The sequence below is a fragment of the Litoribrevibacter euphylliae genome (genome assembly GCF_042646085.1).
GTDB lineage: Bacteria > Pseudomonadota > Gammaproteobacteria > Pseudomonadales > Litoribrevibacteraceae > Litoribrevibacter > Litoribrevibacter euphylliae.
The window spans coordinates 747,057-862,399 of the sequence record NZ_JBHRSZ010000004.1; the positions used below are offsets into that span (position 1 = coordinate 747,057).

Sequence of the window (115,343 nt, forward strand, 5' to 3'; positions counted from 1 at the left end):
AAGCTTTATCAACAATGGGCTGAAGCCTTAACGTCTCATATCTACAAGCTTCAGCCTTAAGTTGACTGTCTTGGGCTGTGTTTAGTTGCGGTACAGTGTTTGGATAAGGTGGAAACCGAACTGAGTTTTTACCGGGCCATGGATTTCAAGAATGGCTTTCTTAAAGACGACCTGATCAAAGGCTTTTACCATCTGGCCGGGTCTGAACTCACCCAAGTCACCGCCTTTTTTGCCAGAAGGGCATTCAGAATACTTTTTCGCGAGTTTGGCGAAATCCTCACCTTGTTGAATGCGTTTTTTAAGCTTCTCTGCTTCCGCAGCGGTTTTCACTAGAATATGTCTTGCACAAGCGATCATTGACTTATCTCAACTATTGTTCGATTGGTCAGTATAACGCATCTGCTTTAAAGCCACTAACTGCCTGGTCTCAATGGGATTTTTACCATTTGATGCGACAATTTGTCGCAGTGACATACATACTTGATAAGAGATAATGCCACCCATGAATTCGACGCTGGAAAATATTACTCAAAACAAGAACCTAAGATTGCTGTTCCTACTCAGGAATGTGGCCATCGCCGGGCAACTTTTGTCCGTAACGATTGCTTATTGGGGCTTTAATCTTGAGATTGCTGTTAAGCCGATGCTGGTGGTTATTGGCTTATTGGCGTTGGTTAATGTTTTCACTGTTTATCGCCTGAAAAGTAAGGCTGACGGACTGACGTTAGGTCGGCACGAGGTCTTTATCCAATTGCTGATTGATGTACTGGCTTTATCAATCCTAATTTATTTTAGTGGCGGAATTTCTAATCCATTTATTGGTTTCTTTATTCTCCAGGTCGTGATTGCCGCGATTTTACTCGAACCTATCTACACCTGGTTAATTGTGGCGATTACAGGTTTTGCCTATTTGATTCTCTCTTACTTTAGCTATGACGTAGCAGGTCTTAATCACGGAACTCTTAATTACGGAACTCTTAGCCATAATACAATGACTATGAACGGTCATGCAGGGCATGCCGGTCATCAAATGAGTGAATCGCCGTTTAACCTGCATCTTCATGGTATGTTTTTGGGGTACGTGATTGTGGCGGTTTTGGTTGCGTTCTTTGTGGTTCGTATGGCTAACAATCTTAGAGAGCGTGATCAGGAAATCTATCGTATTCAACAACAAGCCTATTCCGAAACGGAAATTATGAAGTTAGGGATGTTGGCGGCAGGCGCAGCGCATGAATTGGGAACGCCATTAAATGCCATTCAATTGGCGACGGATGAACTGAAAGCCAGCCTAGAAGACAACACAGACGTTCAACCCACGCTTAATTTATTGTCTCGGCAGGTTTCTCGTTGTTGTCAGTCCGTGAATGACTTGATGACGGTTGTTCGACAGCCTCGTGCAATGAGTGCCTCTGAAGTAGAAATTAACCAGTTTCTGGAAACGCTTTCGGAAAACTGGAATCACTTGAATCCAACCAAAGAGCTGAACTGCCAATTGGATGAGACAAAAGATCTTAAAGTGGTGGCAGATAAACTCTTGTCTCAATCCATTATTAATCTGTTAGATAATGCCGCGCGTGTTTCTGACAAAGCTATTCAGCTAATCAGTCGTCGGACCGCCAAGAAGGTTGAGATTGTCGTTCAGGATTCTGGCCCTGGCATGCCGGAGCACGTTCAACGAAAGTTAAAAAATCACATGCCGGTGACAGATGAACAAGGTAATGTTCGTCTAGGTTTGTTCCTTGTAAATACGTTAGTTCAACGCATTGGCGGTGCATTAAGTTTTACCACTTCATCGTCTGGGAAGTCTCAGGTCGTGTTGTCTATCCCTGTGGCGGATAATGTTGAAAATAGAGGAGGGTCAGCACATGACTGATCAAGAGCAATCAATGGATTCCAGAGCGGATCTCAATGGTGATGATCATGATCAGCCTAGTGTATTGATTGTTGATGACGATCTCGATTTTTCAGAAATCCTAGCCTTGTCTTTCAAACGGAAAGGCTACCGCTACAAAATTGCGCACGATGTTGCGGAAGCAAAAGTTCTTATCGATCAAGAGCAGTTTGATTACGCGACGTTAGATCTGAGAATGCCAGGGCCCTCTGGGCTCACCCTGATTGAAGAGTTTGTCGAGAAAAGTCCGGGTGTACGCATCGTTGTGCTTACTGGGTATGCCGGTATTAATACCGCGGTAGATGCTATTAAGTTAGGCGCTGTACATTACTTAGCGAAGCCTGCATCTATCGATGAAATTATCACAGCCATGACGACCTATCAGGCGAACCCGGATCAACCGATTGCAGAAAAGCCGAACACCATAGGTATGTTGGAGTGGGAGCGTATTCAACAGGCGTTGGCAGATAACGATTTCAATATTTCTGCAACAGCGCGTCAGCTTGGTATGCATCGAAGAACACTGCAAAGGAAACTACAGAAGAAGCACTACCGAGAGTAGTTCGGAACCTCTAACACGTTCCAGATATCACCGTTAAAACATAGTTTTTACCAGTGCTTTATCGCACCGGTACGGGATTCCTTTTGCCTGAAAAAAGGTCTCCTTGAATTACTAAAGAAAAGAATTAAACAAATTAAGCACTTACAAATTTATCTTATGTTGATGGGGAAGCGTTATTATGATCAATAAACCGTATTTAGCGGCAGTGCCTCTGTTACTTTCCAGCGTGTTGCTTTCTAGTGAATCACTAGCTAATGAAGCTGCTCAGGAAGAGGTTAATCGCAGCCAGCATACCAAAACCATACAGATTATTGGTGTGGCTGAAGAGACTTCTATAGATACTCAACTAACACCTGAATCTTCTGCAATTACACATCCGATTAAAGACTCGGGTGAGTTGTTACGTTCTGTGAATGGTGTGACGGCGCTGCGTCGTGCAGGCCATGGCTTTGAGCCTATTATTCGTGGGCAACAGCAAGGTCAGATTAATATCTTGTCCGATGGTGGTTACATTGTCTCGGCATGTCCAAGCAGAATGGACCCAGCAACGAGCTACATCGGCATGGAATCGTTCGACAGTGTTACTGTTATCAAAGGCAACCGTTCAGTAATTTATGGCAGCGGTGGTTCGGGTGGTACGGTGGTGTTTGAACGTCAGCGTCCGATATTTGAAGATAAACCATATCAAGGAAAGATCACTCTAGGTCATACCGATAATTCGGAAGCAACCAGTGGTTCGATTGATGTTGCAGCTGGCGGCTCAATTCGAGGCAGTCAACAAGGGTTTGTTCGTGCTTATGCAGAGAAAACAGAATCCGGTCACTATGAAGATGGGAATGGCGATACCGTTTCTTCCGCGTACAAGTCTTCAATTCAAGGCCTCATGCTGGGCGCTGATGTTACTGAGTCTGATTACATTCAGCTTGGCTATGAGCAAAGTCGTCAGGATGATGTGTATTACGCGGGTAATGGTATGGATTCCCCGTACGCGGATGCAGATCATATTCGTGCGAAGTGGGTTCACGATGTCTCTTTAGGATTTGTCGACGATTTTGAGTTGAGTGTGTATCGCAGTGATGTAAACCATTTAATGGATAATTACACCGTTCGCGATCGCCGACCTGTGATGGGTATGCCTCCTATGCCTATGGGTATGGCTGCACCTTCCAGTACGGATAGCTGGGGTGGTCGTCTATTAGCGAATACTCATCTAGACTCTGCGGATTTGCGTTATGGTGCCGATTACCGCGCCAGTAATCAGGAGGCGACCCGTTATATGGATAACGACACTAATTATGGTAACGGTTTTGCCATGTCGACCTCCATTCTGTGGCCTGATGCTCAGCTAAGAAATACAGGTGTGTTTGGTGAAGTAGATTACTTCTTATCGTCTGAAGATACCTTACGTGCGGGCGTTCGTGTTGATCACTGGACGGCGGATGCGAAAGCAGCGGACGATACCTACAACATGATGCCTGCTCGTACACCGAATGAACTGTACGAAACCTATTACGGGTATGAGGCTGATAAGCGTTCTGAAACTGAAGTAAGTTTGGTTGTTGGTTGGGATCGCGCACTAAGCGATACGATGGCGTTGAATGTAAATTTGAGTCGTACCGCTCGTGCTCCTGAGGCGACTGAACTTTACATCGCTTCTGATAAAGAAATGATGGGCAATCAGAATGACTGGGTAGGTAACCCTGAAATTGATTTCGAAATTCATCATCAATTAGACGTAAGTTTAAGCCAATCAACTCGACAATATTCATGGTCGGCGACTGCTTTCTACGATCAGGTGGAAGACTACATTGAGCGCTATCAGGCGGGTACAGGAATGATTTCGATTCTTAAGTACCGTAATGTGGATGCAATGTTGGCTGGTCTAGAGCTTGAAGGTCAATACAAATTTACGGAAGAGCTGTCTTCTCGTGCGACACTGGCTTATACCCGTGGTATGAACACCGATGACAGTACGGATTTGTCTCAAATCGCACCGCTAGAAGCGCATTTGTATGCTGACTATAACACCGCAAAATGGGGCACAGGCTTTGAGTGGGTTGTTGCGGATGAGCAAACACATATCAGTGAAACCAGTGGCTATGATGCTGGTGAGACTTCCGGCTTTGGCGTTCTGCATTGGCAAGCACACTACAACGTGCTAGACGATCTAACAGTAAAAGCAGGCGTCGAAAACGTGTTCGATAAGGCCTATGCCTATCATGTAAACGCGGCAAAATCTGACCCATTCAGCTCGGATGCGGTACGTGTTAACGAGCCTGGTCGTCAATTCTGGATCAAAGGTGAGTTTGTTTTCTAAATTCTCTCATTAATTACAGTATCGGAGGCCCTTTTTGTTAGGGCCCCACCAAAACCGAATGATGAAATTTTCTTTAACTTGCTCTTAAGTTTCTCAGAGAATTTTGTTACTCGGTTTTTTATTTTTTGAGGAACTGATAACGCTATTTGATCTCTAATGGTGGCCTTAAACAATTTACGGTTTCTTTGTGCCATGGAGTTCTGCTTTAATGGGGTTAATAAAACTTGGACGTTAAAAATAAGGATGTCGGATGAGCAGTAATAGACGCTATCTCAGCATTGTCGATAACGGATTTCTGATCACGGAAACAGAAGATAGCCCAAAGCATATTGGGAGTTTATTAATTTATAGAAAGCCTGAAGGTGCCGATGACAATTTTGTTCATGCACTTTACAAGAAATGGCTTACTGTCAAAGAAGCTTACCCGCCATACAATCTTAAACTCAATATCACCAATCCTTTAACGCCTTTCTACACTGAAGACCCCGATTTCGACCCTGTGGATCATGTTGAATATTTGAAAATGCCTGAAGGCTCAAGCCGTGAAAAGCTTTATGCCAAGGTGTCTGAGCTTCATGAATCTTTAACAGATCGTTCTCTGCCATTATGGCGGTGTTATGTTATTGATGGGTTGAGTGATAATCGCTTTGCTGTCTATTTTAGAGGCCATCATTGCATGGTAGACGGCATTTCTGCCGGTAAAATTATGATGGAGTTTCATGCAAAGGATGCTGAAACTTTGGATCTACCACCTTTCTGGGCCATGCCGGATAATCCATACAACAAGAAATCGTCGCGCAAAAAACCTTCTATGATTGATCGTCTTAAAAATATGGCGACCAGTAATGTTAAAACGGCTGTAGGCATTTCGCGTATTTCAACGCAGCTTTGCCTTGAAGCGGCAGGGTTAACCAAGAACGCTATTTCTTTGCCCTTCACCTCATCTAAGTCGGCACTGACGGGTTCCATTACTTACAAGCGTTCTTTCTCAACGGCTTCCTTGCCGATGGATCGGGTGAGTAATCTTCAAAAGATTTCCCGTAACACGCTTAATCATGTGGCTTTAACCTGTTTGGATGGTGCGATTCATCGATATTTGGATCATATCGGCCGCCCATTAGATGAACCTTTGACGATCACTATGCCGGTGTCACTGAGACGTGAAGATGCCAAAGTGGGTGGCAATCAAATTGGCTTGGTTGCTACTAAGTTGGCAGATCGTACGGATGATCCAGTGATTCGTTTGAGAGAAATCGGTGTTTCTTTGCAGAGTATTCGTCATCAGATTGATACCTCTCCGGCAGCAAGTATTCAGGCTTATTCGCTATTAACCAATGGCTTCTCTCAGTTGATGGAGTCTGCCAAAGCGGCACAGTTCATTCCGGCGTTGTCTCATACCATCGTGTCAAATGTGCCTGGCCCGAAACAAACTTTGTATATGGAAGGTGCTGCGCTTGAAGAGTGGTACCCGGTAAGTACGCTAGGACCTGGCCACCGTTTGAATGTCACTATGTTCTCTTACGATGGGCAGCTGCATTTCGGTTTAATTGCTTCTAAAGATTATTTGCCGGATTTAAACGTGTTAGGTGGTTACATCTATGAAGCCTTTGAAGAGCTAGAAGCAGTGCTTCAGTCACCGGATATGGGAACGTCTTTGTTAGAAGCTAAACGTCAACACAGACGAGCCGAAACTCAATAATTCAGAGGATCCTTAGCTCTAGTTAATTACTGTCAGCAGGCTTCATTTCGATGGAGTTCTGCTTCTATAAATTGGTCTAATGCTGGCCGAAGCAGGCACTGACAACCCATTTCTACCAGCATCAAGTAGATGCCGCCAATCACGCGATTAATAAAGACCGTATCTGCGGAGGGTTGGAAGTCATTCCAATAAGGCAGTACGCTTTTCCATTCTTTCAGTACCTTTTTGTGCACGTTTGACTGTGCAAAGTCGAAGGGCTCTTCTTGTTCAAATGGCGCCATGAAGATATCCGTCCATAACTGATAAAAGTCATCGGGTATACGTTTGTTACTGGCGGCACGAACATTAAGATCCAATAATGCTTTATCTAGAACTTTGAAGTCTCGATTAATAGCACTGCTGAGGCAGTCCAAAAAGGCTTGTTTGTGCTTGGCTGAAATTGGGCTAACGCTTCCAAAGTCATACACAATCAAAGTGCCATCAGGTTTAAATGCGAAGTTTCCAGGATGGGGATCGCTGTGGAAACCGTCAAACTCAAACACTTGCCGGCCAATAAAGTGGAAGAGGGTGTGGCCAATTTTATTAATGATGTCTTGTGGAATCTGTTTAGGTACTTCCTTGATCGTAAGACCCTGTTCGAGGGTTGTGGTCAGTATACATTTTGTCGAATACTGGTCGATGACCTCAGGAATTATGATGTTTGAATCTGATTGGTGGAAGGTTCTGAAGCGTCTCAGTTGTTCAGCTTCTTCAATATAATCCAGTTCGCGTATTAGAGTTTCGGAAAGTTCTTCAAAAACCGCTTCCAGTGCGGAAGGATCAACTTTCAGTAAACCACCAAACTTTAATAATCGACGCAAATGTTTGAGATCAGATTTACATGCCTTTTCAACACCAGGGTATTGAATTTTCATGACCACTTCTTTGCCGTCATGAGTTAGTGCTTTATGGACTTGGCCAATTGAAGCTGAAGCTATCGGCTTTTTGTAAAACTCAGCGAAGAGGTTTTCAGGGTAGTCACCCAGTTCCAAAATGATTTGACGCTCGATGACGGAATAGTCCATTGACGGTGCTTGGTTTTGCAGCGCGGCTAGCTCTTCTGTGAATTCTTTAGGGAAGAGATGCTGCATTTGGGATAGCATCTGCCCAACTTTCATCGCAGCACCTTTAAGCTCACCGAGTGTTGTGACTACCTGTTTACCGATTTCTCTGTAAAGCTCACTCTTTGCGTCATCAGAACGGTGGGATTTTTGAAAACTGGAACGAATACGATTGCTGGCATATTTACCAACAATTGATGCCGTCATACCAGCAAGACGAGTGGCTCGCTTACGGTGGCTGATCCATTTGCCTTTATGTCGACTGTCTTGATCGTGTTCGCTCATAGTTATCCATACAAAGTAAATTAAACGTCGGCTTGTTCAGGATTCTCAAGTGCCAGGAACAGTTCTTCCAGCTTTCCACCCATTTGAGCCAGGGCAAAAATAGCTTCAGGCAATTGTTGTGCAAATACGGGAAGGCTGTCTTTAAGTAATTGTGGGTTTTCAGCGCGTTCAATGTTCAGATCTGGCGCTGCGAGTGTTGAAATCAAACCTAAAATTGAATAGACCTGATCTTCTAGGTTGAGATCACCACGCATACTTACATCTAGATTATTAAACTTTTCAATGGTTTCTTTCCATAGCCCCTCGATAGAGGTAAATGCAGTAATGAAGCCTTGGCAGAAATGTTCTAATTCCATACGCTCTACTGCGTCTTCTGACCATGAAAGGTTAACAATCGGTTTGCAAGTACCAGCCATGATATCATCAAAGGCTTCTTTGTAATGTTGAACCATATTCAGAATGATGGCTTGCATTTCAGTTTGCTTCTCTGCATTAGCTGACTCGCCGTTAAATACCATTGGTAACCATTGTTCGGTTGAAAGAAATGCAGGTGCTGAAAGTACACCATAGAGAAGACCAATAAACTGTGTGTAGTTTAATGTACCTTGAGGTCTGTCGCTGTGGTTTAGAAATTCTTTGAGGTTTTGACGATCCGTATCGGTCAGGGAAGGGAGTTGATCAGACATGATAAGCATCCTTTATTTTATAACTTTCTCTGACATCCAACGGGCATTCTCCTCTTCATTAAATATCAGAACTCTATTCCCAGAGTAGTGGAAAAGCCGATCCATGGCTATGGGTAGTCCTTTAAAATTCCTGTTTCACTTTGTCTGAAGCTTCTAATCTGCTTTAAATATGTCCGGGGTTTCAGCTCGATGGAAACCTTCAAAGGGCTCGCAATTTTCAGCTTTCGGAAGTGGCCACACGCGATTGCCTAAAGATGCGCCACCATCGATTCGAATAGAGGTTCCGTTGATGAAGGCTGCAGCCGGTGATAGTAGGAAACAGATCATGCCACTGATTTCAGATTCTGTGCCCATTCGCTTCATTGGAACGGCATCTTTCAGCTTAGGAATAATGGCTTTGAACGCCCCGTCGTAGGTATCCATACCGCTGGAGATAATCCAGCCCGGTGCAATAGCGTTGACTCGAACGCCTTTGTGCCCCCATTCAAAGGCAAGTGTCTTAGTAATGTTGTCCATTCCGGCACGGGCTGCCCCCGAGTGAATCATGCCTGGCATACCACCCCACATATCCGCGGTGATATTGACGATTGCGCCGCCGGTTTTCGACATGCTTTGATTGAAGACTTCTCGTGCAAACAGAAAACCACCCATCATGTTAGTCTTAACTACCGCTTCAAAGCCTTTTTGCTTTATCGTCGCCGCTGGCCCAGGGTATTGACCGCCTGCGTTATTGATGAGTCCATCAATTTTTGAGTGCGCAGCGAGCACATCTTTCACGACTTGAGCCACGGTTTCTTCTTCCCGAATGTCGCACTGGTAGTAGTCTGCTTTTCCGCCGTCAGCTTCGATCTCTTTTTGAACCCGTCCGAGCTTTTCTGTGTTTCTGCCAATCAAACTGACAGAGCCGCCTAACGCCGCAATTTCATGGGCCGTGCAACGTCCGATTCCACTGCCACCTCCTGTAACAATGAAATGCTTGTTTTTAAATATGCCTGGCCTTAGAACGCTGTCAAAACTCATGCTTACATCCTTTAATTGAGATAGGGCGATGTAAATCGGTTATTACATCTTCAGAGTTGAATTATGTTACCAAGCGGTCGCTTGGTTTTGAATGGCCGGTTTGTTCACTTTTACTGAAGAAAATGATCTTAAAAGCAAAGTAGGGCATAATGTTATGTTGTAACGATATTCCTTTTATTAGAACGGTTTGATTAGGGCGGTTATGAACGAAATTACTATCCAAACTCCAGACGATTGGCACTTACATTTCCGTGATGGAGACATGTTGAAAGAAACAGTTCCGGCGACAGCTCGTTGTTTTAAACGCGCCATTGTAATGCCGAATTTGGTTCCACCCGTAACGACCGCCGATATGGCAGACGAGTATCGCCAGCGTATTTTGGACGCGCGTCCGGCGGGTAGTGATTTTGAACCCTTGATGACCTTGTACCTTACAAACAGCACCACAGCCGATGACATTCGTGAAGCGAAAAAACGTGGCGTGATTGCAGCTAAGTTGTATCCGGCAGGTGCTACAACAAACTCTGATGCAGCAGTGAGTGCGCTAGAAGGTTTGTACCCAATCTTCGAAACCATGGCAGAAGAAGGCATGTTGCTATTGGTTCATGGGGAAGTAACGGACAATCACATTGATATCTTTGATCGTGAAAAAGAATTCATTGATCGTCACATGGCGCCAATCACCAAGCGTTTCCCACAGTTAAAAGTCGTGTTCGAACACATTACGACCAAAGATGCGGCTCAGTTTGTTGAGGCGGCTTCAGATAAAGTAGCTGCGACCATCACGCCTCAACATCTTTTGTTAAATCGCAACGATTTGTTGGTGGGGGGCATTCGTCCGCATAACTTCTGTTTACCAGTGTTGAAACGTAACATTCACCAAGAAGCTTTAAGAGCAGTGGTGGCTAAAGGGTCGAATAAGTTCTTCTTGGGGACTGATTCAGCACCGCATGAGAAACATCGTAAAGAATCTGCATGTGGCTGTGCTGGTTGTTACAGCGCTTGGTCGGCATTAGAATTGTACGCTCAAGTGTTTGAAGATTTGGGTGTTATTGAGAAGTTAGAAGGCTTTGCAAGCCACTATGGTCCGGACTTCTATGGGGTTGTGCGCAATGAAGGCACCGTGACTCTGGTTAAAGAAGAGTGGGTCATTCCGGAAGAAATTACCTTACCTAACGGCAATCCTATTGTACCGTTCTTCGCGGGGCAGGCCGTGAACTGGAAGGTGAAAGGTTAATCTCTTAATCTGTTTTTGGATTTAAAATCTCTAACCTCATAAGTTGCGCTTTTTCTAAGTGCGCCTTATGAGGTTTTCTTTGGAAGTTCCAGGCTAATCTTAAAGCCTATCTCATTTTCTCCTAGCGTTTGTTTTTCTACATAGATATGCCCGCCTAATCGAGTGACTAAGCCTTTGACTATGGATAACCCAAGCCCAAGGTTGGTACTTCCGGGGGTTCTGGCTTTGTCGGCACGGTAGAATGGCTCGAAAATATCCTTGATCTGGTCGTCACTCATTTCTTGGCTGTGATTGGTCACAGATAACTTGTGATGTTCCTTGTCCGATATTAGCGTTATTTCAATTTTGGTGTCTGGCTGACGATATTGAAGCGCATTGGATATCAGGTTTCTTAAGATGGTATTTAACCAGTTGTCTTTGGTATTAATGATGAACTTACCATCTTTAGGTGTGATGTTAAGTTCGATGCCCAAATCGGTTTGGTTCTCGAATTGAAGATCCTGAATTAAGGCATTCAGTGTCTCAAGCATATCTTCTCGATCTTCAAGGTTGGATTGCTTCTGTTCAAACAGTGGGAGTGTGAGGGTGTGTTTGATGATCTGTTCGAATTGCGTGATTTCTGTTTGGATTCGTTTGAACATGGCTTGGCCTTGCTCGCTTTGTAGATCTGTTTCTCCCTCGAGAAGCGCCAATGCCACTTGCATTCGACTGATCGGAGCACGTAATTCATGAGACATGTCTTGAATGAGTCGGCTTTGATGGTTGTAGGCATGTTTAAGCTGTTGTGTCATGCGGTCGAAGTCGCAAGCAAGTTCCGCAATCTCGTCTTTTCGCTTCTTGAATTGATCTGAAATCTGAACGTCTAAATCCCCATCGGCCAAAGCGTTGGTGGCCTTTTGCATGGCTTTTATTGGACGAGAAAAATTACGAGCCAATAAGTAACAGCAAACTCCGGTGAATAGGGCAATGATTAAGATGACGAGCCAAATGTTGTGTACCATGTGCCGAAACAAGTCACCGGGTCTTGGAGGATGATTAAAGATCAGCTTATAGCCTGAACCTTGGTAATCGGTAAGGTAGTAGCCAAAGAATACATTTCTCCCTTGGCGCTGTGCTACGGTTTTTTGTTCTTCAGTGATTTGGTCTGCAACTTCTTGAATATGTAGCGGAATAGGGCGGTTAAGTAGGTCTGAACTCTCTGAAAGCACATAGACTTTATGGGGTTCGATACGCTTATTTATTTTCATCGCCCAGGATTTGAGCCCACGTTCTCCGTGCCTTTGATAAGACATTTCTGCTTTGACTACAGCACGTGATAAGGGCGGTGGCAATTCATTAGATTCTGGTTTCGATAGCCGCAATATAATCACTGTGATCATGATGGTTAGAATCATCATCAGCCAGAAAGAAACGAATATTTTTCCGAATAGGGTGCGCATGTTGTTGATCTATTAGTTGTTGGTCTAATAAGAGTGTGCTGCGTGATCTGAAAGTAATTCTTCTTTGAAAAGATAACCTTGACCTCGGATGTTTGCTATGAGGTCTGGCGGCAAGCTTTCTCTGGACAGTTTTTTTCTTAGATTGCTGACATGGACGTCAATGGCTCGGTCGTACATCTCCAAAGGACGATTTAATACATCCAGTGTGAGCTGTTCTTTGCTGAGCACTTCACCTGGGTTCGACATGAATACAAACAAGAGTTTGAACTCTGCGCCAGTTAACTGGATAGGGTTCTCTTTATAGTAGGCTTCGTATCTTGATGGATTAATGTTCAAGCCTGCCATTTCAATGGAAGTTGGCTTAGTTGCAGTGTCATCAACGTTGTTGGTTGTCGCTTGTGTTCGTCTCAGGATGGCTTTAATTCGAGCAACCAGCTCTCTTGGATTACAAGGCTTGGCAAGATAGTCATCTGCGCCCATTTCGAGTCCGATGATGCGGTCGATGTCCTCGGTTTTAGCCGTTAGCATCAGTACCGGAAGCTGCGATTGCTTTCTAACTTCCTTGAGGGTTTCCAGGCCATCAAGCTCCGGCATCATGATATCCAGTATCATCAGGTCAGGTGTCTGTTGCTCTAGTCTTGAAAGGGCTTGTCGGCCATCGTAGGCACTTTCTACGTCATAACCTTGGCCAGATAAGTAACTGGATAGTAGTTCATTCAGTGTGACATCGTCATCGACGAGCAAGATAGTAGTCATAAGTTCTTATGTTAATTTCTGAAAAGATCTCGCTAATTTTAGCTTGTAATCTCTATTGAGGGTTATTTGCTTTACTCAACTTAACTATGGTGTAGGTGTTCAGCTTAGCCCTCATGAAGGGGGCTTTGAATTTCTATCGAAGTGAGGGAGCCTCTAAAGTCTTATTCTTTGCACATACTTTACATCCTCTTTACCTAGTTATGACCCACATTAACACTTAGGGAAATTAGACTGTGTTCATTGATTGGCCATGCACATGAATACAAACATAGCCGATTACAAATGAATTTTTTACCGAGGTGATGTATGAAAAAAGCAACTAAAGCAATCTTATTAGCGGGTGTTCTTACTTTGAGTCTTCCTGTATTGGCGTTTAGAGGTGGCATGGGTGATGGTTTTGACGGCAGACATCATGACCCAATGCAGAAGTTTGAGCGTATGAGCTTAATGTTGGATTTAACAGATGAACAGATTGCTCAAGTTCGTCCAGTCATTGAACAGCAGATGAAGGATAAGGTTGAACGTCACAATAGAAAAGACTCAATGCGAGACTTGCGTAAAGCCATTGATAATGGTGCCAGCCAAGCGGAAATTGAAGCCATAGCAGATAAAGCTGCAAGTGCTGTAAAACAGCGCATATTGGATCGCGCGAAGGTTATGAGCGCAATGAATCAAGTGTTAACGCCAGAGCAAAAAGAGAAACTGGAGAAGCTTAAATCTTTAAGGGAAAACCGCATGTCTCGCCATATGAAACACTAATATTTACTGGCTGTAGGTGGCAGCTCCTACAGCCTTTTTCTGGAATGTAACGGTTTGTGTCTTAATGTTGTTTCTTGTCGTGCCTGAAAGGAATTGCTGCCAAAAAACTCTATACTTCAGCTTTGGTTGTCATATATAAGTATGTACTAATTAAAATAACAATAAATAAGTACGAATCGTTTATGCCGTTGAAGCACCTAATTTGTTTTTGCCTTTTTTTCCTATGGATAGGGCAATCTACAGCCTCAGTACTTGCCCAAGACACGCATTCCAGTGTGCCTTTAAATGTGTATTTACAAGAATCACAAGTTATCGATGTTAGCTTTCAATATTTAGAAGACGTCAACTCAGAGTTTAATCTCTGGCAAGCGATGAGTGTTGATGACTCGGCTTGGACGCTTGTGAATGGTGGTGGCGGAAGCTTCGGCTTTTCTCATTCTACTTTTTGGTTAAGATTGGATGTTAAAAATGGCATGTCCGATCCTTCTAAAACCTTAGTCGTAGTGAATTATCCATTACTGGATTCATTGGATTTTTATCTGGTTCGAGGGTCTGATGTTATCAAAAGTAGTGAAGTTGGTGATTTACGACCTTTTTCCAATCGGGAAATTTATCACCCCAGTTTCGTCTTTCGTCTATCTCAGGAAGTAGCTGATGCTGATCGAGTGTATATACGAGTTCAGTCCCAAGGCACCATGGTTTTTCCTCTAGAGCTATGGCAGGAAAAACCGTTTTACGAACATACCTCTAAAGCAACCAGTTTTTATCTATTTTACTTCGGCGGAATGTTTATCGTTGTTCTGTTGAACTTTGCCATTTTTACCATGCTGCGTGAGCGGATTTATTTATATTACGCCTTAGCAAATACCGGTTATATGCTCTTTTTCGCGTGCATGAGAGGCTTTGCCAATCAATTGCTGTTCCCAGAGTGGCCAGAAGCTGGTAATCAATTATTGCTGACTGTATTGCCGATTATGTCGCTGTTTTCTTTGCTGTTTGCGCGCGACTTTCTTCAATCAAGGCAGCATGCGCCTAAACTGGATGTGTGTTTGAGAGTGATGATCGGTCTGGAGCTGATCAACTTCCTTTGTTCATTTGTTCTTTCATACGATGCGTCAATTCGGTTGTCTGCTATTGTTTCCGTACCTTTCTTTATCACCTTATTGATAGCAGGGCCGATTGTTTGGGCTGCGGGTAACAGGGCTGGTGCATTATTTACGTTTGCCTGGTCAATGCTAACGCTAGGCAGCATCATCACTCTAATGCGCTTTATGGGGATGCTTCCGGAAAACTTTATTACTCATTTTGGCATGCAAATTGGTTCGGGTGCAGAAGCGGTCATCCTGATGATTGCTCTGGCTTATCGCATCTATAACGAGCGCGAGGCCAAAATTTCCGCTCAGTTGGCCAGTATCGAGCAGGCGAAGCAAAAGCGCGATTCTCAAGAAGCGCTTGTACAAGCCATGTTGCATGATCCGGTAACCAAGCTACCAAACAGAAATCTGTTCGAAATGGCGTTTAACGAGCGCATTACGTCTCAGCCGGAAGGCGACTACATGGTATTTTTGATCCGTATCGAGCGATATATGGATATCAGTCGGACTTTGGGCTTAGCAACGGGTGAGTCGGTACTTCAGGCGCTAGCCGATCATTACAGTAAAGAGATTGCACGACTCAATGGCATAGTTGCTTTGGAGAATACTCCGACAGAAGCACATTACTTATGCAACTTCTCCGGTGATACCTTTGGTGTGATGCTGGATTTGTCAGAGATTCTTCCGAATTCTAAACAGCATTTGAAATTCATCGATATGCTCAAAAAGCCCTTCGAGTTCGGAGGGTTGAGTTTGGATCTGAATCCTAAATTTGGTGCAGCTCGCTACCCAAAACATGGCCATGATGCTGAAGAATTGATTCGTAATGCGATTGTAAGTATTGAGACTAAGAAGACCAATCGGTTAGGTATCAGTTTCTATTCGGAAGAGCAGGATATTTATCATGAAGGTCGTCTGACTTTAATGTCGAACTTAAGGGAAGATCTTCAGAAAGATGCGCTTGAGTTGTTCTATCAACCAAAGTTGGCCTCGGATTCCGGTGCTGTGGTTGGTATGGAAGCTCTCATTCGCTGGAATCATGAACAGTTAGGCTTTATTCCGCCCGATGAGTTTATTCCCTTGGCTGAAGAGACCGGTGTTATCTCAAGACTGACCCGCTGGGTAATTCGTAGAGCATTGATGGACTTTATCGTGTTTCGTGAGGGTGGATATGAAGGCGATATATCGGTCAATATCTCGGCCAGAAATCTCTCCGAAAGTGATTTGCCAGAGTTTTTAGCGCAATGCTTGAATGAGTTTGGTGTACCTGCAAACAAGGTTACTCTGGAATTAACTGAGACAGCGGTAATGGAAGACCCTGAATCAGGTATTGTGGCGTTGAAAGCTCTGACTGATATTGGGATTAATCTGTCTATTGATGATTTTGGCGCGGGGTATTCGTCGCTGTCTTACTTAAAACGTTTGCCAGCCACTGAAATTAAGTTGGATCGTTCGCTGATTACAGATATTTTGGAGTCCGAGAGTGATCGTGTGATTGTTCAGACATCCATCGATATGGCGCATAACTTGGGATATGACTTGGTGGCGGAAGGCGTTGAAACACAAGAGGTTTTGGATCTTCTCAAGAGCATGCGATGTGACAAAATGCAGGGCTATTATCTCAGTCGGCCATTGAACCGAGAAAATATGCAGCGATGGCTTTCGGAGTTACAAGCCGAAGCGTCGTAAGCTGAAAAATCAAACCTATCTTTGGCTGTCTTGAGATAGCGCGTATAAAGATAGGCTTGATCGAACTGATTTTGCAGAAGCTGCAAATAATGCTGTAAAACTCCATAAAACTTAATCTCTATCCTTTTTCTTCACTTGTTCCTCGCAGTTAATTTAGGCTCGGTAATCGCATTGATGAGTTGCGTCAGGTGATCAGTGCTGGACTGGCTCCACCAAAACCAATTTCATGTCCAATTTGCGAAACATTTGATGCACTTTGTCTTGCACATCCAGGATGTTGTCTCCTTGAACACGGAAGCGGAATTTTGTGCCTTTCTGGGTAAATGCGTTCACTCTGTACATTGCTTTCTCCTATCGACGATGTCGTTGTCAGTTGATAGGATTCAGTTTATGAGTTGAAACGACATAAATTGTCGTCGAAAGGAATGAAATGAAAACTTTTTTACGAAGAATTGCAATTCTTGAGTTACTTAGAACTCAGAGACGATTTTTATCTACGGAAGACGTGTTGTCATTTTTGATAAATGAAGGCTATGTCGATGAGGCGTTACCGCAAGGTACGCTTATGAGAACCGTACAGCGTGACTTGAACTTTCTCTGGGGTGAGGAAGATGATGAGGGTATAGCTGATAATGAGTTCGGACTGGAAAAAGTGCGGGGTGATGGAAAGTCGCTTAAGTGGCGATTAGATCCCTACAACGACATCAGTTATGACTTTGAAAAGATGCCTCAGAATATGGCGGTAGCTTTTGCCATGGTTCAAAAGCATTTATCTGATTTGTTACCTCGGAATACTCATCAAGAGTTAACTCGTTTATTCAGTGCCGCTGAAACGCGTCTAAACCAATCAAACAAAGGTTTATCTTCAAAAGATTACTACCGCTTCAAGGATTCCATTGAGTTCTATCAGCGAGGACAAACCTTACAGGCGGCGCAGTTTGATATTTCGCACCTGGATACAATTTACCGGGCTATTATCCAAAGAAAGCAATTGGGCTTTGAATACCGTGGCAAAATTTATCGTGTTCATCCGCTAGGTGTGGCGATTTTATTGCCCAAGCTTTATCTCGTAGCCATTAAGCAGGGCGATGTTATCGAGGTCAGCTCCTGTCGAAGTTTCCTCGTTCATAAGATTGATGCTGTTTGGTTGGAGCAAAACGCATTAGAAATACCGGACGGCTTTTCGCTTGAGGCGTATCTGAAGTCGGGTGGAATGGATGTCTATATCAACCAAGATAATCAAACCTTCGTGCTTGAGCTCTTGATTCAGACGGGTAATGAACGATTGATTGAGGACCTTCAAGAGTCACCGATCAGCTCTGATCAAATCCTTGAATTGTCAAAGAACGGGTCGACCAAGCTGACCGCTACCGTTCGAAGAACCATTCAGCTCAGAAACTGGTTATTATCGATTGCATCTGTCTCTGAAGTGATTACACCTGAAGAGATCCGAAGTGATGTTTTGAACTTTCTAAAAAGCTCGCTTTCTCAATACGAGAGCAACTGACCTGTACTTTGGTATGACTCTTCTTAATGTGCTTAATACGGGTTTTAAAAGGTGGCTATTTGGTCAATAATTTAAAGGCTTTATGCAAACTTTAACAAGGGGGAAGGAATGGCATTTTTCAAATCAACGCGTAATTTCATACGAAGCTTTGCAGTGTTGGTAATGGCGGCTTGGTTGTCTGCTTGTGCAACCGTAGGAAAGGATTTTTCTGAAACAAAAATAAATCAATTAGTAATCAATTCGACATCACAGCAAGAAGTTAAGGCCCTGTTTGGTTCGCCTTGGCGAGTAGGTTCTGAAAGTGGTCAAACGACTTGGACTTATGGTTTATATAAGTACAGTGCCTTTAATCCCAGTGCAACTAAAGACTTAGTTATTCGATTCAACAAAGATGGTTCAGTGGCGTCCTATACCTTCAATACCACTGAACATAACGAATAACATAATAAGAGCAAACTTGAATTTTGATTGAGTAATCTATGGATCTTAACTTTATCAGCCTGACTGTATTGGCTGTTTTTATTCCGACGTTTTTCTTTGTCTCTATTACGCCAGGGATGTGCATGACACTAGCAATGACTATGGGCATGACGATTGGTGTTCGCAGAACCATGTGGATGATGTCGGGTGAATTGATCGGTGTTGGTTTGGTGGCAACACTGTCCGTGGTTGGAGTTGCAGCGGTTATGCTGAATTATCCTGCTGTTTTTGATGTGTTTAAGTATCTCGGTGGTGCGTATCTTGGCTATCTTGGCCTACAGCTCTGGCAATCCAAAGGGAAGATGGCATTAAATCATGACGGTTCTCATAACTTTGACGTGAGTAGGCAAGAACTTGCTTTGCAAGGGTTTGTGACAGCTGTGGCGAACCCGAAAGGCTGGGCGTTCTTTGTAGCTTTGCTTCCTCCGTTCATCGATGTAAATCGAGAAATGGCACCTCAACTGATTATTCTTCTGTCTTTGATTTTGTTGTTGGAGTTGTTGTGTTTATTTCTTTACGCAGCAGGCGGCAAGACGGTGAGTCATCTTTTACAGAGTGCGGATAATGTAAAAGTGGTGAATCGTTTAGCTGGGACGTTAATGATTGGTGTCGGGATTTGGTTGGCGCTTGGCTAGCGGCTAGCTAGTTGCTATTTAGGAATAAATCATTAGGACAAAAAAAGAGCTGACAATTGGTCAGCTCTTTTTGTTTTAGGTATGTTGCGCTTATTCAGCGGTTCCCTAGCTTTCAATACCTATGATGTACCAAGGTGCATTTGGTTCTTTTAGATCTCGTTCAAGATGCCAGATGTCAGTAATGTCTTCTTCAACACCTTCGACTGTATCTTTGTATCGACCAGAGAACTTGATGCTTACTTGAGCGGTACCAAACACTTGGTGAGCGCGAACTAAGTCAGCATCGATATACATGACTTCAGTATGTTGCTCTTCTGTTAGCTGCTTTCTTTCTGCGATCAGCTCTTCGGCTAGATTTGGGCTGGTATATTCAGCGATTACGTCAAAGTTGCCTGTGTTCCACGCTTCTTGAAGTGTACGATAGTGATCACAAGCACCGCTTAAGAAACCGTTCAGATCAAAGCCAGGAGGAAGATCTAATGGCACTTCGTCCGTGGTATTTTTCTCTTCTTGAGCTGAGGTACTACCAAAAGAAGGCTGTGAATTTGGTGCTTCAAAATGTTGATGTGACTGGTTTGGCTGATTTGAGTAGGGAGCGCTGCCAGCGTAAGCACTTCTCTGCATTGATGAGGCCTTTGCTTGGCTCATGCCTTTGAAGAGTCGATAGGCAACGAACGCAATAAGAGCAACGATAAGAATATCCATAAACTGGATGCCTTCAAAGGCGCCACCAAATAACGCGGCAATTAGACCGCCAGCAAGTAAACCACCTAGAAGACCGCCCATAAGGCCTTTGCCTTTGGAGCTTTTTGCTTGTGCATTTTGTTGTGAAGAACTCGCAGTTTGAGAAGTGTTATTTTTATTATCTACTACAGGTTTTTTAGCCGGAGCTGTTTTAAACAGTTTTCCGTAGGACTTTCCGCCACCAAACTTTTTAGCTTCTGCTTCTAGGGGTGCCAGAGCAAAAGAGAAGGCGAATACAACAGCAAAAATTGCCCAGATATTTCTCATAATAGTTACTTTTCCTATAACTGCTTTCCATAAAGAGGAGTTTGCATCCTAACGAGATTGTCTAACATGTCAAATTCTTTCGGGTTCTATGGTTAGGCCGAAAACTCTGTTAACTCCTTTAAGTAGATTCAGATAAAATGCCTTCAGATTCATCAAAGCTAAGACGTTATGAACTCCGAAATGTTACAAATAGAGCAGTCTACTCGGGATTGGGTAGAGCAAGTAATTGTTGGATTTAACTTTTGCCCATTCGCTAAACGAGAAGTGGTAAGGGATAGTATCCGTTATAAGATTATTGATTATCCGAAGAGTAAGAAAAGTGCTTTTTTTGATGCGCTCGATGCTTTGAAAAGCGAATTTGAATATTTGGATCAGAATGAAACAACCGAAACGACGCTGGTTGTGTTCTCTGATCTTTTGTCTGACTTTGATAGCTTTTTGGACTTCTTACACTTTGCTGAAAAGTTATTACTGGATGAAGGATATGAGGGCATTTATCAGCTTGCGCACTTTCATCCCGAGTACTGCTTTGAAGGTGAGGCGTATGATGACCCTGCTAATTACACCAACCGTTCACCGTATCCAACCTTACATATCATTCGTGAAGCCACAATGGAGCAAGTGTTGTCTCGGATAGAGAATCCTGAAGAGATTCCTGAGAGAAACATTGAGTTTGCTCGTGAGCTTGGGAATCAAAAGCTAGCAGCTATTCTCCACGCTTGTTTAACTGGAGAAAAGTCTAAGAAATAATTCTCTGTGCCTGTGTTGTTAAACAACTAATATGGACATTCTTATGGCGAAAATGGATTTTATTCTTTTGCGGTGCCTTGTGCTGCGTAAATGATGACATGTTTGAATTCATCAAATCTTTCCAGAGGCGGGAGTGTTTCTGCGTGGCCTTCTGAAAAAGCTTGATAGCCATCTACATCCAGATTTTTGACTCGGGAATCTGCCATTAATATCGATTGGCAGTTCTTCCTTAGTTCTGTAAGAAGCGGGATATTATCTCTGTCGTAGAGAACGTCAGCAGCAAGAATGATGTCAGGTGTATCCATCTTTTGAATCAGCTCAAAAAAGTCGTCACTAAACTCAATTCCGACATTGTTGAGTTCGGCGTTGGCTTTACAGCTCATAATTGCATCTTCATCAATATCACAAGCAATGACGCGTTTGGCCCCGAATTTCGCGGCGGCAATGGCAGCAATACCTGAACCGGCACCGAAATCCACAACAACTTTATCTCTCACTGTTTCAGGGTGCTCTTCAATGTATTTAGCCATGATCTGACCGCTGGCCCAGCAAAAACACCAATAGGGCGGCGCTTCCCAAATGACTCTGACTTCTTCCGGGCTAAAAGGGCGATCCATATTGGAATCATTCAGTAACCACAGTTTTAACCATGGTGTAAGTGGCATCTTGGATTCTATGAGCTGCGCTGTCGGAAGGCTGTAATGAAGTCGTTGAGTTAGATCAGATAAATACTCGGTCATAGGTCTGCTTGAGTCTTTAGGTAAATGTCTATACTGGATTAAGGAACCGTTAGATGCGCCTGTTAAGGGCGGTGAATTATAACCAGATTTTGAGCAAACATCTTCCATGGAAACTGAACGTAAGTCGTGTATCTATCGCTATCGGGAAGGGGACGCGTGTGGTGAAGAGTGTCATGGTGACTCTCCGTTTTGCTATTGGCACGATCCTGTGGTGGATAAATCGAATGACGATATCAAAGAGGACCTTGAGGCTTGGGCAAAGTCAGGGAAGTCGATGGATGGCTTCCAGCTTAAGCGTGTGAACCTTGCTAATGTCAATTTGGTTAAACGTGGCTCTAAAACAGGTTATACGATACGAGATGCAGATCTTTATCGAGCCGATTTAAATCATGCACACTTATTTGCGGTTGATTTTAGTGGAAGCTCTTTGATGAAGGCGAACCTGAGTTTTTCGAATTTGCATTGTGCGAATCTTGAGGGGTGTAACCTACTGGGAGTTGATATCAGTCGTTGTCGGCTTGAAAATATTCAGTGGGGCGATTTCAGCTGTCAGGAAGTTAAAGCGAGAGAAGCTTTTCGAGAGAACGAAGTTGCACTTGCGATTGATCATTGCCAGGAAGCAGAAGAAATATACCGTAATGTTCGTAAGAATTGTGAAAAACAAGGCTTATTCCAAACAGCAGGATACTTCTTTCATCGAGAGATGGTGGTTCGTCGCTATCAAATGCCACCATATTCTTTCGGACGCTTTGTGTCCAAAATGGTTGATGCCTTTTGCGGTTATGGAGAGAAGCCGTCACGAGTTGTGATTTTCTCTATGGTGTTGATCTTATTCTGTGCGATTACCTACTACTTTTTAGGAATCTCTGGTGCGTCAGGTATGGTAGGGATTGATTTGTCAGCCTCTCTAATCGATAACGTTTTAGCTTTCGGAAATTGTCTCTATTACTCGGTCGTGACCTTTACCACGCTTGGTTATGGAGACTATACGCCTGTTGGTGCCTCTAAAGTGATGGCGGCTCTGGAAGCGTTTACCGGGAGCTTTACGATGGCTTTGTTTGTGGTTGTTTTTGTTAAGAAAATGACACGATAGGGATGAGGTTACTTTAGGGTTGAGATGGCTTCGATCTTTTCTTGAGTAAATGCGTCTAGGATTTCTTGGCAGTAATTCACTAAGTCAGTTGATGTACCTAAAGACTTGCTCAAATCCATAGCTATATTGGTTGATCTCATCGAGTCTTCGTGATGACTTGAATGAAAGGTAGCATTGGCGCTTCTTCGACCTAAAACGGCCGTGTCATATCCTTTATTTCCATCAATTTGTGAATCATAAAGTCCGATCAACGCTTGCTCCAGATTGGGCATAGGTGAGCAATCGAGATCTATTCGATATGCGTCAGGAAGCCAATCTAAACTTCCCCAAACTTCCACCCCATATACTTTAGGTTGGTAATTGGGATTGTTTGCCTGGACTTGTGTTAACGCTTGAAGGGTTATGTTCATAACCACTATGTGGGTTGCGTGTTTATCAAACGGGTTATGGGTGTAGACAGTGTCAGGCCGAATTTGATCAATAGTGGTGGCTAATTGATGTATTGCGACCGATTGGTTTTCTTTGAGCTCTTTACTACTGCATAGCCACTGCTGGCAGAAAGCGTACTCACCGAGCTGTGCAGCCTTAACTTGTTCTGATTGTCGAATTTCTGAAAGCGTTTGATCAGACGTGTTCTGATATCTGCCGCCTCTTGAAGCCCCGCTTCCATTAGTGAGGGTAACGCTACTAAACCAGTTTGTTGGATTTTGAAAACACTGATGAATGCCTGAATAACCGATGATCTCTGCATCATCCTGATGTGCGACTATTGCGAGGTGAGTCGTTTGTTGAAGGTGATTACTTTCCAGTTGAGATGAAAAGTAATCTTTGGTTTGGAAAAGAGTCATTGGTGAACTTAAAAGTGTTGAGTAATTGGAAGCGCGGAAAAACCATCAAAGATGAAGATGATTCAAGTCGACAGTTTTCTGTTTGTTGTAAGTCTCTACAACGGTACCGTCCTCCATGATATGAACAAAGAGGTTATCAATCTCACCTGCTTCTGACGGGTATTGTATGCTTACGGACTGCCCGCATAAGTCAGCTAATTTTTCTTTGAGATCGTCCAGATTAGTACACTTGATTTCGAGATCGAAGGTTTTGATCAGGTACATCACATATTCCTAGCAGAAGATTTATTTCCAAGGTTCCTAAAACTTAATATTAAGTTATGCTTATGGCAAGGGCGTTAACATGATGTAACTCATTATTTTTTTATCACGAGCCCAGGGAAGTGAAAACTAATTCATGCAAGCCACTGGAATATCAGTAACTGATTCAGGCGAAGGCTAGATAAGTTCTTAGGAGTTTTTATATGTTGATCGAAATTGATATGGAAGATGATCAGCTTAGACGTCTACTGCTTGGCGTTTCTTTCTTTAATGAGGTTAAAAAGCTTGGAGAAGAGCAATACCAGATACTGTTATCTCTGGCGCGTTTGTACAAGGCTTCTCCTGGTGAAGTGGTTATTTATAAAGGGGATATTGATTCTTCCATCTATTTCCTATTGAAAGGCCAATTGGAAGTGTATTCCGGTGAAAGCGTGAATCCTGAAGAAAAGGTAAATTATATTTCTCCTGGGGAAAGCTTCGGCACATTTGCCATGATTAATAATGATGAGCGTGCAGCTACTATCGCGGCAGATGGAAATTGCCATGAGGTTATTTTGCTTTCGTTGAACTCTGAACTTTTCGCTGATCTATATAACCATGAGCTAGTTAGTCTTGGAGTAAAACTAGCCTTCTACCGCATGGCGTGTCATAGCGCTCGTTGGAAGCTGGAAATGTATCGTATGGAACACGCTGATTGCCCTCTGGTTCCAAAGTTAAGGGACATAAAGTTATATACGGGGATAAAAGATACTCAGGAAGAGTTGGAGGCCTTGCGAAATCAGGCTCAAGCACTGTCTGAATTGTTAAATTCCTGGAACCAATACTTCAATCAATAATCGAAGTACTGCTGTAAGTATCAGAAAGATATGTGCTCGATTTAAACTTACTTTGTGATCTTTGTCTTACGAAAAGAGCTGTTTATTCGAAAGAACGGTTAAATGCGTGTTTAGACATTGTTTATAAAGAGAAATTTGAGTAGGGTACAAACCTAGAATAAAACCTCTAATTTTGAGTTCCCGTACGGAAAGGTGACTGTGTGGCATCGCTATCTTTAATAAGAAAATATAATAAAAAACTGACCTTCTTTGGTGTTTTGTCTTTACTCTCTGTTTTGTCTGGTTGCGATAGCGGCAGCGGTGATTCTATTGGTCCTAAACCAGATATCACCCTTTCAGGAACTGTGGTTAAAGGAACTGTGGTTGGTGCTCCTGTAAATATATATAGAGCGTCTTCGAGTACAATTAGTAATATTCCAAATATTGAAGGCTCTGTAGACAACCTTTATACAGACTCGTCTGGTAACTTTTCTATCAAATTGAACGGCGATGATTATCGAAACAGAACCCTGGTTGTCCAGGTAGGTGTTGCTCAATGTACTACCTCAAGCGCTGAGTATGTTGAAGCAAACAGCGGTTGTACTAACACGAATGGTAATATAGTCGAGCTAGATGATAATTACTTTGTTGGTGAGTATCGTTGTGATGATCCGGATAATGGATGTTTGCATCCAGAGACAGGTGCAACTGTTTCTTTTGGTGAAATGCTTCCTATTGATTTTGAATTGAGATCAGTCGTTCCACTTCTTTCAAATAGTAATAGCGTAAGATCACAGACTGCTAATGTTTCTGCGTTAACTACAATTGCTGCTACCCAGATTACTGAATATGCTCAGCTACAGGCGGAAGCAGCATATAACCAGACTGCTAAAGTTTTTCAGTTGGATGGCATTGATTTATTGACTCAATCGATAGTTGATGTATCAAACTTATCTTCCAGTGTGTCTAATGTGAATACTTGGCTTATGTCAGCTGTAAATGCGGCTGTTACTGTGACTGCATCTCAGCCCTCTTCTGGAAGTCCTGCTCGAACAATGGGGGAAGGATTAACCAGTTTGATTGAAGAGTTTGAAGGGTATGCTTATCAGCTTGTTTATAGGTATAGTGCCAACAATGATCTAGATCTAGAGTCGATATATCAGATGGCTCAAAACATATCAGAAGATCAAGCAGTAGTTGGATTTATATCCGAGACAGCTTCGTCTCAAGTGACAGATATTTTAGCTTCTGTTAATGCTGCCGCTGATGATCCTAATATTGGTGAAAATGAAGCAACTAATGAAGAAGTCGATGCAGATATACTAGAAAAATTAGAAGAAGGTATTTCTGATATGAGAACGTTCATGTTTGATTACATGGACTGGTATTCGGAGAATGCAGCACCAGGGACAGGAGCATATACTAAGTTTGAATTTATGCTGGAGAGCACACGAGGTGCGGCGAGAGAATCCATGGGATACATGGAAACTCTTGGTAATGACTTTACTTTGGTTTTAGCTGCCGCTTTAGATCAAATTCTTGATACCAGTTGGGATGGTAGCGATTTCACCATTAATTCTCAGGATAAAGATGGTAATGCTGTCACTGCAACCTTGTCTCGTTCAGGTGATAACTACACGATACAAGGTGACTTTCTTAATACTGCGTTCGACGTTACTTTTACTTACCGTGAGACAACGAATGATGATGGTGTAATGCCTGATAATCCTCCAGAGGAGGAAGAGGATGACCGAGTTTATCGTTTTGATATTGAAGAAGATGGTACGGATGTAACCTATGCAGCCTCAAATGAAGGTTTGACGTTGAAGTTTGAAGACGATGTGGCTGTAAGTATTCAGGTCGATTCCGGCTTCGATGGAACTGATGCTACTGTGGTTCGCTCTTCATTTGCGTGGGGTGATATTTTATTGGCTCAAACAGATTTAGCTACTTACGATCAGGATTTAGGCCGGGTAACTCTTGATGGTCAATTGGTCTTCTCAATGGAGCATGTGGCGGATTCAATTATTCGTTTCAATGATACTTATACCGCAACGGAAAGCTATAATGTTCCTCGAGTTGATGGGCGTGCTTTCGTGTTTCTTCAATTTGGGATCTATAGCGCTACAAATCCAACGCCAACGAAATTCCGTCTAACTGTAGCAGATACGAACTCTCAAACAGGTGATACTTGGCCGGTGAGTTTCCTTTACGCAATTCTTAATCAGGAAAATGAACAGGGTGAGTTTTACGGTGCTGAAGGGTTTGGGTCGTTTGATCAGGATTATCTGACGGATGTTTGGGATGAGAATGACTGTGATTTCTTACCAGTAACATACACCATCTTATTCGATCAGAATACATCGGATAATGATACCTTCAATGATATCGAAGTAACCTTACCTAATTCAGATGGGACTGAAAGAGATTTAACCTACAGTGTAGCCTTTACGAAGCAGAAGTCTCAGCTACAAGCCTCGACCGAGAACACTAAAGATCCAGCTAGACTTTGTAGTGTTAACTTCACTAGTGGTGATAATTCAACGGATATTAACTTTTATAAAACAGGTTCTATGACAGAAACAGGCAGTTTCATGGGTCGCTCTGTTACGTATTTGGGCTTCAATGAGTTATCTAATAGGCACAGTTTGTTGTTCTCTGAGAGTTCTGGAACTGAAGAAAACCTGGAATCAAGGTCTGCAACGTCTGTTTATGATGATTGTGAGAATATTGGCCCTCTTTCTGGTTTGTCGGGTGGCTCCGTTGGGAGTTTGTATAACTGTACGACCCCTTCTGTAAGTGCTGATGATAGTTATTGCTTGAGTGAAGGTATCTATTCTGACTTTACTGGTGATGATCAAATATTTGGTGATCGAATCGGCAGAGAGTTTGATGATGAAGGTAATGAAGTGATCGTTGTACTAGAAGATAACTATGCTTCATGCTCTTCAGGAGAAGACTGGGAAATTAGATATGCAAATGGCACGATTCAGGTGTTGCCTGTCGACCTAGAGCTGTTTGGTGTTCCATCGAACTAAAGCTCTGTGAGATAATTTGATCAGAAAGCAGACAAGGCTTCAGCCAAGTCTGCTTTTTTGTGTAATCTCTATTGATTATCTTTGTATTTTCTTTTGATGGGTTATGAGGGTGTTCCATTCATGGCCACTACTTATTGTGATACTTCATGTACAACGAATATTTTGGTTTAACTGATCGGCCGTTTTCTATTGCGCCTGATCCTCGCTATCTCTATATGAGTGAACAGCATAAAGAAGCGCTTGCTCATTTAATGTATGGAGTAAAGCAGGATGGTGGCTTTATTCTTTTGACGGGAGAAGTGGGTACAGGTAAGACAACAGTATGTCGTTGCTTTTTAAAGCAATTAGATGACTCGATTGATGTTGCTTACATTGTTAATCCTAAGCAAACGTCGTCAGAATTATTGGAGTCCATGTGTGATGATTTGGGCATACCAAGAGTTCAGGATGATCAGTCAATCAAGTCTTTGACCGATGTTATTACAAATCGTTTGTTGGAAAATCATGCGGTTGGAAAAAGTACTGTCTTGTTGATCGATGAAGCTCAAAACCTGTCTGTGGAAGTGTTAGAGCAGCTTCGCTTGTTAACCAACCTTGAAACAGATCAAAAGAAACTGCTTCAAATTATTCTATTAGGCCAGCCAGAATTATTGGATATTCTGGCCAAACCTGAATTGCGTCAATTATCTCAACGTGTGACCGCTCGTTTTCATATGGGGCGTTTGAGTCGAAAAGACATTATTCCTTATGTTCAGCACCGACTAGCCGTTGCTGGTTGTCGGATGGCGTTATTTCCTCAAAGTACAGCAAAGGTTATTGAGAGAGCTAGCGGAGGAGTTCCTCGACTCATCAATTTGATTTGTGACCGAGCATTGTTGGGGGTTTACAGTAGTAATGGAACGACGGTTACTGTTCAGACACTAAAACAAGCAGCGAAAGAAGTTTTGGGTGAACAGAAACAGTCTACGTGTAATAAAGGAACTGAGCGTTTCTGGGTGTTGGGTTCTGCGTTGTTGGTTATTCAGTTTCTCGCGGTTTTGCTTTGGTTATTCAAACCTTGGGCTGATGATCCAATAGTTATGCAGAGGGATAGTGCTAACAGTGAGAGTACTATTGCTTTGTCAGAAAGTAGTGAGATATTAAGAGCCCATGGCGTTTCTGATTCTTTAGCCGTTATTCAAGGATCTGAGGCTAATGGCATTGATAATCTATTTAATGCTAACGCCTTTGCTATGTTGGGACGTCCTTGGGGTATTAATGCATTACCGAATAATAAATCCCAGTTGTGTGATGACTTATCGAAGACGCTTCTTAAGTGCTCAGGTCAGAATGTATCCTGGAAAAAGCTAGAAACGATAAATCGTCCTTTTGTGGCAACCGCTATTGTCCAGGGTAAATCACAGTATTTATTTGTTGATCAACTAATTGAAGACGAGCAAGGTTTAAAATTACGGGTTGTGCTGGAAAGTGGTGATGTTGAATTGGTAAATCAGGCTCTCTTTGTTCAATTGTGGACTGGGCAGATTGATTACCTTTGGTTGCAGCCAAGCCAGGATATACCGCTTTTAAAACCGGGCGACGCTCATTCTTATGTTCAAAAAGTGCGTCTGCTTTTGACCGGAGAGCAGGGGGATTTGGTTTATGATCAGGAATTATCTGGTTTGGTACGTGACTTTCAATCAGATATGGGGGTAGTCAGTGATGGCGTGATTGGCCCTGAAACTATAATGTTAATGAATTCAGTATCAGGCGAAGTTCCTGTCCTGAAAGAACAGGCAACGAACTTGAGAATAAATATGCCCTCTCATATTGATCAAGGGGCTCCATTAACAGAAGACGATTCTGTTTCTCAGCCTGAGTCGAAGTCTTTAAATTCTAATGATCTAAATGTGAGTCTGGATTCAGTGGAGGCACGAGGATAATGTCATATATTCTGGATGCTCTCAGAAAGTCCGAGCAGGAACGAAGAAACCAGGACTCTTCCGCTGCCTTTTCTCCGACAATGCCTGATTCGTATCGCCATCAAGAGTCACGTTCAAATCCTTGGGTATGGATATCGGTAGCAGTGATTTTATCTGTAAATGTGCTGGCTCTATTGGTTATTTTTAAAGATGAGTTGTTTGGGAAGGTGGAGAAAGAAAAAGACGCTGTTGAGTTAGTTTCAGCACCTGTGTCTGAGCCTGTTGTTATTTCGAAACCTTCTCGAGAGAAAGAAGCTCATTTAAGCTCAGATGTTGAAGTGTCTTCGTCTTCTGTTCCTGATCAATACAAAGTCTATCAGCCTGTTAATAATCAGGAGTTAACTAAACCAAGTCTAGGTGAGGTTGGCTTTGAGTATTCAGAGCAAGATGTAATTCGTCCTCGGAAAAAACCTTATACAGCATTGAAAGAAGAGTCGCCTTCATTGGTAGAGCGATATCAAGAGCATGAGACAATGCAGTCTCAGGCAAAGTATGATGTAGTAAACCTGCGAGAGGACTCTGGTGCGGATCAAACGAATTTGAGAGCTCAGCTTCTTGAGGGGTTAGAGGAACCTGATGTTATTAAGCCTACTTCGCTGAATTCAGAGGTTATGTCTGCTCAGAGAAACGTTTTGTCTCGTGCTGAGGTCGCTCAGCTTCCTACAATTCAAGAGTTGTCTGTTGCTCAACAAGGACGGATTCCGGCAATCCAGTTCTCGGGGCATCTATATTCATCTAGACCAGAATCGCGATCAATCCGTTTGGGCCAGAATAAGTATAAGGAAGGTGATAGCTTAACCCGTAACCTGAGCTTAAATATGATCACTGAAGATGGTGTTGTCTTTGATTTGAATGGCCAGCTTTTTTATATGTCTTCATTTGAGGATTGGCTTGGTATAGAATAGTGTATAAATATACAGTTATTGCTCTTGTGGTTTGAGAGCTTCTTTTCATGTCGAACTTATGTTTCCTACTTTTATGCTGATTTCATGCTAAATGACGCGCTAAAAAATGCGATTCAGGGCGCTTATCGCCAATTCCTGAACGAGAAAGATTTAAAGCCCAGATATGGTCAGAAGCAAATGATTGCTGTTCTGGCACGCACTTTGGGTAGTATCAAGACTGGAGATAAGGATCTTAGAGTAGGTGATAACCCTTATGTTGCTGTTGTGGAGGCGGGAACAGGGACCGGTAAAACCGTGGCTTATCTGCTGTCAGTGATCCCTATTGCGAAGTCCTTTGATAAGCGAGTGGTGATTTCTACTGCAACGGTGGCTTTGCAGGAGCAAATTGTTCTCAAGGATTTGCCAGACGTTCAAAAAAATTCAGGATTAGACTTTTCATTTGCATTGGCTAAAGGCCGAAGACGGTACATGTGTCCGGCCAACTTACAGCTGGCGCTATCTCCCAGTCAAAATCAGCAGAACACTTTCTTGTTTGAAGATGAGCTAGACCAACAAACGGATCAGGCCATGATTCCCTTATTGGATGAACTGGCTCAGCAGTTTGAAGCAAAAGAGTGGAGTGGTGATCTTGATGATTGGCCTGATGACTTATCAGACGAAGTTCGGGCTAAAATCACTACCGATCAGCATCACTGTTCGGGGCGAAAGTGCCCTATGTACAATCAGTGCCCTTTCTTTGAGTCTCGCCAGGCGCTTGAAAAGTGCGATGTTATTGTCGCAAACCACGATTTAGTACTGTCTGATTTGAGTCTGGGTGGCGGTTTTGTGTTACCAGCCCCGGAAAATACGATTTATGTCTTTGATGAAGGACATCATCTGCCGGATAAAGCCATCAATCACTTTTCGTCTCAGGCAGGTCTGCATGAAAGTCGTTTGTGGCACAAGCAATTAGATCGAGTTTTAGCACGTGTTCCTCAGAATATTGAAAGCCAATCCATTGCGGAGTTATGCCGTGTCATCCCAGTGATTCACTCTGAGCTCTCTGAGTATATCCAGCAACACTATGATATGTTGGATCACTCTGATGGTTTGCCTCGAGAAAATCTTACGGACAGTGAACATGAAAAAGCGGTAGCTCGAATTCGCTTTGAGCTTGGTAAAGTTCATCCATCGTTAAGGGAGCAGGCTGAGCAGATTAAGTTGATCTATAACCGCTTACTCGTGCAATTCAATAAACTCTATGATCTTGTAGATGACTTGTTGGAAGATAAGGATCACTCGGCTAAAGCGGATCTAGAACAGCTTCAGTCATGGCTTTCGATGGTGATGACTGAAGTTGAACGTCGTCAGCTATTGTGGGTTCGCTATTGTGCATCTTCAGAAGAAAGTTATCTTCCGGTCGCTCGATGGGTCGATGTTACCGATTTTAATCATCAAGTGGATTATCAGATTAATACCAGCCCAATTCAGGCCAGTGATGATTTAAAAACTTATCTGTGGCAACGATGTTTTGGTGCCGTAGTAACGTCAGCAACTTTAACAGCGTTAGGCTCTTTCGATCGCTTCAAAGTTAATGCGGGGCTCTTTGATAATGCTGTCACTCAGCAGGTGATGAGTCCGTTTAATTGGCAAAGTGCTCGTTTAGTGGTGCCAAATCTAAAGTCGTTGCCAAATCAAGAACAGCAGCACACGGATGATATAGCACTGAGATTACCTGATTTAACCAAAGACGATAAAGGCAGTTTAGTGCTGTTTTCTTCTCGTCGACAGCTGCAAAATGTCATGAGTATTGTTCCTTCTGCATACCGAGAAAAGTGCTTGATTCAAGGTGAAATGAGTAAGCAAGAGCTTATTAAACGTCATAAGCAGCGTGTAGACCTTGGTTTACCAAGTGTCTTGGTGGGGTTGGCAAGTTTGGCTGAAGGAGTCGATCTTCCGGGGGAATATTGCACGCACGTTATTATTGCCAGAATTCCTTTTGCGGTACCAGATGATCCTGTCGGTAAGACACTGGCTGAGTGGCTGGAATCCAGGAAAATTAATCCGTTTTTCCATATTTCAGTGGCTGATGCTTCAGTGAAGTTGGTTCAGGCTTGTGGTCGTTTATTACGAAGTGAGCAAGATACTGGACGTATTACATTGATGGATCGTCGTATTGTTACTCAGCGTTATGGCCAGGCATTGATAAATAGCTTGCCTCCTTATACATTAGTGGTTGAATAGTCATCTTAGGTTTTCTTCTTTGAAACATGCATCAAAAGTTTCTCTAACTTCTTCCTCGTTTGAATCTGATTTTTCGAAGCTTGGTACTGACTTTTATACTTTGCTGCAGCCCTCTGCCATATCTAATCCCCAGTGGGTTTCGGTCAGTGATTCGACTGCTAATTTTTTAGGTTTGGATGTTGAGCAGGTTCGAAATGATGATTTAGATCTACTTTCAGGTCGTTCCGTCAAAGAAGGTTCCCGGCCTCTTTCTATGATCTATTCTGGTCATCAATTTGGTGTATATAACCCTCAGCTAGGTGATGGCAGAGGGATTTTGCTTGGAGAGCTAGTAGGTCAAGACAATGAACTTTATGACCTTCACTTGAAAGGCGCAGGACAGACACCTTATTCCAGAATGGGGGATGGTCGTGCGGTTTTGAGATCTAGTATTCGAGAGTTTCTTTGTTCCGACGCGATGTCAGCATTGGGAATTCCTACTACCAGGGCTTTATCCTTAGTGAAGGGAGATGATCAAATCATCCGTGAGCGAGTTGAACCTTCTGCAATGGTGTGTCGTGTTGCTCGCTCTCATATACGATTTGGATCTTTTGAATACTTCTATTACACCGACCAGCAAGAACAGTTAAAGGCGTTGTTGGATTACACGATTCTTCGTTACTTTCCCTTGCTGACTCCGGATGAAGATGGTTATTTGGAGTTCTATCGGCAGGTATTAGAGCGTACGGCTTCTATGGTTGCGATGTGGCAGGCGGTGGGATTCTGTCACGGCGTTATGAATACAGATAATATGTCGATTTTGGGTGAAACGTTTGACTATGGGCCTTTTGGGTTTATGGAAATTTTTAATCCTGCCTATATTTGTAATCACTCGGATCACTCTGGTCGTTATGCGTTTAATCAGCAGCCGAATATCAGTTATTGGAATTGTGCCTGTTTAGGACAAGCGTTATCTAACGTACTTTCTCAGGAAGCTATTAAAAGCTGTCTTGATCAATACCCTAAACTCTTTGGAGAAAAGTATTTAGGTGAGATGCGATTAAAACTCGGGCTGTTGGAAGTATCGGATAATGATTCAGAGCTGATTCAAAACTTGCTGAATGCACTTTATGTTGAGCAATTAGATTACACTAATTTTTTTAGGACTCTTTCTGATGTGGACTTTAGGAAGATTAGTGAATTGTCAGATTCTCAGTCTGGAGAGTTAATTTCTTGGCTTAAGACCTATGAGGCTCGTTTGGAGGCTGAGAAATTCTGTCCGCAGCAGCGAACGGTTCAATGTAAGTCTTTCAATCCGAAATACATATTAAGGAATTATTTGGCGCAGATTGCGATTGAGAAGGCGGAGCAGAACGACTTCTCTGAGGTTAATCGGTTACTGCAATTGCTATCTCGCCCGTTTGATGAGCAACCAGATTTTGATTCTTATGCTCAAAATACCCCTGAGTGGGGATGTGGCTTGCAGATGAGTTGTTCTTCATAGCACCTTTGTAGTTAGATCAAAACTGCCAAAACAAAAGAGGCGACCAGTAGGTCGCCTCTTTTTTAGGTTAATAGAGATTATTGATTCTGCGGTAACTGCAAGCGCATATTAATGGCATTCTGAAGTGCTTGGTTGATGCTCAGTACATCTGTATTAATGCCATTTACAGGTACACGAGACTCGTAGTCTGCTGGTAGAGGGATTACAAGGTGGCCGTTGTTGCCATCAACGCTTATAGCTAATCCATTCAATGATTGCCCTGTATCAGATATTGAGGTTAGTGGTTGTCCTGTCTGAGGATGGGTGAAGCCTTGATCAATTAGGTTTTGTACTGTGTACTCAAAATCTCCAGCAGGAAGCTCAAAACCATCGGGTGCGCCAGGAATATCTCGTGGCGGAAGAATGATACCTTCAGTTTGAATGTTAGGTTGCGATGCGTTTGCTAATGAAGATTCCAATCTTGTTGCGTCCCAGGATTGGTTGGTTTGCATTCCTGCAATGACGGCTTGTGCTGCTCCTTCTTTTAGCTCTTCTTCACGATCAACTTCTTCCGGGCTTGGTTCACCTGGTCTGATTTTTACATTAACAATCTTTTGAGCAACTTTTTCTCGAGTGGCTTTTGGAATGTAAATGGTCGAGTCTTTAATGTAAGCAGAGTTTAGTTCGTTAGGAGAAAGCTCTACAACTTCAGCGTTAGAAAGCGAAGGTAGTGCGACAGCCAGGGCTACAAGAGCACTGGAAAGCGTTCTTGTAATTTGATTTGATGGCGGTACAAATGAACTGAGTTGCATGGCGGTAATCCTATTCGTCTATCTCAGTGAGAGGCTGACATTCCGTTTTCAGTTACAGCTCAGATGAAAACGCAGCTGGTGTTTATTAAGTATACAAATAAGAGTCCAGTATACTTAAAAAATTCCGTTACTGTAGGTTATGTTTTAAAACAGTGTGTATCACAAGATTGTGCTCGAAATACACTGTGTAGTAATCGTATTCCCAAGTGGTAATAGGTGGTTCACCTACAGGGCCGGAAATCGAAGTAGGTTTCCCATATTCATCTTCTATTCGTTTCATGCTCATGCCATTAGAGGGGCGGGGCATGTCTTTTAAGTCGGGCGATTGCTGTGAAGCTGGAACAACCACTTGATCTGCGACGGCTAGACCTGAAGCTCCCATCATTCCAGTTACAAACATTGCTGATATGAGTAATTTTGGTAGTTTCATCATTGGCCTAGTCTCTGCTTTCTTCTTTCTTCTAGTTGTTTATGAAAAATTCGTCGGGCAATTCTGTCTTTATCTTGTTCTTCAATCTCAACGAATTGAAGACCATAACGGTAAATAGGGCCTAGTTCATCATTGTTTGTTGAAAAAGGTGTGCATGTTATTACTTTAGCGTAGAGTTCAAAACTTAGGTAGTCAGGCATGAAGATCAAGTTTAATGCCAATAAGCTGTCAAGAGGTCGTTCAGTTACGTTGTAAAAGTCTACGCCTGTTTCGCTGATAGAGACTTTTTGCTCTGGAAATTTGGTTGCATCAGGATGTGCAGAAATAATCAGCTGGGCTAAGGCTTGTATCTTCTTGTTTTGAAGCTTGAAGTATTTCGCTGTGGCTGAAGAGTCGGACTCTACTGCATGTAATATCTGGCCTTCTTCGGCTTGAGATGAAACTATCTCGTTGAGTAGCTTAAAATGGTTTGGTAGGGGGAGAGGATGCTCTTCTCCTTCAGACGGTAACTGAGCGATGGTATTTAATCGTATGACCGCCCGATCTTTAATGCGGATGTATTCTCGTTGTTCCGTCATGCTAAATCCTTGAAATATTACAGCTCTCTTATTCTAGGCTAACTGTAGAATTTTTATAAGGTTTTTCTTGCTATTAAATCTTGCCTAGATCACACTACGAAACACTTTTTCCGCTCCAAATTTGAGCTTTTCTAAGTCACGAAAAGAGAGTTATGCGAACCAATATTCCACTGCTGGTCGGTCTAAGATATACCCGAGCAAGACGTCGAAATCACTTTATTTCCTTCATTTCTTTAATTTCCATGATTGGCCTAATGTTAGGCGTTGCTGTTCTGATCACCGTTTTGTCTGTAATGAACGGTTTTGATCAAGAATTACGTTCTCGGATTTTGGGGATGGTGCCCCATGCAACGATTACTGAACAGGGTGGCATGAAGGATTGGGAGTCTGTGGCTGCGAAAGTCATAGAGCACGAAGATGTATTAGGTGTTGCGCCTTTTATTAATGCGGAAGGAATGCTGACTCATGCCGGAAATGTTAAAGGGGCTTTGATTACAGGTATTGATCCTCAGTATGAACAAGAGGTTTCTATTATCGGAAACCACATGGAAGAGGGGTCGTTAGATGAACTTGAGAGTAGTCGTTTTGGCATTATTTTAGGAAATCTACTTGCTGCTCAATTGGGGGCGGTTGTAGGGGATAAAGTTACTTTGGTGCTACCAGAAGCAAGTTTGTCTCCGGCAGGTGTGATGCCAAGATTAAAACGTTTTACGGTTGTCGGAACCTTTAAGGTTGGCGCCGACTTGGATGCGTCAGCGGCTTATATTCACATTCGTGATGGGGCCAAGCTCTATCGTTTAGGTAATGCGGTTCATGGTGTTCGATTAAAACTGGATGATTTGTTTGAAGCTCCTTACGTTGCTTGGCGTTTAGCGTCGGATTTGCCAGGTCGTTACTACGCAAGTAGTTGGCTAAGAAGTCATGGTAATTTATTCCAAGCCATTCAGATGGAAAAGAAAATGATTGGCTTACTGCTTTTGATGATTGTGGCGGTAGCTGCGTTTAATATCGTTTCTACCTTGATCATTATGGTAACTGAGAAGCAGAGTGATATTGCGATTCTAAGAACTATGGGAGCCTCGCCTAGGACCATTATGGGGATCTTCGTTGTACAAGGCTTTGTCATTGGTTTGGTCGGGACGGTGTTAGGTGCTTTACTTGGTACGTTATTGGCCTTAACTGTGTCAGATATTGTTTCCTTTATCGAAAATCTATTTAACATTAAAGTCTTGGACCCGAACGTCTATTTTATTAGTTATCTGCCCTCTGAATTGAGAATGGAAGACGTAGGATTGATTTCCCTTGCTGCATTAGTATTGAGTCTTTTAGCAACTTTATACCCTGCATATCGCGCAGCGAAAATTCAACCAGCGGAGGCTTTGAGATATGACTGATTTAATCCTTGAATGTTCGAATGTCTCAAAAACCTTTGTGGATGGTGACCTGAAAACATCGGTTTTGCATGACATTAATCTCAATATTGAAGCCGGAGAAATGTTGGCAATTACAGGTGCTTCCGGTTCAGGGAAGTCTACTTTGCTTAATCTGCTTGGTGGATTGGACTTACCGTCGACCGGCGATGTGAAATTAGCAGGTCAGAGCTATCAATCTTTGTCCGAAAGCAAGAAAGGTCTACTGCGAAATCAGCACCTAGGCTTTGTATATCAATTTCATCACTTACTTCCTGAGTTTACTGCGCAAGAAAATGTGGCAATGCCTCTTTGGATTGCAGGGGAAGGCCGTAACATTGCGTTGGATAAAGCTAGAAAGTTGTTAGATCAAGTGAAGTTGTCTCATCGTTATGATCATAAATCGGGAGAGCTTTCTGGAGGAGAGCGCCAGCGTGTGGCGATTGCCAGGGCGCTTGCCGCAAACCCAAAATGTGTTCTTATGGATGAGCCGACAGGAAATCTGGACTCCAATACTGCAGAGCATATTCACGAATTGATTAAACAGATTAATTTAGATATGAATGTTGCCTTTGTGATTGTTACTCATGATCTTACATTGGCGGAAAGAATGCATGCCAGATTGAACCTGGTAGAAGGGCGAATTGATTCACATTCTAAAGTCGCCTAGGTGCGGTTTTAGAGTGCTGTGTAGCCTTGCTAATTTTTCTTGTTATTACGCTTTTCAGCGCGAGCCTTCCACTTTTTAATTACTCTGTAGCGCCAGATTATCTGGACGCCTATATAGCCAGTGATAGCCAGTATTAATCCTGTGACGGTTGAACCGAAATACAGAGGCTTCCAGACCACTGCCAACCCATTTGCTAGCCATTCGGTAGTAAATTCAAAGCTGTCTACAGGTTCAGTCCCTAATAGCCAAGCGCCAAATTTATAGGTGGCATAAAACATTGGTGGCATAGTGATTGGATTGGAAATCCACACAAGTGCGAGCGAAAGAGGAATGTTGGCTGTTAGGTAAAAAGCTAAGAATGCTGCTGGAACCATCTGGAAAGGCATCGGAATCATACACCAGAATAATCCGATTAAAGCAGCACGGGAGACTGATCTGCGATTAAAGTGCCATAAGTTAGGTTCGTGAATTAGACCATGCATAAATTTTAAGGAATTTATGGCCAAAATCTCTTCGCGCGAAGGGATTTTGAATTTAAGGTCTTTGATTGCCATGGCTAATTTTATTCTGAATCCGGTTAAATACTAACGTGCTGAGTCACTTTCTAGCGCTTTCAGCGATTTATCATAGTTATATTCTTGCTTACTATTTCGATCAGCCCATCCGTTGGGTGATGCTGCTCGTTACTTTGAGCGTCGGCTATTTTACCTTAGGCCGCGATAAAGTCATTGTCTTATTTTGTCTTGTTTCAGTAATCCCGTTTATTTATCACTCTGACAGCCTTCAGAAGCAGGAACCACTTCCATATGACAGGTTCGTGTTGGAACTGAAACTGGAAGCAGTAAATGACTCAATTCAAAAAGAGTGGGGGACTAAAACCCCTTTTATTGTAGATGATGTTCTTAGTTGTGGGGCATTGGATAAAGAGGTGTGTGCTCAGCTACCAGAGAAGAAGTTGGATATAAACGATTATGGTGGTCAGGGGTATTTTGCTGGTGATCGGGTCATTGGGCGTGTCGTATTAAAGCCGGTATTGGGCTTTCTGAATCCAGGGGGATTTGATTATGAATACTGGATGTTTACACGAGCTGTGTGGGCAAAAGGGTATTTCAAAGGCGAAACAGATGTTGTCTTTTCGGCTGAAAAAGCACGCTGGGCTACAAGGCTTAGTCGCTTTTTAGATCGGTTGGCGACATCTAATTATAAAGAAAACAATCAAAATGCAGATGAGGACTTGTTCAGATACTCTGAAATCCCTGAGCGTGGAGTCGGTATTTTAAGAGCGTTAATGCTTGGTGATCGTTCTGTGCTGGATTCTGAAGACAGATCGGCTTTGGCTCAGTCAGGTTTAATACACTTGTTTGTTATTAGTGGTTTGCATATTGGTTTGCTGTTTGGCTCAGTGTTTTTATGCCTAAAGATGCTGCTGGTCACGGTCACTGCTCGAATCAATATACCTATTTTGAAACTATCAAATATGGCGGCTTGCGCTTCGCTGATAACAGTGGCCTGGTATGTGGATCAGATTGGTTATCCTATCCCGGCGTTACGGGCTTTATTGTTTCTTGCAATATGGGTGTTTGCACGCCTTATTCAATGGGAAATATCGATTTATCAAGTGCTTAGTTTGGCAATGTTCCTGATTTTGTCTCTGTTTCCTGAAGAGTTGTTTTCCTTTGGCTTTTGGATGTCCTTTCTTGCTGTGTTTGCTCTTTCTTTGAGCTTTGTGGGTGTGCCACATTTTTCTGTTAATAATCGAACGGTCAAGCCAGTGAAAAAGAGGTACTTAGGGGTGGTTGATTTCGAAAAGTGGAAGCATTGGGGAGGCTTGGCAATTCGTGCGCAAGTCTTCGTTTTTCTGATGTTGTTCCCGTTGGTGACTGCATTAGGCACTCAGGCTAATCCGTTGGCTTTACTATGGAATTTGGTGTGTATTCCTGTCTTTGGTGTTGTCGTTGTACCTGTGCTGATGATGGCTTCTTCTCTCTTTGAAGTCTTGCCCGATTTATCGGCCTTAATGTTTAACGGCTTAGCTGTTGCACTAATTTGGTTTTTAGACCAGTTGATTCTCGTAAATTCTCTTATTCCTCCATTGATAAGTATACGAAGTTCTTCAGCAATAACTGGGCTGTTGCTAGCAGCTGTGCTTTTGTTGCTTATGCCTGTTGCACGTATTTTTCGCTTCTTCGCCATTGTAATAACTATTTTGCTTGTTTCTGTAACACCTGCTCAGAAGACAGATTTGGATGTCTGGTTTCTGGATGTTGGGCAGGCGTTGTCCATTGTATTTATCAAAGACCATAAGGCATTTATCTATGATACAGGCTTTGCTTATGGTGGTTTTAATGCGGCGGACAGCGTGATTATTCCTTTTCTGAGAAATCAGAATGTTGAAGGCGTTGAGCTAGTGGTTGTTAGTCACAAGGATCTTGATCACAGTGGTGGCATGCTGCCTTTAGTGAAGAGTCAATATTCTCCAAAGCAGATTCTGCAAAATTTCTCAGAACATCCAATGTTATATGGCGCAAGTCAGCGATGTGGTCGTTCTGTGAAGTTTGAGTGGCAGGGTCTTAGTCTTCAAGGATTGTGGCCTCCTGCAGAAACTGATGCAGACTCTGGTTTAACTTCTAACGATTCATCTTGTGTGCTTTTGTTGGATTACCAGGGAGAACAGATTTTACTGACGGGAGATATAACTCGAGGAGTGGAGTCTCAGTTAATGAATGACTACCCCAAGTTATTCAACAATGTGGTACTGATGTCTGCACCTCATCATGGGAGTAAAAGCTCGAGTTCAAGTAGCTTCATTCAGTACGTAGATCCTGAAATGGTCGTGGTTTCAAGTGGTCCGTTGAACAGATTCGGTCACCCTCATCAAGATGTGGTGAATCGATATAAATCGGATGATATACGTGTGTTTGAAACGGCGCGTTTAGGTGCGATACATTTTGCAGCGGAAGATGGCGGGGCGTTGCTTTTTAAAGAGGCTTTTTTAAGTGGTGACAAACCGTATTGGAGAACCACTCGACAGGCTCAGTGATAGTTTTTGCGATTGAGTTAAAAAACCTTTATTCTCAGTCCGTTATTATGTTGCCCAATAAAAATCAGGGAGATTTAAGCGTGTTTGAGCTAGTAAAAGCCGGTGGTTGGTTGATGTACCCAATCCTTGCCTGTTCTGTAATCGCAATGGGAATAATTATTGAACGATTTTGGTCGCTCAGAGCCAGTAAAGTGGCACCCCGAAAGCTATTAGCCCAAGTCTGGGTTTGGATTCAGAATACTGAACTGGATAAAGATAAATTACGCGCTTTAAAACAGCAATCTATGCTGGGTAGCGTCTTTGCTGCGGGTCTTAATAATTCTTCTAAAGGCCGTGAAGTGATGAAAGAAAGTCTTGAGGAGCAGGCTAGCCATGTTGCTCATGAAATGGAGCGTTATTTGAATACGCTAGGTACTGTTGCTTCTATCACGCCGCTTCTGGGTTTGTTGGGTACCGTAATCGGCATGATTAAGGTGTTTAACGACATTATGTTGCAAGGTACAGGTAATGCAAATGTACTTGCTGGCGGTATCAGTGAGGCCTTGATTACAACTGCTGCAGGTTTGACGGTAGCTATTCCTGCTATGATTTTTTATCGTTATTTTACTCGAAAAATTGATGAACATCTGGTCTTTATGGAGCAGGAATCAATCAAGTTGGTTGAGGTTCTGCAAGGCAACCGCAAGGTGGATATGTCTGAGGGAGATTGATCTTGAATTTTCGAACGAAAAAACGAGACGATGTCTCTGTTGATCTGACTCCTTTGATCGATGTTGTATTTTTGCTGCTGATTTTCTTTATGGTTTCAACGACGTTTACTAAAGAAACTCATTTAGAAATTGATCTTCCAGAGAGTTCGGCAGAGGCGACGAGCTCTGAAGAAGTGGAGTTAATTGAGATCGTAGTGAATGCTAATGGTGATTATGCCATTAATGGTAAAAATCTGATCAATAATAAATTGGATACGCTGAAACGAGCGATTCAGAAAACATCCAATGGGAAGTCAGATTTACCTATGGTTATTACGGCTGATGCCAGTGTGGCACATGAGTATGTCGTTCGCGCTATGGATGCTGCAGGGCAGCTTGGATTCACTAAACTGAGTATTACGACAAAGCAGGCTCAATAGTATGAGTTCGATTGAATCGGCCTGGTATAAAGGGGCGAAGTGGTTAAAGCTGCTTCGCCCTTTGAGCAATTTAGCAGAGCATTATGCTCGATCAAAAAGAAACCGCTTCTTGTCCTCCCAAGTTCAAAACCAAATCATCACTTCTAACGGCAAATCCATTCCCCTTATTATTGTTGGAAACATTTCTGTCGGCGGTACAGGAAAAACTCCTTTTACGATTGCATTAGCGCGTTTTCTAGAATCGAAAGGCAAAAAGGTTGGTATTGTTAGTCGTGGCTATGGCAGTCAATTGAAGTCTTTTCCTTATGAAGTGCAGTTAAATTCGCTTCCTGAAGATTCTGGTGATGAACCATTGCTACTTAAGCAGCGCTTGGGGTGTCCGGTAATTATTGCACCGGATCGGATAGCAGCGATTGACTTGCTTGTGAGTCGTTATGATCTTGACGTGATTTTGTCTGATGATGGTATGCAGCATTATCGTATGCCGAGAACTTTGGAGATTGCGTTGGTTGATGGTCAGCGAGGACTAGGGAATGGTCGAATGCTACCTGAAGGGCCATTAAGAGAGCCTTGTGAACGGTTATCTTCCGTGGACTTTGTTGTGGTAAACAGTGCTTCTGATGCATTCCCTGATGGTTTTGATTTCGAATGGACAGAGTGGTTCAAGCAGTATTCTTATCATGTAATGAGTATCCGCCCAGGGCAATTTTATCGACTGGATAACGATGAGCAGGAAGTTATTGTTGGTGAATCCGTTTATGCGGTTTCTGGTATTGGAAATCCCGAAAGATTTTATAACACTTTGTCGTCGCTCGGCGTAAAATACAGCCCTAAACCATTTAAAGATCATCATAAGTTTGAGCTGCTGGATTTTGTTGATATGGCAGATCAGCGAATAGTAATGACAGAGAAAGATGCTGTTAAGTGTCGTACTCTGGATCTTGGTAATGCGGTTTATCTTTCTATCGAGGCTGAACTTGATGCCTCTCTTTTTGATCAAATCTACAGTCGACTTTTTTAGTTGGAGTTTTTATGAGTTTTTCAGTCGTCATTCCTGCACGTTATGCTTCATCCCGTTTACCAGGTAAGCCTTTAAAAGACATTGCAGGCAAGCCGATGATTCAGCACGTCTATGAAAGAGCGCTAGAAAGTGAGGCTAAAGAAGTCATTATTGCTACTGATGATGAGCGAATTCAAAAAGTAGCAGAAGGTTTTGGTGCTAAAGTATGCATGACTAATCCGGATCATGCATCAGGTACAGATCGTCTTCAGGAAGTTGTTTCCCAGCTAAATTACTATGCCGACGACATTGTAGTGAATGTCCAAGGGGATGAGCCTTTGATTCCTTCTCGAGTAATCAATCAGGTGGCGCATAATCTTTCTGCTGAGCATGAGGCGAGCATTGCAACCTTGTATGAGCCGATTGAAAGAATCGAAGATGTATTTAATCCAAATATTGTCCAGGTGGTGACGGATAAGAACGATTATGCATTGTATTTCTCAAGAGCCCCGATTCCTTATGCACGAGATGATTTTGCTCAATCAAAAGATGAATTGCCGAAGTCTGTGAGCTTTAAGCGTCACATTGGCGTTTACGCCTATAGAGTTAACTTACTGAATCACTTCGTTAAATGGGACGAGGCACCAATTGAAACCGCCGAGTGTTTGGAACAGCTTCGAGCCTTATGGAATGGCGCGAAAATTCATGTAGCGCTTGCTGATGAAATTCCACCGGGCGGTGTTGATACGGAAGAAGATTTAGAGCGTGTTCGAGCTTTCTTCAATCAACAGGGGTGATTCGGTGAAGGTTTTATTTGTTTGTCTCGGTAATATTTGTCGTTCGCCTACGGCTGATGGTGTATTTCGGAAAATGATTCAGCAGGCTGATTTAGAAGAGCAAGTTACAGTGGATTCTGCTGGCACGGCAGCTTGGCATATTGGGAAGTCCCCCGACCCTAGATCACAAGAGTTTGCTGAGCGTCGAGGTTATGACTTGTCAGCTTTGAGGGCACGACAGGTGTCTGTTGAAGATTTTCATCGCTTTGATTTGTTGTTGGCAATGGACAGTGAAAATTACGCGAATCTTCTTGAGTTGTGTCCTGAAGGTGCTGATTTCAAAGTTAAGAAGCTGTTGAGTTATGGTTTGCTTAAGCCGAATGCGGATGTTCCTGATCCATATTATGGCGGGGATAAGGGCTTTGAAGAGGTGCTGGATCTAGTTGAGGATGCTTGCGGGCAATTATTGAAGCAAATTCAGAGTGGTTTGAAGTAAATTGTCAGAGCATAAAACGAGTCAATTAAGAGTTGAACAAAACGTAAACCTTAAGCCTCTGAATACGTTTGGGTTAGAGGCTATTGCTAAATATTACGTTAGGCCGAGCTCTCTCGATCAGCTGCAGCAGGCATATGAGTTTGCCAAAGAGCATGGCCTGGCGTGCTTGGTTTTAGGGGGCGGCAGCAATATCCTATTCAAGCAAGATCATTATTCTGGTCTTGTTATTCATCTGGATATACAAGGCATTCATGTTGAAGAAACCAATGACCAGTTTTATGTGGTTGTTGGTGCCAGTGAAAATTGGCATGAGCTAACACAGTTTTGTGTTAACAAAGGAATTATCGGACTTGAGAATTTATCTCTCATTCCGGGTTCTGTAGGTGCTTGTCCTGTCCAGAATATTGGTGCTTACGGTGTTGAGGTTGCTGAGTTTATTTCAACCGTGCTTTGTTATGATCCGACTGAGGGGCAGGTTGTTGAGCTTACGGCAGAGCAATGTGCTTTCGGGTATCGAGACAGTGTGTTTAAGCGTGATAAAGCACATTGGGTCATTCTTGAAGTTCGATTTGTTTTCTCTAAGAGTAGGAAGCTTTCACTTGAGTATGGGGATATTGCAAATAGAGTTGATGCAAAGATCCAGGATGATCCACGTCTTGCCCTTAGCCCTAGGTTGATTTCAGAGGTTATTTGCGAAATTCGATCTGAAAAATTACCAGACCCTAGTATTACTGGTAACGCTGGTAGCTTTTTTAAAAATCCTATTGTTGATGCCTCTGTATTTGAAGTGCTAAAAGCCAAGTATCCTCAGCTTGTTGCCCATCCTTATGGCAGTCAATATAAGTTAGCGGCTGGCTGGCTAATTGATTTCTTAGGCTTTAAGGGAAAAACTGTTGGGGGGGCAGGCGTTCATAAATTGCAAGCCTTGGTGCTGGTGAATAATTCGGGTCATGCAACCTCGAAAGAGTTGTTTGATTTGGTCGGAATGATTCGACAAGAAGTGAAAAGTAACTTTGGTATTGATCTTGAAATTGAGCCAAGAGTGATCTAAATGTAGCTTTTGGGTAGCTAGCTAAGCCTGAATTTATTTCTGAGATAAGAGTTTACTGTTAATCATCTGTTTAATCAGTTGGTTTTAAAAGATAACAAAAAGCCCAGCATTTGCTGGGCTTTTTATTTAAGAAGTTAATGCTTATTCCGGTGCTTTATCCGTTTGAGGTTGAGCGCTTTGCTCGGTCGGCTGCGGTTGTGTGTCCGGTGTTTCATTAACAGTTGTTTCTGGTTTGCTTTGCTCAGCCTGAGGAGCTTGCTCTGCTACCTCTTTAGTTTGAACAACTGCTTTACGCTGAGAGCGGCGAGGCTTGGTAACAACAGGTTTGGATTCAGGCGCAGGTGCTGGCTCAAGAGAACCACTAGGCGACTCAATCTTAGTTGGTACAATCTTGGGTGTTGTTACAGCTTTTGCTTCATCAGAGCTTTTAGTCTCGGTAGCGTTGTCTTCATTGGTTTTCGTTTCCGCAGCGACTTTGCGGCGCTGGCTTCTACGAGCGCGTTGTGGCGGTTTTACCGGTGACGCTTCCTGATTTTCAGCTTTCGAAGCTTCGTTTTTTGAAGTTTCTTTCTGTTCTGAGGAGGTTTCTTTCGCTTTCTCTTGCTTCTCAGTAGCTTTCGGTGCCTTAGTATTCTTGGCTTTTGCTTTTTCTTCGTCGGCAGCAAGAGTTAGAGATAACTGCTCTTCGTTAATGCTTTTAACTTGCTCTGAATTCGCGTTGTTTTCAGTTGCCTGGTCAGAAGAATTGCCAGAAGATTGTTCTTCTTTCTTAGTCTCAGGCGCTTCTGCTGTTTTAGCTTGTGCTGATTGCTCAGACTTTGTCTCTGGCTTGCTTTCTGTCTGGATGTTTCCGACTTTTTCTTCGGCTTTCTTCCAAACATTCTCTGCAGGAGATTCAGTCTTGGCTTGCTCTGCTTTTGCCTCTGTCTCTTTTTTAGCTGCTGCTTTAGGCGCTTGTTGTGGCGCTTTTTCTGGCGTAGGCGTCGAGGTCTGAGGTGCTTGTTCAGACGTTACTTGAGTTGAAGTCTGAGTTTCAGTTCCAGTTTCATCGTTATTTAAACGCTGTTCTCTTTTAGGAGACTGGTTCTTTCTGCGCTGAGTGTTGCTCTTTCTGTTGCGGCGACGAGGCTTGTTATCATCACGGCTTTGAGCTTCGCCTTTTTGAGCGTCAGACGGTTTCTGGTTGTCTGCGGCTTGTTGCTGCTTCGCTTTATTAGGCTTTTCATCCTCGCGCTTTTTGGTAGGGCGGTCTTGCGGCTTTTCGTTCGAACGGGTGTTCTTACGGTCAGCTTGTTGTTTTCCGCCTTTGGCATTGCGATTATCAGAATTGCGTTTCTGATTGCTCTTGCTGTTACGCTTGTTGTCTTGCGGTTTGCGCTTGGCTGTTGAGGATGTTTTACGTTGTTGTGTATTTTGCTCTTCTGCTTCTTCATTCTTGAAGAAACCTGCGAAGCTTGCTGAAAGTCGAGCAAAGAAGCCTTCTTTCTTCTCTTCGGTTTGAGAAACTGGTGCCGGAGATGAGTGAACTACTGATTTAACAGCGGCTTCTGTTTTTACAATTGCTTTAGGTGTTGTTGCTTCCACTACTTCTGGTGTAGGAGCTTCAGGGATCATGGCAATTGTAGATTCATTGCGTGTTTCAGCAACGTGATCGTCACGCAGGCGAATAACTTCGTACTTTGGTGTTTCCATGTATTGGTTTGGAACAATAAGTACTTTTACGCCTTGTTCTTTTTCAATTCGTAGCAATTGCTGGCGTTTTTCGTTGGTTAGATAGGTACCCACTGAAATAGGAACGATCGCGCGTACTTCTGAAGTGCGCTCTTTGAACGCTTCTTCTTGGACTAGGCGCATGATCGACAATGCTAGCGATTCAGTATCTCGGATGGTTCCATGGCCGCTACAACGAGGACATACAATACCTGATGTTTCGCCTAGGGAAGGGCGTAAACGTTGACGAGACATTTCAAGTAGACCAAAACGAGAGATTCGACCTACTTGAACTCGTGCACGATCCATTTCTAACGCTTCGCGTAGTCTGTTCTCTACTTCACGCTGATTACGGCTTTGAAGCATATCAATGAAGTCGATAACGATAAGTCCGCCCATATCGCGCAGACGAAGCTGACGCGCGATTTCATCCGCGGCTTCCAGGTTGGTCATCAAAGCGGTTTCTTCGATGTCACCACCTTTGGTAGCACGAGCAGAGTTAATATCAATCGAGACAAGTGCTTCTGTAGGGTCGATTACTATAGACCCGCCAGAAGGGAGTTTAACTTCACGCTGGAACGCTGTTTCGATTTGGCTTTCAATCTGGTAGCGATTGAATAGAGGTACTGCGTCTTCGTAAGGCTTAATCTTGTTCGAATAATGAGGCATTACCTGATTAATAAAAGTAACTGCATCATTATGAACTGAGCGGTTGTCGATTAGTACTTCACCAATGTCTTTGCGCAAATAGTCACGAATAGCGCGGATGATGACATTACTTTCCTGATAAATTAGGAAAGGCGCTTCGCGCTCTTCTGAAGCTGATTTGATGGTGGTCCAGATAGTCGTTAGGTAGTTTAGATCCCATTGAAGATCTTCGGTGCTGCGACCTACGCCGGCAGTACGAACAATAACGCCCATGTCGCGAGGTACTTCTAAGCCAGACATTGCGTCGCGTAGTTGAGCGCGATCATCGCCTTCAATGCGGCGTGAAATTCCGCCAGCACGAGGGTTGTTTGGCATTAATACTAGATAGCGACCAGCAAGTGAAATAAAGGTGGTTAGGGCTGCACCTTTGTTGCCGCGCTCTTCTTTGTCTACCTGAACAATCACTTCTTGACCTTCTTGAAGAAGTTCTTTGATGTTTAGGCGTTGACCGCGTTCTGGTTTGCTAGTGAAGTATTCTTTGGAAATTTCTTTTAAAGGAAGGAATCCGTGACGTTCTGCACCAAAATCAACGAAAGCAGCTTCTAAACTTGGTTCAATACGAGTGATTTTACCTTTATAGATATTTGCTTTCTTTTGTTCGCGAGTGCCAGACTCGATATCTAGGTCGTATAGGCGCTGGCCGTCAACAAGAGCAACACGCAACTCTTCTGGATGAGTTGCGTTAATTAGCATTCTCTTCATGTAAGTCCATAAATTGTAAGGGAAAATATCAGTTGGGTAAGAAGCTTAGAGAAGAGTTTAATAGAGACTAAAAAGCTAGGCTCGATGATAAAACATCAACGAACTGGTTTCTCATTAATACTTCTTTATAGGGTTATGATATTTTCCGGAATTCATATTCGACAAGTCAGTTAGCTTGTCGCCACTATTTTGGTAAACTAACCGCCTTTCTTCGGAAGGGTGGTGGTTCGCCTTCTCGAAGCCAAAACATCCTGAGCGGTATGATGTTTTGAACCGTAGATGATTTCTAGGTGCCTGTCTCAATCTTTATTGATTGGTTTGGTCATCTTGAAAGTGGGTCTTCGGTTTTCTGTAATTCACCACCGAACGTCATGATAATTGCAAACTTGTCATGGCAAATATTGCCAGCATGCATTAGTTAGTCGTATCGGCGAGGCAGAATATAGCAATAATTCTGCAAGCCATCAATTGAATAGGTTTATAGTTTTTTATGAATTCAGCTCCTGAGAGCAAAATCCACTCGGTACAATTAATCGATGTTGACGAAGATTATGAAGGTCAGCGTTTAGATAATTTTCTTATCACGCGTTTGAAGGGTGTTCCGAAGTCCAAGGTTTACCAGATTATCCGAAAGGGTGAAGTTCGAGTTAATAAAAAGAGAAAAAAGGCGGATTATCGTTTGGTTGTGGGGGATCAGGTTCGTGTGCCTCCAATTCGTACTGCTGATCCTAAGCCTCAAGTCAAAGTTTATGATAAGACCTTAAAACTCATCGAAGATTCGATTGTTTATGAAGATGATAGCTTTATGGCGATTAATAAACCTTCTGGTATTGCTGTGCATGGTGGTAGTGGAATTACATGGGGCTTGATTGAGGCGGTCAGACAAATTCGACCTGATATTCGGCGTTTAGAATTGGTTCATCGTTTGGATCGTGATACTTCAGGCATTATTTTGATCGCCAAAAAGCGTGCTGCATTATCTGTATTTCATCAGTATCTCCAAAGTAAGCAGATGCAAAAAATCTATCATGCACTCGTGGTTGGTCGTTGGCCTAAGCATAAGAAAGAAGTGGATGTTCCTTTGAGGAAGATAGAACTTGCATCTGGTGAGCGTATTGTGAAGGTCGATGGTAAAGGCAAGTCATCCAAAACAGAGTATCGAGTCCTGAATGCTTATAAAGGATATTCTTTGGTTGAGGCTAGTCCAATTACCGGCAGAACTCATCAAATTCGAGTGCATTGTCAGTTTGCAGGGTGTTCTATTGTCGGTGATGAGAAGTATTGCCCGGAAGAAGAGTTGCAGTTGCAAAAGGACATGGGATTGAATCGCTTGTGTCTGCATGCCCGCGAATTGAGGTTCAAACATCCAGAATCTGGAAAACCGATGAAATTGGTTGCAGAGTATGGAAGTGATTTAGAGCAAATTCTGAATAAAGTTAAACAGCAATCTTAAGGTTTATAAATCGAATTATGTCGAAGCAATATGATCTGATTATTTTTGATTGGGATGGAACGCTGGTTGATAGCGCTGATCTGATTGTGATGTGTATGCAGTTAGCGTTTTCTGATGCTCAGTTAGTGGTGCCTGGTGCTGAAGAGATTCGAAATATTATTGGTTTGGGGTTGAATGAGGCAATTATTGAGTTGAACGGGCATACCCCTGAGTCAAAAATCAAAGAGCTTCGAGAGCGTTACTCTTATCATTTTCACAAAAATGATATTCATGAGTTGAGCGTTTTTGATGGGGTTTATGAGCTTTTGATGAGGCTGCAGGGGCAGGGACGTCTTTCTGCTGTTGCAACAGGGAAAAGTCGTAAAGGCTTGGCAAGAGGTTTGAGCCGTTTCAAACAATCAGAGCTATTTACAACCACTCGTTGTGCAGATGAAACCAAATCCAAGCCGCATCCTTTAATGCTTGAAGAAATTTTACGAGAAGTGAATGTTCCTCTTGAGCGAGCGGTGATGGTGGGTGATTCGATTTACGATATGGAAATGGCGCAGCGTTTAGGGATGGATTCAATTGGTGTCACTTATGGTGTGCACTGTTATGACCGTTTAAGTCAGTTTAAACCTGTAACGGTGGTCGATAATGTTTCTTCGTTGTCGAGCTTTTTATTAAATAAACACTAAATAAATGATTCGGTAGCTGGTATAACGCTATCACAAAATGTATGTTCATTTTTCGATGAATGAAGGAGAGTAGTTGTGTTTGATGATAAAACACGTGAAGCGATGAAGGATGCTTCGGCAGGGAGTTCTGATAGTAAAGAGTGGAAGCTAATCGAGAAAATGGTGCTGACTTTGGCGTTGGAGCAAAAAAAAGCTCGTCGCTGGGCGATCTTTAAGTTCCTGATTGTGGTTGGCTTTATGTTTTTTGTGTTTTCGGCGACTCTTCAGACGGCAAAGCTTGATAAGCAAATGCTAGCGGGTAGTCAACCGCATACGGCTATGGTTGAAGTGAAAGGGCCAGTTATGGCTGATGGCGATGCGAGTGCGGATATATTGGTTACAGGTCTTCGTGAAGCCTTTGAAAATCCTAATGTTCAAGGTGTAGTGTTGAGGATTAATAGTCCTGGTGGGTCACCGGTTCAGGCCGGTTATGTTAATGATGAAATTAAACGCCTTAAAGCTCTGCACCCTGGCATTCCTGTATATGCAGTGATTTCAGATTTAGGAGCATCAGGGGCATATTACATTGCAGTGGCCGCTGATAAGATTTATGCGGACAAGGCAAGCTTGGTGGGTTCGATTGGTGTAACGGCTTCAAGTTTTGGGTTTGTTGAAACGATTGAAAAGCTTGGTATGGAGCGTAGAACCTTTACGTCGGGTGAGCATAAGGGCTTTTTAGATCCTTTCTTACCGGTAAAAGCGGACGAGAAAAAGTTTTGGGAAACGGTGCTCAATACAACACATAAGCAGTTTATCTCTGTTGTTAAAGAAGGTCGGGGCGATCGTTTGGCTGAGAACCCTGATTTGTTTTCCGGTTTGGTTTGGTCTGGTGAGCAGGCAATTGAGCTGGGGTTGGTTGATGAGCTTGGTAGTAGCAGTTATGTTGCACGTGAGGTGATCGGTGCTGAAAAAATTGTTGATTACACGCCTAAACCTGATCCTTTCCAGGAGTTTACTAAGAGACTTGGTACCAGTATGGCAATGTACTTCAGTAAAGCTTTAGGGATTGAGGCGCCTGTATTGAGGTAGATTTCTTTCGGGTGTTTATAAATGGAGGCGTAACGCCTCCATTTTTGTATGAGATTTAATTCTTAAGGCTTCAGGCTAGAATATTGACGCCTTCATTTTCTAACATGCGATTCAGTTTAATTAATGGTAGGCCTATTAGGGTATTTGGGTCATCACCTTCCAGTTTTTCAAATAAGGCAATTCCTAATGCTTCGCTTTTGAAGCTTCCTGCGCACTTTAAAACATCTTCTTTATCAACGTAGTTGCTGGCTTGCTCTTTCGTTAAGTCTCGGAAGGTGACAAAGAAAGGCTCTACAAGCGATTGATAATTGCCTGTTTCTGCATTGTATAGGCAAAGCCCTGTGTGAAAGGTGACTGTTTTGCCTGACATACTCATAAGTTGTTTGATTGCGTTTTCTTTTGTATGCGGTTTCCCAAGTGCTACCCCGTCAACTTCAGCTACTTGGTCTGAGGCTATAATGAGTCCTGCCTCAAGGTCGGATGCAACCGCTTTTGCTTTTTCAATGGAAAGGCGGAGGGATAAATCTTTTGGTGTCTCGTCCGCAAGAGGGGATTCATCAATGTCTGGGCTGATGCAGTGATAGTCGACCTGGAATTTTTCAAGAAGTTGTCTTCTGAAGGGTGAAGAAGAGGCTAAAATAAGAGGTGTATTAGGCATAGTAAGTTCTTAATGGCTCTACTGAATAAGTTGAAGTGCATTTTAATGCTAAATTGTCGTTTTTTCATTAATTTACCTTTGACAGCAGTAGTATCAATCCCTATTATGGCGCCCTTATGTCAAAGTCATCATTACCAGATTATGTAAATCCACGTCGATTGGCTGTTCAGGGCATGACTCTGGAAGGTCAAATTTCGGCTGATTCCTTCAAAAGAATTGCTGAAGTGGCAACTATTACGAGTCAAGGTGTTGAGGTGTCTTTAAAGTTCTTCTGTGATGAAGAAAACTTTAAAGTGATCTCGGGTACTGTCGAAGTGGAACTTGATTTGGATTGTCAGCGGTGTTTGAGTCCGGTAAATGTTAAGGTGATTAGTGATTTTGAAGTGGCTATTGTAGCTAGTGATGAGTCAGCCAAAAATATCCCCAAACATTATGAACCGGTCATTGTTGAGGAAGATACCCTCGAACTTGTACCGCTGATTGAAGAAGAGCTTATACTGGCCTTGCCAATGCATGCTTATCACGATGATTGTGATGTACAAATGTCTTTTGGCGAGACTGAATTAGACGCTGCAGAAGTGGAAGAAACTACCCCTAATCCATTTCATGTGCTAGCAAATTTGAAAGTGGGTAAATCAAAGAATTAGGAGCAATCAGGCATGGCTGTTCAAAAAAACAAAAAGACTCGTTCTAAGCGTGGTATGCGTCGTTCACATGACGCTCTAACTGGCGCTGCGTTGTCTATTGACGCGACAACTGGTGAAAAACATCTTCGTCACCACATTACTGCAGACGGTTTCTACCGTGGCAAGCAAGTTGTTGCTAAAGCAGAAGCTGCTGACGAAGAGTAAGATCTAGTATGATCACCATTGCGGTTGATGCAATGGGTGGGGATTTTGGCCCACAGATCACGGTATCAGGCGCCCTCAAATGCCTAGAGATGGTGCCTGATCTCCGACTTATTCTGGTCGGGGATCAAGAACAAATCCTTCCCTTAGTTCCACATAATTTATCTTCCTTTGTAGAAGTAATTCATACTGACCAGTGGGTCGCTATGGACGATAAGCCGTCCAAGGCATTGCGCGGTTTACCCAATTCTTCGATGAAATTGGCTGCTCAGACTGTGTCAGAAGGTAAAGCTGATGCGTTAGTCAGCGCTGGAAATACCGGTGCCTTGATGGCTATCAGTCGGCATGTGTTGCAAACTCTTCCTGGAATTGATCGACCAGCAATTATGGCTCGATTACCTGTGAAAGAGGGAGCAACTTATATGCTTGATCTGGGAGCTAATGTCGATTGTCAAGCAGAGCATCTTTACCAGTTTGCTGTGATGGGAACAGCCTTTGCTGCTGCGAATGGTCATGTGATTCAGCCAAAAGTTGCGCTTCTTAACGTTGGTGTGGAATCTATCAAAGGGAATCAGCAAGTACGATTGGCTTCACATCAAATAGCGCAATGTGAAGCATTAAATTTTGTAGGCTTTGTCGAGGGTAACGAGCTTTTTTCAGGAAAAGCGGACGTTATTGTGTGTGATGGTTTTGTTGGAAATGTAGCTCTTAAAGCTTCCGAAAGTGTCATGCGTCTTGCTGTTGATAAAATTCAGAAGCGTTTATCTGTTTGGTGGTTGAAATGGTTAGGTTTGTTCCTTAAGCCGCTCTTAAAAAGCTTGGCAAGAGAACTTGATCCTACCTATCTCAACGGCGCTTTGTTGGTTGGCTTGAATGGTATTGTAGTCAAGAGTCATGGTGCCTCGGATGAGCAAGGCTTTACCAATGCTATTATGCAGGCCTATAGAGAAGTGAGTAACAAATCTAATGATCACTTCGAAGAAATTATGGATCAGATAGAGTTTTAGGAGACGTTATGGCTCATGCGTTTATTTTTCCTGGTCAGGGTTCCCAGTCTGTGGGTATGGGAAGTGATTATTTTCAAGATTCAGCTATTTTCCGAAATGCTATGGAAGAGGCATCTGACGCTCTGAAGTATGACCTTTGGGATCTGATTGTTAACAATTCGGACGATAAGCTAAGTCAAACTGAGTATACGCAGCCAGCGTTACTGGCGGTTTCTGTAGCAATGTTTCGAGTTGCTATGGATCGTATGGGTGATGAGCCGGTTGTGCTTTCTGGTCACAGTTTAGGTGAATATTCTGCTTTGGTCGCTGCTGAATCATTGTCTTTTCAAGATGCATTGCAGGTTGTTCAGGCGCGTGGTCGATACATGCAACAGGCGGTCCCGGCTGGTGAAGGTGCTATGGCTGCTGTGCTTGGCTTGGATCAGGCTGCTATCGAAGAAATATGTTCTGGTGTAGACGGTGTAGTGGAAGCTGCAAACATCAATGCGCCAGGACAAATTGTAATTGCTGGTGAGAAAGCGGCGGTTCAGTCTGTGTTGCCTTTGTTAAAGGATGCAGGTGCAAAACGAGCTATCGAATTGCCTGTAAGTGTTCCGTCTCACTGCAGTCTTATGAAGCCAGCTGCTGAGCGATTGAAAGACTTGTTGGCGGATGTCGCGGTTTCAATGCCATCTATTCCTGTGATTCATAACGTTACTGCTAACAGTGCAGCTTCAGAGCAAGAAATACGTTCTTTACTTGTAGAGCAGTTGTTTAGCCCTGTTCGGTGGGTTGAATGTGTCGAAGCTATCAAAGGTTATTCCGTTGAGGGGAATGCAGTTGATAGATTGGTTGAATGTGGCGCAGGAAATGTGTTGACTGGATTGGCCAAGCGTATTGATCGTGCTTTGCCTTGTATAACGATGAATTCGATATCTTCTTTGGATGATCTAAGCTGAGGGAAGACTATGTCTGATCAAAAAGTGGCTTTAGTAACAGGAGCAAGTCGTGGTATTGGTGCTGCTATTGCCAATAAGTTAGTTACTGAAGGTTATTTTGTCATTGGGACTGCAACTTCTGATGCGGGTGCAGAGGCTATTACTGGTGCTCTGGCAGGAAAGGGTGTTGGAAAGGCGCTGGATGTGAGTTCATCAGAAGCGGTGTCCGACTTTTTTACTGTGCTGAAAGAGAGCGATCAGTTGCCATTGATTGTGGTAAATAATGCCGGGATTACTGATGATGGATTGGCTTTAAGAATGAAAGAGGCTCAATGGCAAAAGGTTATTGAGACCAACTTGACGGGGGCTTACCGAGTCACTCAGGCTTCTTTGAAGGCCATGACAAAGGCTCGTTGGGGGCGCGTCATTAATGTTTCTTCGGTTGTCGCTCAAGCGGGTAATCCTGGTCAGGCGAATTACTGTGCTGCTAAAGCAGGTTTAGAAGGAATGACTCGCTCTTTGGCTAAAGAGTTAGCGAATAGAAATGTTACATTTAATTGCGTTGCGCCAGGTTTTATTGCTTCTGATATGACGGAAGCTTTAAATGATCAGCAGAAAGATGCAATATTGAACCAAATTCCTATGGGGCGTATGGGGAGTGCAGATGAAGTGGCGTCTGTAATTGCTTTCTTAAGTTCAGAAAGCGCATCTTATATAACTGGTCAGGTAATCCAGGTAAATGGCGGTATGTATTTGAATTAATTCTGTAAAGGTAAGTTTTGCTTTGGTGATACTTGCGGTTGATTTTAGAATTTGTTCGTTGACATATTTAACTTTAAAACCTATAAAGATCCTTTAATTTACACTTGCGGTTGTTTGATTGCTTTAGATAAACTAGCAACCACTAAATTAATACTGTTGGGAGAATGTTCGCTCATGAGCACAATTGAAGAGCGCGTCAAGAAGATTGTTTGTGAACAGCTAGCTGTTAAGATTGAGGATGTAAATCCTTCCTCATCTTTCGTAGACGACCTTGGTGCAGACTCACTAGATACTGTTGAGTTGGTGATGGCTTTGGAAGAGGAATTTGAAACTGAGATTCCGGACGAAGAAGCTGAGAAGCTAACTACTGTTCAAGACGCGATTGATTACGTCGTAGCGAACCTTTGATCTCAAGCTAAGGTTTGAAAAAAGCCGCCTGAATTGGCGGCTTTTCTGTGTCTGGCATATTTTAAAGAATGGAAGCGTAAAAGCGTGAGGTAATGATGCAAGGTCGCCGAGTTGTGGTAACTGGATTGGGATGTGTTTCTCCGGTTGGAAATACAGTGGGCTCAGCCTGGGATGCTGTTCTGAAAGGAGTTAGCGGAATTGCTTCGATTAATGCTTTTGATGCCAGTGCATATCCAGTGACGTTTAGTGGTGCTGTTAAGGGGTTTGATGGAGAGTCATTGTTTGGCAAAAAAGAGTGCCGAAAAATGGACTTATTTATTCAGTACGGTCTGGCATCTGCTATTGAAGCTTATGAAGACGCAGGCTTAGATGGGTATGAATTTGATTTAGAACGCTCTGGTGTAGCTTTTGGTTCCGGTATAGGTGGCATTGATACTATCGAGCGTAATTATAAAGAAATGGAGGAGCGTGGTATTCGGCGTGTATCTCCGTTTTTTATACCTTCCGTGATCGTTAATATGTTAGCGGGTCATGTATCCATGAGGTTCGGTCTGAAGGGGCCAAACTTGGCTGTCTCTACAGCTTGTGCCTCCGGTACTCATAACATTGGTTATGCGGCAAGAGCCATTGCTTATGGTGATGCTGATTTAATGATGGCGGGCGCTTCAGAGATGTGTACTACCGAACTGGGATTGGCTGGGTTCTGTGCATCGAAAGCGCTTTCTACTCGAAATGACGAGCCTGAAGAGGCTTCTCGTCCATGGGATAAAGAAAGGGACGGTTTTGTGTTGGGTGATGGTGCTGCCACGTTAGTACTTGAGGAATACGAGCATGCCAAATCTCGTGGAGCTGAAATCTATGGGGAAGTGCTTGGCTTTGGTATGAGTGGTGATGCTTATCATATTACTGCACCTAGAGAAGATGGCGAGGGCGCGCAAAGAGCTATGAGAGCTGCGTTGACAGATGCATCTATAACCGAATCGGACGTAGGTTACATCAATGCTCATGCGACATCGACAAAGTTGGGGGATCAGGCTGAGTGTCAAGCGATGAAGGCCGTGTTTTCTTCTCATGCTCAAGATCTTCTTGTTAGTTCGACTAAAAGCATGACGGGTCACCTGCTAGGTGCCGCTGGTGCGTTGGAGTCATTATTCGCATTAAAGGCTTTAGAAGCTGGAATAGCACCGCCAACAATTAATCTGTCTATGCCTGATGAAGGCTGTGATTTAAATTTTGTTCCAAATAAAGCTCAAACATTTCAGTCGACAGTCGTGATGAATAATTCGTTTGGTTTTGGTGGCACAAATGCATCATTGATTTTTGGTCGTTGTTCCTAATGAAACTGCATATGTCCTCCGATTCAGTGCCGTTGAATAACCGGGGCTTTGCTTATGGCGATGGTTTTTTTGAGACCATGTTGTTTAGGCAAGGGAAGTGTTCTCTTTTAAAGTATCACATGGCTCGGATGTGTAATACGGCTCAGAGATTGGGTATGCCTCTGACTGTTTCTGAGGTCCAGAGGTTGATGAGGGCTTTGTCTGATGCGGTTATTGATAATAAGCAAGATCAGGTTATCAAAGTAATCTTCACCAGAGAAGCGGGTGGCCGGGGTTATCGTAGTTTAGAGTTGGCTGACACAGAAGTATTTGTTCAGAATTTTCCTTATGCTTCCGCATTAAATGAAGATGTTTTATCACAAGGCGTTCAGTTAAGAGTTTGCGATATTAGATTGTCGATTCAGCCTGTATTGGCGGGATTAAAGCATCTTAATCGTCTTGAGAATGTCTTGGCTCGGAATGAGTGGCGATCAGATGCATATTACGAAGGGCTTTTACTTGATCAGAATGGTCTGGTTGTAGAGGCAACTCAGAGTAATGTTTTCTTCAAAATAGGAGACCGCTGGTTGACTCCTGAGCTTAACCAATCAGGTGTGGCTGGTGTGATGAGGGCTTGGCTATTGGATAGTGCTTCCTTATTGAACGAAAACTTTCATGTCACTACGATAAGTTTAGATGATTTGGCGAAAGCTTCTGCCTGCTTTATTTGCAATTCAGTCCAGGGCATTGTTCCTGTACAATCCATCGAAAAAAAGGATCAAAGGTTTTCGTTCGACCTTGGTGCATCCATCCAGTTACTCCATCAGATTAATAATGTGCTGCTTTAATGTCTCTTTCGATTTTTAAACGTTTACTGATTTTAGTCATACTACTTGGTGCGTGCGCAACCGCAGGGTTTGGCTGGTATTTACATCAGATGTTCAATCGTCCTTTTGCTGATATAGCAAGCAAACCAGAAGTAATTGATGTGCTTCCGGGGGATGGCATGTATAAGGTGTGTCGTCGGATGAAGAATGCAGGGTTAATTGATAACGTTCGCACATTCTGTCGTGTTGCTATGTGGTCTGGTTATGATCACGTTATAAAAGGGCGATATCAAGTTGCTCAAACGGATACACCAAAAAGTCTGTTAGATAAAATGAGAGCGGGTGATGTAATCACTTTTTCGATTACTTTGATTGAAGGTCATACTTTCAAACAAATGCGTCAGCGAATCCTTGAAAATTCCAATATTGTTCCTATCTTGGGTGGCCTTTCAGATTCAGAGGTGATGGCTCGAGTTTCGGGAAATAAAGATTTACACCCTGAAGGTCAATTTTACCCTGACACTTATCGCTTTAGTTATGGTGTCAGTGATTTGGAAGTGCTTGGGCGAGCACATAGCAAGTTAAAGTCCGTCTTGGAGAGTGAGTGGCAGCAAAAGGCTGAAGGTCTTCCGTATAAAAGTGCTTATGAGGCGCTTATTATGGCTTCAATCGTGGAGAAAGAAACGGCGGTGGGGAGTGAAAGGCCTCAAATCGCTAAAGTGTTTGTTGAGCGTCTAAAGTTAGGGATGAGATTGCAAACGGACCCAACGGTAATCTACGGAATGGGCGATCGATATCAGGGAAATATTACTCGTCGAGATTTGAAAACAAAAACACCTTACAATACTTATCGCATTGACGGGTTGCCCCCAACGCCCATTGCAATGGTCGGGCGCGAAGCTATTAGAGCGGCTTTAAATCCTGAGGGTGAGAGGGCGTTATTTTTTGTTGCTAAAGGCGATGGGACTCACTACTTTTCAAAAACTCTGCAAGAGCATAATCGTGCGGTTAGAAAATACCAAATGAGGCGCTCCAGTAATTACCGTTCAACACCTAACTGATAGGATCTAAGAAGTGCCAAAAGCGTTGTTTATCACCTTTGAAGGCGGAGAAGGCGTCGGTAAAACTACCAATATTGAATATTTTAAAGCCTTGATGGAAGAGCGAAAGCTTGAGTTTATAGCTACTCGTGAACCGGGTGGTACGCCCTTAGCGGAAGAGATTCGATCGTTGTTGTTAGCGCCAAGAGATGAGTCTGTTTGCTCAAATGCAGAGTTATTGTTGATGTTTGCGGCAAGGGCACAACATTTAGCTTCTGTCATTGAGCCTTCACTGAGCCAAGGTGTGAATGTGTTGTGTGACCGTTTTACGGATGCTACTTATGCGTATCAAGGTTATGGTCGAGAGTTGGGGACGGAAGCCATTTCAATTCTAGAAAACTTGGTTCACGGAGAGCGTCAGCCTGATTTGACGGTAGTGCTTGATGCGCCTGTCGAGGTGGGGATGGCTAGAGCTCGAGATAGAGGTGCGCTTGATCGCTTTGAACAGGAAGATTTGGCTTTCTTTAATCGAGTACGGGAAGGTTATCTTAAGCGCGCCGCTGAGAATCCTGGTCGTTATGAGATCATTGATGCAAGTCTGTCGTTGGGTGATGTTAAAGCGCAAATATATGATGTATTTCAGCGTCGAGTTGTTGGATCGCTAGGGAGTTGATGCGCTTGTGGACGACGTAACACACTCTTTGCTTTACCCGTTAGATTGGCATAAAACAGCCTGGTCTGCATTGTTGGAGGCCTTGAAAAAAGATCACTTAGCTCATGGTCTGCTGATTTATGGTCATCATGGCGTTGGTAAGATGCATTTTGCTAAGGCGTTGGGGTATTTGTTGTTGTGTGATCAGCCTCAGGTGGATTCTGTTTTAGGCAGTTTACCTTGTGGCCAGTGTAATAATTGCATGCTGAATAAAGCGGGAACTCATCCTGATTTCCTGGTTGTTGAGCCGGAAGAGCAAGGTAAAGCGATCAAGGTTGATCAGGTTCGGGAGTTAAATCACTTTGTGTCTCAGACCTCGCAGATGTCAGGCAAGAAAGTAGTGATAATTGAGCCTGCTGATGCAATGAATATTAATAGTTCTAATGCATTATTGAAAACGCTGGAAGAACCGTCGGGTGATACACACTTAATTTTGGTGGTTGACTCACTTAGTTCTTTAATGGCGACCATTCGCAGTCGTTGCCAATACTATGAAATTCTGCCACCAACTAAAGAGCAAGCCTCTGTGTTTTTAAGAGATTTATATCCTGAGCGGAATGACATTGATGTATTAGTAAAAATCTCTGAACAAGGGCCTTTCTATGCTAAAGAGCTAGTTGAACAAGGCAAGCTTGAATGGCGTTCAAGTCTTAGTCAGGGGTTGATGGATGTTTGTTCTGGAAAATCAACCGTTGAAATTGCCGAGAGCTGGAAGAGTATTGATTTACTGGAAGCTCTGCACTGGTTGGATATTTGGATCAGGGACATGATCGTCATGGTAATGACTCAGGACAAGAGTCGAGTTAAGAACGCTGATTTGTCTGATTTGATGACTATGGTTGAGTCCAGGCAAGTTGATCCGAGATTTTTACATCGTTATCGGGAAGTGTTATCGGAAATAGAAGAGGCTACGATTAAGAGTCATCCTAATAAGCAGCTTGTGTATGATCGTTTGCTCATTGATTGGAAGAAAATGTTAGGTGCCTGATATATAATTCAGCATTATTGGGAATAAACATTGACGTAAGCTATTTCTTCAATCATATTTTGTAAGTCCGTGTTATAAAAAGAAAACTTTGAGGAGTTTAAACTGCTATGTTGCAGCTCACTATTAAAGATAAAAGTGTCCTGTACGCTGCTTATATGCCATTTGTTGAAAAAGGCGGTTTGTTTATCCCAACACCTAAAAAATATAAATTGGGTGATGAAGTTTTCATTTTGCTTAGTCTTATGGATGAGCCGGAGAGAATACCTATTTCAGGTAAAGTAGTTTGGATTACTCCTCAAGGTTCCCAAGGTAATAGGGCGGCAGGTATTGGTATTCAATTTACAATGAAAGATGAAGCAGCAAAAAATATGATTGAAAAGGTGTTGGCTGGTTCATTGGATTCTGACCGACCGAATCACACTATGTGATATAATTCCTCAAAATTTTTCCTAAAAGCCTGACTGTATAAGTTAGGCTTTTTTGTATTCTAAATATCTCCTAAAAGGTTATGCATGTATTTAGTGGACTCTCATTGTCATTTGGATCGTTTAAAGCTTGATAATCACCAAGGAAGTTTAGACTCAGCACTTGCTGCAGCACGTGATCGTGGTGTTGGCCGATTCTTGTGTGTGGGTATTGATTTGGACAATGCGGATAAGGTTGTTGAGCTCGCTGATCGTTACGAGGAAGTTTATGCGTCGGTTGGTGTACATCCTTTGGCTCTTGAGCATCCTGCCCCAAAACATGATGAGCTGCTTAGACTTGCAGATCATCCCAAAGTCATTGCGATTGGTGAAATGGGGTTGGACTTCTTTTATGACAAAGAGCATCACCAAGAGCAAGAGAAGCGCTTTATTACTCAGCTTGAAGTGGCTAAAGAATGTCAGAAGCCAGTGATTATCCATACTCGCGATGCCAGAGAGCGAACCTTAAAGATTCTGGAACAGCATTGCGACACCTCTGTTGGGGGGATTTTGCATTGCTTTACCGAGAGCTTGGAAATGGCTGAAGCTGGAATCGACTTAAACCTTTATGTATCTATCTCAGGTATTGTGACTTTTAGAAATGCTTCTGAGTTAAGAGATGTGGTTCGTGCGTTGCCATTAGAGCGTTTGCTTGTTGAAACTGACGCGCCTTATTTGGCTCCGGTACCTCATAGAGGTAAGTCTAATGAGCCTGCTTATGTTCGAGATGTTGCAGAGTTTGTGGCGGAATTAAAGGGCATTAGTTACGAAGAACTTCGAGATGTCACGACTCGTAATTTCAATCAACTCATGAAATTACCAAACTGATCTTTATCTTTGGTAAGTTTGATTCATTATTGGTTTGATATCGGAGGCGAGTTGCTCGCCTCCTATTGGTATTTAAAGCAGTGTTTTGTTTCTTCCTACCCAAAGCTCTTTGGCTTTCTGTAGGGCTTCATTTTGCGATAGGCTTTCATTGTGCATTAGTCGAAGAGCGAAAGCCGTAGTTCCTACAACAGCCATTTCGGCGTATTCATCAACAAGTTGCCCTTTCCAGAGTTTTGGTAGGAGGTCGATATCTAGTTCATCTGGTCGAACATGGCGTTGTTCAAACAGTGCTGGCCACTGTTCTTCTACCAATTGGCCATCAATCGAAGAGCGAACTTCTACTTTAGCATCCGGGTTTCTTTCTATCTCTCCACCTTCTCCTTTAATAACTGCTAGTCTTTGGTAGCCAAGGAGTTGCCCAGCTTCCTGGTGTACAGGGTTATAACCAGGATGGAAGATTCCTTGGGCGACATTAGGTGCATTCAGAGGGTTTATTAATCGAGCAAGACTGTGTACAGGGGATCTCAACCCGAGGGTGTTTCTTAGCTCGATAATTCTATGGAGCTCCGGGCAAAAGCTCGCTAAAGGTAAGTAGCAGAAGTTCTGAGTGTTCAATGCTGTCGTTGCTTCGTCAAAATTTTCTACTACCGGTAGGTTAAGGTATTTCAATACTGATTCGGTGTAGATTCTTCCGATAGTGTGTCCTGAAGCACCATGCATAAATACTTTGTAGTTGTTGTCTGCAAGAAGTAGGGTGCTCAGAATAAACCAAGGCAGGTGGCGTCTTTTGCCAGCATAGGAAGACCAGTCTAGATCTGGAGTAATACCGGGTGTGATATTGAGATGTTCTTTGACTGCTTTTACAAAGCCTGCAAGCTCTTCCGCACTTTCCTCTTTAACGCGTAATAGCATAAGGAACGCGCCGAGCTGCACCTCTTCTACTTCACCGCTCATGATCATCTTCATGGCAAGATAGGCTTCTTCTTCAGTAAAAGAACGGCTTCCTCGGCGTCCTTTACCTAATATTCGTACGTATTGGGCAAAGGGGTGTTCATCTCGCTCAATGGGAAAAGGCTTCTTGCTCATTGTTGTTCCATCTTCAAAATTTATGTATTAAAAGCAGTTTGCAGGTCTCGGTAGACCGGCAATTTTTGCTCCCTGTTTGGCTGGGCTTTCAGGGAATAAAGTCATGAGGTAGATACTATTGGCTTTTTCATCACCTAAGCTGGCTTTGATTGCTTTTGCTAAAGGTCTGGCAGAAGGTGAGACTTCGTAGCTTTTATAAAATTGTCTGAGCACTTCGATGACTTCCCAATGCTTATCGGTTAATTGAATGTTTTCAGACTCGGCTAGTGCCTGTGCGACCTCTTTATTCCAATCATTGAGATTGATTAAATAACCTTCTTTATCCGTTTCAATGGATTGATTGTTTACTGTAAGCATGAGTTATCGCCAGCTAATGGTCTTGTTGTACTTCACGGTCAGTTCTACAAAGTCATCATAAGAAATGATAGGTAGAGGGCATAAGTGTTCAATGCCGCGGGCTTTTAGATCACTCTCAAGTGCAAAACATGTTTTGTTGTTGAGTGGCAAACTTTGCTGTGCGAAATTGGTAATAGCCAGTACGCCATCTTCGAGCAAAATCAGGCCGTCTTGTTCCTGAAAGTTGTTAAGACAATCACGAAGTGCTGAGCTATTGTTCGGTGAAGTAAAAACTAAGTGTAGGTTCATGGTCAGTTAAAACGTTAGTACCGTATCTGCTTTGTTGAGGAGTTCTTGTATTGAATGTAACTCCATCTCAACCAGATTATTTATTAGGTCGTCTTTGTTAATGTTTCGTTCACTAAGAGAAGAGAGGTCATAAAATACTTGATCAACCTCATACATCTCAAATGCAGAGATCAGTGCTGAAATTCGTTTTTGATGAATGAGGGAGGGATTTTGATCTTTAAGCAGCTGAAATACCCCATCACCTTGAAAAACTACAGAAATATCTTGTTCATAAGCGGCTGCCGTTAAAATGAAGTCGACGGCATCTCTGGCACTGGATGATCCATATGGTGCGGATCGTATGATTATGACAATGTTCTTCTTCATAGAGAGCCTTAAAATGAAATTACGCGATCTGATTGAATGATTGCGTCGACCAACTGGCCAAGCCCTGAAAGTTCATAGCCTTTTTTGAGTGTGGCAGAGTTTTTTTCATAACGATCTGCTTCTGTGGTATCTAGAATACCTCGTTTAATGCCTGCTGAAATACAAATCACAAGATCTATATTGTGTTCTTCAGCTAGAGCCTTCCATGCTTGAGGTAGATCGGTTTCGTCCTGTGGGGCAACCCCTGTTTCTATTCCTACGTGAGTCGCATCAGAGTAAAAAAAGACTCTGTAAAGCTTGTGTTGTTTTGCGAGCAGACTTTGAGCGAAATTTAAGGCGGTAATATGAGATTGAGAAGACCAGGGGGCAGATGTGATTAGTAAACTGAACGTCTTACTTTGGTTGCTCATGTTTGTCTCAAGCGTGAAGTAGGAATAGGTAAAACCAAAAAGGCCCCAATATTTTACAATATTGAGGCCTTTGAATCAGCATATAACTGTTAATTAGTCGTCGCTTGCGAAACCTAATAGCTGAAGCAAACTAAGGAACAGATTATAGATTGAAACATAGAGGGTTACGGTTGCTGAAATGTAATTTGTTTCACCGCCATTAACGATCTCTCCTGTTTGCCAAAGAATGATGGCACTAGAAATCAATACAAAACCAACGGATAAAGCTAGCTGAAGCGTTGGAAGTTCGAATAACCAAGCTGCTAAAACCCCAACCATTAATACAATTACGCCGGCAACGATGAAGTTGGATAGAAAGCTGAAATCTTTCTTGGTGGTTACTGCATAAGCAGATAAGCCAAGGAAGGCTACTGCAGTCATCATAAAGGCAGAACTAACCAATTGGCTGCCATTAGGGATAGATAGGTAATAGTTAAGGATTGGCCCTAACATGTAACCCATGTAGCCAGTGAATACGAAGGTTAAGGCGAGGCCGGCGCTTGAGTTTTTAGTTTTTTCAATGCCAAACAATAACGCAAAAAATACCACAATATGAAGAAGGAAAGGGACGCGTGGAAGTGCAAGTTGCATAGAAGCAAACGCAGTGATTGCACTGAAGGCAAGCGTCATCGCAAGTAATGTGTATGTATTCCGTAATACCTTATTCTTCACTTCCGTAGAAGGATAAGATTGGCTGTACGCCTGAAACTCGTTATTCATTAACATATCTCCGTGGTTTAATGGTTGGAACTCATAATAACAATGATTACTGGGATTTTGACACTATACTATGTTAAGTGTTTCCTAAATCAAGCAAAATTCATTGGTCAATATCGCAAATAAGGGTAATATCGGACAATGTTTTGAGATATTGGCAGTGCTATTGTTGTTTACTGTCTGGCACGATATTAATCAATGGAAGATTTCATAGGCCTTTTACTTAAATTAGGCCGATATCGAATTGGGGGAGAGGAATATGATTGACGTTTTGGTAGTGGATGACCACGACTTAGTTCGTGCGGGCATCACTCGTATGTTGGAAGATGTGTCCGGAATTAAAGTTGTTGGTGAGGCCGCTTCTGGTGAAGATGCTATTCAGAAGTGTCGTGAACTTCACCCTAATGTCGTATTAATGGATATTAAAATGCCAGGCATCGGTGGTCTTGAGGCTACAAGAAAGCTATATCGTATTGATCCTGATATTAGGGTTATCGCGGTAACTGTTTGTGGTGACGATCCTTTCCCTTCACGGTTGTTACAGGCTGGGGCTGCAGGCTATGTTACTAAAGGTGCTGATCTTGATGAAATGATTCAGGCCATTAGGGTGGTGAAAGCAGGGCAACGCTATATTAGCCCCGAAATTGCACAAAAGTTAGCGCTTAAGCCGTTTAGTGCTGAGCCGGACGAGTCTCCGTTCGATATGTTGTCGGAGCGCGAAATTCAAATTGCGATGATGATTGTGAATTGTTACAAGGTTCAGGAAATCTCTGACAAATTATGTCTTAGTCCTAAGACAGTAAACAGTTACCGTTATCGAATTTTTGATAAATTGCAGATTAGCAGTGATGTTGAATTGACCCTGCTGGCTGTTCGTCATGGAATGATCGATGCTGAACAATCCAATAAGTTAGGTGTGACGGCATAACTAATAGCTTTCTGTCCGAAAGCAAGAAAAGCCAGTTTTTACTGGCTTTTTTTATGACCCTAGGAATTAGACAGTTAGTCGATTGTTTCTGTCTGTTTTTCAGAGGTAGTGCGCTCTGAGGTCGCCCCAACCTGTTCGGAGCTACCGCCCTCGATTCCTCTGATGTTCGTAGCGTGAAGCCCTTTATCGCCGGGAGTAGTGTCGAATTCTACTTCCTGTCCAGCCTTTAGAGTTTTATATCCATCCATTTGGATAGATGAATAATGTGCAAACAAATCTTCATCGTGAGAGTCTGAAACAATAAAGCCGTAGCCTTTGGCATTATTGAACCACTTGACCTTTCCTGTCGCCATAGGAGTACTCCTAATTCCCTGTGATCATACTTCCAAGTTACGGTATAACGTCGAGATGAACTTTTCATGACTATGTTAACCAAAAGAATAAAGGGCTTTTGTTTTTATTGACTGCCGTTTATCTCGGTTAACAAAGCTCAGAAGACGTTCCGTTTCCTTGCTGCTTGTTTACAATTCTTAACATATATCACCATCTGTCAAGAATCTATTGGTTAAAAAATAGCAAAATGTGCGAAATCCCCGTTTTTTCTGGGTTTTAGAGCTGAAAGGAGGTAATAAAGGCTTGTATTATTTGTTATAGGCCCAATTATTGATTCGTATAAGCGAAATTTACGCTTAATTGTACGATCAATTTTTGAATTTTCATCTAAGATAAACATTATGGAGGGGTAAGACATGTCGAGTGGTTTTGGGGATGATCAAGAGTTCGGGTTTGGTACCGGGCTGGCGACCGCTCCATCAGAGACTGAACTTAAGCCCCCATCAATGTATAGAGTCGTTTTAATGAATGACGACTATACGCCTATGGACTTTGTGATCGAAGTACTTATGGTTTTCTTCAGTATGGATGAGCAGAAAGCAACGGACGTAATGCTAACTGTCCATACCAAGGGAAAAGGCGTGTGCGGTATATTCAGCAAAGATGTTGCTGAAACCAAAGCGCACATGGTAAATGACTATTCACGGCATAATCAGCATCCATTACTTTGTGAAGTTGAAGTTGTGGACTAAAGCGCTGCGGAATATGAAGTAGTGGAACTTAATCTTGTACTACCAGATGTTATTTGAGGTGATTATATATGCTCAGTAAAGATCTAGAGCTAACCCTGAATGTTGCGTTCAAGGAGGCAAGGACCAAGCGTCATGAGTTTATGACGGTTGAACATTTGCTATTAGCCCTTCTTGATAATGATGCAGCTTCCAGTGTGCTAAAAGCATGTGGTACGGATATTTCTAAACTAAGAGCTGATTTGTTGGAGTTTGTTGATTCGACTACGCCACTGATTCCCGAAACGGATGAAGATCGTGAAACTCAACCAACTCTTGGATTTCAGCGAGTTCTTCAAAGGGCTGTTTTCCATGTCCAGTCTTCAGGTAAGTCTGAAGTTACTGGTGCAAATGTGTTGGTTGCTATTTTTAGTGAGCAAGAAAGCCAGGCTGTTTATTATCTTAAACAGCAGAATGTTGCTCGAATTGATGTGGTTAACTACATCTCTCACGGTATTTCTAAAGTGTCTGATGGGGATCATCAGGAAGAGGGCTTAGGTTCTACCGAAGCGCAGGAGGAATCCTCATCTACTGAGTCGTCAGAAAGCCCTCTGGAGGCTTATGCGACTAATCTGAACCAATTAGCTCAAGAAGGGAAAATTGATCCACTGATTGGCCGGGATAAAGAAGTTGAGCGCGTTATTCAAGTTCTTTCTCGTAGAAGGAAGAATAACCCTCTGTTGGTTGGTGAAAGTGGTGTTGGTAAAACTGCGATTGCGGAGGGCTTGGCTCGCTTGATTGTTGAGGGTCAGGTGCCTGATGTTATTAAACAAGGTGTTGTGTTCTCTCTTGATCTCGGTGCGTTACTTGCTGGTACTAAATACCGTGGTGATTTTGAGAAGCGCTTTAAAGCATTGTTAGCTGAGTTAAAGAAAAAGACTCATGCCATTCTCTTTATTGATGAAATTCATACCATTATTGGGGCGGGTGCTGCATCAGGTGGTGTGATGGATGCTTCGAATCTTTTGAAACCGCTTCTTAGTGGCGGTGAGATCCGTTGCATAGGGTCTACCACTTTTACAGAGTTTAGAGGGATTTTTGAGAAAGACAGTGCATTGGCTCGTCGATTCCAGAAGATTGATGTGGTTCAGCCTTCGGTTGAAGATACCTTTGAAATTCTTAAAGGCTTAAAAGATCGTTTCGAAGATTATCATAACGTGAAATATGACGAAGAAGCGTTGCATGCCGCCGCTGAATTGTCTGAAAGATACATCAATGACCGTCATTTACCTGATAAGGCGATTGATGTCATTGATGAGGTAGGGGCTTACCAAAAGCTTTTGCCTGAAGATTTGAGGAAGAATCGTATCGAGGTGTCCGATATTGAGTCTATTGTTGCAAACATTGCTCGTATCCCACCAAAGAGTGTCTCTTCTGATGATAAGGATCTATTGAAAAACCTTGATGTTGAGCTCAAGAAAGAGGTTTATGGTCAGGATGAGGCGATTGATACATTGTCTTCGGCGATTAAGTTGTCTCGTGCTGGTTTGAAATCTCCAGAAAAGCCAATGGGTTCGTTTATTTTTGCTGGCCCAACTGGTGTGGGTAAGACAGAGGTGACTCGCAAGTTGGCAGAAGTGCTGGGTATTGAGTTGGTGCGATTCGATATGTCAGAGTACATGGAGAGCCATACTGTTTCTCGCTTGATTGGTGCTCCTCCTGGTTATGTAGGATACGACCAAGGTGGTTTGCTAACTGAAGCGGTAAACAAAACACCTCATTGTGTTTTGCTTTTGGATGAAATTGAAAAAGCACACCCTGAAGTTTTCAATCTGTTACTGCAAGTGATGGATCACGGTACTTTGACTGATAACAATGGTCGTAAGGCTGATTTCAGAAATGTGGTTTTGGTGATGACTACCAATGCTGGTGCTGAAGTTATGAGTCGCCGTTCTATTGGTTTTGCTTCTCAAGATCATAGTACTGATGGAATGGAAGAGTTGAAGAAAACCTTTACTCCTGAATTCCGAAACCGTCTGGATGCAGTTATTCAGTTTGCTCCTTTGAATGTAGATGTTATCCAAAATGTGGTTGATAAGTTTGTTAGTGAACTTCAGGCACAGCTGGATGATAAAGATGTGGTGCTTCATTTGGATCAGTCGGCGAAGCTGTGGCTAGCTGAGCATGGTTATGATGAGAAGATGGGCGCTCGACCAATGGCTCGCTTAATTCAGGATGAGCTGAAAAAGCCGCTGGCAGAAAGTATTTTGTTTGGTGAATTAGCTGAGTCGGGTGGGGATGTGTTTATAACAGCTGACGACGATGGAATTCAGTTGTCTGTTGAAGCACACGAAGCGGTTTAGGCCGCTTCGTTTTTCGCATCTAGCCTCTTAATGCTTATTCTTCAAGGGGCTAGGGCAGAGACAGTGCTTAGCGAGCGCGGTATACGATACGGCCTTTGCTTAGGTCGTATGGTGTAAGTTCCACTTTAACCTTGTCGCCTGTAAGAATACGGATGTAGTTCTTACGCATTTTTCCTGAGATATGCGCAGTCACAACGTGGCCGTTTTCTAATTCAACGCGGAACATAGTGTTTGGAAGGGTGTCTACTACCGTTCCTTCCATCTCAAAATGGTCTTCTTTTGCCATTCAAGCTCTACCTTAATTCATTGGTTACAAAAATTGTGGCGAATTGTGCACTAATTTCACTCAATGTGCAAAACCTGAGCGATATATTTTGGATATTTTTTGTCAGTAAATTTGGAAGTTTAGTCTCGCTCTGGGCTAAATTGTTTCCAGCAGCCTTTCGAAAAAATTTCTAGGGGCTGGTACTTGGATTTGTAATTCATTTTTGAGCAGTCTTGGATGTAATAGCCTAAGTAAACATAAGGGTAACCTACTTTTTTTGCGAGAGAGATTAGTTGTAAGACGCTAAGTACGCCTAGGCTTAATGACTCGAAATCAGGATCGAAGAAAGTGTAAACCGCTGACAGCCCATCTTGTAATGAGTCAAATTGGCAAATCGCTATCGTTTTTCCGTCCAATTGGGTTTCTAGGAAGTAATTGAATCCAAAGTTTTTACATAAGAACCCTTCGTATTGAGCCTTGTCAGGTGGGTGCATATCCCCATCGGCATGTCTTAGTTCAATGTATTTCTCGTAAAGAAGATAGTCGTTTTCATTGAAAGCGCATTCTCGAACCTGAAAGTTAAGATGTTTCGCTTTGTTTATGATGCGTTTCTGGCTTTTACTGGGTTTGAAATCGTTGATCCGAATACGAGATGAGAGGCAGGCGTTACAGTTCTGGCATTGGGGTTTATAGAGCATGCTGCCACTTCTTCTGTAACCCATTTGGCTCATTGCGGTGGTTAACTCTTGAGTAATAGGGAGGTCAGGGTCAACGATTAACGAACTGCTTTGCAGTCCTTCAAGGTAATTGCAAGGAGTATCAACGGATTGATAAAGTTTTATTTCCATAAGTGACGACAAAGACTATAAGAATGGTTAAATATCTTGAAGGTCTATTTTTATTTTAGACCGACCGAAGCGTTCTAGGTTGCCGGTAAGGACTTTTTCAAAAGATTCTCGATCTAGCTCTTGGGCGCCTAAGCTCATTAAATGGTTGCTGGTGACTTGGCAATCAATCATCAATAAATTGTGCTTTGTCATGAACTGAGAGAGGGCGTATAAAGCTAGCTTTGAGGTGTTGGGTTGTTTTGAAAACATGGATTCCCCAAAAAATACACCTCCAATAGCAACTCCATATAAGCCTCCAGCCAAAGTGTCTTGATCATAAACTTCGATGGAGTGGGCATAGCCCAGTTCGTGCAATTCTTGATAAGCCTCTTTCATCTCTTCTGTGATCCAGGTGCCATCTTGATCAGTACGTTCTTTACTGCATTCATTGATTACATCGAAGAAGCGGCTGTTACTTTGAATTTTATACTTGGATTGGCGAGCAAGTTTTCTAAGGCTTTTAGAAGCATAAAAGTCTTCTGGGAATAGCACGCATCTTGGATCGGGGGACCACCACATAATTGGTTCATCGTCGGAGAACCAAGGAAAAATGCCTTGTTCGTAGGCTGATAGCAATCGTGTCGGGGATAAGTCGCCTCCGACAGCTAGAAGGCCGTTCGGTGAATCAAGTGCTTCTTGGGTGCTGGGGAACTCATTGGAGTCATCTTCTAACCAAGTAATATACATAGATTATTGTGCTGAGTGATTTGTAGAAAAATAATGTTTTGCGTATGGTTTAGCTTTCTTCATAAAATGAGGCAGAATAGTCGCAATCTAATGACTTGTTTTTATTGAGCTATTTATTATGAAAGAAAGGCTAATGAATAAAAATATCGGGTTTATTATAACCACTTTCTCTGCGTTATTGTTATCCGCATGTGCTTCAGATACCTCGAAAACACGAGTGTTGGGGTATCAGGCGGAAGTTCTAGATTCTTCAGCGAGTCGCTTGGTTATCTACCGTGAATCGGTTCATGAAGTGGAGGATAAGTCGCCTCATCTCTATATTAATACTAAGAGTTACGGACAGTTTAAGGATAATCACTACACTGTAGTTGATGTAGATGCTGGTTATTACCATCTGACGGTTAAAGAAATTGATTCTTTATCGAATCTTTATGGAGAGGATGATTGGCCGGTGAGGCCGAAAACGTTAGCCGTAAAAATCTCTCCAGGTCAGGAGAAGTTTATCCGATATACTGTAAGAGTTAATGATTCCGTTTTCGATTGGTATGATGCCGCTTTTGAGGAAGTACCAAGAGAAACTGCTATGCAGAACCTGGACTTTATGGCTCGTCAACGGTAGAAAAGCACTTTTGTTCGCAATTTCAAATAGTTGCTAATTCAAAGGTTACATGATTTACAAAATTAAGAAGGTTTTATGAGCTCCGGCAACCCGTTTCAACTCGTTTCAACTCGAGAAATAGAAAGTCTCCATATCAAGCTGGAGACGTATGAGCACATTAAGACGGGCGCAATGCATTATCATCTTGCGACTGAAAATAAAGAAAATGTGTTCTTAGTAGCACTAAAAACTGTGCCTACTGATTCTACAGGGGTTGCTCATATTCTAGAGCATACGGTTCTTTGTGGGAGTGAACGTTTTCCTGTGCGCGATCCATTTTTTATGATGATTCGCAGATCTCTCAACTCTTTCATGAATGCGTTTACCAGTAGTGACTGGACGGCGTATCCATTTGCTTCTCAAAACCGTAAAGACTTTGATAACTTGCTTGAGGTGTATTTGGATGCAGTTTTCTTTGCGAATCTGCATCCGTTGGATTTTGCTCAAGAGGGCTATCGTATTGAGGTTAAAGAGCCCAAAGATCCTCAGAATAGTGATCTGGTATACAAGGGTGTTGTATTTAACGAAATGAAGGGTGCGATGAGCTCACCGGTCAGCAAGTTATGGCATACCATGAGTTCGCATCTCTATAGAACCACAACCTATCACTATAACAGTGGTGGTGAGCCAAAAAATATCCCTGATTTAAGCTATGGCGAGCTCACAGATTTCTATAAGAAACATTATCACCCCAGTAATGCTTATTTTATGACGTTTGGTGATATTCCGGCTGAAGAGCATCAAGAGAAATTTGAGCGTTTTGTCTTGTCTCGATTTGAACGAAGTGAGCATGATATTCATGTTGGAACGGAAAACCGTTTTGAGGCACCCGTTCAGGTTGAAGATTTTTATCCTTCTAGTGATCCAAACGATCAGACTTCGGTGATTGTTGGGTGGTTATTAGGCGCTTCAACTGATTTACAAGAGTTATTGGCTGCTCAATTTGTATCGAATCTTCTGTTGGATAACAGTTCTTCACCATTAAGAAAGTATCTTGAGACCTCTAAGTTGGCTGAAACACCTTCTCCTTTATGTGGTCTGGAAGATTCTAATCAGGAAATGGCGTTTCTTTGTGGTCTGGAAGGTATTAAACCGGAAAGTGCTGAGCAGTTTGAGAATGAAATTCTTCAGCTGTTTGAACGTTTGGCTAAGGATGGTGTGCCGTTAGAGCAGCAAGAGGCAGTGCTGCATCAGTTAGAGGTATCTCAGCGTGAGATCGGGGGCGATAGCTACCCGTATGGCTTGCAGTTGATTCTGTCTAGTTTGGCGGCGGCGACGCACGGCGTGAATCCTGCTGACATTCTTGATATTGACCCGGTTTTGGCGGAATTAAGAGAAAAAATTCAAGATCCAGAGTACATCAAGGGGCTAATTCGTCACTTCTTTATTGAAAACAGCCATAGGGTTCGTTTAACGATGAAGCCTAGTGACGAACTGGTTGACCAGGAAAAAGCGGAAGAGAAAGCGCGCTTGGCTGATATTAAGAAAGATATGTCAGTCGAAGAAATTCAAACATTAATAGATGTGGCAGATCAACTCAAAGAGCGTCAAGAGCAAGAGGACGACTCGTCCATTCTTCCTAAAGTTGAAATATCGGATATTCATTCAGATATTCCAAGACACGACCCGGAAATCAGCCAAGAAAAAGCCTTGTATAGCTATCTTTGTGGATCGAATGGTATTGCTTATCAGCAGGCAGTTTTTGACTTGCCGATGCTAAGTGACGAAGAGCTGGGGTGGTTGCCGCTATACACCTCAATGGTGACCGAAGTCGGTTTTGGTGATTACGATTATGAGCAAGCTCAGTTGAAGCAATCTCAGGTGGTGGGAAGCCTCAGCTCTTATTCCTCTTTGATGGTTGACGACGCTGATCCAAACTCGGTCAAAGGCTATATTCACTTCTCAGGTAAAGCTTTGAATACAAAAGCGTCTGAATTTGTTGCTTTACTGAAAGATGTCATTAATTCCGTCCGTTTCGATGAAACTGAACGTGTATGGGAGCTGCTGCTTCAAATGAAGCATCGTAAGCATCAGTCTGTTACTGGTTCAGGGCACTCTTATGCAATGCTTGCAGCTTCTGCAGCCTGGAGCCCGCTATCAGCAATCAATCATAAATTGGGTGGGCTCACAGGCATTCATCGTCTGATGGATGAAGTGAAAGACATTTCTTGTCTCGCCGCTATTTTGCCGTTATTGAAGTCTATCCATCAAAAAGTGATTGGCAGCCCGGTTCGTTTGCTGGCAATGGGGGACTCTCAAGGGCTTGAGACGCTGAAAGATAGTTTGGATAAAGCTTGGGTTAATGAGGCTTTCTCTCATGAAATTACACCATCTAAACTGTCCGTGCCTTCTGTCGACAAGCAGCAATTGTGGATGACCAATACTCAAGTCAATTTTGTTTCTAGGGCATTCAAAACATGCATGCATACAGACCCGGATGCTGCCCCGCTAACGATTCTGTCGAGTGTGTTGCGTAACGGTTATCTCCACAGAGCCATTCGAGAGCAGGGTGGTGCCTACGGTGGTGGTGCAAACCAAGACAGCGCAAGTGGTGTGTTTCGCTTCTATTCGTATCGTGATCCAAGAACAACAGAAACGTTGGATGACTTTACCAAATCTGTTGAGTGGTTCTTGTCCAAGAGTCACGGCTTTGAGCCAATTGAAGAGGCGATTCTTGGTGTCATTGGAAGTATTGATAAGCCTGCTTCACCAGCTGGTGAGGCGCGCCAAGATTTTCATAACCGTCTAATGGGGCGTTCTTATGAAGATCGTCATGAATTTAGAGATAGGATTTTGGCTGTTACGGAAGACCAGTTAAAAGCCGTTGCAGAGAAGTACTTGCTAAATGCTGAGTGCAGCGAGGTGATTATTACTAATGATGAAATTGCGGAATCATTGTCACTGAAAGATTGGACTCATTATCAGCTGTAGTATCTTGCTGATGTAGTCAGTAGAAAGGGCTCCGTGTTGGAGCCCTTTTTTGTTGTATGTCGTTTGATGGATCTTATTCGAAATCAAACTCTGCCCAAACTGGGGCGTGATCTGACGGTTTTTCCATGCCTCGAATGTCGTAATCCACTTCGGCATTTTTCAGTCTTTGTACTAACGATTCCGTCGCTAGTAACGTGTCAATTCTAAGGCCGCGTTTGGGTGTGTCATCGAAGCCCTTACTGCGGTAATCAAACCAGCTGAATCGGTCTATGGTTTCCGGTTGTAGTACTCTGAATGTGTCTTTGAATCCCCAGCTCTTGAGGCGGTCGAACCACTCTCTTTCTTCTGGTTGGAATGAGCACTTTCCGGTTTTTAGCCAGCGTTTGCGGTTTTGATCCCCGATGCCGATGTCTTTATCTTCAGGGGAGATGTTGAAATCGCCCATTACAATGATGTTCTGATCTGGAGAGAACTCACTGTTGAGCTGGTCCATCAGGTCATTGTAGAATTTACGTTTGGCTGGAAACTTGGTTTCGTGATGGATGCTTTCGCCCTGAGGGAAGTAGCCATTACAAACGAAAACGCTTTCACCGTTTGCGGCTTTAAACTCTCCGATAATCCAGCGCTTTTGGGCTTCTTCAGAATCGTTCGGAAAACCTTTCTTGATAGAAAGTGGTTCGTCCCTATATAGAAGAGCAACTCCATAGTGGCTTTTCTGTCCGAAATAGCTGACTTTATAGCCCATCTCTTGAATGACTTCGACGGGGAATTGTGGGTCGTCAACTTTGGTTTCCTGCAAACCGATGACATCGGGATTATGTAATTCGATGATTTTTTGAATCTGATGAGGTCTGGCTCTTACGCCATTGATGTTGAAACTGATTACTTTCATTGTCTGAATTATTCTAAGCCGATGAATGAGGAAAGAGGCAATAATGATGCAGTAATTGGTTTAACTTTTCCATGGCATTGAGTGTTTTGGGAGTGAAGACAAACAGTGCCAGACGTCAAATTAAGTGATTGCCGCTGGCAAGCCTAAGCGAGATTCCTTATTATTCTGTCTCAATTCATAGAAACACGATTTAAAACCACAGGAAGACGGTTTGAAACAACAAAGCGCTGAAGCTTCCCGTACAGCCATTCCCAAAGAACTCTCCCAACGATTGTTGAAGGAAGGTATGTTAATCCTTCTGATTGCTGTTTGTGCATTCTTATTCATTTCGTTGGTCAGCTACGATGTGAATGACCCAGGGTGGAGTACGTCTGCAACACACCAAATAGTCAATAACTCAGGCGGCAAGGTTGGTGCCTTCTGTGCGGATATTCTGCTGTCTTTCTTCGGGTACATGGCGTATTTACTGCCTGTTCTAATTATTTGGCGTGCTGTAAAGATCATTCGCGATAAACAGCATCACTTGATCAATCCATTAATGCTAATGCTTCGATTTACAGGGTTGGTTATTTTTCTGCTCTCTGGTGCCAGCTTAACGGCATTACATTTCCATGTTTCTCAAGATGTGTTGTTGCATGGCGCAGGCGGAATTGTTGGGCGAGCTCTGTCTGAAGGGTTGTATGTTCGTTTCAACTTACTGGGGACGACATTAATCCTGTTGGCTATGTTTTGTATTAGCTGTTCAATGTTCAGTGGGGTTTCCTGGATCAAGTTTTTTGAGAATGTTGGACGAATTAGTTTTGCAATTTTAGGTCTATTTGCAAAACAGTCCCGTCAGGCAGCAACTTATGGTAACGCCAAATTAAAAGATCGTGCAGCCAAGCATGCAGAATTGAAAATGCAAAAAGCCGAACGAAAACGCGAACCTGTGATGATCAGCGGCGTTGTTGAAGATGTATCGCGAGAGCCAGAAATTGGTGATATCGATCGTATTGCTCAGGTCGTTGAAAAATCCACTGCGGAATCGAAAGCCAAACCAAAACAGGGCAGAGAAGAGATTGATCTTGAATTACCCTTATCATTCGGAACGGATGATTTAGATCTAGATGTTGAGCGATCTGAGAAGAAGGCGAAAACATCACTTAAAGATCGCTTGTTAAGAAAGAATAAAACGAAGGAAGATTCATCGGAAACCCCGGCGAAAGAAAAACGAGCAGAAAAAGGCGAACTGAAAGGGGCTATCAAAACTGCGCCTGGTATTGGAGAGGATGAATCTAAAGCGCCTAAGATTACTCCTCTAAAAACAGAGCAACAAATTAGTGCGCGTACGGAGAAAGAAAAACAGGGCGATCTTTTCCCTGGCGAAGTGATTAGTTTACCGCCGTTATCGATTTTGACCCCGCCTGATAGTAACCAGAAGAAAGGCTATTCAGCTGAGTCTTTGGAAGCCATGTCTCGTTTGATTGAGTTAAAACTGAAAGATTTTGGCGTCATTGCAGAAGTGGTTGAAGTTTGTCCAGGGCCTGTGATCACTCGTTTTGAAATCCAGCCTGCGCCGGGTGTAAAAGCATCCAAGATCTCAAACTTGGCTCGCGATTTGGCTCGTTCTTTAGCAGTGGTTAGTGTTCGAGTGGTTGAGGTGATTTCAGGTAAGACAGTAGTTGGTATTGAGATTCCAAACGAAGATCGCCAGATGGTTCGTCTTAGTGAAGTCTTGGGATCCAAACGTTACGATGAAGCCAGTTCACCGCTGACCTTAGGCTTAGGGAATGACATTGCGGGTGAACCTGTGATCGCAGATTTGGCCAAGATGCCTCACTTGCTGGTAGCAGGTACTACCGGTTCTGGTAAGTCGGTGGGTGTGAATGCCATGTTGGCAAGTATTCTGTTTAAGTCGACCCCGGACCAGGTTCGCTTGATTCTGATTGACCCTAAGATGCTTGAATTGTCGATTTATGATGACATTCCTCATTTGTTAACCCCTGTAGTTACGGACATGAAAGACGCTGCGAACGGTTTGCGTTGGTGTGTGGCAGAGATGGAACGCCGTTACAAACTTATGTCTAAAATGGGTGTGCGTAATATTGCGGGTTACAACAAGAAGGTCGTAGAAGCGATTGAAGCGGGTGAGCCTATCTTAGATCCAATCTGGAAGCCTGATGAGCTCTCAATGACGCCAGTGGATGAACAGGTTCATCCTTATCTTGAGAAATTGCCGTTCATTGTTGTAGTGATCGATGAATTTGCCGACATGATGATGATTGTTGGTAAAAAGGTTGAAGAACTGATTGCTCGTATCGCCCAGAAAGCACGTGCTGCTGGTATTCACTTGATCTTAGCGACTCAGCGACCTTCCGTGGATGTTATTACGGGCTTGATCAAGGCGAACGTCCCGACGCGAATGGCATTCCAAGTGTCTTCTAAAATTGACTCTCGAACCATTCTTGATCAGGGCGGTGCAGAACAATTGTTAGGCCATGGTGACATGTTGTATATGCCGCCAGGCATCAACTCTCTGATGCGTGTGCACGGTGCTTTTGTTGATGACGATGAAGTTCACGCGCTGGTAGATGAATGGAAAACGCGTGGCGCCCCTGAGTATATTGATGCAGTGACTTCCGGCGTTGGTGAGGAAGGAATGCTGCCAGGTGAGAAGCCCGAGTCAGGCGGTGATGATGAGTCTGATCCGTTATTTGATGAGGCTGTGGCGTTTGTGACCGAAACAAGAAAAGCGTCGATTTCTTCTGTGCAAAGAAAGTTGAAGGTTGGTTACAATCGGGCGGCGAACTTAGTGGAAGCGATGGAAGCGGCAGGGATTGTTACTCCGATGGGGCATAACGGCAGTCGTGAAGTATTGGCTCCACCTCCGCCGCCGAGATGATTTTTATTTCTTAATTTTTCAAAGTTTAGTGAGATCTATTTGTGTTGATCATTAAAAGAATTTTATTCGTTGTTGTTTTGTTTTGGGCTTCTTTCTCTCTATACGCGCAAGACGCTGGAGATCGTTTGTCTTCATTGTTGGAGGGGATGAATGCCTATTCTGCGGGGTTTGAGCAAACCACTCATGATGCACAAGGGGTGATCAAACAGCGTGGTCAAGGTAATTTCGTACTGGAGCAACCGGGCCGTTTTCGCTGGGTGGTTAATGAGCCATTCCCACAAACTATAGTGTCTGATGGCAAATCAGTTTGGGTGTACGATCCAGATTTAGAGCAAGTCAGTATTGATTTCTTAGATGAGCGTGCATCTAAAACACCGGCTGTATTGTTGTCTGGGTCGGCTGAAGAAATAAGAAAGCATTATCGTATTTCTAACAGTCGTGACACACTCAAAGAAATGTTCATCTTAAGCCCGAAAGACGAGGGCAGTTTATTCACCATGTTGGTTTTGAACTTTGTGGACGACAAGCTGGTTGAAATGCAGATTGAAGACAGTCTTGGTCAGTTTACCAAGATTGCATTTACCGATGTGACGCTGAATCCTTCGCTGGATAGCGACACCTTCAGTGTTTCATTTCCTGATTATGTCGATGTACTCGACAATCGTCAGACTGCTGCTGAATAAGCTTTAAATACCTTCAATTCATGAGCAGTGATCTTTTCTCTCAGGAAGAACAAAGTAGCCGCTTAAGGTTTCAACCTTTGGCGGCTCGTTGTCGTCCGACCACTTTAGACGGTTATATCGGTCAGCAACATTTGTTGGGCGCAGGTAAGCCGTTACGAAAAGCCATTGAAGCCAACCAACTTCATTCCATGCTGTTGTGGGGGCCGCCAGGTGTAGGGAAAACGACTCTGGCAAGAATCATCGGGCAGAGTTGCAACGCTGAAGTAATTGAAATCTCAGCAGTGATGTCCGGCGTTAAAGACATTCGTGCGGCAGTTGAGCAAGCAAAGCTTCATTTGTCTCAAGGTCGTAGAACCTTAGTGTTTGTGGATGAGGTTCATCGTTTCAATAAAACCCAGCAGGACGCCTTTTTACCTTACGTTGAAGACGGCACCTTGGTCTTTATCGGTGCAACGACAGAGAATCCGTCTTTTGAAGTGAATAATGCACTATTGTCTCGTGCCAGGGTTTATAAACTTCAATCTCTAACGGATGAGGATATAGAGCAGCTGCTTAAACAGGCTTTGGCAACGGATAACGAATTGCTATCTTTGAATGTATCTGTTGAAGCTGAAGCCTTATCTTTGCTTGCAGCAACGGCAATGGGGGATGCCAGAAGGGCATACAACCTGCTCGAAGTTTCAATTCAAATCGCTCAGGCGGATGCGAACTCTGATCGTGATTTGTTTATTGATCTACCCACCGCAGAACAAGCATTAGCAAATGAAACCAAGCGTTTTGATAAGCAAGGCGATGCCTTTTACGATCAAATTTCAGCGTTACATAAGTCGGTAAGAGGATCATCGGTAGATGGTGCGCTTTATTGGTTCTGTCGAATGCTCGATGGTGGTTGTGATCCTTTGTATATTGCTCGTCGTGTGGTACGGATGGCCAGTGAAGAAGTCGGGAATGCCGATCCAAGAGCTTTAGAGGTGTCATTGAATGCCTGGCAAGTACAAGAGCGATTGGGTAGCCCAGAAGGCGAGTTAGCTGTCGCTCAGGCAATTTGTTACATAGCAGCAGCTCCTAAAAGTAATGCTGTGTACACCGCTTACAATAAAATGCGCGCAATAGTCACTGAAACCAAAGATTATGAGGTGCCGATGCACATTCGGAATGCTCCGACAGATCTGATGAAAGATCATGGCTTTGGTGATGGCTATCGTTATGCACATGACGAACCAAATGCGTATGCTGCTGGTGAGAATTACTTGCCTGAAGGTCTGAAAGACTTGAAAGTATATCAGCCAGTTGATCGCGGTTTGGAAAAGAAAATCTCAGAAAAACTTGAGTGGCTACAACAGCTTGATGAACAAAGTGATCAAAAGCGTTACGATTAGCGCTTGAATAGATCTTTCCCTGGATTAATCGAGCCAAAGGCGTTGAGGCGTAAAGAGAGAAAATCATGCTTTCAAACATGTTATGGGTATCATTAGGCGCGGTGCTTGGGGCAAACGCTCGATATTTGGTATCTGTAATGATGGTTCAATATCTGGGAAAACCAGGATATTGGGCAACGTTCTCTGTGAATGTTATTGGCTCATTTCTCCTTGGTTTGGTTGCTGGTTTTATCCTCGGGAAACTGGATAATACGCACCATTATTGGTTTTTAATTGCTGTAGGTGGTTTAGGCTCATTTACCACATTCTCTACTTTTTCGTTGGATATGCTCTTTTTAATTCAACAACAGCAAGTTATCTATTCAATTCTCTATGCTGCCGTGAGTATAATTACCGGTTTAATTTTCGTGTATTTGGGCTGGATGCTGTCGCGGTTGATATAAACCGTTTGATATAACCCTGTCTGATTTGTGTAAGGATGTCTAAGTAGGCCGATCATGTTAGATCCAAAAGAACTTCGTAAGGACCCAGCAGCCTTTGCTGCAAAACTGGCAAAAAAATACTTTGAACTCGACCTCTCTAAATATGAAGAGTTGGAGTCCAAGCGTAAGTCTCTTCAAATCGAAACGGAAACGTTGCAAGCAGAGCGTAACTCCCGCTCGAAAGAAATTGGTATGGCAGCGAAAGAGGGTAAAGACATTACTCCTCTTAAAGCAGCGGTTTCTGAGATCGGCGAAAAGCTTGATCAAAACAAAGAAGAATTGCGTGTAGTTCAAGATGAGTTTAATCACTTCTTGATGAGCATTCCTAACTTACCTAATGATCTGGTACCTGAAGGTAAGGATGAAGACGAGAACGAAGAGATCTCAACCTGGGGAACGCCTCGTGAGTTTGATTTCGAGCCTAAAGATCACGTAGATCTAGGTGCAGGTGTTGGTGGTTTGGACTTTGAATCGGGTACAAAAATTACCGGTTCTCGTTTTGCAGTGATGCGTGGCCAGATTGCTGGTTTGCACCGTGCTTTGACTCAATTCATGTTGACTACGCATTTGACTGCGCATGGTTATGAAGAGATTTATATTCCATACATCGTGAACAGCGATAGTTTGAAAGGAACCGGTCAGCTTCCTAAGTTCGAAGAGGACTTGTTTAAGTTACGCTCTGAAAATGAATTTTATCTAACGCCGACAGCAGAAGTACCTGTAACGAACATGGTGCGTGATGAAATTTTGGATCCAAAACAGCTTCCTCAGAAGTTTGTGTGTCATTCTCCATGCTTCCGTTCAGAAGCGGGCAGTTACGGTCGTGATACGCGAGGCATGATTCGTCAGCACCAATTCGAGAAGGTTGAATTGGTACATATGGTGAAACCTGAAGAGTCATATCAGGCGTTGGAAGAATTAACCGGTCACGCTGAGAAAATTCTACAGTTGTTGGATTTGCCTTACCGTAAAGTGCGTCTTTGTGGTGGCGATTTAGGTTTCTCTGCGGCAATGACTTACGATCTTGAAGTTTGGTTGCCTGGTCAACAGAAGTACCGTGAAATTTCTTCATGCAGTAACTGTGAAGACTTCCAAGCACGTCGTATGCAGGCTCGATATCGTAACCCGGAAACCAACAAGCCTGAGTTGCTTCATACTTTGAACGGTTCTGGCTTGGCGGTGGGTCGTACCTTGGTAGCGGTTCTTGAAAACTATCAAAACGAAGATGGTTCTATTACGGTGCCTGAGGTGTTAAAACCGTTTATGGGTGGTCTTGAGAAAATTAACGCTGCCTAATGTCGAGTAGAATCAAAGTGCTTATTGGAATGAATAAGTACCAAGTAAGATGAACAGAAGAGCACTGACTATACTTGATGAATTCAAGATGTAGTCGGTGCTTTTTACTATTGAGATCACTGTATTCCTTCGAAGAGGCGAGTTGAGCTTCTACTAAGATTGTTCAGTGAGATCCATTCTGGGGAGATCGAATGGAATTTCTGCCTTTATTTCATAAGCTTGAGAATAAAACTTGCCTAGTCGTCGGGGGGGGGGTAATTGCTTCCCGTCGTGCGCATATCTTGTTGCAGGCGGGCGCGGATGTGACGGTTATTTCACCTGAAATCGAAGATACGTTAACCAAGAGTGCTGAACTGAGTAAGCTTAAATGGATTCGCTCAACCTTTGATGTGGATGCTATCGAACATTTGTTGGAACGCATTACTTTGGTTGTTGCAGCGACTGATAATGATTCAGTAAACCAGGCGGTGGCTCGATTTGCGGAAGATCATAATATCCCTGTTAATGTCGCTTCAGACGCATCTAAAGGCGATGTGATTTTCCCTTCAATCATTGATCGTTCTCCTGTAATTGCTGCCGTAGCCAGTGGTTCGAAATCTCCGGTTATTAGCCGTTTGCTTCGCGGTACTTTGGAAGCTGCGTTGCCTGCTCATATCGGTAAGTTGACCGATATTGCGGGCGAATTCCGAGCTAAAGTAAGAGCTAAGATATCTGACAGTAATCGCCGTCGAGCATTCTGGGAACGCTTTTTCCAAGGCCCGGCTGGTGCAGCCGCTTTAGCAAATGATCCCCAAACATCACGGGATATGTTGGTTGATGCGCTTGATAACTTTGATCTTGATGTGCATCCGGGTGAGGTATATCTGATTGGTTCAGGGCCAGGTGATCCTGATCTTTTAACCCTGAAAGCGTTACGCTTAATTCAACAAGCGGATGTGGTGTTCTACGACCGATTGGTATCTCAACCGATTCTCGACATGTGTCGACGCGACGCAAAATTAGTGAATGTTGGTAAAGCCCGGAGTGAGCACACTGTACCGCAAGACCAGATCAACAAATTATTAGTTGAGTATGCTCAAAAAGGGCACCGTGTGTTGCGACTGAAAGGCGGTGATCCGTTTATCTTCGGTCGTGGTGGTGAAGAGCTTGAAGAGCTTGCAACCAGTGGTGTGCCTTTCCAGATTGTTCCGGGAATTACCGCTGCCTCCGGGTGTGCGGCGTACTCGGGTATTCCTCTTACTCACAGAGACTATTCTCAGTCAGTACGTTTCATTACAGGTCATTTGAAGAATGATACTTGTGATTTGCCATGGCACGAATACGCACATGAGAATCAAACGCTTGTGTTCTATATGGGCTTGGTAGGCCTGCCTATTATCTGCAAGCAATTGATTGCGAATGGTATGCGATCTGACATGCCAATGGCGTTGGTTCAGAAGGGAACAACACCGGATCAGAAAGTGCTATTGGGAACGCTGGAAACCATGCCCGAGCTTGTGCAGTCGAATGATATCAAACCGCCTACTTTGATTATCATTGGTGAGGTCGTTCGTTTGCATGATAAGTTGGCTTGGTATCGCGCGGACTAATTACTTTAACTCGTTTCGCATTTAATTCTCTTAATCTCAGTGCTTGCTGCTCAAAAACAGTTTTTCACTGAGATTAATGTATTTAGTAAGGAAGTTTTAAATGGTGCTGTTCTGGCCAAGTCAACAAGAACTCGATTGTATTAACAGTGAAGGTCTCATTCTTGGGAAAATTCAGTTTGATGGTTCTAAAGAAGAGTACATTTTCTGTTGTGATAATGAATCAGTCAGTTTGTCAGAGTTAGAAAAAATTAAGATTGCCGACAGGCTGGCAGGTCTCAAGTCAGGTAAGTATTCTATGCCTATGCAGGATGATGATTGATCTCTAGGAATCACTGATCCTGTTCTAAATATACAGCCTCTTCGATTCTCTATTGAACAAAGGTTAGGAGCGTCTAAAATACGCAGTTTATGAGCAGCTTTAACCCATATACGACAATGGGAAGCTGTTTCTCTCCCGATTTGGTAGGACTTTTTTTAGTAGCGCTTTGTCTTAATAGAACTTTGCTTTAATAGAGCACTCACTTAATAGGCTTGATTAGATCTGCTTTAGTAACATACTAAGCTCTGTCTAGAGAAGTGGCCCTTAAATCGCTGAATAACCATTACGCTAGTAAAGATAATGAATGCATTTCCAATTGATTACATAGAACCCGTATTTCGTCCGCCCAGTGAAGCCAAGTCCCTGATCCTTCAGGTTACAAATGGTTGCTCATGGAATAATTGTACTTTCTGTGAGATGTATACGGCACCACAGAAAAAATTTCGCGTTAAACCCGTTGAGGAGTTGGATGCCGAATTGGAGCGTATGGTTAAGGCCATGCCGTATTTAGCGCGTATTTTCTTGGCTGATGGTGATGCCATGACTTTGTCTTATCGTCGTCTTAAAGAAGTATTGGAATGTATTCGTAAGCATTATCCGAACATTGAACGGGTTACGGCGTATTGTCTTCCGAGAAACCTGAAAAATAAAACCGTAGAACAGCTTCAAGAGCTTAGAGATCTAGGTTTGACGATGGTTTATGTCGGTTGTGAGTCCGGTGATGACACAGTGCTTGAAAAAGTGCAGAAGGGCGAGTCGTATGAATCTTCAAAAGAAGCGCTTCTTAAGCTGAAAGCGGCTGGTATTCAGTCCTCGGTGATGATTCTTAATGGTTTGGGGGGGCGTAAATATTCTGAACAGCACGCAATCAATAGTGCTAAGTTGATGAATGAAACCCAACCTGAATTTGTTTCTACTTTGGTGGTTTCTTTCCCGATGGGAGAGCAACGCTTCAGAGAAGGGTTTGGCGGTGAATTTGAGCCTTTAACCCAAGAGGATTTGTTCCAGGAAATTCGAACCTTACTGGCCAATCTTGAGTTAGATAATACGGTGTTCCGATCGGATCATGCATCGAATTACCTGGTTTTAAAAGGCACATTAGGTGCCGATAAACAGCGTTTACTCGATAAGGTTGATACTGCGATTAATCAGCCTGGCATCATACCGTTGAGACAAGAATGGCAGCGTGGTTTGTAGTATTAGCCCGCACCGAATTAGGGAAGCTAACGAATGAAAGATCTTGAAGCTCAGGTATCCGAGCTGATTAAGGACAAGGAAACCAAAGGCAGCAAGCCAGCGCCTGTAGAATTATGGAATCCGGATTTATCGGGGGATATTGATATCGTAGTAAAACGCGATGGACGCTGGTTTCATGAAGGTTCCGAGATAAAACGGCCTGAAATTGTAAAGATCTTCTCTAATATCATCAAATATGAGAACGGTGAGTATTTTCTGGTAACGCCCGTTGAAAAATGGCGATTTCAGGTGGAAGATGCTCCTTTCTTGGTCGTTGCACTTGAAGAAGTAGATACGGATCAAGGTCAAGGCTTTCAGTTAACTACCAAAACGGGTGAAACCTTTATTTTAGGGGCTGATCATCCTCTAGAGGTCGAATATAAAGCAGGGCTGGAAGGCGAGCCTAGCCCATATGCACTCGTTCGTACCAATTTAAAAGCCTTAGTTGCTCGTAATGTCTTTTATGAATTGGCCGAATTGGCAAGTATCGAGGAAGAAAGCGATAAGAGCTATATGGTCGTTTATAGTCAAGGTCAGCGCTTCGTTCTGGGTGAATGCTAGTCCTGTTAATTTGAGCATGTCTTTATGAGAGTAGTATGACGTCTGATGTAATCGCTTCTGACAAAGATACAGCCGATGACCAGCCTGTCTTTGATTCCAAAAGTTTTTTAAAGAGTGTCACTGAGCTTCCTGGTGTTTATCGTATGTTCGATGAGCAGCAGGAGTTACTCTATGTTGGTAAGGCTAAAAATCTAAAGAAGCGTTTGTCGAGCTATTTCAGAAACACAGGGCTTCCGATCAAAACTCGCGTTTTGGTCAGTAAAATAGTCGACATTCAGATCACAATTACCAACAGTGAAACTGAAGCGTTATTGCTCGAACAAAATTTAATTAAGAAACATCGGCCTCCCTATAACGTCCTTCTTAGGGACGACAAGTCTTACCCATACGTCTATCTTTCTGATCATAAAGACTTCCCGTATTTTGCGTTTCGTCGTGGTTTAAAGCGGGGCAGAGGTCAATACTTTGGCCCGTATCCAAGCAGTGGCGCGGTGAAAGAGAGCCTGGCTCTACTGCAAAAGCTATTTAAAGTCCGTCAATGCGATGATGCTTACTATAAAAACCGTTCCCGCCCGTGCCTTCAGTATCAGATCAAACGTTGTTCTGCTCCTTGCGTAGGTTATGTGACACCAGAACGCTATCAGGAAGATGTTCGCCATACGGCTATGTTTTTACAGGGTAAGAACAACGACATCATTCATGAGTTAATGGAAGACATGGAAAAAGCATCCATGTCCTTAGATTTTGAGTTGGCTGCAGAGATGCGAGATCAAATTTCTGCATTGCGTAAGGTTCAGGAACAGCAGTATGTAGCTGGGGAAGGTTTGGATATCAATGCCGATGTCATTGCAGTAGCTATGCAGCCTGGTGGTGTCTGTATCTCCGTGCTTTATGTTCGTGGCGGTCAAGTCTTGGGTAATAAGGTCTATTATCCGAATCTACGTTTGGATGAAACAGAGAGCGAGCTTCTGTCCACCTTAATCACTCAGTTATACCTGACTGAGGGGGCAACTCGGGAAATTCCGCAAGAGCTGATCTGTTCAGACCAGCCGAACGATCAAGATATCTTAATTTCAGCTTTTCAGAGCATCGCTAACTCTAAAGTCGCTATTAAACATAAAGTAAGATCGCAGAAGGCTAAATGGCTTGAACTTTCTTTAAAGAATGCTGAGCAAAGCCTGCAATCGTTACTGAATAATAAGCAAAACATGATGCAGCGATTCCGCTCTTTACAGGATGCGTTGGAATTGGATGAAGTGCCAATGCGTCTGGAATGTTTTGATATCAGCCACAGTTCTGGTGAGGCGACGGTAGCTAGCTGTGTCGTTTTTGACCAAAACGGTCCGGCTAAGAATGAATACCGCTCATATAATATCGAAGACATCACGGGTGGTGATGATTACGCGGCGATGAATCAAGCTTTGATGCGGCGGTTCACTAAACTCAAGAAAGGCGAGGGGAAAATTCCGGATATCTTGGTCATCGACGGTGGTAAAGGTCAGATCAATCAAGCATTAAACGTCTTACAAGAGTTGCAAGTTACCGGCATTGATGTCGTTGGTCTTGCAAAAGGGCCGGAGCGAAAGTCAGGCTTTGAAACCATTTTTATTAATGGTGTTGATCAAGAGTTGGAGCTTGACCCAAACCATCCAGGTTTCTTATTACTTCAGCATATCCGTGATGAGGCGCACCGTTTTGCCGTGAGTAAACACCGTTGGCGTCGCGGCAAAGCTCGGAAGCGTTCTACCTTGGAAGATATTGAAGGTGTTGGGCCAAAGCGACGTAAGGCGTTAATTAACTTTTTTGGTGGGCTTCAGGAAATTCAAAACGCCAGTGCCGATGAGCTAGCGAAAGTGCCGGGGATCAGTAAAGCCTTGGCTGATGAAATTTATGCCAACCTCCATAATATGTAGGGTTTGATGTCTTTACCGCTGGTTTATCACCCTAATTACTCTTGTCCTTTTCCTGAGAATCATCGTTTTGTGATGTCGAAGTTCGTGCGTTTGCATGACTATGTGCAGCAACAGGGCATGATTACTAATAATCTCTTTCAACCAGAATCGGCTTCTCTTAAAGCATTAGGGCGAGCGCACTGTTATGACTATTTAGAGCAACTTTGTGGTAACCAGGTAGATCACAAGGCGTGGCGCAGAATTGGGCTACCATGGAGCCAAGGGCTTGTTGATCGAACCTTGACGGCTCCTAACGGAACGTTGAAAACAGCCAGATTAGCGTTGAAGTACGGGATGGCCTGTCATTTGGCGGGTGGTACTCATCATGCGCATTTCGACTTCGGTTCGGGCTTTTGTATTTTGAATGACTTGGCTTATACGTCGAAGACCCTGATTGATCAGGGTGAAGCAGATAAAATCCTAATTTTTGATTTGGATGTGCACCAAGGTGATGGAACGGCCGCGATTCTAAAAAACGAACCTCGTGTATTTACCTGTTCGATTCATTGTGAAAAGAACTTCCCGTTTCGCAAAAGTGCCAGTGATTTGGATATTGGTTTAGAGGTGGGTATGGAAGACAACGCCTATCTTGAAATGGTTGAAACGACGTTAACGCGCCTTTTGGCTCAGGAACAGCCTGATTTGGTGCTTTATGATGCCGGTGTGGATGTTTGGACTTCTGATGAGCTTGGAAGACTTAAAATCTCTTGGTCCGGTATTCAACAACGAGATGAGTTGGTTTTAAAGACTTGTCTGCAACGGCACATCCCAATCGCCACAGTGATAGGTGGTGGTTACGATAAAGATCATCAGCGCTTGGCCGAACGCCACGCTATCATCGTTGAAACAGCGTTTGATCTCTTTCCTGTTTTTCTGTCTTAAGAAACCTTTGAACATGACTTCCTTGTCTTATTTCTTTTCTATACTTAATTGCATGCTTGTTAAGCAATGGGAGAGAGGAAACTTAGATTGTGAGATTAGACGTTCAAAGGATTCGAGCAAGGTATATTCTGGCGCTGAGTTTGGTTGCTGTCTTAGTGACATGTTCTGCGTGGATATTAGATAGTTTCTATGGTGAGCAATCTGGTGATGCTCGCCGAATAAATATTGCGGGCATGCAGCGCATGCTCTCCCAAAAGATTGCCCTTCATGTTCATGAAATACAAGAAGGCCATGAAAGCGCTCAGACTGTTAGAGTACTTTTGCGAGAGGCAATCAATCAATTTCAAAAGAATCATATTGAACTGACTCAAAAGCATGCATTGCGAAAAAGCAGTGTAAGTTTGTCTCCCGAAGCTAAGGCCTTGTACTACAAAGGTCAGCCAAATCTAGATCATCGAGTTAAGTTATTTATTGAGGCAGCAGAGCAGGTGTTGCACGGAAAGTTCATGGCAAATGAAAATCCGTACTTTGAATCTGAGTTTGTTGGAACGTTGCTTAGGGATTTAAATCAGGTTGTTTTTCAATATGAAGCAGAATCGAGAGCGCGATTAAACCTTGTTGAATCAGCAGAATTTTATGTTTGGCTGATGACTATGGTGTTGTTGATTGTTGAAGGGCTATTTATCTTCAGGCCAATGAGCATTGCTGTTAACAGATCGTTAGAGCGAGCGGAATCTCAAAGAAACAGAGCGGAGAAGTATCGCCAACGAGCCGAAGCTGCAAACCATACTAAATCTCAGTTTTTGGCCAAAATGAGTCACGAACTAAGGACTCCCTTGAACTCTATATCCGCAACCATTCAGGCGGTTCAAGAGGAAGATCTTTCTAAAGAAACAAAGTCCCTGGTCTACCTTGCAGAAAATTCCTTGTCAGACCTTTTGGTTATCTTTGATGACCTTCTGGATGTAACTCGCATAGATGATCAAGCCCCCGATTTAATTATCTCTGATTTCAAGTTGGAGGAAGTGATTAATGAATCTGTCTCGGCTTATTCTGATCTGGCCGAGAAGAAAGGGCTATTGGTCGAAGTGATTGATTCAGCTCTACTTCATGAGAGCTGGCTTGGCGATAAACGAAGGATTGCCCGTATCCTTTCAATCTTGATTTCTAATGCTGTTAAATTTACGGAACAAGGGAAGATCTCTTTGTCTGCTTCTATGATAGAAACCGATCATACCGAGAAAGAAATTCAATTTCGGGTAAAAGATACGGGAATTGGTATGTCTCCAGACGTGCAAGCGCGAATGTTTAAGAAGTTTGAACAAGGGGATAACTCATCATCGAGAAAATATGGCGGCGTCGGCCTTGGATTAACGATAGCTAAGCACCTCGCAGATATTATGCAGGGTGATATTTATGTTGAAAGTATTGAAGGTGAGGGAAGCATTGTTACTTTGAGCTTGCCTCTAATTCCGTCAAAAAGCATGAATAACCATCAGAAAATTAATGGTGAACAGGTTCTCAATCTTGAAGGTAAGGATATCCTGATAGCCGAAGACAACTTGATTAATCAAATGGTCATTTTGTCACTTCTTGAGAAGACGAACGCTAATTTGAGAATGGCTGAGAACGGTGAGCAAGTCGTTAATCTGTTTAAAGATAAAAAGCCTGATATTGTGCTGATGGACATCCAAATGCCCATTAAAGATGGGATAGATGCCTGTATTGAAATTAAAGATATGGATGCTTCGGTACCTGTGATTGCCGTTACTGCCAACGCCTCTCATGATGATCAAAAGAACTACGATAAAGCTGGGTTTGATTCACTCATTCCGAAGCCGATAAAAAATGAAGAGCTGTTTAGGGTGATTTCGAACAGATTTGGTAAAGATATTTAGCGCTAGAGGCTTCATTCAACTATGTTATACTCCCTCCGACAATTTAAGGTCGGGTTTTTGATGTAAGCTCCGGTCTTTCAAACCTGCTCTACAGCACAATAAACCTAAGCTCAATGGATAGTAGTAGCCTCGGATGAATGTCCCAAATATTCTTACTTCAATACGTTTAGCCCTAATACCAGTCTTTGTTTTAATCTATCTAATGCCTATGGACTGGCGCTTTATTGTTTCTGCTCTAATTTTTATGGCAGCAGGTTTTACGGATTGGCTGGATGGCTACTTGGCCCGTAAGTGGAATCAAAGTACGCCGTTTGGTGCATTCTTTGACCCTGTCGCGGATAAATTGATGGTGGCGGTAGCGCTGGTGTTACTGGTTCACTCCTATGAATCCCTTTTTGTGACTTTATGCTCTGCGATTATCATTTCTCGGGAAATTGTGATTTCAGCGTTAAGAGAGTGGATGGCTGAACTCGGTAAACGAGCCAGTGTTGCCGTTAGCTTTATCGGGAAGTTCAAAACGCTGGCTCAAATGGGCGCGATTACCTTCTTGTTAGCTGAAGATCCAACGATGCCTGCGTTAGGTTATTTCGGGATGCTAGGATACTTCTCGATGGCAGTTGCGGCCGGGCTTACTCTTTGGTCTATGTTCGTATATTTAAAAGCTGCCTGGCCGGAATTAAAGACTGCAAAATAAGCAGTTGTTAAGTGCGCTGAATAAGTCTTGATCAGTGTGTTTAATTATTAGACAAAATAGTCAATTATTTCTTAATTATTTCAAAAAGATAGAAAAAAAGGGTTGACCGAAAAGATTAAATCCATAGAATGTGCACCCACGTTCAGCGGGAATAGCTCAGTTGGTAGAGCACAACCTTGCCAAGGTTGGGGTCGCGAGTTCGAGTCTCGTTTCCCGCTCCAACATCTTCTGAGTGTTGAACGAATCATTCTTGTAAGAGGGTGTCATAACTTCTAAGATTTGAAGTTATTAGATTTTGAGTTGAGAATTTGCACAAGGGCGAAAGCCAATTTCGATTCAAGATAGGTTGGCGCGATAGCAAAATGGTTATGCCGCGGATTGCAAATCCGCTGATGCCGGTTCGATTCCGGCTCGCGCCTCCAACTACTTTTCAGTTCATCTGAGAAGTTTCCACATTAAGATCGCAAGATCTCATCCGATGCCCGGGTGGTGGAATTGGTAGACACAGGAGACTTAAAATCTCCCGACTTCACGGTCGTGCCGGTTCAAGTCCGGCCCCGGGCACCACTTTACAATATTTTTATTTCAATCACTTAATTGCCGTTCTTTGACAATTCCATGCTGATGGTAAACGGTCAAACGTCGTTCTTGGAATATTTCAGGATATCCAATAGTTTTATTCTTCCTTGACCTCTGCGTATTTACAATCTCGAGCTATTTCACTATTCAGTATTTGGTGGTTTGTATCGTCTTATGCAGATTAATCTTTAGTGCTAGTGCTTTAAATGTTTTTTATTTCTGCCGTCAAGTCTTACATCAACTTTCCAATTTCCGTTGGGCAGTTGTTTTAAACTCATTTTAGTTGTCCCTGCAGTAGATCTAGAGCAATCTTTGTTTTGATCTTTGCAGCAACTATTGGAACAAGTGCATTCTTGTTGTGTGTTAGCTTTCTAAATCTTATTTTCAATCTTGAACATGCTTACCAGAGGGAGAGGGTGCCCTGGAAGTCTTACGGCGTGCGTGATATTCGTACTGTTGTTTTCGTACGCTGGAATAATGCGTCAGAGATGGGGCACTCTAATGTGCTTGATTGCGTGACTTTTCAGGCGCAATACGTTTCAGATATGACTTGTGGGTTTCAGAGGTAGCTTAATTATGTAATTTGTATATGCAGAGTTTTGTTTGAGTAGGTAATGGATCGACTTTTAGGGATCAGGTAGGCATGAGAGGGGTATAAATCTATCCGTTCATGGCTATAATAAAAATTCATCAAATCAAATACTTAAATGGAATTTATATGTTGAAAATGAAGTCTGCTCTCAGTCTTACGTTGTTAGTATCCTCACCGTTATATGCTCTGGATGTGGAGTCCACCGAATGGACTTTGGTTAAGGATTATTCTTTGACTGGCATTATGGATACGAATACTGATCAAGACACTATGACTGCCGTATTAACAGATAATGAATTTAGTGGTCAATTGGTGACCTCTGGTAATATTATTATGGGGCGTTTCTTAGAGCCTAATAGTGCTCCAGAAAATACCGTTGTTAACTTTCAGGAAGTGTCGGCAGATGCCATAACTAAGTACCTGGGTAAGGGAACTGGCGATAGTTATCAAGGGACTTGGTTCGATACCAACGGCCAGTCAGGTGATTTCTCTTTGGGTTTAAATACTAGTACCGGTGGAGGTGGTGGTTATCTGCCTCTGAATATTGAGTTTGTCCCTGAATCGTCACCGGGGGTCTCTATTACAGGTGAGTATAATCAAATAGTTACTTCCTCTTATAATTGGAATACAGCAAACACCACCCATGCAATTGAAAATGGAAAGTGGTACTGGGAGGTGGAGTTTTTGGCCGGTGATCCAAGTAACTTCATGGCAGGTGTTTTGAATGCTCCATCAGTAGACTCTTGGGCTTCAAATAATCATGCAGGATACTATTATCCAGCTCGGCCTAATGAATATAAACCAAATGGGCAATCTTTTTGTGACTCTCAGCCAATTGGTCTGTATGGACCAATTTATTTAGATATCGGTGATGTAGTGAGTGTTATGCTGGATATGGATACCAAGACAATATCAATAGGTGTTAATGGTATTTCGTATGGTGTTATGTGTGAAGCTCTGCCTGATATAGTTTATCCTGCTGTTTCCGTCTATACCGGGGTTCAAGTTGAGGCCAACTTTGGCCATAAAGAGTGGGCGTATTCTGGTTTAGCTGAATACTAATAGCAAAATGTTGAACTCTAAAAAAATAATAGTGTATAAATATACATAGAGTGCGGTAACTGCGCTCTATATTTTATACACTCTAAAGCCCTCCCTAATAGGAGGGCTTTTTTTTGGGGGGGAATATGGTGCTGTTCAGTTACAAACCGGATATTAGCATTGGCAGCATACACGCTATTGCTGTGGTAAGTGGATTCTGTTTCAGTGACCAACGCTTATTCATTGCTGAGAATTTTATTAAACAGGTACGCTAAGACATGTGTTTACTGCAGAATTAAATCGAAGACCTGAATTCAAAGACAGTCTTTTGATCAAAATCGGTAACATTTTCTTTTCAAGGAAAGGTGTTAGATCTGGTCTGGAATAACTCATCTTAATAGACGTTATCAATGCTATTTTAGGCATTGGTAACTTTTCTTAATTTTTCGTCTGCATACTCTTAAGTTTCTGTAGTCAAAATCCATCACGCCTTAGATGTAATCTCTCAATGGCCTTTTGTTAGATTTCTACGGCGCTGTACTTAGCCTGCTTCTTCGCGGGTTTTAGGCTGATTCATTTCAAAATCATTACTTTTCTTCTTGTTCTTCTAAGTTATTCATAACCAATAAGCTAACTACTCTCATAATATTCTGCTAACTATACTTCCATGTACGTGCTAGTGTTGGACAGTCAATTATTAGCAGCTCAAATTTTAGAAGCTGTACATCGGCTTTGTATTGAATGAAGGGATCTTGTTTATGAAATTGGGTGTTACGCTTAGTACGTTTTTTCAAGTGGGTTTATTACTAACAACCCCCTTAATAGCTAAAGCTTCTGAGCCTAACCAGAATCAGCTCATATCTTCCTATCCAATAAATAGTAAAAGTCTTATTATCTTTGATTCTGATGTACCCGATAAGAGCACTTTAGTTCAGGGTGTTCCAAAACATATTGCTGTTATTAATCTGTCTGATGGCGATACTCTTCTAACTTTACAATCTCAATTAAGTTCCTACCGTCACTTAAATGAAATTCACTTGATAACTCATGGTCAACCGGGTCAGCTCAACTTGCTTGGTGAGCCTATTAATGTACAAACGTTAAGTGCTAATCCAGACATTGCTCTGAATTTTGGGCGGGCATTGGCTAGCGATGGTGATTTATTGTTATACGGTTGCCGTGTTGGGCAGGGGCATCGAGGGACGGAGTTTATTGATCTGTTATCACAACTAACTAGGGCGGATGTTGCTGCTTCGATTGATGATACAGGTAGTAAGTCTAAAGGCTATGATTGGGAATTAGAGCGTTATACCGGTGAAATAACAGCTTCCCTTCCGTTAGATTTAAACCTAGTTGCTAATTACCAAGGTGTTTTGGCTTCAGACACTATCGACTATACCTCTGAAGCTGCAACCAATAACGTTGATGATCACACCGTCACGGCGTCATTAACTACCAGCACGCAGCTAACCTTGGATTGGGGAACTGGTTTGCAAGGCAGTAATGTCTATACAAACTCACTTGTTCGAGTGATAGCGCCCACAGCAATTGCTCCCATTGATGGGGGGGCATTAGGTGGAGTGGATGGCACAATTTTTAATAATACGACTGGTGGCTTTCAACTGACTGGTGATAATGCTTTTTCGATTGATTCAATGAGATTGTATCGGCGTGCTCAAGGTGGTGGTACTGAAGATTTTACGATCACCGGATTCAAAAATAATAATCAAGTAGTTACTGATACCCTTACCTGGACAGTAACAACGGCAAATGGTGAGGAAGTCTTTACCAGAGGCAGTGGTACTTGGGCAGATGATGCCGCTTGGAAAGATGTTGATAAGGTTGTTGTAAGTTGGCCAATAACGGATCTTGGTGGGGGAAACGTATCTGGTAATAGCGCTTATCAAGAAATTGCAGTAGTAAATTATACCGTTTCGGATTCAACACCTCTTCCCCCAGATCAAGATTATGACTTAGAAACCCCGACTCTTAGAGGCTTATCTTATACGCGAAATGGCATAACGTATGAGCAAATTAGCCCAACATCGCAGAGTCAGATGGCAACGCTTAGCGACCTAACTACTTTTATCATCACACCAAATATTGGTGATTTAGGTGTTCTATATAACATTGATAATGCGGGAACTATAACCGGTGCTAATGTTGGAAGCGTAGATTATCGTTTTAAAACTGCTGATGGCGAAGAGTTTAAGCTTGAGTCCATGGAAGCAGATATGTCAGCGAATGCTTTAGTAGGTGGTTATCGTTTTACACTGACAATTACAGGCTATCGAGATGGAGCCAGCGTTGTAAGTGATACTATTGATTTTACGACGTCGGATAGTTCGGGTTCTGTTACTTATAGTCGAACAGCCCCAGGAAATGGTGGCACACTAACATTTGATACCGACTGGAGTAACATTGATGAGGTTCGATTTACGGGAGGCAATAACTCAGAAATTCGCCTGTTGATGATAGATGATCTTGATTTTTCTGTAGCTGTCGTGAGTGCGAATAACGCACCAACTGTTTCCGGCGCGCCATCCGACATCACTGTGATAGAGGATACTGCCGGTAATGTTGATTTATCTGCAGTCACTTTTGCCGATGCGGATGGAGACATCCTCACGGTTACGCTGACAGCAAGTGCGGGCACCTTCTCTACGCCAGTCGACGGTTCTGGGCTCAGTGTGACAGAAATCTTGGTCAACTCTACCACGATCACCCTAGCAGGGACTGCTGCTAACATTAATACCTATCTGGATACCGCCTCCAATATCTCCTATACAGGTGTTGCAAATGCTGCGGGTAATGATTCTGCGACATTGACCATTGCAGCGAGTGATGGGCAGGACGGATTGTCATCAGATCCTGTCGTTAATATAGATATTACCTCTGTGAATGACGAGCCAACACTGTCTATTGGTAGTAACCAAACTGCAGGTAGCGGTACAGGAGGTGTTCAGCAGTCGGTTAATAGTTTTGCGTCCATGTCTGACGATGGTGATACGGAGTCTGCGCAATCCATTTCAGATTTCATCGTGAGTGAGGCGAGTGACACAAATAACGTTGTTTCTTCCGTGGATATTAGCAATGCAGGACAGCTTACTTATACGCCCGCTTCCAGTGTTGAAGGTACAGCCACCATCAACGTTCAGGTTCAAGATGACGGCGGTGTAGCAAACTCTGGAGATGATATATCACAAGTTTCTCAGTTCACCATTACCGTCGATACTTTAGCGCCAGTCTTAGGGCAAGTGACTGCGGTTTCAACACTAACCAATGATTCGACGCCGAGTTATACCTTATCAACCAACGAAGCAGGGACGTTATTAGTAGGGGGTAGTTGTGGCAGTGCCAGTGAAGGTGCGGTATCCAGTGGTAATGTAACCATCAATCTAACTCAAACGGATAACAGTACGCCGTTAACGGCAGGAACTTATTCTGATTGTACGGTGACAGTGACGGATAGTTCAGGCAACACCAGCAGTCAATTAAGTATTTCTAGCTTTACCTTAGACTTGAGCGCACCAAGCGTTCAAACCTTAACACCGACTGACAATGCCACTGGTATCAGCAATGCAGCTAATTTAACTATGGACTTCGATGAAGATATAGCATTCGGTACCGGTAATATCACCATCCACAAAACGTCCGATGACAGTATAGTTTCCTCAATAGATGTAACGTCTCACGCAGGTCAGTTAGGCATTAGTAATGATGTTTTGACGATCAATCCAAGCTCGGATTTGCCTGCTAATACTGAACTTTACGTTCTGGTGGATGCCACTGCGATCGATGATTTAGCAGGAAATAGTTACAGCGGCATTGCCAGTACGACAAGTTGGAGCTTCACCACGGCGGATGTTGCTCCGCCAAGTATTACTGGCATCACGATTTCAGGCAGTCCAGCTCAAACCGCAACCTCTGTGACCTTTATTGTTGCTTTTAATGAAAACGCAAACAATGTGTCTACGGATGATTTTGAGTTAACGACAACAAATACAGCGTCGGGAAATATTGCCAGTGTTTCGGCATCCAGTGGAAACTCAATCAATGTGACTGTTAATACGCTTGCTGGTGAAGGCACGATTAGGCTGGATTTGAAAGCCAATACTAATATTGTTGATGACTCCGGTAATGGTAATAATACCAATGGCTATGTCAGTGCCTATACTTCTGGCTCATCTCATACTGCCGATTTAGAAGGGCCGCTTATTACAGGGATTTCAATTCCAAACAGTACACATAAAGTGGGAGATACGGTTACTGCAACTCTCACTGTGAGATCGGATACGGACGATTACACTACAGGCAGCGGTGGCATTAGCGGAACGATTGATGGTTATACTCTAGGGGGACTGAGTAAAACCAATGACACAACGTATACAGCAACCTTTACCATCACTGATGGTGGAACGGACGTTGCGGCAGCATCCGATGTGGCTGTGAACGTTACGCTGACGGATTCTCTTGGCAATGCCGGTAGTGCCTTTACCACAGCTATAAGCCAAGCGGGTGACGCTATCTATGCAAACTTGCCTGATATTAGTCTGAGTGCTGATACCAATACCATTGCTGAAGATAGTGGCGTTAGCACATTATCCGCATCAATTTCAGGCAGTTTAAATAATCAATGGCCGGATGCCATCACCGTTAACCTGAGCTATAGCGGTACCGCGACACTGACTACCGATTATACCAAGTCTAATAGCATAACTATTAACGCCGACAGTACTTCAGGAACTTCAACGGTAACCGGTGTTGCAGACAGTCATTACGATGCGGCAGCGTCTGAAACGGTGATTGTTGACATCGCATCTGTCTCCATCGGTAGTGAAAACGGCACCCAGCAGGAAACCATCAGCATTACCGATGCAGAAGCGACACCTACGGTAACCTTAAGTGTGGGTAGCAGCCTGGTGGCTGAGAATGGCGGTACATCGACGATTACGGCGACATTGAATAATGCCACTTATGCCGATGTCACCGTAAATCTTGCGTATTCGGGAACCGCAACATCCGCTAGCGATTACAGCACGCCGAGCACCAGTATTACGATTACCGGAGGCACTACCTCTGCTAATGCCACGACCGGCATTACTGGGCTCGATGACGTTACTTCGGAAGGCGATGAAACGATTATTATTGATATCAGCTCAGTGTCTGGTGGGAGTGCTAGTGAGAACGGTACCCAGCAACAAATCATTACGATCACGGACGACGATGATGTAACAGCACCGACATTAAGTAGCAGTAACCCAGCTGATGGATCGTCTTCGGCACGTTACGATACGGATCTGGAATTAACTTTCGATGAAACCGTGGTTGCGGGCAGCGGTGGTGATCTAGCTATTGCCATTTACGATGCGGACGATGACAGTTTGGTGGAATCCAATGACTCTGATTCTGGTCGGGTTTCCATCAGTGGTGCAGTAGTTACTGTGGATTTGGCGACTGATTTAGTGTCCATGCACAGTTATTATGTGCAGATTGGTGCGGATGCCTTAGAAGACAATGCGGGCAATAGTTTTGCTGGCATCAATGATAAGACCACGTTGAACTTCACAACGACGAATGTTGCGCCAGTGGCGGTTAATGATTCTAAAGCAACCAACGAAGACAATGCCGTATCGGTTCGTGTTATTGATAACGATACTGATGCTGATGGAACTTTGAATGCAGCCAGTGTGACTGTGGCCAGTAATCCAAGTAATGGTTCCACCAGTGTTGATACGGGAAGTGGTGTGATCACCTATACACCAACTGCTGACTTCAATGGCTCAGACAGCTTTACCTACACGGTAGAAGACAACCACAGTCAGGTGTCCAACACAGCAACCGTTACTATTACTGTCAATGCTCAAAATGATGCGCCTGTGGCTGTGGCGGATTTAGAAACAACCAACGAAGATACGTTGGTTTCTATTGATGTAGCAGCGAACGATACCGATATTGATACTGGCGATGCGGTGGATACCAGTACGATCGTGTTGGTGTCACAGCCAAGTGATGGTTCTGCGGTTGTGAATGCCGGTAAGGTTGATTACACCCCGGATGCGAACTTCAATGGGACGGATACCTTCAGCTATACCATCAAAGACGGTAATGGCAGCACCTCTAATACTGCAACGGTGACTGTGAATGTTACCAGTGTTAATGATTTACCGGTTGCCGCGAATGACACCGCGACGGTGGATGAAGACAGTTCTGTTTCAATTGATGTTCTGGATAATGACTCGGATGTCGATGGTACCCTGACAGCAACGAGCGTGACCGTCCAAACCACACCAAGCAATGGATCAACTTCGGTGAATGCCGTAACTGGCGAAATCACTTATACGCCCACCGCGGACTTTAACGGAAGTGACAGCTTTACCTATACCGTGATGGACAACGACAACGGAACTTCTAATGCCGCTACAGTGGCTATCACAGTCACTAGCATCAACGATGCGCCAACGGTGGTCGATGATACTGTCACGTTGGTGGAAGACACGGCTCATACCATTAACGCCTTGGGTAATGACAGTGATGTCGATGGCACCATTGATGTAACAACGGTTGAGATTGTCACCGCACCTGAGAGTGGGACTACGTCGGTAGACAGTGTGACTGGCGCTATTGTCTATACGCCAAATGATGACTTCAATGGCTCTGACAGTTTAACGTACCGTGTTCAGGACGATGCACTAGCTTGGTCCAGTGCGGCAACCGTTAGCTTAACTGTGACGGCTGTTAACGATGCGCCGTTGGCAAATAACGATACCGTAACCACCTTTGAGGACGAGTCTTTAGTCATTGAGGTGCTTTCTAACGACAGCGATGTCGATGGTCAATTGGATACAACAGCTGTGACGATTCAATCGTCACCAACGCACGGTAATGTCACTGATAACGGTGATGGTTCGGTAACCTACACCCCAACCGCAGAATACAGCGGTTCAGACAGCTTTAGTTATCTAGTTCAAGATGACGAAGGTGCAAACAGTAATGTTGCCACTGTTTCGATTACGGTTACCGAAGTTAATGACACACCTATGATTTCCGGAACACCCAGTTCGTCTGTACTGGAAGGTGCCAGTTATAGCTTCACGCCAACCTTATCCGATGCAGAAGGTGATTCATTAACTGTCACTGCGTCGAACTTACCGGCATGGTTAAGCCTGAATGCTGCTACCGGCAACATCAATGGTACGCCGGGTGCTTCATCCGTTGGCAGTTTTGATGGCATTGTACTGAGAGTCAGTGACGGCAACAGTAGCAGCGATCTGACGGCATTTGCCATCGAAGTATTGGGTGATAATGATCGTGACAGCATCGCCGATAATGATGATTTGGATGATGATAACGATGGTATGACCGATGAGTTCGAGCTTGCGAACAACCTCAATCCACTGAATGCTAACGATGCGGCATTAGACACTGATGGCGATGGTCTGACCAACCTTGAAGAAGCCGAGCAGGGCAGTAATCCGCAAGTGGATGATCAAGCGCCGCAATTTGATGTTTTGCCTGTCGTCAATGTGAATGCAACCGGATTATTAACAGTGATACCAGAACTCAACACCCCGGTTGCGGTTGATGCGTTAGATGGTGAGGTCGCTGCACAATTAAGCTCCTCTCATGCGAACAGCTTGGCTCCTGGCCGTTATCAATTGACATGGACGGCTTCGGATGCAGCAGGTAATCAGGCGGAGTCAGTACAAGTACTCAATGTTCATCCTCAAATCTCCTTGAGCAAAGACCAAACAGTGGGCGAGGGTGTCACAACCCGTTTCCGTGTGTTGCTGAACGGCCAATCTCCTACGTATCCGCTTATCGTTCCGTTTGATGTGGGAGGGTCTGCGGACAGCAATGATCACAATCTAGTGGCAGGTAATGTCACCTTTGAAGACGGTGAAACGGCGAAAGTGGTAACCGTTGATGTCGTGGATGATGGTATTCAAGAAACCAGAGAACGCATCAATGTCACGCTTTCAGGGTCAGGAAATTTAGGTATGAAACAAAATCACATCATTACCATTGTGGAAGAGAATGTGGCGCCTCAACTGGAAGTGACGGTTAACCAAAATGGACAGAGAGCATTGATCGTCACTCAAGACGGTGGCCCTGTGGATTTGGTAGCGACCATTAACGACCCTAATCCGAATGATCAACATACCCTTGAATGGACAATATCGGGCGATATCGCGCTCACCATGTTGAGTGATCTGGATTTGAGGTTCGACCCAGCGCAAGTTGAACCGGGTTTATACCGGGCGACTGTTCGAGCCAATGACAATGGCGCGCCGGTACTCAGTAATGAACTGAGACTGTCTTTCGTAGTGATTCCTCAAGCACCAATCTTAAGTTCAACGCAAGATTCGGATGGTGACGGCATGTCTGATGCGGATGAAGGGCTTGGTGATGGTGACCAGGATGGTCAGCCTGATTATCTGGATGCGGTGTCATTACCAAACGTGCTGAATGAAGCGGTTGAAGACGGATATCGCTATCTGATTGAAGGTGATCCTGGTGTGAGAATGATCTTAGGTCAACGCGCCATCGCGTCTCAAAACGGCGGTGCCAAGCTGGATAACGACATGATTCCTGATGCCTTGACTATCCCGAATGACAACATCAATAACTCGGGCGGTTACTTCGATTTCATGGTTATCGAACTGCCAGAAATTGGGCAGAGTGTGAATGTGGTAATTCCTCAGCGTGTCGCGATTCCTGAAAATGCGATTTACCGTAAGTTTGACGGCGTTTGGTTTACCTTCGTTGAAGACGCCAACAATGCCGTGATGTCGGCGCCGGGGGCGCAAGGTGCGTGTCCGCCACCACAAAGCTCTGAGTATCGAGCGGGCTTAAACGCAGGCGATTGGTGTGTGCAGTTGACCATTGAAGATGGTGGTCCCAACGATGCAGATGGCTTAGCAAACAGCGCAGTAGAAGATCCGGGTGGTGTAGGTCATCTACAAAGTGCCAGTATCTCGAGCTCAGGCAGTGGCGGTGGTAGCGTTAACTGGGGCTTATTACTGTTGATCACGAGCTGGATACTGTATTCCTTACGTCGAAAACAACAGAGTCAAAGTACAGGTGCGATCCACACCTTAGCGGTTTGCTTGGTTCTGTTTTCATTCCATGCCGAGGCGGAAGACAGCCAAGGCTGGATGACAAAGTTCCAAGAGCGTGGCTATATTGAAATGGGGTTCTACCAAGCGACCTCATCGCAATCCCGAAGTGAGTTCTCGGACTCGCTTGACTCCTCTGGGGTAACGGTCGATTTGCAGGAATACGACACGGATCGAGTGGCGTACAACTTGAGTGTAGGTTACCGTTATCTGGATTGGTCGGCAGTTGAAGTCGGCTTTATGGATCTGGGTGACGTTGAAGTTGCGTTCGATAGCCTAGCGGCCACCCAGGATGAACTAGAAGAGGCACTTAACGATCATTATCCTGTTACTGGACACGGTTGGATCATAGGGAACCGCTTTGAGCAAGAGGTTTTATCACGTTGGTTTGTCAGTGGTGAACTTGGGGTGTTCTTCTGGAACGGAGATATAGATATCTCAGGAGCCAGTGTTGATAGTGAATACGATAACGAACAAGACCTCTATGTTGGCTTTGGCTCTCATTATCAAATTTTGGATTCCATCGCTGTTGGTGCGAAATGGCGTCGAGTCTTTGTAGAAGGTCAGAAGATCGATCTACTGGGCGGTAGTTTAGTTCTTAGTTTTTAATATCTCGTGACTAATAGCATGGGAGATTTTAAGTCTCCTGTGCTTGTTCACCTTTTCTCTCATCTAAACCAATTTCTACTTTTCTTTGTGATTTTTATCTATCATTAACTTATTGAATTTAAATAAAAAATTATTTATTTGTTACCGAAGTAAGCCTATTTCTTTGTAAGCCTTTTCCTTTATTCGTTTTGTCAGCTCTCGAATCTTAGTTTGCTATCTATACTTCTGTGTATGTGATCGAGCCGTGTTTCAGGTTATTTCTTACTCATGGAGTGATTTCTAACTAAAAGGGAAGTTTCGTAGTGAAGGTTATACCACTCTATAAATTACCAATTTCGTTTCCTTCCGTGGAACAAGTGAAGAGAAAGCTGACTGAAATTCAAAGTGACCTCTGGATTGAGCACGTAAACAAGGCGTGTTATGAGGGGATATGGTCTGTATTACCTCTGCGCGGAATGACAAAGAACCGCGAAGCGCATCCAGTTCTCCAGGCATTTCAAATAGAAGAGTCTCAGTCAGAAAGTGATTATTGTAATTTCCCTGTCTTGGATCAGTGGCCAGAGATTCAGCTGTTTTTAGCACAACTTTCTTGTCCCATTTTATCCGTTCGGTTGATGAAATTAGCGCCGAAGGCTGAGATCAAACCTCACCGGGATAACGGGTTATCAATAGAACATGGGCAGGCTCGGTTACATCTTTGTCTCACAACCCACGCTGATGTGCAGTTTATGGTAGACGGCCAAAGTGTAGATATGGCTGAAGGTGAGCTTTGGTATATCAATGCAGATAAAACCCATTCTGTGGTGAACTTCAGTTCAGAAGAAAGAATTCACTTAGTCATTGATTGTGTGGGCAATGATTGGTTAAGAAATCAGTTAGGCATTGCTGAATCGCCATCACTTAGGAATATGTCATCTGAGGAACGTTTTCCTTGGTTATCGAGTCTGTGCGATAAGGTAATTTCTTGTTCCCAGGAGGAACGCTATGGCCTTCGCCCTGTTATTCGGGAGATGGTCGTTGGTTTCTCTGACTATCTCAATTTTGAGTTACATCCGGATAAATTTAGAGATGATGGTTATACGTTAACATCACAAGGAAAAGCCGTTTCTCCAACTACTGCAGCGCAGTGTGCTGAGGAATTTTTGAGAACTGCCGTTTTCCTACGGGGAATACATCAAGCGATATTGAATCAGCGAACATGTTCTCAACCAGTTGAGGTTTTATACGCAGGCACCGGCCCATTTGCGATGTTGATATTGCCATTACTTACACGTTTCAGCGCCGAGCAGGTGTCGGTTTCTATGTTGGATATCCATGGCAGTTCACTGGAAAATCTTTCCAGATTGGTTGATGCATTTGGCGTGGGTGACCGGATTCGTGGTTATTTTTGTGCAGATGCAACTGTTTGGAGCTCTGATATTCAGTATGACTTGATCGTATCTGAAACGATGAAAGCGGCACTTAAAGAGGAACCTCAAGTGAGTGTTTTTGCTCGATTAGTTCCTTTCTTGAAGCCGACGGGCACATTAATTCCTGAAGAAATTCGATTAAGAGCATTTGTTGCCAATGAGTCAGGCGCATTAGTAGATCTTGGTCCGATTTCGACCTTGAACCGAGTAAGCTGTCTTTGCCTTTCTGAAGGCAAACGTTTTGCGCTAGATACTCAGCTTACTCTTCCAGACGAGGATGCAATGGCTCTTGAAATCAGTACAGAAATTCAAGTCTATCAAACTCATGTACTAACACTGAATGCATCCAGTTTGACACGACTTGAATCGCATCAAATTGAGGGATCGGTAAACAATACAGACATTACGTTTGAATATCAGTTTGGACAAGTTCCTGGTTATCGAATATCCCGGTCGTTGAGTAACCGAGTAGCGAATTCGTTCAACTAGCAGTGAAGTTTGGTTAGATGGAATTTCTGTATTGCACGGGTTAACAGACACAAATTCAATAACAAGGTAACTGTGGTGGGTGATTGAAACCGATCTGAATTACTTTCACATATTAAGGAATGACAAGCATGAGTGCAGAGGAAGTACAAGTCAAAGACGTTGGGATTAGTTCCATTGATCCGGATTTGGAGCGTTTGTTTAACCAGTCTCTTAGAGCTCAACTTGAACAGTTGACGAATCCAAGTTGTGACGGTTCGATCAATGAGATGTTAGTCAGTCATTGCTGTACCTTGGTTGATTCCGTGTTATCTGATACTGAACTAGCGCATGAAAAGTGGGTTGATCTCTTTTTTGCTTTTTCTGACGCTCTGTTAACTATTTACAAGCAAACTGAATTGACGGAAGAAGAGATCAATACTTCTTATCTCAATGCCACCGGGTTAGTCATGGCGGTTAAAGATGCGGTGCATACAGTTAAAGATATTTACAGAGTTAAAGCGTTTCTTCGAGGATTGGATCAGGCTCTGACACAAGCCACCAGCCAGGGTAAACCCGATCTTCATATCGTGTATCCAGCATGTGGCCCGTTCGCGCCCTTGGCTTTGCCTCTCATCTGCTACTTAAACGAAAAGAAACCCGATCATGTTCGTCTCAAGCTTACGCTCATTGATATCCAGCCGGGAGCAATAAAAGTACTGAGGCGTGTTGCAGACTCTATGAGTTTATCGGACGACATCCTCGAGATACTGTGTATGGATGTCATGGATTACACGCCATCTCGAAAGATTGATGTACTGGTCATTGAAGCTCTACAGCACGGGCTGACCCGTGAAGGTCATATGAGCTTTATCCAACATTTAAGTCAGTTCTTGGCGATAGATGCGTTACTGCTTCCAGAAGAAATAAAGGTGAATGCAATATTGGCAGTAGGCCAGAAAGAGTATTGTGATCAATGGCGCGGGCAAGAACGTAGCCATTCAAGTTTCGTTGATACGGACATTCAAAATGATCGTATTAATTTGGGGACGATATTAACACTTAATCGAGAAACGCTGATGCGTCTTCAACGTGTTCCTTTAGGTGAAGGTTTTGACTTACTTGAGGCAGGGCAGGTTCTTATACCTAAGGATGTTTCAGACATTGATCAACGTATCTTATTGCTCGCTGTAACTGCAAAAGTCTTTGGTGAGGAGTGGGTGAATGAATACGATTCAGGAATCACGCATCCACGACCTGATATGTCTGTTTGTATTGACTTTAAACCACGAATTCCTGAAGCCGACGACTTATTAGTAAAAAGCGGAGATACCTTAAAGTTTTATTATAAATTGTGTGGTACGCCTAGCTTCTTACCGACGTTGGCATAGGGGGAAGCCTATGAAAGTCGTTATCCTTGCCACAAGCGGTGTTACCGTACCTTCCATTGAATATCTGGAGCAACAAGAGCTGTTAGCTGGAGTGATCTTAATTGGCAGTTCTTCAGAGATTTATAGTCTTCAGCAATTTCTGCAGCAGAAGAATATTCAGTTTGCCCATGTCGAGCGTAGTGATCCTGAAAAGCTGTCAGTCACAATCAATGCCTTCAAAAGTGAATTGATCCTAGCGCTGGATGTTTCTCTTGATATCGAAGACAGAATAACTGCGGCTACTGATGGGCGATGGATAGAGGTAATCACCAAACATGTTCGAAGTGACCGCTTTGAAACATCTCTCTACTGGGGTATTCGTAAAGGGCTGAGCCATCTTGATGTGATGGCTGTTGATATCGTTCAAAAGAGTATCATAGCCGAAGTAACACTAGATATTGCTGATCAAGATACGTTAGGGGCTCTGTATTCAAAAGCCAGCCTTGTGATCGCACAATTGGTTCAACAGCTTGTAACCAAAACACTCAGTGATGCCTGTGAAATCCAACATTCCAATGACGCTGTCCTTGAATATATTGAGTCCGAAGTTGTCAGTATTAGTGAGCAAGACTTGCTATTGGATATTCGCGAATTAACGCCTCAGCAAACTCTGAATCACATTCGTGCAGCTAACCCCTTCTTCGGTGGTGCGCACGTACGGTTTGGACAGCATCACATCAAGCTCTTAGAAGCCAGTTTCAGTGAACAGCCAACTTATGGCGCAAAACCTGGAACAATCTTAACGATCTCACAGGAAAAGGGGATGGTAGTTGCCGTTAAAAAAGGATCTGTACGGTTCGATATTTTGGCCAATTCAGAAGGTATTTACACAGGATACCGCTTAGCAAACCTAGCAGGGTTACAGGCGGGAATGACAATTAGTTGATTGAGGGACGTAACTATGAGTGCTGATCCATATTTAGGTGAAATTGAACTCTATGGTGGAAACTTTGCACCAAGAAATACAATGCTATGTAATGGCCAAATCCAGGCAATAGTAGAGAACGAGGCATTGTTTTCATTGCTTGGCACAATTTACGGTGGAAATGGTCGAGTAGATTTTGGGCTACCGGATTTAAGATGCCGTACGCCAGTGGGGTGGGGTAATGGCCCCGGTTTACCCACCTTAGTTCAGGGGCAAAAATTTGGAACTATGACCCATCAATTAGGCATCCGTGAAATGCCGTCGCATACGCATATAGCTTCAGCAGGGAAGGACGGTCAAACTGTTACTGCCACGACGAAAGTAAACGCAGCAATGGGAGAAGGGGATACAAACAGCCCTGAAGGCGCGTATTGGGCTGTGGGTTCCATTCCGGTTGGTCTGACTAATACACCTGTAAGTAAAGGGTATTCGACTAAAAGTAGTACCAAGATGGCATCCGATGCGATTGAGGTAGCCGTCCCGTTCAATAGTTTGCCTGCGCCTACCATTGAGTACGCGGGGGGTGGGCTTAGCTTTGGAATATGTCAGCCGAGTCTTACTCTGACGTTTACCATTTGTTTTCAAGGTATTTATCCATCAAGGAATTGACAGTGTCTTCGATGAAAAGTGTCTTCGATCGACAGAGTTTTTCCATTGATAGCTATCATATTGACTACTAAACGACAGCGGCAGGTATTTCTGCCGTTCTCGTTTTGTGATTTCTTCTGAGACTCCATTTGTGTTATCACTGGCCATATTACACATACAAAAGAGTGGATATTGGCAACGAGTTTATAGTTAGATAGAACTCGAATAACAATAAAAATATCTGAATTAAGCACATAGAAGCCATTGTGGACTCTTCACAGATGCTTAATTTAGGAGGGGGGTCTATGGAAACAAGTGTCTTGACGCAAGTCATCTTACCTTTGTGTTTATTTATCATCATGCTCGGCATGGGTATGTCGTTGGTCTTGACTGATTTCAGTCGGGTGCTGCTTTATCCAAAAGCTGTGATACTCGGTTTAGTTGGACAGCTACTCATTTTGCCGCTGTGTGGCTTTCTGATTGCGGCATTTTTTGTCAATGATCCCATCTTATCTCTCGGAATTATGTTGTTGGCGGTTTGTCCTGGAGGGACAACATCGAACATGGTGACGCATCTGGCGAAAGGAGACTTGGCGCTATCCATCACTCTAACGGCAGTAAGCAGTTTATTTACGTTTATCAGCATTCCATTGGTAATGAGTTTTGCGTTTGAATATTTCTCAAGCGAAGCAACTCATTTTGAATTACCTGTGATGCAGACCATGGGTGGTTTGTTTTTGATTACCTTGTTACCCGTCAGTTTGGGAATGATGATCCGCCATTTTAAAAAGCCCTTTGCGATCAAAATGGAACCGTACCTTAATCGCTTTGCGATGATTTTCTTGGTAGTACTGATCGTTGGTGTGGGCGTTAAGCAACACGATGCACTCGTTTCTGCATTGCAACAGATGGGGCCGTCGGTGTTCATGTTGAATGTGATTACCATGATGATCGGCTTTTTGTTGGCGCGTCGTTTTAAACTCAATACAGAACAGACAACGTCGGTGAGCTTGGAAATAGGCATTCAAAACTCGACATTGGCGATGTTGATCGCCACCAGCTTACTGAATAGTCCGGAAATGGCATTGCCTGCCGCGGTTTATTCGTTAGTTATGTACATTACAGGTGGTTTTGTTATTGGTTTGCGTCATCGTTCGTCTAATGCAGGTAACGCTAATTCCGGCGATGAAAGAACAGAAGCGCTGGGTTTAGACTTAAAGTAGACCGTATCTCTTCAACAGCTTTTTATGCTCCTTGGACTGTTTGAATGCTTTCATTGCTTTGGCAAAGCGTTGTGCTAATACTTGATTTCCTTTGGAAAAGGCCAGGTAATTCCTCGACTCACTAATGGATGGCATTAGGAATATGAGGTTCTCCGCTTTTCCGAAGTTTTGATGGGCTTTGAATTCAGATAACGCAATAAAGGCCAGATCAATACGTTTAGCCAGTAAGGTTGAGTAAAGTTGATCGGCACCATTAAATTCAACTTTATTAATGTAGTCGGCGGTATCAAATTCGTTGCCGTATTTGAACCCCAGTTGAACACCTACAGACAGTCCTTGAACACTTTCTAATGAACCGTCATAAATTCTGGTACCCGGGCTGCCTTTTAGTGCAATGAAGCCGGTGTAGGACGTAGAAATCAGGTTGTCGTCCAAAAATATTGCGTATTCTTCACGATCAGGGGTTTTGGAGATAAAGCTAATGGCATCGGCATCCCCGGTTTCAATCAGGCTCAGTGCTCGTTTCCAGGGAATTGTTTTGAATGTCACCTTGATGGGAATTCGTTTGGCAACACGGGATATTAAATCAACATGATAACCTGTGGTTTCTCCGTTATGGACATATTCGAAAGGCGGAAAATCGCCCGTGCCTTTGAGTATTACAATAGGTTCGGTGATTTCCGTTCCACTGACGAAGGGGCTCAGTGCAAGGGAAAAATATAAAATGACTAAAGTCCGTATCTTCATAATCTTGAAATCCATGGCTAATCCGTTAGCTCGAAATACTTCAACACAATAATAGCTAAGAAATAACAAATCACTGTGAGAAAACCGGCACCAAAGAGTGCAGGATAAAAGCCCCATTTGAGTTGAATTAACCAAGGTAGAGCTACGAAAAATACCAAAGAGGGAATAACTAACCAGAATATATTGGATGAGAAGGCCGATATACGATTTAAGTCGTGGGTTTCATGATAGAGCCAAATTATTGCCAGAATGGATACAATGGGCAGAGAAGCAAGTATTGCCCCTATCATTGAATAGCGTTTAGCAATCTCAGAAATTAATACCACCATTACCGTTGTAATAATGAGCTTCTGAACGTAGAACCCCATAGCAGTTTTATCTCCCTGCATCCTCTTTTATAACAATAGACAAGTATTTGCTGAAGAGTGTGGACAGAAGGTCCGTAACCAAGATGCTTTGTGTATAATTTGGCACGATTCATTTGCTTTCTAAGGTTTTCATGCAAACACTTCCCATTCTTTATAGTTTCCGTCGTTGCCCTTATGCCATGCGAGCTCGGTTGGCCATGTGGCAGAGTGGTCTTTCGTTTGAGTTGCGAGAGGTTGTATTACGGGATAAACCACAAACCATGTTGGACGCCTCTCCCAAAGGCACTGTGCCTGTCTTGGTGGTTAACACAGAAGCACGTTTTGGCCCTCAGCATTCAACAATGGTGGTGGATGAAAGTCTCGACATTATGTTGTGGGCGTTAACGGAACGTGACCCTGAAGCATGGATGCCTTCGGCCCCTAAAGCCCTCTCTGGAGTATTAGCGCTCATCGAACAAAACGATACCGAGTTCAAAGGTTGGTTGGATAAGTACAAGTACTTTGATCGTTTTCCTGAACACCCTCAAGTTTATTATCGTCAACAGGGAGAGCGCTTTATTGAGCAGCTTGAGGCCAAGCTGGTAAAGTCGCCATATCTTTCCGGTGATCGCTTCGGGCTGTTAGACGCGGCCATTGCTCCGTTTATTCGTCAATTTGCACATGTGGATCTGGAGTGGTTTGAGCAATCATCGTATCCGAAAACGATTCAGTGGTTGTCTGAGTTCAAAGAATCAACTCTGTTCAAAGGCATTATGAAAAAGTACCCGGCCTGGAAGCCAGAGAACCAAGCGCTGTTAATTAATGCTGAAGAACTTAAATCTGAGTTCAAATAAATGGCTTTTCAATTACGGGATTATCAGCAAGAAGCCGTCGATGCAACGTTACGGCACTTCCGTAAAACCGATGAGTCTGCGGTGATTGTATTGCCGACTGGTGCAGGGAAGAGTCTGGTTATAGCCGAACTGGCGCGTTTAGCGCGCAAGAAAATCCTGGTCTTAGCGCATGTCAAAGAGTTGGTAGAACAAAACCATGCAAAATATGAAAGCTATGGTTTGAATGCCAGTATTTACTCGGCGGGATTAAAACAAAAAAGTACTGAGCACCAGGTTACCTTTGCCAGCATTCAGTCGGTCGCTCGTAATTTGGATGATTTTTCAGAGCATTATTCCTTAGTCATTATTGATGAATGCCATCGTGTGTCGGGGGATGTGGATTTAAAGCCAGAAGACATTGAGAACGCCGATGATTCAGCATCAAACAAGAAGAATGAAACCCAGTATCTTCAGTTAATCAGAAAGCTCAAAGAGCATAACTCTGGGCTTAAAGTTTTAGGCCTTACCGCAACGCCATATCGCATGGGCATTGGTTGGATCTATCAAACCCATCATTACGGGTTTGCTCGTTCAGAAACTCCGAGACCTTTCGTTAAATGTATCTATGAACTGCCGTTGTCCTACATGATCAAACGGGCGTATTTGACGCCGCCTAAACTCATTGATGCGACCATTGCGCATTATGATTTTTCCAGCCTTAATCCAAGCGCGAACGGTGAATACGCTCAGGGGGAAGTCAATGAATTACTCAATCGTTATCCGCGAGTGACTGAAGGGATTTGCGAGCAAATTACAGACATAACCCAAGCGCAGGAATATCAAGGGGTAATGATTTTTGCGGCGACCGTTGAGCATGCGAAAGAAATTGTCAGTTATCTTCCTAAAAATGAAACGGCGTTGGTGGTTGGGAATACTCATCACCAAGAACGTTCGGACTTAATTAATCGTTTTAAAGCAAAAGAGCTCAAGTTCTTAGTCAATGTCTCGGTGTTAACGACGGGCTTTGATGCGCCTCACGTTGATTTTATTGCTATCTTGCGTCCGACTCAGTCGGTCAGTTTGTATCAGCAAATCGTTGGGCGAGGTTTGCGTTTGTCTGAAGGTAAGGATCACTGCCTTGTTATCGACTATGCAGGTAACAGTGTCGATCTTTATCACCCGGAAGTGGGTCAACCAAAGCCTGATTCAGATTCTGTTCCTGTTATGGTGAACTGCCCTAAATGTGATTTTGCCAATACCTTTTGGGGCAAAGTTGATGAGGATGGACATCTGATTGAGCATTATGGTCGTCGCTGTTGGGGAATGGAAGAGCTCGAAGAGGGTACGGAAGTCCAATGCGATTATCGCTTTAAGTTTAAAGAGTGTGGGGCTTGCGGTGCCGAAAATGACATTGCTGCTCGAGTGTGTGTCGAGTGTCAGCAACCTATGGTTGATCCGGACGATCAGCTTAAAAATGCACTCAAACTCAAAGATGCCAAAGTCATTCGTTGTGCCGGTCTTTCATTAGCATCAAAAGACAATCGTTTGATCGTTACTTATCACGACGAGCAAGGCGTTGAGTTGAAAGAGTCTTTTGATTTTAATAAGCAAGCTCAGAAGACTGTATTTAATCGTTTGTTCGGTGCTCGTTTCAAACAAGGTTCCGAACCTCGTCAGTTTGCTTCGGTTGCAGAGGTGCTTCGATCAGAGCATTTCCTTTCAGCACCCGATTTTGTTGTTGCACGAAAACAAGGAAAATTCTGGCGCATCAAAGAACGCTTATTTGATTATCAAGGACGATATCGGAAAGCCAATCAAGAGTCTTAAATAGGGTTTTAAAGCTTTGAGTTCAACAAAATTAACTCGGTCAGAATAACCCTACTTTTTGGTTTAAATAACAAGCGTTCGTGTCTCGTTATACTTCTTATTTGAGAATCAGAATACGTTATTTTTTTATTCTAAGTCCTTTATTTTAAAGGAATATATTAATTTCTTTGATATATGAAAAAGGTCTTGCGATTTATTTCAGATCAACTAGGCTAAGGGGCAATTAAACGACAATTTTATCTGTCATAGGACTGATCTGATGAAAACTAAGGCGAATATACTCAGTGCTCTAAATGGTATTTTGACCTTCGAGCTGACCTCAATTAACCAGTATTTTCTTCATGCAAGAATGTATAAAAATTGGGGCTTAGAAGAACTAAACGAGAAAGAGTATAAAAAATCCATCAAGGACATGAAGCAAGCGGATGACTTGATCGAACGTATTCTGTTTTTGGAAGGGCTTCCAAATTTACAGAAGCTGGACAAACTGCGTATCGGTGAAAACACTCAGGAAATGCTGCAGTGCGATTTGGATTTCCAAATGTTACAGCTGGATGCTCTGCGTGATGCCATTGAGCTTTGTGAGAAAGAAAGTGATTACGTTAGCCGTGAACTTCTTGAAGACATTCTTGAGTATGAAGAAGAGCATGTAGACTGGATCGAAACGCAACAGTTCTTGATCGACAATGCTGGCGTTCAAAACTATCTAGAATCGATGATGGAGGATTAACATGAAAGGCAGTCAAAAGGTCATCGATCTTCTAAACAAGCAACTGACGCTTGAACTGACGTCTATGGATCAGTATCTGGCCCATTCCAAAATGTATGAGGATTGGGGCTTGAAGAAGCTTCATGAGAAGTTAGCTCATGAGTACGAAGAGGAGTTGGAACACGCGCAGAAGCTAATTGAGCGTATTTTATTCCTTGAAGGTACGCCGGATACTGCATCTCGTGAGCCGATTAAAGTTGGCTCAAACGTTAAAGAAATGCTTGAGAACGATCTTGAAGCTGAGATGACAGTTATGACCAGTTTGAGACAAATCATCGCTGTTTGTGAAGAAGAACGTGATTATAT

Annotated in this window: 103 protein-coding genes and 3 tRNA genes (2 of these 106 cut by a window edge); 76 read left to right on the top strand and 30 right to left on the bottom strand. The window is 43.2% G+C overall.

Translation table 11 applies throughout. The features are described 5' to 3' along the window. On the top strand, window positions 1-60 hold the 3' portion of the coding sequence (locus ACFOEK_RS10905) for an SGNH/GDSL hydrolase family protein (RefSeq protein ID WP_386720481.1). The gene continues 645 nt to the left of window position 1, outside the view; only the last 60 of its 705 coding nucleotides appear in the window; its start codon lies beyond the left edge, outside the window; the stop codon is at window positions 58-60. 21 nt (window positions 61-81) lie between these two features. Here ACFOEK_RS10905 and ACFOEK_RS10910 read toward each other — a convergent pair whose 3' ends face one another. Beyond that, window positions 82-357: a peptidylprolyl isomerase gene (locus ACFOEK_RS10910; RefSeq protein WP_386720484.1), complete on the bottom strand. Its 276-nt coding sequence runs from the start codon at window positions 355-357 to the stop codon at window positions 82-84. 145 nt (window positions 358-502) lie between these two features. On the opposite strand from ACFOEK_RS10910, the gene ACFOEK_RS10915 reads away from it, so the two are divergent. The 4 genes from ACFOEK_RS10915 to ACFOEK_RS10930 all read left to right on the top strand — a co-directional run bounded on the left by ACFOEK_RS10915 (window position 503) and on the right by ACFOEK_RS10930 (window position 6,469). Continuing rightward, window positions 503-1,873, top strand: coding sequence for an ATP-binding protein (locus ACFOEK_RS10915; protein ID WP_386720487.1), 1,371 nt, complete (start codon window positions 503-505; stop codon window positions 1,871-1,873). Continuing rightward, a complete protein-coding gene (locus ACFOEK_RS10920) occupies window positions 1,866-2,453 on the top strand; it encodes a response regulator transcription factor (RefSeq protein ID WP_386720490.1) in 588 nt (195 codons plus the stop codon). Before ACFOEK_RS10915 ends, ACFOEK_RS10920 begins: the two co-directional genes overlap by 8 nt. Before the next feature lie 178 nt (window positions 2,454-2,631). Further along, the gene (locus tag ACFOEK_RS10925) at window positions 2,632-4,770 is read left to right on the top strand and encodes a TonB-dependent copper receptor (protein ID WP_386720493.1); all 2,139 of its coding nucleotides are present in this window, start codon (window positions 2,632-2,634) and stop codon (window positions 4,768-4,770) included. Window positions 4,771-5,020: 250 nt separating this feature from the next. Next, window positions 5,021-6,469 carry a wax ester/triacylglycerol synthase family O-acyltransferase gene (locus ACFOEK_RS10930; RefSeq protein WP_386720496.1) on the top strand — a complete coding sequence of 483 codons (1,449 nt, stop codon included), beginning with the start codon at window positions 5,021-5,023 and terminating at the stop codon, window positions 6,467-6,469. A gap of 32 nt (window positions 6,470-6,501) precedes the next feature. Here the strand turns inward: ACFOEK_RS10930 and ACFOEK_RS10935 are convergent, their stop codons facing one another. From ACFOEK_RS10935 to ACFOEK_RS10945, 3 genes are all read right to left on the bottom strand, one after another. Next, the gene (locus ACFOEK_RS10935) at window positions 6,502-7,854 is read right to left on the bottom strand and encodes an ABC1 kinase family protein (RefSeq protein ID WP_386720499.1); all 1,353 of its coding nucleotides are present in this window, start codon (window positions 7,852-7,854) and stop codon (window positions 6,502-6,504) included. A gap of 20 nt (window positions 7,855-7,874) precedes the next feature. Next, window positions 7,875-8,540, bottom strand: coding sequence for a UPF0149 family protein (locus tag ACFOEK_RS10940; RefSeq protein WP_386720501.1), 666 nt, complete (start codon window positions 8,538-8,540; stop codon window positions 7,875-7,877). Window positions 8,541-8,693: 153 nt separating this feature from the next. After that, entirely contained in the window at window positions 8,694-9,560 is an 867-nt protein-coding gene (locus ACFOEK_RS10945) for an SDR family oxidoreductase (protein WP_386720504.1), read from the bottom strand. A 202-nt stretch (window positions 9,561-9,762) separates the two neighbouring features. On the opposite strand from ACFOEK_RS10945, the gene pyrC reads away from it, so the two are divergent. Continuing rightward, window positions 9,763-10,797 carry a dihydroorotase gene (gene pyrC / locus ACFOEK_RS10950; RefSeq protein ID WP_386720506.1) on the top strand — a complete coding sequence of 345 codons (1,035 nt, stop codon included), beginning with the start codon at window positions 9,763-9,765 and terminating at the stop codon, window positions 10,795-10,797. A gap of 65 nt (window positions 10,798-10,862) precedes the next feature. Here pyrC and ACFOEK_RS10955 read toward each other — a convergent pair whose 3' ends face one another. Both ACFOEK_RS10955 and ACFOEK_RS10960 read right to left on the bottom strand, forming a co-directional pair. Next, window positions 10,863-12,236 (bottom strand): HAMP domain-containing sensor histidine kinase, encoded by a 1,374-nt coding sequence (locus ACFOEK_RS10955; RefSeq protein WP_386720509.1) that lies wholly within the window; start codon window positions 12,234-12,236, stop codon window positions 10,863-10,865. Between the two features lie 24 nt (window positions 12,237-12,260). Next, window positions 12,261-12,992 carry a response regulator transcription factor gene (locus ACFOEK_RS10960; protein ID WP_386720512.1) on the bottom strand — a complete coding sequence of 244 codons (732 nt, stop codon included), beginning with the start codon at window positions 12,990-12,992 and terminating at the stop codon, window positions 12,261-12,263. 306 nt (window positions 12,993-13,298) lie between these two features. On the opposite strand from ACFOEK_RS10960, the gene ACFOEK_RS10965 reads away from it, so the two are divergent. Continuing rightward, window positions 13,299-13,751 (top strand): Spy/CpxP family protein refolding chaperone, encoded by a 453-nt coding sequence (locus ACFOEK_RS10965; RefSeq protein WP_386720515.1) that lies wholly within the window; start codon window positions 13,299-13,301, stop codon window positions 13,749-13,751. Between the two features lie 287 nt (window positions 13,752-14,038). Further along, window positions 14,039-16,534, top strand: coding sequence for an EAL domain-containing protein (locus ACFOEK_RS10970; protein ID WP_386720518.1), 2,496 nt, complete (start codon window positions 14,039-14,041; stop codon window positions 16,532-16,534). A 192-nt stretch (window positions 16,535-16,726) separates the two neighbouring features. On the opposite strand, the gene ACFOEK_RS10975 is transcribed toward ACFOEK_RS10970, so the two are convergent. Beyond that, window positions 16,727-16,876 carry a hypothetical protein gene (locus ACFOEK_RS10975; RefSeq protein ID WP_386720521.1) on the bottom strand — a complete coding sequence of 50 codons (150 nt, stop codon included), beginning with the start codon at window positions 16,874-16,876 and terminating at the stop codon, window positions 16,727-16,729. A gap of 88 nt (window positions 16,877-16,964) precedes the next feature. On the opposite strand from ACFOEK_RS10975, the gene ACFOEK_RS10980 reads away from it, so the two are divergent. From ACFOEK_RS10980 to ACFOEK_RS10990, 3 genes are all read left to right on the top strand, one after another. Continuing rightward, the gene (locus ACFOEK_RS10980) at window positions 16,965-18,041 is read left to right on the top strand and encodes a helix-turn-helix transcriptional regulator (protein WP_386720524.1); all 1,077 of its coding nucleotides are present in this window, start codon (window positions 16,965-16,967) and stop codon (window positions 18,039-18,041) included. Between the two features lie 108 nt (window positions 18,042-18,149). Then, window positions 18,150-18,482, top strand: a complete 333-nt coding sequence (gene bamE / locus ACFOEK_RS10985) for an outer membrane protein assembly factor BamE domain-containing protein (protein WP_386720527.1) — start codon at window positions 18,150-18,152, stop codon at window positions 18,480-18,482. A gap of 38 nt (window positions 18,483-18,520) precedes the next feature. Beyond that, window positions 18,521-19,156, top strand: coding sequence for a LysE family translocator (locus ACFOEK_RS10990; RefSeq protein ID WP_386720530.1), 636 nt, complete (start codon window positions 18,521-18,523; stop codon window positions 19,154-19,156). A 105-nt stretch (window positions 19,157-19,261) separates the two neighbouring features. On the opposite strand, the gene ACFOEK_RS10995 is transcribed toward ACFOEK_RS10990, so the two are convergent. Next, window positions 19,262-20,167, bottom strand: a complete 906-nt coding sequence (locus tag ACFOEK_RS10995) for a Tim44 domain-containing protein (RefSeq protein WP_386720533.1) — start codon at window positions 20,165-20,167, stop codon at window positions 19,262-19,264. Window positions 20,168-20,335: 168 nt separating this feature from the next. On the opposite strand from ACFOEK_RS10995, the gene ACFOEK_RS11000 reads away from it, so the two are divergent. Further along, window positions 20,336-20,917 (top strand): DUF1415 domain-containing protein, encoded by a 582-nt coding sequence (locus ACFOEK_RS11000; protein ID WP_386720536.1) that lies wholly within the window; start codon window positions 20,336-20,338, stop codon window positions 20,915-20,917. 59 nt (window positions 20,918-20,976) lie between these two features. Here the strand turns inward: ACFOEK_RS11000 and ACFOEK_RS11005 are convergent, their stop codons facing one another. Continuing rightward, window positions 20,977-21,657 (bottom strand): class I SAM-dependent methyltransferase, encoded by a 681-nt coding sequence (locus ACFOEK_RS11005; protein ID WP_386720539.1) that lies wholly within the window; start codon window positions 21,655-21,657, stop codon window positions 20,977-20,979. A 106-nt stretch (window positions 21,658-21,763) separates the two neighbouring features. Here ACFOEK_RS11005 and ACFOEK_RS11010 point away from each other — a divergent pair, with 106 nt between their 5' ends. Then, window positions 21,764-22,750 carry an ion channel gene (locus ACFOEK_RS11010; RefSeq protein WP_386720542.1) on the top strand — a complete coding sequence of 329 codons (987 nt, stop codon included), beginning with the start codon at window positions 21,764-21,766 and terminating at the stop codon, window positions 22,748-22,750. An 8-nt stretch (window positions 22,751-22,758) separates the two neighbouring features. Here ACFOEK_RS11010 and ACFOEK_RS11015 read toward each other — a convergent pair whose 3' ends face one another. Further along, a complete protein-coding gene (locus ACFOEK_RS11015) occupies window positions 22,759-23,598 on the bottom strand; it encodes a PIG-L deacetylase family protein (RefSeq protein WP_386720545.1) in 840 nt (279 codons plus the stop codon). Between the two features lie 45 nt (window positions 23,599-23,643). Then, a complete protein-coding gene (locus ACFOEK_RS11020; RefSeq protein ID WP_386720548.1) occupies window positions 23,644-23,862 on the bottom strand; it encodes a hypothetical protein in 219 nt (72 codons plus the stop codon). A gap of 200 nt (window positions 23,863-24,062) precedes the next feature. On the opposite strand from ACFOEK_RS11020, the gene ACFOEK_RS11025 reads away from it, so the two are divergent. The 6 genes from ACFOEK_RS11025 (at window position 24,063) to ACFOEK_RS11050 (ending at window position 34,284) form a co-directional block, all read left to right on the top strand. Then, window positions 24,063-24,695, top strand: a complete 633-nt coding sequence (locus ACFOEK_RS11025; RefSeq protein WP_386720551.1) for a cyclic nucleotide-binding domain-containing protein — start codon at window positions 24,063-24,065, stop codon at window positions 24,693-24,695. 200 nt (window positions 24,696-24,895) lie between these two features. Then, entirely contained in the window at window positions 24,896-27,712 is a 2,817-nt protein-coding gene (locus ACFOEK_RS11030) for a hypothetical protein (RefSeq protein WP_386720554.1), read from the top strand. Between the two features lie 146 nt (window positions 27,713-27,858). Then, window positions 27,859-29,634, top strand: coding sequence for an ExeA family protein (locus tag ACFOEK_RS11035; RefSeq protein ID WP_386720557.1), 1,776 nt, complete (start codon window positions 27,859-27,861; stop codon window positions 29,632-29,634). After that, entirely contained in the window at window positions 29,634-30,578 is a 945-nt protein-coding gene (locus ACFOEK_RS11040) for a general secretion pathway protein GspB (protein ID WP_386720560.1), read from the top strand. The genes ACFOEK_RS11035 and ACFOEK_RS11040 overlap by 1 nt, the downstream gene beginning before the upstream one ends. Window positions 30,579-30,662: 84 nt before the next feature. Beyond that, window positions 30,663-32,801, top strand: a complete 2,139-nt coding sequence (gene dinG / locus ACFOEK_RS11045) for an ATP-dependent DNA helicase DinG (protein ID WP_386720563.1) — start codon at window positions 30,663-30,665, stop codon at window positions 32,799-32,801. Between the two features lie 19 nt (window positions 32,802-32,820). Continuing rightward, window positions 32,821-34,284, top strand: coding sequence for a protein adenylyltransferase SelO (locus ACFOEK_RS11050; RefSeq protein WP_386720566.1), 1,464 nt, complete (start codon window positions 32,821-32,823; stop codon window positions 34,282-34,284). A gap of 77 nt (window positions 34,285-34,361) precedes the next feature. On the opposite strand, the gene ACFOEK_RS11055 is transcribed toward ACFOEK_RS11050, so the two are convergent. The 3 genes from ACFOEK_RS11055 to ACFOEK_RS11065 all read right to left on the bottom strand — a co-directional run bounded on the left by ACFOEK_RS11055 (window position 34,362) and on the right by ACFOEK_RS11065 (window position 36,083). Continuing rightward, window positions 34,362-35,075, bottom strand: coding sequence for a hypothetical protein (locus ACFOEK_RS11055; RefSeq protein WP_386720568.1), 714 nt, complete (start codon window positions 35,073-35,075; stop codon window positions 34,362-34,364). A gap of 127 nt (window positions 35,076-35,202) precedes the next feature. Further along, entirely contained in the window at window positions 35,203-35,460 is a 258-nt protein-coding gene (locus ACFOEK_RS11060; protein WP_386720571.1) for a hypothetical protein, read from the bottom strand. 44 nt (window positions 35,461-35,504) lie between these two features. Beyond that, window positions 35,505-36,083, bottom strand: a complete 579-nt coding sequence (locus tag ACFOEK_RS11065; RefSeq protein WP_386720574.1) for a PilZ domain-containing protein — start codon at window positions 36,081-36,083, stop codon at window positions 35,505-35,507. Between the two features lie 152 nt (window positions 36,084-36,235). On the opposite strand from ACFOEK_RS11065, the gene ACFOEK_RS11070 reads away from it, so the two are divergent. Together ACFOEK_RS11070 and ACFOEK_RS11075 are read left to right on the top strand one after the other, a co-directional pair. Then, a complete protein-coding gene (locus ACFOEK_RS11070) occupies window positions 36,236-37,477 on the top strand; it encodes a lipoprotein-releasing ABC transporter permease subunit (RefSeq protein WP_386720577.1) in 1,242 nt (413 codons plus the stop codon). Further along, window positions 37,470-38,162: an ABC transporter ATP-binding protein gene (locus ACFOEK_RS11075; protein ID WP_386720580.1), complete on the top strand. Its 693-nt coding sequence runs from the start codon at window positions 37,470-37,472 to the stop codon at window positions 38,160-38,162. Before ACFOEK_RS11070 ends, ACFOEK_RS11075 begins: the two co-directional genes overlap by 8 nt. Before the next feature lie 29 nt (window positions 38,163-38,191). On the opposite strand, the gene ACFOEK_RS11080 is transcribed toward ACFOEK_RS11075, so the two are convergent. Then, a complete protein-coding gene (locus ACFOEK_RS11080) occupies window positions 38,192-38,716 on the bottom strand; it encodes a DUF2062 domain-containing protein (RefSeq protein WP_386720583.1) in 525 nt (174 codons plus the stop codon). Window positions 38,717-38,751: 35 nt separating this feature from the next. Between ACFOEK_RS11080 and ACFOEK_RS11085 the strand changes: the two genes are divergently transcribed. From ACFOEK_RS11085 to murB, 7 genes are all read left to right on the top strand, one after another. Continuing rightward, entirely contained in the window at window positions 38,752-41,202 is a 2,451-nt protein-coding gene (locus ACFOEK_RS11085) for a DNA internalization-related competence protein ComEC/Rec2 (protein WP_386720586.1), read from the top strand. An 80-nt stretch (window positions 41,203-41,282) separates the two neighbouring features. After that, the gene (locus tag ACFOEK_RS11090; RefSeq protein ID WP_284381287.1) at window positions 41,283-41,912 is read left to right on the top strand and encodes a MotA/TolQ/ExbB proton channel family protein; all 630 of its coding nucleotides are present in this window, start codon (window positions 41,283-41,285) and stop codon (window positions 41,910-41,912) included. Between the two features lie 2 nt (window positions 41,913-41,914). Beyond that, complete coding sequence (locus ACFOEK_RS11095; RefSeq protein WP_386720590.1) at window positions 41,915-42,331, top strand: ExbD/TolR family protein; 417 nt, start codon at window positions 41,915-41,917, stop codon at window positions 42,329-42,331. A 1-nt stretch (window position 42,332) separates the two neighbouring features. Beyond that, the gene (gene lpxK / locus ACFOEK_RS11100) at window positions 42,333-43,352 is read left to right on the top strand and encodes a tetraacyldisaccharide 4'-kinase (RefSeq protein ID WP_386720592.1); all 1,020 of its coding nucleotides are present in this window, start codon (window positions 42,333-42,335) and stop codon (window positions 43,350-43,352) included. Window positions 43,353-43,363: 11 nt separating this feature from the next. Beyond that, on the top strand, window positions 43,364-44,128 hold the full coding sequence (gene kdsB, locus ACFOEK_RS11105) for a 3-deoxy-manno-octulosonate cytidylyltransferase (RefSeq protein WP_386720595.1): 765 nt from the start codon (window positions 43,364-43,366) through the stop codon (window positions 44,126-44,128). A 4-nt stretch (window positions 44,129-44,132) separates the two neighbouring features. Beyond that, entirely contained in the window at window positions 44,133-44,603 is a 471-nt protein-coding gene (locus ACFOEK_RS11110) for a low molecular weight protein-tyrosine-phosphatase (RefSeq protein ID WP_386720598.1), read from the top strand. A 1-nt stretch (window position 44,604) separates the two neighbouring features. Further along, entirely contained in the window at window positions 44,605-45,654 is a 1,050-nt protein-coding gene (gene murB / locus ACFOEK_RS11115; protein WP_386720601.1) for a UDP-N-acetylmuramate dehydrogenase, read from the top strand. Window positions 45,655-45,795: 141 nt separating this feature from the next. Here the strand turns inward: murB and rne are convergent, their stop codons facing one another. After that, entirely contained in the window at window positions 45,796-48,774 is a 2,979-nt protein-coding gene (gene rne / locus ACFOEK_RS11120) for a ribonuclease E (protein WP_386720605.1), read from the bottom strand. A 490-nt stretch (window positions 48,775-49,264) separates the two neighbouring features. On the opposite strand from rne, the gene rluC reads away from it, so the two are divergent. The 3 genes from rluC to sppA all read left to right on the top strand — a co-directional run bounded on the left by rluC (window position 49,265) and on the right by sppA (window position 51,972). After that, window positions 49,265-50,227 (top strand): 23S rRNA pseudouridine(955/2504/2580) synthase RluC, encoded by a 963-nt coding sequence (gene rluC, locus ACFOEK_RS11125; RefSeq protein ID WP_386720608.1) that lies wholly within the window; start codon window positions 49,265-49,267, stop codon window positions 50,225-50,227. A 17-nt stretch (window positions 50,228-50,244) separates the two neighbouring features. Continuing rightward, window positions 50,245-50,904, top strand: coding sequence for an HAD family hydrolase (locus tag ACFOEK_RS11130; protein WP_386720611.1), 660 nt, complete (start codon window positions 50,245-50,247; stop codon window positions 50,902-50,904). Window positions 50,905-50,979: 75 nt separating this feature from the next. Next, window positions 50,980-51,972 (top strand): signal peptide peptidase SppA, encoded by a 993-nt coding sequence (sppA, locus tag ACFOEK_RS11135; protein ID WP_386720614.1) that lies wholly within the window; start codon window positions 50,980-50,982, stop codon window positions 51,970-51,972. A gap of 70 nt (window positions 51,973-52,042) precedes the next feature. On the opposite strand, the gene ACFOEK_RS11140 is transcribed toward sppA, so the two are convergent. Beyond that, a complete protein-coding gene (locus ACFOEK_RS11140; RefSeq protein WP_386720618.1) occupies window positions 52,043-52,630 on the bottom strand; it encodes a Maf family protein in 588 nt (195 codons plus the stop codon). 116 nt (window positions 52,631-52,746) lie between these two features. Between ACFOEK_RS11140 and ACFOEK_RS11145 the strand changes: the two genes are divergently transcribed. The 13 genes from ACFOEK_RS11145 (at window position 52,747) to ACFOEK_RS11205 (ending at window position 62,747) form a co-directional block, all read left to right on the top strand. Continuing rightward, window positions 52,747-53,277 (top strand): YceD family protein, encoded by a 531-nt coding sequence (locus tag ACFOEK_RS11145; protein ID WP_386720621.1) that lies wholly within the window; start codon window positions 52,747-52,749, stop codon window positions 53,275-53,277. 12 nt (window positions 53,278-53,289) lie between these two features. Beyond that, window positions 53,290-53,481, top strand: coding sequence for a 50S ribosomal protein L32 (rpmF, locus tag ACFOEK_RS11150; RefSeq protein WP_386720624.1), 192 nt, complete (start codon window positions 53,290-53,292; stop codon window positions 53,479-53,481). 8 nt (window positions 53,482-53,489) lie between these two features. Continuing rightward, window positions 53,490-54,485, top strand: coding sequence for a phosphate acyltransferase PlsX (gene plsX / locus ACFOEK_RS11155; protein WP_386720627.1), 996 nt, complete (start codon window positions 53,490-53,492; stop codon window positions 54,483-54,485). Between the two features lie 8 nt (window positions 54,486-54,493). After that, complete coding sequence (gene fabD, locus ACFOEK_RS11160; RefSeq protein ID WP_386720630.1) at window positions 54,494-55,423, top strand: ACP S-malonyltransferase; 930 nt, start codon at window positions 54,494-54,496, stop codon at window positions 55,421-55,423. Window positions 55,424-55,432: 9 nt separating this feature from the next. Next, window positions 55,433-56,164: a 3-oxoacyl-[acyl-carrier-protein] reductase gene (gene fabG, locus ACFOEK_RS11165; protein ID WP_386720633.1), complete on the top strand. Its 732-nt coding sequence runs from the start codon at window positions 55,433-55,435 to the stop codon at window positions 56,162-56,164. Between the two features lie 174 nt (window positions 56,165-56,338). Further along, window positions 56,339-56,572: an acyl carrier protein gene (gene acpP, locus ACFOEK_RS11170; RefSeq protein WP_386720636.1), complete on the top strand. Its 234-nt coding sequence runs from the start codon at window positions 56,339-56,341 to the stop codon at window positions 56,570-56,572. A gap of 92 nt (window positions 56,573-56,664) precedes the next feature. Further along, the gene (gene fabF, locus ACFOEK_RS11175; protein WP_386720639.1) at window positions 56,665-57,909 is read left to right on the top strand and encodes a beta-ketoacyl-ACP synthase II; all 1,245 of its coding nucleotides are present in this window, start codon (window positions 56,665-56,667) and stop codon (window positions 57,907-57,909) included. An 11-nt stretch (window positions 57,910-57,920) separates the two neighbouring features. Continuing rightward, on the top strand, window positions 57,921-58,736 hold the full coding sequence (gene pabC / locus ACFOEK_RS11180) for an aminodeoxychorismate lyase (protein WP_386720642.1): 816 nt from the start codon (window positions 57,921-57,923) through the stop codon (window positions 58,734-58,736). Then, window positions 58,736-59,776 carry an endolytic transglycosylase MltG gene (gene mltG, locus ACFOEK_RS11185; RefSeq protein ID WP_386720645.1) on the top strand — a complete coding sequence of 347 codons (1,041 nt, stop codon included), beginning with the start codon at window positions 58,736-58,738 and terminating at the stop codon, window positions 59,774-59,776. Before pabC ends, mltG begins: the two co-directional genes overlap by 1 nt. A gap of 13 nt (window positions 59,777-59,789) precedes the next feature. Further along, window positions 59,790-60,428, top strand: coding sequence for a dTMP kinase (gene tmk / locus ACFOEK_RS11190; RefSeq protein WP_386720647.1), 639 nt, complete (start codon window positions 59,790-59,792; stop codon window positions 60,426-60,428). A 7-nt stretch (window positions 60,429-60,435) separates the two neighbouring features. Further along, window positions 60,436-61,455, top strand: coding sequence for a DNA polymerase III subunit delta' (locus ACFOEK_RS11195; protein ID WP_386720649.1), 1,020 nt, complete (start codon window positions 60,436-60,438; stop codon window positions 61,453-61,455). Window positions 61,456-61,562: 107 nt separating this feature from the next. Then, complete coding sequence (locus tag ACFOEK_RS11200; RefSeq protein ID WP_386720651.1) at window positions 61,563-61,883, top strand: PilZ domain-containing protein; 321 nt, start codon at window positions 61,563-61,565, stop codon at window positions 61,881-61,883. Between the two features lie 84 nt (window positions 61,884-61,967). Next, window positions 61,968-62,747 carry a TatD family hydrolase gene (locus tag ACFOEK_RS11205; protein ID WP_386720654.1) on the top strand — a complete coding sequence of 260 codons (780 nt, stop codon included), beginning with the start codon at window positions 61,968-61,970 and terminating at the stop codon, window positions 62,745-62,747. Between the two features lie 72 nt (window positions 62,748-62,819). On the opposite strand, the gene ACFOEK_RS11210 is transcribed toward ACFOEK_RS11205, so the two are convergent. The 6 genes from ACFOEK_RS11210 to ACFOEK_RS11235 all read right to left on the bottom strand — a co-directional run bounded on the left by ACFOEK_RS11210 (window position 62,820) and on the right by ACFOEK_RS11235 (window position 66,019). Then, complete coding sequence (locus tag ACFOEK_RS11210) at window positions 62,820-63,833, bottom strand: glycosyl transferase family protein (protein WP_386720657.1); 1,014 nt, start codon at window positions 63,831-63,833, stop codon at window positions 62,820-62,822. 27 nt (window positions 63,834-63,860) lie between these two features. Continuing rightward, window positions 63,861-64,190, bottom strand: coding sequence for a TusE/DsrC/DsvC family sulfur relay protein (locus ACFOEK_RS11215; protein WP_386720659.1), 330 nt, complete (start codon window positions 64,188-64,190; stop codon window positions 63,861-63,863). A 3-nt stretch (window positions 64,191-64,193) separates the two neighbouring features. Continuing rightward, on the bottom strand, window positions 64,194-64,478 hold the full coding sequence (gene tusB / locus ACFOEK_RS11220; protein WP_386720662.1) for a sulfurtransferase complex subunit TusB: 285 nt from the start codon (window positions 64,476-64,478) through the stop codon (window positions 64,194-64,196). 6 nt (window positions 64,479-64,484) lie between these two features. Beyond that, window positions 64,485-64,844, bottom strand: a complete 360-nt coding sequence (gene tusC, locus ACFOEK_RS11225) for a sulfurtransferase complex subunit TusC (protein ID WP_386720666.1) — start codon at window positions 64,842-64,844, stop codon at window positions 64,485-64,487. Window positions 64,845-64,852: 8 nt separating this feature from the next. Then, complete coding sequence (gene tusD, locus ACFOEK_RS11230) at window positions 64,853-65,254, bottom strand: sulfurtransferase complex subunit TusD (protein WP_386720669.1); 402 nt, start codon at window positions 65,252-65,254, stop codon at window positions 64,853-64,855. Between the two features lie 93 nt (window positions 65,255-65,347). Then, window positions 65,348-66,019 (bottom strand): Bax inhibitor-1/YccA family protein, encoded by a 672-nt coding sequence (locus ACFOEK_RS11235; protein ID WP_386720672.1) that lies wholly within the window; start codon window positions 66,017-66,019, stop codon window positions 65,348-65,350. A 250-nt stretch (window positions 66,020-66,269) separates the two neighbouring features. On the opposite strand from ACFOEK_RS11235, the gene uvrY reads away from it, so the two are divergent. Beyond that, on the top strand, window positions 66,270-66,938 hold the full coding sequence (uvrY, locus tag ACFOEK_RS11240; RefSeq protein WP_386720675.1) for a UvrY/SirA/GacA family response regulator transcription factor: 669 nt from the start codon (window positions 66,270-66,272) through the stop codon (window positions 66,936-66,938). A gap of 74 nt (window positions 66,939-67,012) precedes the next feature. Here uvrY and cspD read toward each other — a convergent pair whose 3' ends face one another. Beyond that, a complete protein-coding gene (cspD, locus tag ACFOEK_RS11245) occupies window positions 67,013-67,291 on the bottom strand; it encodes a cold shock domain-containing protein CspD (RefSeq protein WP_386720678.1) in 279 nt (92 codons plus the stop codon). 396 nt (window positions 67,292-67,687) lie between these two features. Between cspD and clpS the strand changes: the two genes are divergently transcribed. Both clpS and clpA read left to right on the top strand, forming a co-directional pair. Next, window positions 67,688-68,023, top strand: coding sequence for an ATP-dependent Clp protease adapter ClpS (gene clpS / locus ACFOEK_RS11250; protein WP_386720681.1), 336 nt, complete (start codon window positions 67,688-67,690; stop codon window positions 68,021-68,023). A 68-nt stretch (window positions 68,024-68,091) separates the two neighbouring features. Further along, window positions 68,092-70,362 (top strand): ATP-dependent Clp protease ATP-binding subunit ClpA, encoded by a 2,271-nt coding sequence (gene clpA, locus ACFOEK_RS11255; protein WP_386720684.1) that lies wholly within the window; start codon window positions 68,092-68,094, stop codon window positions 70,360-70,362. 67 nt (window positions 70,363-70,429) lie between these two features. Here clpA and infA read toward each other — a convergent pair whose 3' ends face one another. The 3 genes from infA to aat form a co-directional block, all read right to left on the bottom strand. Next, on the bottom strand, window positions 70,430-70,648 hold the full coding sequence (infA, locus tag ACFOEK_RS11260) for a translation initiation factor IF-1 (protein WP_284381391.1): 219 nt from the start codon (window positions 70,646-70,648) through the stop codon (window positions 70,430-70,432). A gap of 119 nt (window positions 70,649-70,767) precedes the next feature. Continuing rightward, window positions 70,768-71,475 (bottom strand): arginyltransferase, encoded by a 708-nt coding sequence (locus ACFOEK_RS11265; RefSeq protein ID WP_386720689.1) that lies wholly within the window; start codon window positions 71,473-71,475, stop codon window positions 70,768-70,770. A 27-nt stretch (window positions 71,476-71,502) separates the two neighbouring features. Beyond that, complete coding sequence (gene aat, locus ACFOEK_RS11270) at window positions 71,503-72,201, bottom strand: leucyl/phenylalanyl-tRNA--protein transferase (protein ID WP_386720692.1); 699 nt, start codon at window positions 72,199-72,201, stop codon at window positions 71,503-71,505. A 133-nt stretch (window positions 72,202-72,334) separates the two neighbouring features. Between aat and ACFOEK_RS11275 the strand changes: the two genes are divergently transcribed. Continuing rightward, the gene (locus ACFOEK_RS11275) at window positions 72,335-72,820 is read left to right on the top strand and encodes a DUF2846 domain-containing protein (RefSeq protein WP_386720694.1); all 486 of its coding nucleotides are present in this window, start codon (window positions 72,335-72,337) and stop codon (window positions 72,818-72,820) included. A 75-nt stretch (window positions 72,821-72,895) separates the two neighbouring features. Then, on the top strand, window positions 72,896-75,790 hold the full coding sequence (locus tag ACFOEK_RS11280) for an insulinase family protein (protein ID WP_386720697.1): 2,895 nt from the start codon (window positions 72,896-72,898) through the stop codon (window positions 75,788-75,790). 73 nt (window positions 75,791-75,863) lie between these two features. On the opposite strand, the gene xthA is transcribed toward ACFOEK_RS11280, so the two are convergent. Further along, on the bottom strand, window positions 75,864-76,682 hold the full coding sequence (xthA, locus tag ACFOEK_RS11285; protein WP_386720700.1) for an exodeoxyribonuclease III: 819 nt from the start codon (window positions 76,680-76,682) through the stop codon (window positions 75,864-75,866). Window positions 76,683-76,893: 211 nt separating this feature from the next. Here xthA and ACFOEK_RS11290 point away from each other — a divergent pair, with 211 nt between their 5' ends. The 23 genes from ACFOEK_RS11290 (at window position 76,894) to ACFOEK_RS11400 (ending at window position 110,514) form a co-directional block, all read left to right on the top strand. Beyond that, window positions 76,894-79,563 (top strand): DNA translocase FtsK, encoded by a 2,670-nt coding sequence (locus ACFOEK_RS11290; protein WP_386720703.1) that lies wholly within the window; start codon window positions 76,894-76,896, stop codon window positions 79,561-79,563. A gap of 41 nt (window positions 79,564-79,604) precedes the next feature. Further along, entirely contained in the window at window positions 79,605-80,246 is a 642-nt protein-coding gene (gene lolA / locus ACFOEK_RS11295) for an outer membrane lipoprotein chaperone LolA (RefSeq protein WP_386720705.1), read from the top strand. A 20-nt stretch (window positions 80,247-80,266) separates the two neighbouring features. Then, entirely contained in the window at window positions 80,267-81,625 is a 1,359-nt protein-coding gene (locus ACFOEK_RS11300; RefSeq protein ID WP_386720708.1) for a replication-associated recombination protein A, read from the top strand. A 65-nt stretch (window positions 81,626-81,690) separates the two neighbouring features. Continuing rightward, window positions 81,691-82,068: a fluoride efflux transporter CrcB gene (crcB, locus tag ACFOEK_RS11305; RefSeq protein WP_386720711.1), complete on the top strand. Its 378-nt coding sequence runs from the start codon at window positions 81,691-81,693 to the stop codon at window positions 82,066-82,068. Between the two features lie 54 nt (window positions 82,069-82,122). Next, entirely contained in the window at window positions 82,123-83,403 is a 1,281-nt protein-coding gene (gene serS / locus ACFOEK_RS11310; protein ID WP_386720714.1) for a serine--tRNA ligase, read from the top strand. A gap of 191 nt (window positions 83,404-83,594) precedes the next feature. Then, on the top strand, window positions 83,595-84,992 hold the full coding sequence (gene cysG / locus ACFOEK_RS11315; protein WP_386720717.1) for a siroheme synthase CysG: 1,398 nt from the start codon (window positions 83,595-83,597) through the stop codon (window positions 84,990-84,992). A 100-nt stretch (window positions 84,993-85,092) separates the two neighbouring features. Further along, window positions 85,093-85,311 (top strand): hypothetical protein, encoded by a 219-nt coding sequence (locus ACFOEK_RS11320; RefSeq protein ID WP_386720720.1) that lies wholly within the window; start codon window positions 85,093-85,095, stop codon window positions 85,309-85,311. Window positions 85,312-85,611: 300 nt separating this feature from the next. Next, window positions 85,612-86,508 carry a radical SAM protein gene (locus tag ACFOEK_RS11325; RefSeq protein WP_386720724.1) on the top strand — a complete coding sequence of 299 codons (897 nt, stop codon included), beginning with the start codon at window positions 85,612-85,614 and terminating at the stop codon, window positions 86,506-86,508. A gap of 33 nt (window positions 86,509-86,541) precedes the next feature. Further along, complete coding sequence (locus ACFOEK_RS11330) at window positions 86,542-87,108, top strand: DUF1285 domain-containing protein (protein ID WP_386720726.1); 567 nt, start codon at window positions 86,542-86,544, stop codon at window positions 87,106-87,108. Window positions 87,109-87,143: 35 nt separating this feature from the next. Continuing rightward, window positions 87,144-89,021, top strand: coding sequence for an excinuclease ABC subunit UvrC (gene uvrC, locus ACFOEK_RS11335; protein ID WP_386720728.1), 1,878 nt, complete (start codon window positions 87,144-87,146; stop codon window positions 89,019-89,021). Window positions 89,022-89,093: 72 nt separating this feature from the next. Next, a complete protein-coding gene (locus tag ACFOEK_RS11340; RefSeq protein WP_386720731.1) occupies window positions 89,094-89,942 on the top strand; it encodes a histone deacetylase family protein in 849 nt (282 codons plus the stop codon). A gap of 89 nt (window positions 89,943-90,031) precedes the next feature. After that, window positions 90,032-91,840 carry an ATP-binding protein gene (locus ACFOEK_RS11345; protein WP_386720734.1) on the top strand — a complete coding sequence of 603 codons (1,809 nt, stop codon included), beginning with the start codon at window positions 90,032-90,034 and terminating at the stop codon, window positions 91,838-91,840. A gap of 133 nt (window positions 91,841-91,973) precedes the next feature. Further along, window positions 91,974-92,534, top strand: a complete 561-nt coding sequence (gene pgsA, locus ACFOEK_RS11350; protein ID WP_386720737.1) for a CDP-diacylglycerol--glycerol-3-phosphate 3-phosphatidyltransferase — start codon at window positions 91,974-91,976, stop codon at window positions 92,532-92,534. Between the two features lie 145 nt (window positions 92,535-92,679). Then, window positions 92,680-92,755 (top strand) — tRNA-Gly (locus tag ACFOEK_RS11355). A gap of 127 nt (window positions 92,756-92,882) precedes the next feature. Beyond that, a tRNA-Cys gene (locus ACFOEK_RS11360) sits at window positions 92,883-92,956 on the top strand. Between the two features lie 58 nt (window positions 92,957-93,014). Further along, window positions 93,015-93,101 (top strand) — tRNA-Leu (locus ACFOEK_RS11365). Between the two features lie 682 nt (window positions 93,102-93,783). After that, a complete protein-coding gene (locus ACFOEK_RS11370; protein WP_386720740.1) occupies window positions 93,784-94,767 on the top strand; it encodes an SPRY domain-containing protein in 984 nt (327 codons plus the stop codon). A gap of 737 nt (window positions 94,768-95,504) precedes the next feature. Next, window positions 95,505-104,474, top strand: coding sequence for a tandem-95 repeat protein (locus ACFOEK_RS11375; RefSeq protein ID WP_386720743.1), 8,970 nt, complete (start codon window positions 95,505-95,507; stop codon window positions 104,472-104,474). 302 nt (window positions 104,475-104,776) lie between these two features. Next, window positions 104,777-106,372, top strand: a complete 1,596-nt coding sequence (locus ACFOEK_RS11380; RefSeq protein ID WP_386720746.1) for an aspartyl/asparaginyl beta-hydroxylase domain-containing protein — start codon at window positions 104,777-104,779, stop codon at window positions 106,370-106,372. A 128-nt stretch (window positions 106,373-106,500) separates the two neighbouring features. After that, on the top strand, window positions 106,501-107,739 hold the full coding sequence (locus ACFOEK_RS11385; protein WP_386720749.1) for a hypothetical protein: 1,239 nt from the start codon (window positions 106,501-106,503) through the stop codon (window positions 107,737-107,739). A 10-nt stretch (window positions 107,740-107,749) separates the two neighbouring features. Continuing rightward, window positions 107,750-108,664 (top strand): hypothetical protein, encoded by a 915-nt coding sequence (locus ACFOEK_RS11390; RefSeq protein ID WP_386720751.1) that lies wholly within the window; start codon window positions 107,750-107,752, stop codon window positions 108,662-108,664. 15 nt (window positions 108,665-108,679) lie between these two features. Beyond that, the gene (locus ACFOEK_RS11395; RefSeq protein ID WP_386720754.1) at window positions 108,680-109,312 is read left to right on the top strand and encodes a phage tail protein; all 633 of its coding nucleotides are present in this window, start codon (window positions 108,680-108,682) and stop codon (window positions 109,310-109,312) included. A gap of 284 nt (window positions 109,313-109,596) precedes the next feature. Continuing rightward, window positions 109,597-110,514, top strand: coding sequence for a bile acid:sodium symporter family protein (locus ACFOEK_RS11400; RefSeq protein WP_386720757.1), 918 nt, complete (start codon window positions 109,597-109,599; stop codon window positions 110,512-110,514). On the opposite strand, the gene ACFOEK_RS11405 is transcribed toward ACFOEK_RS11400, so the two are convergent. Both ACFOEK_RS11405 and ACFOEK_RS11410 read right to left on the bottom strand, forming a co-directional pair. After that, window positions 110,506-111,261 carry a substrate-binding periplasmic protein gene (locus tag ACFOEK_RS11405; RefSeq protein ID WP_386720760.1) on the bottom strand — a complete coding sequence of 252 codons (756 nt, stop codon included), beginning with the start codon at window positions 111,259-111,261 and terminating at the stop codon, window positions 110,506-110,508. The genes ACFOEK_RS11400 and ACFOEK_RS11405 overlap by 9 nt on opposite strands. Window positions 111,262-111,278: 17 nt before the next feature. Then, the gene (locus ACFOEK_RS11410; protein WP_386720763.1) at window positions 111,279-111,629 is read right to left on the bottom strand and encodes a DUF3147 family protein; all 351 of its coding nucleotides are present in this window, start codon (window positions 111,627-111,629) and stop codon (window positions 111,279-111,281) included. Between the two features lie 131 nt (window positions 111,630-111,760). Between ACFOEK_RS11410 and ACFOEK_RS11415 the strand changes: the two genes are divergently transcribed. From ACFOEK_RS11415 to bfr (ACFOEK_RS11430), 4 genes are all read left to right on the top strand, one after another. Continuing rightward, window positions 111,761-112,462 carry a glutathione S-transferase gene (locus tag ACFOEK_RS11415; protein WP_386720766.1) on the top strand — a complete coding sequence of 234 codons (702 nt, stop codon included), beginning with the start codon at window positions 111,761-111,763 and terminating at the stop codon, window positions 112,460-112,462. After that, entirely contained in the window at window positions 112,463-114,268 is a 1,806-nt protein-coding gene (locus ACFOEK_RS11420; protein WP_386720769.1) for a DEAD/DEAH box helicase, read from the top strand. It abuts the gene before it with no gap. 259 nt (window positions 114,269-114,527) lie between these two features. Continuing rightward, window positions 114,528-114,998, top strand: coding sequence for a bacterioferritin (gene bfr / locus ACFOEK_RS11425; protein WP_386720771.1), 471 nt, complete (start codon window positions 114,528-114,530; stop codon window positions 114,996-114,998). Window position 114,999: 1 nt separating this feature from the next. Next, window positions 115,000-115,343, top strand: the 5' portion of a protein-coding gene (gene bfr / locus ACFOEK_RS11430) for a bacterioferritin (protein WP_386720774.1). Its footprint extends 142 nt past the window's final position; the window shows 344 of its 486 coding nt (coding positions 1-344); the start codon lies at window positions 115,000-115,002; its stop codon lies beyond the right edge, outside the window.

Bases quoted from the DNA above. Each gene is read 5' to 3' on its own strand.
- cysG (WP_386720717.1), top strand. From the start codon at position 83,595: ATGGAATTTCTGCCTTTATTTCATAAGCTTGAGAATAAAACTTGCCTA.
- crcB (WP_386720711.1), top strand. From the start codon at position 81,691: ATGCTTTCAAACATGTTATGGGTATCATTAGGCGCGGTGCTTGGGGCA.
- xthA (WP_386720700.1), bottom strand. From the start codon at position 76,682: ATGAAAGTAATCAGTTTCAACATCAATGGCGTAAGAGCCAGACCTCAT.
- ACFOEK_RS11035 (WP_386720557.1), top strand. From the start codon at position 27,859: ATGTACAACGAATATTTTGGTTTAACTGATCGGCCGTTTTCTATTGCG.
- ACFOEK_RS11330 (WP_386720726.1), top strand. From the start codon at position 86,542: ATGAAAGATCTTGAAGCTCAGGTATCCGAGCTGATTAAGGACAAGGAA.
- ACFOEK_RS11420 (WP_386720769.1), top strand. From the start codon at position 112,463: ATGGCTTTTCAATTACGGGATTATCAGCAAGAAGCCGTCGATGCAACG.
- ACFOEK_RS11340 (WP_386720731.1), top strand. From the start codon at position 89,094: ATGTCGAAGTTCGTGCGTTTGCATGACTATGTGCAGCAACAGGGCATG.
- mltG (WP_386720645.1), top strand. From the start codon at position 58,736: ATGTCTCTTTCGATTTTTAAACGTTTACTGATTTTAGTCATACTACTT.
- ACFOEK_RS11405 (WP_386720760.1), bottom strand. From the start codon at position 111,261: ATGAAGATACGGACTTTAGTCATTTTATATTTTTCCCTTGCACTGAGC.
- ACFOEK_RS11395 (WP_386720754.1), top strand. From the start codon at position 108,680: ATGAGTGCTGATCCATATTTAGGTGAAATTGAACTCTATGGTGGAAAC.
- ACFOEK_RS11415 (WP_386720766.1), top strand. From the start codon at position 111,761: ATGCAAACACTTCCCATTCTTTATAGTTTCCGTCGTTGCCCTTATGCC.
- pabC (WP_386720642.1), top strand. From the start codon at position 57,921: ATGTCCTCCGATTCAGTGCCGTTGAATAACCGGGGCTTTGCTTATGGC.
- ACFOEK_RS11130 (WP_386720611.1), top strand. From the start codon at position 50,245: ATGTCGAAGCAATATGATCTGATTATTTTTGATTGGGATGGAACGCTG.
- ACFOEK_RS10965 (WP_386720515.1), top strand. From the start codon at position 13,299: ATGAAAAAAGCAACTAAAGCAATCTTATTAGCGGGTGTTCTTACTTTG.
- ACFOEK_RS10930 (WP_386720496.1), top strand. From the start codon at position 5,021: ATGAGCAGTAATAGACGCTATCTCAGCATTGTCGATAACGGATTTCTG.
- ACFOEK_RS11275 (WP_386720694.1), top strand. From the start codon at position 72,335: ATGAATAAAAATATCGGGTTTATTATAACCACTTTCTCTGCGTTATTG.
- ACFOEK_RS11020 (WP_386720548.1), bottom strand. From the start codon at position 23,862: ATGTACCTGATCAAAACCTTCGATCTCGAAATCAAGTGTACTAATCTG.
- ACFOEK_RS11000 (WP_386720536.1), top strand. From the start codon at position 20,336: ATGAACTCCGAAATGTTACAAATAGAGCAGTCTACTCGGGATTGGGTA.
- ACFOEK_RS11010 (WP_386720542.1), top strand. From the start codon at position 21,764: ATGGAAACTGAACGTAAGTCGTGTATCTATCGCTATCGGGAAGGGGAC.
- ACFOEK_RS11145 (WP_386720621.1), top strand. From the start codon at position 52,747: ATGTCAAAGTCATCATTACCAGATTATGTAAATCCACGTCGATTGGCT.
- serS (WP_386720714.1), top strand. From the start codon at position 82,123: ATGTTAGATCCAAAAGAACTTCGTAAGGACCCAGCAGCCTTTGCTGCA.
- ACFOEK_RS10975 (WP_386720521.1), bottom strand. From the start codon at position 16,876: ATGTACAGAGTGAACGCATTTACCCAGAAAGGCACAAAATTCCGCTTC.
- ACFOEK_RS10925 (WP_386720493.1), top strand. From the start codon at position 2,632: ATGATCAATAAACCGTATTTAGCGGCAGTGCCTCTGTTACTTTCCAGC.
- bfr (WP_386720771.1), top strand. From the start codon at position 114,528: ATGAAAACTAAGGCGAATATACTCAGTGCTCTAAATGGTATTTTGACC.
- uvrY (WP_386720675.1), top strand. From the start codon at position 66,270: ATGATTGACGTTTTGGTAGTGGATGACCACGACTTAGTTCGTGCGGGC.
- ACFOEK_RS11070 (WP_386720577.1), top strand. From the start codon at position 36,236: ATGCGAACCAATATTCCACTGCTGGTCGGTCTAAGATATACCCGAGCA.
- ACFOEK_RS11385 (WP_386720749.1), top strand. From the start codon at position 106,501: ATGAGTGCAGAGGAAGTACAAGTCAAAGACGTTGGGATTAGTTCCATT.
- infA (WP_284381391.1), bottom strand. From the start codon at position 70,648: ATGGCAAAAGAAGACCATTTTGAGATGGAAGGAACGGTAGTAGACACC.
- ACFOEK_RS11300 (WP_386720708.1), top strand. From the start codon at position 80,267: ATGAGCAGTGATCTTTTCTCTCAGGAAGAACAAAGTAGCCGCTTAAGG.
- rpmF (WP_386720624.1), top strand. From the start codon at position 53,290: ATGGCTGTTCAAAAAAACAAAAAGACTCGTTCTAAGCGTGGTATGCGT.
- ACFOEK_RS11055 (WP_386720568.1), bottom strand. From the start codon at position 35,075: ATGCAACTCAGTTCATTTGTACCGCCATCAAATCAAATTACAAGAACG.
- ACFOEK_RS10920 (WP_386720490.1), top strand. From the start codon at position 1,866: ATGACTGATCAAGAGCAATCAATGGATTCCAGAGCGGATCTCAATGGT.
- ACFOEK_RS10990 (WP_386720530.1), top strand. From the start codon at position 18,521: ATGGATCTTAACTTTATCAGCCTGACTGTATTGGCTGTTTTTATTCCG.
- ACFOEK_RS10980 (WP_386720524.1), top strand. From the start codon at position 16,965: ATGAAAACTTTTTTACGAAGAATTGCAATTCTTGAGTTACTTAGAACT.
- ACFOEK_RS11215 (WP_386720659.1), bottom strand. From the start codon at position 64,190: ATGCTTACAGTAAACAATCAATCCATTGAAACGGATAAAGAAGGTTAT.
- ACFOEK_RS11200 (WP_386720651.1), top strand. From the start codon at position 61,563: ATGTTGCAGCTCACTATTAAAGATAAAAGTGTCCTGTACGCTGCTTAT.
- ACFOEK_RS11015 (WP_386720545.1), bottom strand. From the start codon at position 23,598: ATGACTCTTTTCCAAACCAAAGATTACTTTTCATCTCAACTGGAAAGT.
- plsX (WP_386720627.1), top strand. From the start codon at position 53,490: ATGATCACCATTGCGGTTGATGCAATGGGTGGGGATTTTGGCCCACAG.
- ACFOEK_RS11065 (WP_386720574.1), bottom strand. From the start codon at position 36,083: ATGACGGAACAACGAGAATACATCCGCATTAAAGATCGGGCGGTCATA.
- ACFOEK_RS11075 (WP_386720580.1), top strand. From the start codon at position 37,470: ATGACTGATTTAATCCTTGAATGTTCGAATGTCTCAAAAACCTTTGTG.
- bamE (WP_386720527.1), top strand. From the start codon at position 18,150: ATGGCATTTTTCAAATCAACGCGTAATTTCATACGAAGCTTTGCAGTG.
- dinG (WP_386720563.1), top strand. From the start codon at position 30,663: ATGCTAAATGACGCGCTAAAAAATGCGATTCAGGGCGCTTATCGCCAA.
- ACFOEK_RS10945 (WP_386720504.1), bottom strand. From the start codon at position 9,560: ATGAGTTTTGACAGCGTTCTAAGGCCAGGCATATTTAAAAACAAGCAT.
- ACFOEK_RS11280 (WP_386720697.1), top strand. From the start codon at position 72,896: ATGAGCTCCGGCAACCCGTTTCAACTCGTTTCAACTCGAGAAATAGAA.
- rluC (WP_386720608.1), top strand. From the start codon at position 49,265: ATGAATTCAGCTCCTGAGAGCAAAATCCACTCGGTACAATTAATCGAT.
- ACFOEK_RS10935 (WP_386720499.1), bottom strand. From the start codon at position 7,854: ATGAGCGAACACGATCAAGACAGTCGACATAAAGGCAAATGGATCAGC.
- ACFOEK_RS11140 (WP_386720618.1), bottom strand. From the start codon at position 52,630: ATGCCTAATACACCTCTTATTTTAGCCTCTTCTTCACCCTTCAGAAGA.
- ACFOEK_RS10995 (WP_386720533.1), bottom strand. From the start codon at position 20,167: ATGAGAAATATCTGGGCAATTTTTGCTGTTGTATTCGCCTTCTCTTTT.
- lpxK (WP_386720592.1), top strand. From the start codon at position 42,333: ATGAGTTCGATTGAATCGGCCTGGTATAAAGGGGCGAAGTGGTTAAAG.
- acpP (WP_386720636.1), top strand. From the start codon at position 56,339: ATGAGCACAATTGAAGAGCGCGTCAAGAAGATTGTTTGTGAACAGCTA.
- aat (WP_386720692.1), bottom strand. From the start codon at position 72,201: ATGTATATTACTTGGTTAGAAGATGACTCCAATGAGTTCCCCAGCACC.
- ACFOEK_RS11080 (WP_386720583.1), bottom strand. From the start codon at position 38,716: ATGGCAATCAAAGACCTTAAATTCAAAATCCCTTCGCGCGAAGAGATT.
- ACFOEK_RS10910 (WP_386720484.1), bottom strand. From the start codon at position 357: ATGATCGCTTGTGCAAGACATATTCTAGTGAAAACCGCTGCGGAAGCA.
- fabD (WP_386720630.1), top strand. From the start codon at position 54,494: ATGGCTCATGCGTTTATTTTTCCTGGTCAGGGTTCCCAGTCTGTGGGT.
- ACFOEK_RS11325 (WP_386720724.1), top strand. From the start codon at position 85,612: ATGAATGCATTTCCAATTGATTACATAGAACCCGTATTTCGTCCGCCC.
- pyrC (WP_386720506.1), top strand. From the start codon at position 9,763: ATGAACGAAATTACTATCCAAACTCCAGACGATTGGCACTTACATTTC.
- ACFOEK_RS11040 (WP_386720560.1), top strand. From the start codon at position 29,634: ATGTCATATATTCTGGATGCTCTCAGAAAGTCCGAGCAGGAACGAAGA.
- ACFOEK_RS11400 (WP_386720757.1), top strand. From the start codon at position 109,597: ATGGAAACAAGTGTCTTGACGCAAGTCATCTTACCTTTGTGTTTATTT.
- ACFOEK_RS10940 (WP_386720501.1), bottom strand. From the start codon at position 8,540: ATGTCTGATCAACTCCCTTCCCTGACCGATACGGATCGTCAAAACCTC.
- ACFOEK_RS11205 (WP_386720654.1), top strand. From the start codon at position 61,968: ATGTATTTAGTGGACTCTCATTGTCATTTGGATCGTTTAAAGCTTGAT.
- ACFOEK_RS11235 (WP_386720672.1), bottom strand. From the start codon at position 66,019: ATGTTAATGAATAACGAGTTTCAGGCGTACAGCCAATCTTATCCTTCT.
- cspD (WP_386720678.1), bottom strand. From the start codon at position 67,291: ATGGCGACAGGAAAGGTCAAGTGGTTCAATAATGCCAAAGGCTACGGC.
- fabF (WP_386720639.1), top strand. From the start codon at position 56,665: ATGATGCAAGGTCGCCGAGTTGTGGTAACTGGATTGGGATGTGTTTCT.
- ACFOEK_RS11390 (WP_386720751.1), top strand. From the start codon at position 107,750: ATGAAAGTCGTTATCCTTGCCACAAGCGGTGTTACCGTACCTTCCATT.
- ACFOEK_RS11410 (WP_386720763.1), bottom strand. From the start codon at position 111,629: ATGGGGTTCTACGTTCAGAAGCTCATTATTACAACGGTAATGGTGGTA.
- uvrC (WP_386720728.1), top strand. From the start codon at position 87,144: ATGACGTCTGATGTAATCGCTTCTGACAAAGATACAGCCGATGACCAG.
- ACFOEK_RS10915 (WP_386720487.1), top strand. From the start codon at position 503: ATGAATTCGACGCTGGAAAATATTACTCAAAACAAGAACCTAAGATTG.
- ACFOEK_RS11370 (WP_386720740.1), top strand. From the start codon at position 93,784: ATGGCTATAATAAAAATTCATCAAATCAAATACTTAAATGGAATTTAT.
- rne (WP_386720605.1), bottom strand. From the start codon at position 48,774: ATGAAGAGAATGCTAATTAACGCAACTCATCCAGAAGAGTTGCGTGTT.
- tusB (WP_386720662.1), bottom strand. From the start codon at position 64,478: ATGAACCTACACTTAGTTTTTACTTCACCGAACAATAGCTCAGCACTT.
- ACFOEK_RS11320 (WP_386720720.1), top strand. From the start codon at position 85,093: ATGGTGCTGTTCTGGCCAAGTCAACAAGAACTCGATTGTATTAACAGT.
- pgsA (WP_386720737.1), top strand. From the start codon at position 91,974: ATGAATGTCCCAAATATTCTTACTTCAATACGTTTAGCCCTAATACCA.
- tusD (WP_386720669.1), bottom strand. From the start codon at position 65,254: ATGAGCAACCAAAGTAAGACGTTCAGTTTACTAATCACATCTGCCCCC.
- ACFOEK_RS11375 (WP_386720743.1), top strand. From the start codon at position 95,505: ATGAAATTGGGTGTTACGCTTAGTACGTTTTTTCAAGTGGGTTTATTA.
- kdsB (WP_386720595.1), top strand. From the start codon at position 43,364: ATGAGTTTTTCAGTCGTCATTCCTGCACGTTATGCTTCATCCCGTTTA.
- clpS (WP_386720681.1), top strand. From the start codon at position 67,688: ATGTCGAGTGGTTTTGGGGATGATCAAGAGTTCGGGTTTGGTACCGGG.
- ACFOEK_RS11060 (WP_386720571.1), bottom strand. From the start codon at position 35,460: ATGATGGGAGCTTCAGGTCTAGCCGTCGCAGATCAAGTGGTTGTTCCA.
- fabG (WP_386720633.1), top strand. From the start codon at position 55,433: ATGTCTGATCAAAAAGTGGCTTTAGTAACAGGAGCAAGTCGTGGTATT.
- ACFOEK_RS11210 (WP_386720657.1), bottom strand. From the start codon at position 63,833: ATGAGCAAGAAGCCTTTTCCCATTGAGCGAGATGAACACCCCTTTGCC.
- ACFOEK_RS11005 (WP_386720539.1), bottom strand. From the start codon at position 21,657: ATGACCGAGTATTTATCTGATCTAACTCAACGACTTCATTACAGCCTT.
- ACFOEK_RS10955 (WP_386720509.1), bottom strand. From the start codon at position 12,236: ATGCGCACCCTATTCGGAAAAATATTCGTTTCTTTCTGGCTGATGATG.
- ACFOEK_RS10960 (WP_386720512.1), bottom strand. From the start codon at position 12,992: ATGACTACTATCTTGCTCGTCGATGACGATGTCACACTGAATGAACTA.
- ACFOEK_RS11265 (WP_386720689.1), bottom strand. From the start codon at position 71,475: ATGGAAATAAAACTTTATCAATCCGTTGATACTCCTTGCAATTACCTT.
- ACFOEK_RS11025 (WP_386720551.1), top strand. From the start codon at position 24,063: ATGTTGATCGAAATTGATATGGAAGATGATCAGCTTAGACGTCTACTG.
- tusC (WP_386720666.1), bottom strand. From the start codon at position 64,844: ATGAAGAAGAACATTGTCATAATCATACGATCCGCACCATATGGATCA.
- clpA (WP_386720684.1), top strand. From the start codon at position 68,092: ATGCTCAGTAAAGATCTAGAGCTAACCCTGAATGTTGCGTTCAAGGAG.